General features: G+C 44.5%; 116 protein-coding genes, 1 pseudogene, 2 riboswitches and 1 other annotated feature (1 of these 120 only partly in view). Of the genes and pseudogenes, 110 read left to right on the forward strand and 7 right to left on the reverse strand.

Going from position 1 to position 115,343, the window contains the following annotated elements; genetic code table 11:
• Nucleotides 1-59 precede the first annotated feature (59 nt).
• From NSU16_RS08065 to coaD, 9 genes are all read left to right on the forward strand, one after another.
• On the forward strand, nucleotides 60-506 hold the full coding sequence (locus NSU16_RS08065; RefSeq protein ID WP_268449724.1) for a CBS domain-containing protein: 447 nt from the start codon (nucleotides 60-62) through the stop codon (nucleotides 504-506).
• Nucleotides 507-591: 85 nt separating this feature from the next.
• Nucleotides 592-1,629, forward strand: coding sequence for a CAP domain-containing protein (locus NSU16_RS08070; RefSeq protein WP_010334137.1), 1,038 nt, complete (start codon nucleotides 592-594; stop codon nucleotides 1,627-1,629).
• Nucleotides 1,630-1,700: 71 nt separating this feature from the next.
• Complete coding sequence (locus NSU16_RS08075) at nucleotides 1,701-1,883, forward strand: hypothetical protein (protein WP_339192489.1); 183 nt, start codon at nucleotides 1,701-1,703, stop codon at nucleotides 1,881-1,883.
• A 189-nt stretch (nucleotides 1,884-2,072) separates the two neighbouring features.
• Nucleotides 2,073-2,471 carry a YlbD family protein gene (locus tag NSU16_RS08080; RefSeq protein ID WP_339192490.1) on the forward strand — a complete coding sequence of 133 codons (399 nt, stop codon included), beginning with the start codon at nucleotides 2,073-2,075 and terminating at the stop codon, nucleotides 2,469-2,471.
• Between the two features lie 15 nt (nucleotides 2,472-2,486).
• A complete protein-coding gene (locus NSU16_RS08085; RefSeq protein WP_010334139.1) occupies nucleotides 2,487-2,726 on the forward strand; it encodes a YlbE-like family protein in 240 nt (79 codons plus the stop codon).
• 128 nt (nucleotides 2,727-2,854) lie between these two features.
• On the forward strand, nucleotides 2,855-3,304 hold the full coding sequence (ricF, locus tag NSU16_RS08090) for a regulatory iron-sulfur-containing complex subunit RicF (protein ID WP_010334140.1): 450 nt from the start codon (nucleotides 2,855-2,857) through the stop codon (nucleotides 3,302-3,304).
• A 54-nt stretch (nucleotides 3,305-3,358) separates the two neighbouring features.
• Nucleotides 3,359-3,631 carry a YlbG family protein gene (locus NSU16_RS08095; protein WP_010334141.1) on the forward strand — a complete coding sequence of 91 codons (273 nt, stop codon included), beginning with the start codon at nucleotides 3,359-3,361 and terminating at the stop codon, nucleotides 3,629-3,631.
• A gap of 324 nt (nucleotides 3,632-3,955) precedes the next feature.
• Complete coding sequence (gene rsmD, locus NSU16_RS08100) at nucleotides 3,956-4,513, forward strand: 16S rRNA (guanine(966)-N(2))-methyltransferase RsmD (RefSeq protein WP_029441239.1); 558 nt, start codon at nucleotides 3,956-3,958, stop codon at nucleotides 4,511-4,513.
• Nucleotide 4,514: 1 nt separating this feature from the next.
• Nucleotides 4,515-5,000 (forward strand): pantetheine-phosphate adenylyltransferase, encoded by a 486-nt coding sequence (coaD, locus tag NSU16_RS08105; protein ID WP_024121295.1) that lies wholly within the window; start codon nucleotides 4,515-4,517, stop codon nucleotides 4,998-5,000.
• A gap of 11 nt (nucleotides 5,001-5,011) precedes the next feature.
• On the opposite strand, the gene ylbJ is transcribed toward coaD, so the two are convergent.
• Entirely contained in the window at nucleotides 5,012-6,238 is a 1,227-nt protein-coding gene (ylbJ, locus tag NSU16_RS08110; RefSeq protein WP_044155993.1) for a sporulation integral membrane protein YlbJ, read from the reverse strand.
• A 180-nt stretch (nucleotides 6,239-6,418) separates the two neighbouring features.
• Here ylbJ and NSU16_RS08115 point away from each other — a divergent pair, with 180 nt between their 5' ends.
• A complete protein-coding gene (locus NSU16_RS08115) occupies nucleotides 6,419-7,198 on the forward strand; it encodes a patatin family protein (protein ID WP_339192492.1) in 780 nt (259 codons plus the stop codon).
• Nucleotides 7,199-7,202: 4 nt separating this feature from the next.
• Nucleotides 7,203-8,228 carry a protease DdcP gene (gene ddcP, locus NSU16_RS08120; RefSeq protein ID WP_339192493.1) on the forward strand — a complete coding sequence of 342 codons (1,026 nt, stop codon included), beginning with the start codon at nucleotides 7,203-7,205 and terminating at the stop codon, nucleotides 8,226-8,228.
• 16 nt (nucleotides 8,229-8,244) lie between these two features.
• Here the strand turns inward: ddcP and NSU16_RS08125 are convergent, their stop codons facing one another.
• Entirely contained in the window at nucleotides 8,245-9,492 is a 1,248-nt protein-coding gene (locus NSU16_RS08125; RefSeq protein ID WP_339192494.1) for a nucleotidyltransferase, read from the reverse strand.
• Nucleotides 9,489-9,672 (reverse strand): annotated as a pseudogene (locus NSU16_RS08130) (hypothetical protein). The gene NSU16_RS08125 and the pseudogene NSU16_RS08130 overlap by 4 nt, the downstream one beginning before the upstream one ends.
• Before the next feature lie 27 nt (nucleotides 9,673-9,699).
• Between NSU16_RS08130 and NSU16_RS08135 the strand changes: the two are divergent.
• The 3 genes from NSU16_RS08135 (at nucleotide 9,700) to gerR (ending at nucleotide 11,145) form a co-directional block, all read left to right on the forward strand.
• A complete protein-coding gene (locus NSU16_RS08135; RefSeq protein ID WP_010334147.1) occupies nucleotides 9,700-10,218 on the forward strand; it encodes a DUF177 domain-containing protein in 519 nt (172 codons plus the stop codon).
• Between the two features lie 21 nt (nucleotides 10,219-10,239).
• Entirely contained in the window at nucleotides 10,240-10,419 is a 180-nt protein-coding gene (gene rpmF, locus NSU16_RS08140) for a 50S ribosomal protein L32 (RefSeq protein ID WP_003154457.1), read from the forward strand.
• A 144-nt stretch (nucleotides 10,420-10,563) separates the two neighbouring features.
• The gene (gene gerR, locus NSU16_RS08145) at nucleotides 10,564-11,145 is read left to right on the forward strand and encodes a sporulation-specific transcriptional regulator GerR (RefSeq protein ID WP_268446266.1); all 582 of its coding nucleotides are present in this window, start codon (nucleotides 10,564-10,566) and stop codon (nucleotides 11,143-11,145) included.
• Between the two features lie 54 nt (nucleotides 11,146-11,199).
• Here gerR and NSU16_RS08150 read toward each other — a convergent pair whose 3' ends face one another.
• The gene (locus NSU16_RS08150; protein ID WP_168747733.1) at nucleotides 11,200-11,682 is read right to left on the reverse strand and encodes an N-acetyltransferase; all 483 of its coding nucleotides are present in this window, start codon (nucleotides 11,680-11,682) and stop codon (nucleotides 11,200-11,202) included.
• Between the two features lie 160 nt (nucleotides 11,683-11,842).
• Here NSU16_RS08150 and NSU16_RS08155 point away from each other — a divergent pair, with 160 nt between their 5' ends.
• From NSU16_RS08155 to sirC, 53 genes are all read left to right on the forward strand, one after another.
• The gene (locus NSU16_RS08155; RefSeq protein ID WP_339192495.1) at nucleotides 11,843-12,739 is read left to right on the forward strand and encodes a 2-dehydropantoate 2-reductase; all 897 of its coding nucleotides are present in this window, start codon (nucleotides 11,843-11,845) and stop codon (nucleotides 12,737-12,739) included.
• A gap of 70 nt (nucleotides 12,740-12,809) precedes the next feature.
• Complete coding sequence (gene bshC / locus NSU16_RS08160; protein WP_010334151.1) at nucleotides 12,810-14,429, forward strand: bacillithiol biosynthesis cysteine-adding enzyme BshC; 1,620 nt, start codon at nucleotides 12,810-12,812, stop codon at nucleotides 14,427-14,429.
• Between the two features lie 125 nt (nucleotides 14,430-14,554).
• Entirely contained in the window at nucleotides 14,555-14,986 is a 432-nt protein-coding gene (gene mraZ, locus NSU16_RS08165; RefSeq protein WP_003221402.1) for a division/cell wall cluster transcriptional repressor MraZ, read from the forward strand.
• 69 nt (nucleotides 14,987-15,055) lie between these two features.
• Entirely contained in the window at nucleotides 15,056-15,991 is a 936-nt protein-coding gene (gene rsmH, locus NSU16_RS08170; protein WP_268505629.1) for a 16S rRNA (cytosine(1402)-N(4))-methyltransferase RsmH, read from the forward strand.
• Between the two features lie 39 nt (nucleotides 15,992-16,030).
• On the forward strand, nucleotides 16,031-16,384 hold the full coding sequence (gene ftsL, locus NSU16_RS08175) for a cell division protein FtsL (RefSeq protein WP_010334153.1): 354 nt from the start codon (nucleotides 16,031-16,033) through the stop codon (nucleotides 16,382-16,384).
• On the forward strand, nucleotides 16,381-18,534 hold the full coding sequence (gene pbpB, locus NSU16_RS08180) for a penicillin-binding protein 2B (protein ID WP_326333530.1): 2,154 nt from the start codon (nucleotides 16,381-16,383) through the stop codon (nucleotides 18,532-18,534). The genes ftsL and pbpB overlap by 4 nt, the downstream gene beginning before the upstream one ends.
• Nucleotides 18,535-18,659: 125 nt before the next feature.
• Nucleotides 18,660-20,603 carry a stage V sporulation protein D gene (locus NSU16_RS08185; protein ID WP_229148151.1) on the forward strand — a complete coding sequence of 648 codons (1,944 nt, stop codon included), beginning with the start codon at nucleotides 18,660-18,662 and terminating at the stop codon, nucleotides 20,601-20,603.
• 174 nt (nucleotides 20,604-20,777) lie between these two features.
• The gene (locus NSU16_RS08190; protein ID WP_029441243.1) at nucleotides 20,778-22,262 is read left to right on the forward strand and encodes a UDP-N-acetylmuramoyl-L-alanyl-D-glutamate--2,6-diaminopimelate ligase; all 1,485 of its coding nucleotides are present in this window, start codon (nucleotides 20,778-20,780) and stop codon (nucleotides 22,260-22,262) included.
• A gap of 111 nt (nucleotides 22,263-22,373) precedes the next feature.
• A complete protein-coding gene (gene mraY, locus NSU16_RS08195; protein ID WP_024121314.1) occupies nucleotides 22,374-23,348 on the forward strand; it encodes a phospho-N-acetylmuramoyl-pentapeptide-transferase in 975 nt (324 codons plus the stop codon).
• On the forward strand, nucleotides 23,349-24,704 hold the full coding sequence (murD, locus tag NSU16_RS08200; RefSeq protein ID WP_029441244.1) for a UDP-N-acetylmuramoyl-L-alanine--D-glutamate ligase: 1,356 nt from the start codon (nucleotides 23,349-23,351) through the stop codon (nucleotides 24,702-24,704).
• Nucleotides 24,705-24,760: 56 nt separating this feature from the next.
• Nucleotides 24,761-25,861 (forward strand): stage V sporulation protein E, encoded by a 1,101-nt coding sequence (spoVE, locus tag NSU16_RS08205; protein WP_003221421.1) that lies wholly within the window; start codon nucleotides 24,761-24,763, stop codon nucleotides 25,859-25,861.
• Nucleotides 25,862-25,982: 121 nt separating this feature from the next.
• Nucleotides 25,983-27,074, forward strand: a complete 1,092-nt coding sequence (murG, locus tag NSU16_RS08210; protein ID WP_339192496.1) for an undecaprenyldiphospho-muramoylpentapeptide beta-N-acetylglucosaminyltransferase — start codon at nucleotides 25,983-25,985, stop codon at nucleotides 27,072-27,074.
• A 31-nt stretch (nucleotides 27,075-27,105) separates the two neighbouring features.
• A complete protein-coding gene (gene murB, locus NSU16_RS08215; protein ID WP_168747742.1) occupies nucleotides 27,106-28,017 on the forward strand; it encodes a UDP-N-acetylmuramate dehydrogenase in 912 nt (303 codons plus the stop codon).
• Between the two features lie 129 nt (nucleotides 28,018-28,146).
• The gene (locus NSU16_RS08220) at nucleotides 28,147-28,938 is read left to right on the forward strand and encodes a cell division protein FtsQ/DivIB (protein WP_339192497.1); all 792 of its coding nucleotides are present in this window, start codon (nucleotides 28,147-28,149) and stop codon (nucleotides 28,936-28,938) included.
• A complete protein-coding gene (locus NSU16_RS08225) occupies nucleotides 28,935-29,630 on the forward strand; it encodes a DUF881 domain-containing protein (protein ID WP_010334162.1) in 696 nt (231 codons plus the stop codon). Before NSU16_RS08220 ends, NSU16_RS08225 begins: the two co-directional genes overlap by 4 nt.
• A 21-nt stretch (nucleotides 29,631-29,651) precedes the next feature.
• Entirely contained in the window at nucleotides 29,652-30,359 is a 708-nt protein-coding gene (locus NSU16_RS08230; RefSeq protein ID WP_339192498.1) for a DUF881 domain-containing protein, read from the forward strand.
• A 17-nt stretch (nucleotides 30,360-30,376) separates the two neighbouring features.
• Nucleotides 30,377-30,742, forward strand: a complete 366-nt coding sequence (locus NSU16_RS08235) for a small basic family protein (RefSeq protein WP_010334164.1) — start codon at nucleotides 30,377-30,379, stop codon at nucleotides 30,740-30,742.
• A gap of 173 nt (nucleotides 30,743-30,915) precedes the next feature.
• Nucleotides 30,916-32,235, forward strand: a complete 1,320-nt coding sequence (gene ftsA / locus NSU16_RS08240) for a cell division protein FtsA (RefSeq protein WP_010334165.1) — start codon at nucleotides 30,916-30,918, stop codon at nucleotides 32,233-32,235.
• Nucleotides 32,236-32,270: 35 nt separating this feature from the next.
• Nucleotides 32,271-33,419, forward strand: a complete 1,149-nt coding sequence (gene ftsZ / locus NSU16_RS08245) for a cell division protein FtsZ (RefSeq protein WP_010334166.1) — start codon at nucleotides 32,271-32,273, stop codon at nucleotides 33,417-33,419.
• 307 nt (nucleotides 33,420-33,726) lie between these two features.
• A complete protein-coding gene (locus NSU16_RS08250) occupies nucleotides 33,727-38,034 on the forward strand; it encodes a S8 family serine peptidase (RefSeq protein WP_339192499.1) in 4,308 nt (1,435 codons plus the stop codon).
• A 194-nt stretch (nucleotides 38,035-38,228) separates the two neighbouring features.
• Nucleotides 38,229-39,158 (forward strand): sigma-E processing peptidase SpoIIGA, encoded by a 930-nt coding sequence (gene spoIIGA / locus NSU16_RS08255; protein ID WP_286059938.1) that lies wholly within the window; start codon nucleotides 38,229-38,231, stop codon nucleotides 39,156-39,158.
• Nucleotides 39,159-39,220: 62 nt separating this feature from the next.
• Nucleotides 39,221-39,940, forward strand: a complete 720-nt coding sequence (sigE, locus tag NSU16_RS08260; RefSeq protein WP_024121327.1) for an RNA polymerase sporulation sigma factor SigE — start codon at nucleotides 39,221-39,223, stop codon at nucleotides 39,938-39,940.
• 139 nt (nucleotides 39,941-40,079) lie between these two features.
• Complete coding sequence (gene sigG / locus NSU16_RS08265) at nucleotides 40,080-40,862, forward strand: RNA polymerase sporulation sigma factor SigG (protein WP_010334169.1); 783 nt, start codon at nucleotides 40,080-40,082, stop codon at nucleotides 40,860-40,862.
• A 155-nt stretch (nucleotides 40,863-41,017) separates the two neighbouring features.
• Nucleotides 41,018-41,812, forward strand: a complete 795-nt coding sequence (locus tag NSU16_RS08270; protein WP_010334170.1) for an ABC transporter ATP-binding protein — start codon at nucleotides 41,018-41,020, stop codon at nucleotides 41,810-41,812.
• A gap of 8 nt (nucleotides 41,813-41,820) precedes the next feature.
• Nucleotides 41,821-41,923, forward strand: a riboswitch (TPP riboswitch).
• Nucleotides 41,924-42,013: 90 nt separating this feature from the next.
• Nucleotides 42,014-43,294, forward strand: a complete 1,281-nt coding sequence (locus NSU16_RS08275; protein WP_339192500.1) for an acetylornithine deacetylase — start codon at nucleotides 42,014-42,016, stop codon at nucleotides 43,292-43,294.
• A gap of 83 nt (nucleotides 43,295-43,377) precedes the next feature.
• Nucleotides 43,378-43,623 (forward strand): YlmC/YmxH family sporulation protein, encoded by a 246-nt coding sequence (locus tag NSU16_RS08280; RefSeq protein ID WP_010334173.1) that lies wholly within the window; start codon nucleotides 43,378-43,380, stop codon nucleotides 43,621-43,623.
• 157 nt (nucleotides 43,624-43,780) lie between these two features.
• Nucleotides 43,781-44,617 carry a peptidoglycan editing factor PgeF gene (pgeF, locus tag NSU16_RS08285; RefSeq protein ID WP_268446244.1) on the forward strand — a complete coding sequence of 279 codons (837 nt, stop codon included), beginning with the start codon at nucleotides 43,781-43,783 and terminating at the stop codon, nucleotides 44,615-44,617.
• A gap of 6 nt (nucleotides 44,618-44,623) precedes the next feature.
• Nucleotides 44,624-45,316, forward strand: a complete 693-nt coding sequence (locus NSU16_RS08290; RefSeq protein ID WP_229148158.1) for a YggS family pyridoxal phosphate-dependent enzyme — start codon at nucleotides 44,624-44,626, stop codon at nucleotides 45,314-45,316.
• Nucleotides 45,313-45,765 carry a cell division protein SepF gene (gene sepF, locus NSU16_RS08295; protein WP_010334176.1) on the forward strand — a complete coding sequence of 151 codons (453 nt, stop codon included), beginning with the start codon at nucleotides 45,313-45,315 and terminating at the stop codon, nucleotides 45,763-45,765. The genes NSU16_RS08290 and sepF overlap by 4 nt, the downstream gene beginning before the upstream one ends.
• A gap of 6 nt (nucleotides 45,766-45,771) precedes the next feature.
• On the forward strand, nucleotides 45,772-46,044 hold the full coding sequence (locus NSU16_RS08300) for a YggT family protein (RefSeq protein ID WP_010334177.1): 273 nt from the start codon (nucleotides 45,772-45,774) through the stop codon (nucleotides 46,042-46,044).
• A gap of 60 nt (nucleotides 46,045-46,104) precedes the next feature.
• Nucleotides 46,105-46,878 carry an RNA-binding protein gene (locus tag NSU16_RS08305; RefSeq protein WP_010334178.1) on the forward strand — a complete coding sequence of 258 codons (774 nt, stop codon included), beginning with the start codon at nucleotides 46,105-46,107 and terminating at the stop codon, nucleotides 46,876-46,878.
• Between the two features lie 94 nt (nucleotides 46,879-46,972).
• A complete protein-coding gene (gene divIVA / locus NSU16_RS08310) occupies nucleotides 46,973-47,467 on the forward strand; it encodes a septum site-determining protein DivIVA (RefSeq protein ID WP_010334179.1) in 495 nt (164 codons plus the stop codon).
• A gap of 62 nt (nucleotides 47,468-47,529) precedes the next feature.
• Nucleotides 47,530-47,757, forward strand: a binding site (T-box leader).
• Between the two features lie 51 nt (nucleotides 47,758-47,808).
• Nucleotides 47,809-50,574, forward strand: coding sequence for an isoleucine--tRNA ligase (gene ileS / locus NSU16_RS08315; protein WP_029441246.1), 2,766 nt, complete (start codon nucleotides 47,809-47,811; stop codon nucleotides 50,572-50,574).
• Between the two features lie 141 nt (nucleotides 50,575-50,715).
• Nucleotides 50,716-51,090, forward strand: coding sequence for a sporulation-related RNA polymerase-binding protein YlyA (ylyA, locus tag NSU16_RS08320; protein ID WP_010334180.1), 375 nt, complete (start codon nucleotides 50,716-50,718; stop codon nucleotides 51,088-51,090).
• Between the two features lie 110 nt (nucleotides 51,091-51,200).
• Nucleotides 51,201-51,665, forward strand: coding sequence for a signal peptidase II (gene lspA, locus NSU16_RS08325; RefSeq protein WP_010334181.1), 465 nt, complete (start codon nucleotides 51,201-51,203; stop codon nucleotides 51,663-51,665).
• A gap of 1 nt (nucleotide 51,666) precedes the next feature.
• Nucleotides 51,667-52,578, forward strand: a complete 912-nt coding sequence (locus tag NSU16_RS08330) for an RluA family pseudouridine synthase (RefSeq protein WP_168747755.1) — start codon at nucleotides 51,667-51,669, stop codon at nucleotides 52,576-52,578.
• A 182-nt stretch (nucleotides 52,579-52,760) separates the two neighbouring features.
• Nucleotides 52,761-53,306 (forward strand): bifunctional pyrimidine operon transcriptional regulator/uracil phosphoribosyltransferase, encoded by a 546-nt coding sequence (gene pyrR, locus NSU16_RS08335; protein ID WP_024121338.1) that lies wholly within the window; start codon nucleotides 52,761-52,763, stop codon nucleotides 53,304-53,306.
• A 175-nt stretch (nucleotides 53,307-53,481) separates the two neighbouring features.
• Nucleotides 53,482-54,789 carry a uracil permease PyrP gene (pyrP, locus tag NSU16_RS08340; protein WP_268471198.1) on the forward strand — a complete coding sequence of 436 codons (1,308 nt, stop codon included), beginning with the start codon at nucleotides 53,482-53,484 and terminating at the stop codon, nucleotides 54,787-54,789.
• Between the two features lie 146 nt (nucleotides 54,790-54,935).
• A complete protein-coding gene (locus NSU16_RS08345; protein ID WP_010334184.1) occupies nucleotides 54,936-55,850 on the forward strand; it encodes an aspartate carbamoyltransferase catalytic subunit in 915 nt (304 codons plus the stop codon).
• Nucleotides 55,834-57,120: a dihydroorotase gene (locus NSU16_RS08350; RefSeq protein WP_339192501.1), complete on the forward strand. Its 1,287-nt coding sequence runs from the start codon at nucleotides 55,834-55,836 to the stop codon at nucleotides 57,118-57,120. The genes NSU16_RS08345 and NSU16_RS08350 overlap by 17 nt, the downstream gene beginning before the upstream one ends.
• Nucleotides 57,117-58,211: a carbamoyl phosphate synthase small subunit gene (locus NSU16_RS08355; RefSeq protein WP_339192502.1), complete on the forward strand. Its 1,095-nt coding sequence runs from the start codon at nucleotides 57,117-57,119 to the stop codon at nucleotides 58,209-58,211. The genes NSU16_RS08350 and NSU16_RS08355 overlap by 4 nt, the downstream gene beginning before the upstream one ends.
• Complete coding sequence (carB, locus tag NSU16_RS08360) at nucleotides 58,196-61,411, forward strand: carbamoyl-phosphate synthase (glutamine-hydrolyzing) large subunit (RefSeq protein WP_268505647.1); 3,216 nt, start codon at nucleotides 58,196-58,198, stop codon at nucleotides 61,409-61,411. Before NSU16_RS08355 ends, carB begins: the two co-directional genes overlap by 16 nt.
• The gene (locus NSU16_RS08365; protein ID WP_339192503.1) at nucleotides 61,408-62,178 is read left to right on the forward strand and encodes a dihydroorotate dehydrogenase electron transfer subunit; all 771 of its coding nucleotides are present in this window, start codon (nucleotides 61,408-61,410) and stop codon (nucleotides 62,176-62,178) included. The genes carB and NSU16_RS08365 overlap by 4 nt, the downstream gene beginning before the upstream one ends.
• Complete coding sequence (locus tag NSU16_RS08370; RefSeq protein WP_229150087.1) at nucleotides 62,178-63,113, forward strand: dihydroorotate dehydrogenase; 936 nt, start codon at nucleotides 62,178-62,180, stop codon at nucleotides 63,111-63,113. Before NSU16_RS08365 ends, NSU16_RS08370 begins: the two co-directional genes overlap by 1 nt.
• Nucleotides 63,082-63,801 carry an orotidine-5'-phosphate decarboxylase gene (gene pyrF / locus NSU16_RS08375; protein ID WP_268471205.1) on the forward strand — a complete coding sequence of 240 codons (720 nt, stop codon included), beginning with the start codon at nucleotides 63,082-63,084 and terminating at the stop codon, nucleotides 63,799-63,801. The genes NSU16_RS08370 and pyrF overlap by 32 nt, the downstream gene beginning before the upstream one ends.
• Nucleotides 63,798-64,430: an orotate phosphoribosyltransferase gene (gene pyrE / locus NSU16_RS08380; protein WP_339192504.1), complete on the forward strand. Its 633-nt coding sequence runs from the start codon at nucleotides 63,798-63,800 to the stop codon at nucleotides 64,428-64,430. Before pyrF ends, pyrE begins: the two co-directional genes overlap by 4 nt.
• 134 nt (nucleotides 64,431-64,564) lie before the next feature.
• A riboswitch (SAM riboswitch) is annotated at nucleotides 64,565-64,670 on the forward strand.
• Between the two features lie 158 nt (nucleotides 64,671-64,828).
• Nucleotides 64,829-65,530: a phosphoadenylyl-sulfate reductase gene (locus tag NSU16_RS08385; RefSeq protein ID WP_010334192.1), complete on the forward strand. Its 702-nt coding sequence runs from the start codon at nucleotides 64,829-64,831 to the stop codon at nucleotides 65,528-65,530.
• Between the two features lie 11 nt (nucleotides 65,531-65,541).
• On the forward strand, nucleotides 65,542-66,606 hold the full coding sequence (cysP, locus tag NSU16_RS08390; RefSeq protein ID WP_268471208.1) for a sulfate permease: 1,065 nt from the start codon (nucleotides 65,542-65,544) through the stop codon (nucleotides 66,604-66,606).
• 48 nt (nucleotides 66,607-66,654) lie between these two features.
• The gene (gene sat, locus NSU16_RS08395) at nucleotides 66,655-67,803 is read left to right on the forward strand and encodes a sulfate adenylyltransferase (protein WP_010334194.1); all 1,149 of its coding nucleotides are present in this window, start codon (nucleotides 66,655-66,657) and stop codon (nucleotides 67,801-67,803) included.
• A 12-nt stretch (nucleotides 67,804-67,815) separates the two neighbouring features.
• Entirely contained in the window at nucleotides 67,816-68,409 is a 594-nt protein-coding gene (gene cysC, locus NSU16_RS08400; protein ID WP_326197071.1) for an adenylyl-sulfate kinase, read from the forward strand.
• Nucleotides 68,410-68,509: 100 nt separating this feature from the next.
• A complete protein-coding gene (cobA, locus tag NSU16_RS08405) occupies nucleotides 68,510-69,283 on the forward strand; it encodes a uroporphyrinogen-III C-methyltransferase (RefSeq protein ID WP_168747777.1) in 774 nt (257 codons plus the stop codon).
• Nucleotides 69,284-70,069 carry a sirohydrochlorin chelatase gene (sirB, locus tag NSU16_RS08410; protein WP_339192505.1) on the forward strand — a complete coding sequence of 262 codons (786 nt, stop codon included), beginning with the start codon at nucleotides 69,284-69,286 and terminating at the stop codon, nucleotides 70,067-70,069.
• Nucleotides 70,050-70,538: a precorrin-2 dehydrogenase gene (gene sirC / locus NSU16_RS08415; RefSeq protein ID WP_339192666.1), complete on the forward strand. Its 489-nt coding sequence runs from the start codon at nucleotides 70,050-70,052 to the stop codon at nucleotides 70,536-70,538. Before sirB ends, sirC begins: the two co-directional genes overlap by 20 nt.
• Before the next feature lie 38 nt (nucleotides 70,539-70,576).
• On the opposite strand, the gene rqcH is transcribed toward sirC, so the two are convergent.
• A complete protein-coding gene (rqcH, locus tag NSU16_RS08420) occupies nucleotides 70,577-72,289 on the reverse strand; it encodes a tRNA modification protein RqcH (protein WP_339192506.1) in 1,713 nt (570 codons plus the stop codon).
• Between the two features lie 121 nt (nucleotides 72,290-72,410).
• Between rqcH and NSU16_RS08425 the strand changes: the two genes are divergently transcribed.
• From NSU16_RS08425 to spoVM, 17 genes are all read left to right on the forward strand, one after another.
• Nucleotides 72,411-75,083 (forward strand): calcium-translocating P-type ATPase, SERCA-type, encoded by a 2,673-nt coding sequence (locus NSU16_RS08425; protein ID WP_029441247.1) that lies wholly within the window; start codon nucleotides 72,411-72,413, stop codon nucleotides 75,081-75,083.
• Nucleotides 75,084-75,167: 84 nt separating this feature from the next.
• Complete coding sequence (locus NSU16_RS08430; RefSeq protein ID WP_127695255.1) at nucleotides 75,168-76,043, forward strand: YicC/YloC family endoribonuclease; 876 nt, start codon at nucleotides 75,168-75,170, stop codon at nucleotides 76,041-76,043.
• 76 nt (nucleotides 76,044-76,119) lie between these two features.
• Complete coding sequence (gene remA / locus NSU16_RS08435; RefSeq protein ID WP_003154355.1) at nucleotides 76,120-76,389, forward strand: extracellular matrix/biofilm regulator RemA; 270 nt, start codon at nucleotides 76,120-76,122, stop codon at nucleotides 76,387-76,389.
• 7 nt (nucleotides 76,390-76,396) lie between these two features.
• On the forward strand, nucleotides 76,397-77,011 hold the full coding sequence (gene gmk / locus NSU16_RS08440; RefSeq protein ID WP_168747782.1) for a guanylate kinase: 615 nt from the start codon (nucleotides 76,397-76,399) through the stop codon (nucleotides 77,009-77,011).
• Nucleotides 77,012-77,014: 3 nt separating this feature from the next.
• Nucleotides 77,015-77,218, forward strand: coding sequence for a DNA-directed RNA polymerase subunit omega (gene rpoZ, locus NSU16_RS08445; RefSeq protein WP_003221520.1), 204 nt, complete (start codon nucleotides 77,015-77,017; stop codon nucleotides 77,216-77,218).
• A 79-nt stretch (nucleotides 77,219-77,297) separates the two neighbouring features.
• Nucleotides 77,298-78,518, forward strand: a complete 1,221-nt coding sequence (coaBC, locus tag NSU16_RS08450) for a bifunctional phosphopantothenoylcysteine decarboxylase/phosphopantothenate--cysteine ligase CoaBC (protein WP_326227025.1) — start codon at nucleotides 77,298-77,300, stop codon at nucleotides 78,516-78,518.
• Nucleotides 78,515-80,932 (forward strand): primosomal protein N', encoded by a 2,418-nt coding sequence (gene priA / locus NSU16_RS08455; protein WP_339192507.1) that lies wholly within the window; start codon nucleotides 78,515-78,517, stop codon nucleotides 80,930-80,932. The genes coaBC and priA overlap by 4 nt, the downstream gene beginning before the upstream one ends.
• Nucleotides 80,933-80,958: 26 nt before the next feature.
• Nucleotides 80,959-81,441: a peptide deformylase gene (gene def / locus NSU16_RS08460; protein WP_229150074.1), complete on the forward strand. Its 483-nt coding sequence runs from the start codon at nucleotides 80,959-80,961 to the stop codon at nucleotides 81,439-81,441.
• Between the two features lie 4 nt (nucleotides 81,442-81,445).
• Entirely contained in the window at nucleotides 81,446-82,399 is a 954-nt protein-coding gene (fmt, locus tag NSU16_RS08465) for a methionyl-tRNA formyltransferase (protein ID WP_339192508.1), read from the forward strand.
• On the forward strand, nucleotides 82,386-83,729 hold the full coding sequence (rsmB, locus tag NSU16_RS08470; RefSeq protein ID WP_339192509.1) for a 16S rRNA (cytosine(967)-C(5))-methyltransferase RsmB: 1,344 nt from the start codon (nucleotides 82,386-82,388) through the stop codon (nucleotides 83,727-83,729). Before fmt ends, rsmB begins: the two co-directional genes overlap by 14 nt.
• Before the next feature lie 3 nt (nucleotides 83,730-83,732).
• Nucleotides 83,733-84,824 (forward strand): 23S rRNA (adenine(2503)-C(2))-methyltransferase RlmN, encoded by a 1,092-nt coding sequence (rlmN, locus tag NSU16_RS08475; RefSeq protein ID WP_029441251.1) that lies wholly within the window; start codon nucleotides 83,733-83,735, stop codon nucleotides 84,822-84,824.
• 6 nt (nucleotides 84,825-84,830) lie between these two features.
• Nucleotides 84,831-85,595 carry a protein-serine/threonine phosphatase PrpC gene (prpC, locus tag NSU16_RS08480; protein ID WP_286058551.1) on the forward strand — a complete coding sequence of 255 codons (765 nt, stop codon included), beginning with the start codon at nucleotides 84,831-84,833 and terminating at the stop codon, nucleotides 85,593-85,595.
• A complete protein-coding gene (gene pknB / locus NSU16_RS08485; RefSeq protein WP_339192510.1) occupies nucleotides 85,589-87,535 on the forward strand; it encodes a Stk1 family PASTA domain-containing Ser/Thr kinase in 1,947 nt (648 codons plus the stop codon). The genes prpC and pknB overlap by 7 nt, the downstream gene beginning before the upstream one ends.
• A 14-nt stretch (nucleotides 87,536-87,549) precedes the next feature.
• Nucleotides 87,550-88,452: a ribosome small subunit-dependent GTPase A gene (gene rsgA / locus NSU16_RS08490; RefSeq protein ID WP_339181424.1), complete on the forward strand. Its 903-nt coding sequence runs from the start codon at nucleotides 87,550-87,552 to the stop codon at nucleotides 88,450-88,452.
• A gap of 3 nt (nucleotides 88,453-88,455) precedes the next feature.
• Nucleotides 88,456-89,109, forward strand: a complete 654-nt coding sequence (rpe, locus tag NSU16_RS08495; RefSeq protein ID WP_339181425.1) for a ribulose-phosphate 3-epimerase — start codon at nucleotides 88,456-88,458, stop codon at nucleotides 89,107-89,109.
• 74 nt (nucleotides 89,110-89,183) lie between these two features.
• On the forward strand, nucleotides 89,184-89,828 hold the full coding sequence (locus NSU16_RS08500) for a thiamine diphosphokinase (RefSeq protein WP_268450174.1): 645 nt from the start codon (nucleotides 89,184-89,186) through the stop codon (nucleotides 89,826-89,828).
• 83 nt (nucleotides 89,829-89,911) lie between these two features.
• The gene (gene spoVM, locus NSU16_RS08505; protein WP_003221545.1) at nucleotides 89,912-89,992 is read left to right on the forward strand and encodes a stage V sporulation protein SpoVM; all 81 of its coding nucleotides are present in this window, start codon (nucleotides 89,912-89,914) and stop codon (nucleotides 89,990-89,992) included.
• 72 nt (nucleotides 89,993-90,064) lie between these two features.
• Here the strand turns inward: spoVM and rpmB are convergent, their stop codons facing one another.
• Nucleotides 90,065-90,253 (reverse strand): 50S ribosomal protein L28, encoded by a 189-nt coding sequence (gene rpmB / locus NSU16_RS08510; protein ID WP_003221548.1) that lies wholly within the window; start codon nucleotides 90,251-90,253, stop codon nucleotides 90,065-90,067.
• Nucleotides 90,254-90,531: 278 nt separating this feature from the next.
• On the opposite strand from rpmB, the gene NSU16_RS08515 reads away from it, so the two are divergent.
• From NSU16_RS08515 to ftsY, 13 genes are all read left to right on the forward strand, one after another.
• On the forward strand, nucleotides 90,532-90,894 hold the full coding sequence (locus tag NSU16_RS08515) for an Asp23/Gls24 family envelope stress response protein (RefSeq protein WP_010334211.1): 363 nt from the start codon (nucleotides 90,532-90,534) through the stop codon (nucleotides 90,892-90,894).
• A gap of 15 nt (nucleotides 90,895-90,909) precedes the next feature.
• On the forward strand, nucleotides 90,910-92,568 hold the full coding sequence (locus tag NSU16_RS08520) for a DAK2 domain-containing protein (protein WP_339192511.1): 1,659 nt from the start codon (nucleotides 90,910-90,912) through the stop codon (nucleotides 92,566-92,568).
• Between the two features lie 139 nt (nucleotides 92,569-92,707).
• Entirely contained in the window at nucleotides 92,708-93,370 is a 663-nt protein-coding gene (gene sdaAB / locus NSU16_RS08525; RefSeq protein WP_010334213.1) for an L-serine ammonia-lyase, iron-sulfur-dependent subunit beta, read from the forward strand.
• A gap of 23 nt (nucleotides 93,371-93,393) precedes the next feature.
• Nucleotides 93,394-94,296 carry an L-serine ammonia-lyase, iron-sulfur-dependent, subunit alpha gene (sdaAA, locus tag NSU16_RS08530; RefSeq protein WP_029441254.1) on the forward strand — a complete coding sequence of 301 codons (903 nt, stop codon included), beginning with the start codon at nucleotides 93,394-93,396 and terminating at the stop codon, nucleotides 94,294-94,296.
• Nucleotides 94,274-96,322 carry an ATP-dependent DNA helicase RecG gene (gene recG, locus NSU16_RS08535; protein ID WP_326197058.1) on the forward strand — a complete coding sequence of 683 codons (2,049 nt, stop codon included), beginning with the start codon at nucleotides 94,274-94,276 and terminating at the stop codon, nucleotides 96,320-96,322. The genes sdaAA and recG overlap by 23 nt, the downstream gene beginning before the upstream one ends.
• A 107-nt stretch (nucleotides 96,323-96,429) precedes the next feature.
• Entirely contained in the window at nucleotides 96,430-96,996 is a 567-nt protein-coding gene (gene fapR, locus NSU16_RS08540; RefSeq protein WP_339192512.1) for a transcription factor FapR, read from the forward strand.
• Between the two features lie 13 nt (nucleotides 96,997-97,009).
• Complete coding sequence (plsX, locus tag NSU16_RS08545; RefSeq protein WP_168747801.1) at nucleotides 97,010-98,011, forward strand: phosphate acyltransferase PlsX; 1,002 nt, start codon at nucleotides 97,010-97,012, stop codon at nucleotides 98,009-98,011.
• Nucleotides 98,012-98,029: 18 nt separating this feature from the next.
• Nucleotides 98,030-98,983 (forward strand): ACP S-malonyltransferase, encoded by a 954-nt coding sequence (gene fabD, locus NSU16_RS08550; protein ID WP_339192513.1) that lies wholly within the window; start codon nucleotides 98,030-98,032, stop codon nucleotides 98,981-98,983.
• Complete coding sequence (gene fabG, locus NSU16_RS08555; protein ID WP_268450187.1) at nucleotides 98,976-99,716, forward strand: 3-oxoacyl-[acyl-carrier-protein] reductase; 741 nt, start codon at nucleotides 98,976-98,978, stop codon at nucleotides 99,714-99,716. The genes fabD and fabG overlap by 8 nt, the downstream gene beginning before the upstream one ends.
• Before the next feature lie 84 nt (nucleotides 99,717-99,800).
• The gene (gene acpP / locus NSU16_RS08560) at nucleotides 99,801-100,034 is read left to right on the forward strand and encodes an acyl carrier protein (RefSeq protein ID WP_003154310.1); all 234 of its coding nucleotides are present in this window, start codon (nucleotides 99,801-99,803) and stop codon (nucleotides 100,032-100,034) included.
• A 139-nt stretch (nucleotides 100,035-100,173) separates the two neighbouring features.
• Nucleotides 100,174-100,923 carry a ribonuclease III gene (rncS, locus tag NSU16_RS08565; RefSeq protein ID WP_010334220.1) on the forward strand — a complete coding sequence of 250 codons (750 nt, stop codon included), beginning with the start codon at nucleotides 100,174-100,176 and terminating at the stop codon, nucleotides 100,921-100,923.
• A 100-nt stretch (nucleotides 100,924-101,023) separates the two neighbouring features.
• Nucleotides 101,024-104,584 carry a chromosome segregation protein SMC gene (gene smc, locus NSU16_RS08570; protein WP_339192514.1) on the forward strand — a complete coding sequence of 1,187 codons (3,561 nt, stop codon included), beginning with the start codon at nucleotides 101,024-101,026 and terminating at the stop codon, nucleotides 104,582-104,584.
• 19 nt (nucleotides 104,585-104,603) lie between these two features.
• On the forward strand, nucleotides 104,604-105,593 hold the full coding sequence (gene ftsY, locus NSU16_RS08575; protein ID WP_044155917.1) for a signal recognition particle-docking protein FtsY: 990 nt from the start codon (nucleotides 104,604-104,606) through the stop codon (nucleotides 105,591-105,593).
• Between the two features lie 60 nt (nucleotides 105,594-105,653).
• Here the strand turns inward: ftsY and NSU16_RS08580 are convergent, their stop codons facing one another.
• A complete protein-coding gene (locus tag NSU16_RS08580; RefSeq protein WP_339192515.1) occupies nucleotides 105,654-106,139 on the reverse strand; it encodes an Ig-like domain-containing protein in 486 nt (161 codons plus the stop codon).
• Between the two features lie 178 nt (nucleotides 106,140-106,317).
• On the opposite strand from NSU16_RS08580, the gene NSU16_RS08585 reads away from it, so the two are divergent.
• From NSU16_RS08585 to sucC, 13 genes are all read left to right on the forward strand, one after another.
• Nucleotides 106,318-106,650, forward strand: coding sequence for a putative DNA-binding protein (locus NSU16_RS08585; RefSeq protein ID WP_339192516.1), 333 nt, complete (start codon nucleotides 106,318-106,320; stop codon nucleotides 106,648-106,650).
• A 13-nt stretch (nucleotides 106,651-106,663) separates the two neighbouring features.
• Nucleotides 106,664-108,004, forward strand: coding sequence for a signal recognition particle protein (gene ffh, locus NSU16_RS08590; protein WP_024121380.1), 1,341 nt, complete (start codon nucleotides 106,664-106,666; stop codon nucleotides 108,002-108,004).
• A 105-nt stretch (nucleotides 108,005-108,109) separates the two neighbouring features.
• Entirely contained in the window at nucleotides 108,110-108,382 is a 273-nt protein-coding gene (gene rpsP / locus NSU16_RS08595) for a 30S ribosomal protein S16 (RefSeq protein WP_003220815.1), read from the forward strand.
• Nucleotides 108,382-108,627: a KH domain-containing protein gene (locus NSU16_RS08600; RefSeq protein WP_024121381.1), complete on the forward strand. Its 246-nt coding sequence runs from the start codon at nucleotides 108,382-108,384 to the stop codon at nucleotides 108,625-108,627. The genes rpsP and NSU16_RS08600 overlap by 1 nt, the downstream gene beginning before the upstream one ends.
• A 121-nt stretch (nucleotides 108,628-108,748) precedes the next feature.
• The gene (locus NSU16_RS08605) at nucleotides 108,749-109,135 is read left to right on the forward strand and encodes a YlqD family protein (RefSeq protein ID WP_339192517.1); all 387 of its coding nucleotides are present in this window, start codon (nucleotides 108,749-108,751) and stop codon (nucleotides 109,133-109,135) included.
• Nucleotides 109,136-109,139: 4 nt separating this feature from the next.
• On the forward strand, nucleotides 109,140-109,664 hold the full coding sequence (gene rimM, locus NSU16_RS08610) for a ribosome maturation factor RimM (RefSeq protein WP_010334227.1): 525 nt from the start codon (nucleotides 109,140-109,142) through the stop codon (nucleotides 109,662-109,664).
• Nucleotides 109,661-110,392, forward strand: a complete 732-nt coding sequence (trmD, locus tag NSU16_RS08615) for a tRNA (guanosine(37)-N1)-methyltransferase TrmD (RefSeq protein ID WP_010334228.1) — start codon at nucleotides 109,661-109,663, stop codon at nucleotides 110,390-110,392. The genes rimM and trmD overlap by 4 nt, the downstream gene beginning before the upstream one ends.
• A gap of 139 nt (nucleotides 110,393-110,531) precedes the next feature.
• Complete coding sequence (gene rplS, locus NSU16_RS08620; RefSeq protein ID WP_010334229.1) at nucleotides 110,532-110,879, forward strand: 50S ribosomal protein L19; 348 nt, start codon at nucleotides 110,532-110,534, stop codon at nucleotides 110,877-110,879.
• A gap of 144 nt (nucleotides 110,880-111,023) precedes the next feature.
• Nucleotides 111,024-111,872 carry a ribosome biogenesis GTPase YlqF gene (gene ylqF / locus NSU16_RS08625; RefSeq protein WP_010334231.1) on the forward strand — a complete coding sequence of 283 codons (849 nt, stop codon included), beginning with the start codon at nucleotides 111,024-111,026 and terminating at the stop codon, nucleotides 111,870-111,872.
• 70 nt (nucleotides 111,873-111,942) lie between these two features.
• The gene (locus NSU16_RS08630) at nucleotides 111,943-112,710 is read left to right on the forward strand and encodes a ribonuclease HII (protein ID WP_326332903.1); all 768 of its coding nucleotides are present in this window, start codon (nucleotides 111,943-111,945) and stop codon (nucleotides 112,708-112,710) included.
• A 29-nt stretch (nucleotides 112,711-112,739) separates the two neighbouring features.
• The gene (locus tag NSU16_RS08635; RefSeq protein WP_339192518.1) at nucleotides 112,740-114,470 is read left to right on the forward strand and encodes a hypothetical protein; all 1,731 of its coding nucleotides are present in this window, start codon (nucleotides 112,740-112,742) and stop codon (nucleotides 114,468-114,470) included.
• Entirely contained in the window at nucleotides 114,467-114,748 is a 282-nt protein-coding gene (locus tag NSU16_RS08640; protein WP_010334234.1) for a FlhB-like flagellar biosynthesis protein, read from the forward strand. Before NSU16_RS08635 ends, NSU16_RS08640 begins: the two co-directional genes overlap by 4 nt.
• Before the next feature lie 173 nt (nucleotides 114,749-114,921).
• Nucleotides 114,922-115,343, forward strand: partial view of an ADP-forming succinate--CoA ligase subunit beta gene (gene sucC, locus NSU16_RS08645; RefSeq protein ID WP_010334235.1) — the 5' end (the start) only. Its footprint extends 736 nt past the window's final position; 422 of the gene's 1,158 nt are visible here — the first part of the coding sequence; it begins with the start codon at nucleotides 114,922-114,924; the stop codon falls past the right edge of the window.

A 115,343-nucleotide genomic window follows, 5' to 3' on the forward strand; every position in this document is an offset into this window, starting at 1 on the left:
AAAGTATGCAAAAATGAAAATTTGACGAAAATATCACTAGATAAAAGGAGGTTTTACGGATGACAAAAATAAAAGATCTGATGACAGCTGACTTGCAATATTGCACGGTATTAGATAATGTATATGAAGCTGCGGTAAAGATGAAAGACGCGGATGTAGGTGCCATTCCGGTAGTTGATGAGGATGGAGAAACACTGGTCGGCATCGTAACTGATCGTGATCTAGTGTTAAGAGGCATCGCCTCAAAAAGGCCCAACTCCCAAAAAATCACTGACGCTATGACCGAAAAACCTGTCAGTGTCGAAGAGGACGCGCCAGTTGATGAGGTACTTCATTTAATGGCATCCCATCAGCTCAGACGGATACCTGTAACCAAAAACAACAAGCTGACTGGTATGGTCACGCTTGGCGATCTTTCCTTATCTGAACAAACTAATGAACGTGCCGGCAGTGCTTTATCAGATATTTCAGAGGACGAAAACAGAGAGCAAGGCTTTTTGCATTAACACATAAATCTTTGACATGTTAAATAGGCTGTATTGTAATGAGAAATAAGGCAAGACATGCAATTCACATCACGGGGGTGATAGATTGAAAAATATATTAAGAGCCATGGTTATCCTCTTGATCATTTGCGGAACTTATGTTCTGTTTATTCAATATGGGGCTGTTCCTGAAAAAAAATCAAATGACAGCGAGCCTCAAGTCTCTAACGAGGAAGCGGCAAGCGGCAAACGAATACATATGCCGACTTCAGGATTATTGTCCTTTATGGGCAAATCCGACGACGATGTAAAGAAAAAACTTGGGGAACCGGAACGTATTGACCCCTCGGCTTATGATTACGAATGGTGGGTTTACAATCAGGGAAAAGACCAATATGTGCAAATCGGGATGCTGAACAATAAAGTGGTCACATTATTTGCGGCGGGAAATGATATTAACGCAAAGCCCTTCAAAATCGGTGAGTCAACGGGAGAAGTATTTAAGACAACCCAGGTGGCTCCGTTTGTAAATGTAGAATATAAAGGAAATTCCTATCGGTTTGAGTTTTCTGAAGAGGACATTAACACCAGACCGACTGTAAAAGTAGGGAAGATGTACGTCCAGCTGTATATGGACAAATTTGAAGGGAAGCTATCCAGCATTAGGGCGTTTGATGCGCAAACCTTTGTTAAGCAAAGACCTTATGAGGTAGTGTACCGCGGTGAGTTAGTAGAACCGAAAACCGTTACGGAAGATAAGTGGAATGAGATCCAATCAACGAGTGAAAAGCAAATACTCGATTTGACCAATGTCATTCGTGTCAAACATGGGTTAGCTAAGCTTGAGTGGGATCAGCCAACGGCCGAAGTGGCTTTTGGCCACAGTGAGGATATGAAAGAAAACAACTATTTCTCCCATGTATCGAAGAAATACGGCACGCTGAAGGACCGCTTGGAAAAAGGGGATGTCGATTTTGAGCAAGCGGGAGAAAATATCGCGTACAATTATGTGGACGGTCCGGCTGCTGTAGAAGGCTGGCTGAATAGTGAAGGCCATCGAAAAGCGCTTCTAAATTCAGATTACACGCATCTTGGCGTCGGTGTAGACCGGAAGTATTACACTCAAAACTTTATTAAACGCTGATAGATCAGCCGCGGGCCACAGGTACCGCGGCTGTTTATTGTTTCTGCAAAGACTCAGATGAACCTTTCTCGATGGATACTGTGAGTGACGTCGGGACCAAAAAAGAGCTGCAACGAGTTGCTGTCCAGCTCTTTTTTGATGAGGAGACTGACAGACGGCCGGAGCCAATTAGGGATCTTGTTCTGAAGGGTTTCGGAACATGCCGCATCCAAACATTTACACAAGGCTGGAATCTTGGTTTCAGAAACGATTAAGGTCTCGGCTAGGGATAAAGCTTCTGTTGTTCGACCTGAAAGCGCATTGAGAAATTACGCAGAGTCTGTTCTGCGCTTCTTGTTTTAAGGGGAAATGCTTAAAAAATTTTTCTGTAAATATTAGGCGAACACTATGGCTCATAAACCGATACATTGTAGTAGGTACATTTTTCGGAGGGGGTGAGGATTGTGGCGAATCAACATGCCAATCATTCAATTAATGACTTTAAACAATTCGTTAAAAAACATCCCAAGCTAATCAAAGAAGTGCGCAATGAACAAAGAAGCTGGCAGGACGTATACGAAAATTGGGTTCTCTTCGGAGAAAAAGACCCGATTTGGGATCCGTACAGAGAACCGGGGGCAGCCGCAGAAGCGGTAACCGACACATCAGAAAGAAATGATTTTGTTTCTAAAATGGTGACAGCTGTGAAAAAGATGGATGTCAATCAAATGAATGAACAGATCAATAAAATGAGCCAGTCGATCTCATCGTTGCAAAGCCTTCTCAACACATTTTCCGGAAGCGGACATAAGCAATCTCAGCCAGGACCCGGACAGCATCCTTTTTCTTTTCGGAAGGATTAATAAAGGAGAGCTTATATGCGCAAAGACGTTCAGGAATTTATTTTAGCAGATGAAGAACGAAAACGATTCTTAAGAGAACAGCCGATTTGGTACCGGAGGCTGGCGAGAAAGCCGGATGACCTGGCTTCATTTCAGCTTGAGATGATGAATTTTTATGAAAAAACCATTCCGCATCGGGTGAATCAGTTTACGAACGGGATTCAAATGGCACAAATGATGATGCAAATGTTCCAAGCGATGCGGACAAAAGATTAAAAGACCCGAAAATGGGTCTTTTTCATTGTGTAAACCAGTGTGGGCTTTTACAACTCCATTTTTAAGGGCGGTTAAGCATTTTCCAATTGGCAGGTTTCATGGTAAACTAACAACTGGAGGTGCGTGCTATGTATGCGACGATGGAATCCGTGCGGCTTCAAAGTGAAGCTCAGCAGCTTGCCGAGATGATTCTGCAGTCGGAGACGGCTGAGAACTACCGCAATTGTTACAAGCGTCTCCAGGAAGATGAAGAGGCAGGGCGGATTATTCGTTCTTTTATCAAAATAAAAGAGCAATATGAGGATGTGCAGCGTTTTGGCAAATATCATCCTGACTATAGAGAAATATCCCGGAAAATGAGGGAGATCAAGCGGGAGCTCGACCTGAACGATAAGGTGGCCGACTTCAAAAAAGCAGAGACCGAACTGCAGTCTATTCTTGATGAAATCAGCGTTGAAATTGGGACAGCTGTATCAGAGCATATAAAAGTTCCGACTGGGAATCCTTATTTTGACGGTTTGTCTTCATGCGGAGGCGGCTGCGGATCAGGCGGCGGCTGCGGATGCAAAGTGTCATGACGAGACTGGCCGTCTCGTCTTTTACATATAAGAGAAATCAGGCAGGTGAACGTATTGGAGAATAGACGCCAGGGCATGATTGTGTATCTTCATTCTTTAAAGCAAAGCAAAATGCTGAGAAAGTTTGGAAATGTGCATTATGTGTCAAAACGCTTAAAATATGTCGTGCTGTATTGTGATATGGATCAAATTGAAAAAACAATGGACAAGATCTCGTCATATTCTTTTGTTAAGAAAGTTGTGCCTTCTTATAAACCGTTTTTAAAATTGGAATTTGAGTCAAAGCTCGATAAAGCGAAAGAATATGATTATAAAATCGGAATATAGCTGTATAAAAAAAATCCCCGCAGGTTTCTGCGGGGTCCTTCTATTCCTTAACTTGTTAAGGAGAAGGCAAAGGGAGAGGAGAAACCGGAGGAAGAACTTATGGGGAAACGTAAGTCTTCTCCGCGGTTGGCAACAACATCCTCTGGATGCTGTTGCTTATAGTATGGACAATGATCCTTCCGCTTATACACTTGTAAATGAAGTTTAGCGCTCATTGTTTGAAAGAATGCTTTATGATAAGATAGGATTGGTTTTTTTCTTATACATAACGGCGTCCGGCCGAACAAGGTAACAAAATAGCTTTTAGAAAAAGTGGTGTGGAACATGAGAGTAATTTCTGGATCAAAAAAAGGCCGTTCACTAAAGGCAGTGCCGGGAACATCAACGAGACCGACAACCGATAAAGTGAAGGAATCTATTTTCAATATGATTGGCCCTTATTTTGACGGGGGCAGGGGACTTGATTTATTCGCTGGAAGCGGAGGTCTTGGTATTGAAGCGCTTTCGCGAGGGTTTGACCATTGTATATTCGTTGACCGTGATTATAAAGCGATTCAAACGGTAAAATCGAACTTAAAAACATTAGAGCTTACAGCGTATGCAGATGTGTACCGAAATGATGCGGAACGTGCTTTGCATGCAGCTGCGAAAAGAGAAACGGGTTTTCACGGGATTTTTCTTGATCCTCCGTATAAGGAACAAAAACTAAAAGCGCTCTTAAGTGTGATAGACGAACAACAAATGCTGGAAGATGACGGTTTTATCGTCGCAGAGCATGACAAAGACGTCGAGCTTCCCGAAGCAGTAGGTGATTTAGTGATAACAAGAAAAGAAACCTACGGATTGACAGGGGTGGCGATCTATAAAAAGAGGGGGTTGTGATGTGACGAGTATAGCTGTCTGTCCCGGCAGTTTTGATCCGGTGACCTACGGGCATCTGGATATCATTAAACGGGGGGCTAATATATTTGATCAAGTGTATGTGTGTGTGCTGAACAATTCTTCAAAAAAGCCGTTATTCAGTGTAGAAGAACGCTGTGAGCTTTTGAGAGAAGTGACAAAAGACATTCCGAACATAACAGTTGAGACGTCACAAGGGCTGTTAATTGATTATGCCAAAAGAAAAAATGCAAAAGCCATTTTAAGAGGCTTGAGAGCGGTGTCTGATTTTGAGTACGAGATGCAGGGAACATCCGTAAACCGTGTGCTTGATGAATCAATTGAAACCTTTTTTATGATGACAAATAACCAATATTCTTTCTTAAGTTCAAGCATAGTAAAAGAAGTGGCTAAGTATAAAGGCGCGGTATCAGAATTTGTACCGCCTGAAGTCGAGAAGGCGCTTCAGGAAAAATTCAGACAAGGATGAGTGTTTTGAGCTCATCCTTTTTTTGTACCGTTTGTCAGTCTGTATGAAAAAATGAAAATGTACGTAAACAGTGCACATAACGTGACAGCAGGGCCAATCTCCACAAGCAGATTCCATCCGCTGATAAGAGCTGTCGGCAGCTCACCTGTATCAAGAGATTTAAAAACGTACTGATCATGGTCATTCCACGCGGTGTAAAGAGGTTTCCATAACAGAATGACAAAAACGGCGGCATAAATGCCTTGCAGCACACGCGCGATAAAGAATGGTTTAAATCTGATGTCCGTCTCTGATAAAATGCCTGCCACCTGAGCCTGAACGGAAAAGCCGCTGAATCCGAGGATAAAGCTGACAACAACAGCTTTTTGCAAAAGGGAGACATCTGTCTCGCTGACAAGCTTGCTTCCTAATGTGATTTCAAACATTCCTGATAATAGAGGAATGTCCAATTGAGCGGGAAGCTGAAACAAGGTCAGTGCGCCTTTTGTAACAATAGAGAGAATATCGGTCAGCTGTACGACAGATAACAAACGATTAAAGACAGAAAACAAAATAATAAAGCCGCCCACCATTAGAAGGGTTTGCACAGATGACGTTACAGCGTCGCCTAAAATTTTTCCCAAAGGTCTTTTTTCCGCAAGTCTTGCAGTGTGAAGAGCATGTAAAGCATCTTTGATTGAAGGCAAAGAGATGGTTTTGTTTCTCATGAGCTGCCGCTCTTCTTTACGCCCGTAGGAGCGCATCGTTAAACCGACAGCCAAATTTCCTAAATAGTGTGCAGATGCTAATAAAATACCTAATGACGCATTCTGAAAAAAGCCGACGGCGACAGCTCCAAAAATAAAGAGCGGGTTGGATGAATTGGTGAAGGAAGCAAGCCGTTCTGCTTCTACTCTTGAAATCTGTTTTTCCTGCCGCAGCCTTGCCGTCAGTTTTGCGCCGGCGGGGTTCCCTGATGCCATACCCATGGCCAGAACGAAGCCGCCGACACCCGGCACGCGGAAAATAGGGCGCATAAAAGGCTCGAGCAGAACACCGACAAACCTTACAATACCAAAGCCAATTAATAGCTCAGACAGTATGAAAAACGGCAGCAAAGACGGAAATACGACCTCCCACCACATGGACAGCCCGGTTTTAGAGGCTTCGAATGAGGCCTGCGGATGTGAGATGACAGTCGCTGTTAAAAAAATAAAAAACGCAGCAATCAAAAGTGTATGAATCTTCGACAAGTTCATTCTTACCTCCCCGACGCTAAAAATGCACAATGACATGTATATCATGATAAAATATGGTATGACTCGAAACGGCCAAGCAGTACCTGTCCTCTTGACCCTTTGTACTAATATACGAGCATAGGGGTTCAGTTTAGACCATAGAATTCGGTATACAGGGAATTCAGGCAGGAGGTTAACACGTTGGCCAAACCTAAAATCGGGTTAGCGTTAGGATCGGGAGGCGCCAGAGGACTTGCTCATCTTGGCGTGCTTTCCAGTTTACATAAGCACCAAATTGAAGTGGATATGATTGCGGGGAGCAGTATGGGCGCTTTGGTCGGCAGTTTCTACGCCGCGGGGCATGACGTGGAAACGATGAAAAAAGTCGCCAAGGCTTTCAAACGGCGGCTCTATGCTGATTATACGGTACCGAAACTCGGTTTTTTGAGAGGTGACCGTGTCAGGCAGCTCGTGCATGCTTATACATTCGGCAAACCGATTGAGGAACTCAAAATCCCTCTTGGAATTGTCGCGTGTGATCTGCAGACAGGAGAAAAGATTGTTTTCCGCAAAGGGTCAGTGTCAGATGCGGTTCGGGCAAGCATCAGCATACCAGGCATTTTTATTCCGCAGAAGCTGGACGGACGGCTTCTTGTAGACGGCGCGGTCGTCGACCGTATCCCAGTGTCTGTTCTAAAAGACATGGGGGCTGACATTATCATCGCCTCAGATGTCTCCAGGGTTCGAAAAACCGAAAAGGCGGCGCATATTTTTGATGTAATCATGCAAAGTATGGATATACTCCAAAATGAATTGGTGCGACATCAGACGATCGCCGCTGATATCATGATTCGCCCTTCTCTTGAAACATACAGCTCCAGCTCGTTTGCCAATATAGAAGAGATGATAACAGCAGGCGAGCAGGCAACAAACCGAATGATCAGCCAGATAAAAAAAGAAATAGAGAATTGGGAGGGCTAATAACTTGCTACGCAAAAAACATTTTAGCTGGATGCTTGTCATCCTCATTCTGATTGCCGTTTTATCATTTATAAAACTGCCATACTATATTACAAAACCGGGAGAAGCGACAGAGCTTGGTTCACTAATAAAAGTGGAGGGAGGCTACTCGGAAACAGGGAGTCTCTCCTTAATGACTGTCAAAGTGGGACCGGCTAATCCATTTACATATGCATGGGCTAAGATGCATCCCTATTATGAAATCGTTCCTGATGAAAGCATCAAGGAAGAAGGCGAATCAGATAAGGAATATATGAAACGGCAGCTTCAAATGATGAAAAGCTCACAGGAAAATGCCGTCATCGCCGCATATCAAAAGGCAGGAAAAAAAGTAAGCTCTTCCTTTAACGGCATCTACGCAAGCTCAGTGGTAGAAAACATGCCGGCGAAAGGCAAAATAGAAGTCGGCGATAAAATCATCAGTGCAGACGGAAAAACCTATCAGTCTGCTGAAAAGCTGATCGACTATATCAGCAGCAAAACAGCCGGGGATAAAGTAACGTTAAAAATTGAAAGAGAAGGAAAAGAAAAGACCGCCACCCTTACTTTAAAACAATTTCCTGATGACCCTGGCCGTGCTGGAATAGGAGTTTCGCTGTATACGGACAGAAACGTCAAGGTGAAGCCTGATATTGATTTCGAAATCGAAAATATCGGCGGCCCATCAGCGGGATTAATGATGTCGCTTGAAATTTATAATCAGCTGACAAAAACAGATGAAACCAAAGGCTATGACATTGCAGGCACCGGTACGATTGATGTCGACGGAAAAGTAGGACCGATCGGCGGCATTGATCAAAAAGTCGTCGCCGCAGACAAAGCCGGTAAAGACATCTTCTTCGCTCCGAATCAAAACGGCGCCAGCAATTCTGATTATCAAAACGCAGTAAAAACAGCGAAAGACATTGATTCAGACATGAAGATTGTGCCTGTTGATACGATGCAGGATGCGATTGATTATTTGAATAAGCTGAAAGCGAAGAGCACCTGAAATCCAGGTGCTCTTTTTATATGCTCAAAAAACGGTGTTCATCCTCGTCATATCGTATCGGGGCATGTCCGTATTCTTGTATATCAAATTCGGTTCTAAGGGGCTCTTCTATCGCAAGGCTGTAGATTCTGCTTGCTTTAATGTCCAGATCGAGAGCAGGGTGGGAAAAGGAAGACAGCTTACTGACAAGCGGAACGGACAGCGTCTTTTTCTTTTCTGATAAAAAGGCCTGTCCTTTTTTCGTCATCCCGAGAAGTCTGATATAAGGAACCTCCTCGTCATTGATCAGCCGGTGAATCTCCTGTTTTTTCGTTCTCGTTAAAATGTGTGTGTTCATCCGCTGAAGCCTCGTCCACGTATATCGCTTTGTTTTGAGAAACTCCATAAATTCTTGATAGGAGCTGGCTTTTCTGATCGAACGGAGGATTCTGTTCTCCAGTCCTTCCTCAACTTCGTATATTTGCTGTAATTCTAAGGCTGTAAGAGTCGAAAGACTGTATTTCAAATAAGAAAAATAGTTTTCTGGTGTATGCCAGAGTCCGAAAGTCTTGCGGTAATCAGCTAATTCTCGTGCAGCTGCTTTGGGAAGAAACGGAACGCAGTCATCAAAAGGCTTTTCAATCAGGGCTTTTCTGATGCTGGTCGCGCTGGCAATATGACTATCTTCATCAGGAAGGTCAGCATCATGATAATCCGAGGAGATTCTCGCTGTCGTATAGGGCTTCATTTCATATCCGCCGGAAAGAATCGATTTTACATAATGGTACCCCAGAATGTTGTTCGGCTTCGACATATCAAGTCCGTTTTCTGTATGTAAAATGGATTTGAAGGCGATAGCAGCTGCTGATGGATAACTGGCACCCTTTTTAAGCTCTTCTTTTATACATTGGTCAAACGAATCTTTATGCTCATCCATTACCTTTGCGGATTCTAAAAACGGCTCAATCTGTCCGTTCTCACTTCCGAAAAACAGTGCCTCGCATCCCAGTTTATTCAAAGTGGAGACGCTGCCGCGTGCGAAAATCTCCGCTTTTTGCACCGCGTAAAGATAAGGCAGTTCGACTACGAGGTCGACTCCGCTCTGAAGCGCCATTTTTGTGCGGGCCCATTTGGATACAACAGCAGGCTCCCCGCGCTGCAGAAAATGTCCGCTCATCACCGCAACAGCCGTGTCGCATCCGGTTTGCCGTTTGGCTGTTTGGGCATGATAAAGATGTCCGTTATGAAAGGGATTATACTCAACCACCAATCCGACAGCTTTCATATTTTTTCCGCCTTTCTTGCTATGTTTAAAAACGTATGGTACATTTGCAATTGAAAACTCTTACGTCTTTTTTGATTTAAGTGTATGCATAGGATATTCAGCTGTCAACGATGCTTGGCTGGCAGCATTATGCTGTAAAGAAAAAATATTGACAAAAACATTCTTAAAAGCTATAATCATGTTTGTTGCTTTCCTGAGGTGATACAAATGAAATGGACGATTTATCAGTTGCATCAAATGAAAAACCCGAGTTTTGAGTTTGATGAGACAGTTGAGTTACATGAGCTGACAAAGCTGAATTCTGACATTCGCCGCATTTCTCCTGTAAGGGTGAAAGGCAGAGCGGATATCAAATCTAAGCAGGTTTCGTTTGATTTTACGATCTCAGGCGAAATGATTTTGCCATGCTCAAGAACACTCGTTGATGTTCCGTATCCATTTACAATTTCAACAAAAGAACTGTTTATATTTCATCAGACGGATGATATAGAAGATGATGACGTTCACATTGTTGAGGACGATACTATCGACTTAACTCCGATCGTGAAAGAAGAAATTCTTTTAGAAATCCCTATGCAAATCTTTTGTGAATCTGAACAAGAAAAAGGAGCTGCTCCTCAAGAAGGAAAGGACTGGCAAGTCATTTCAGAGGAAGACAAGAAGAATCAAGTCGATCCGAGACTTGCTGCCCTTGAAAAGCTCTTAAAACAAGATGATGAATCTTAACTCTTTAAGGAGGTGGGAATAATGGCTGTACCTTTTAGAAGAACTTCTAAAATGAAAAAAAGATTGCGCCGTACACATTTCAAACTTAATGTACCTGGTATGACAGAATGTCCGTCATGCGGAGAGATGAAATTGTCTCACCGTGTATGCAAAGCATGCGGATCATACAACGGCAAAGACATAAATGTAAAAAGTAACTAATTAGAAAAGCGCAGGGTGAAAACCCTGCGCTTTTTCTTTTTTTCTTCCTGTCAGCTTGTAGAAAATTTGTGAGTGCAAATAGTCTATCTAATCTATTACCGGCATATGTATGAGATAAATAAGCTGACATGGAGGGAGATTGATTTGACCATTACAAGACAAGATGCTTGGACACAGGATGAGGATTTGCTGCTGGCAGAAGTAGTGCTTCGTCATATTCGCGAGGGCGGAACACAGCTTTCTGCCTTTGAGGAGGTCGGAAGGGCGCTGACCAGAACAGCCGCTGCCTGCGGATTCAGGTGGAACTCTTATGTGAGAAAGCAATACCAATCAGGCATAGAACTGGCAAAAAAACAGCGGAAAGAACTAAGAAAACAAATTGGGGTTCATTCCGTCAATATGCCGAATTCCGTCAGGCAGACTGCCCCGGCAGCTTCAGAGGGAAAAAGAGATTTGTCCATTCAGGATGTGATTGAGTTTCTCGAACAGTTTAAAGAGGCACCGTCCGCGCAAGAATTCCACGTTGAAAAGGAAAAAATGAAGGAGCAAATTCAGTCGCTGCAAAAAGAACTCGAGGATTTGCGGAGTGAAAACCAAACATTGAGAAACCAGCTGGAGATGACAGAAGAGGACTACAAGGCACTTATCGATATTATGGACCGAGCCAGAAAAATGGTTGTTTCAAAGGAAGACGGGAGACTGAAAAAAACAGCTCAAGAAACGTAACGAACCCTCAAAATGAACCGGCCCTAGAGTCATCAAAGGCCGGTTGTTTCATTTTTATGCTGATTCACCCGGTGTCATTTCGCCAGCTATATCCGGATGCCAGATGAGCGGGTTTTCCCCTTTGTCCCGCGCCATGTCATATTTGACTGGTTCAAAGTTCATTTTACTAAAAAACTCTGCTGATTTGATCCGAGGGTTTGTTCGGATCGGCATTCTGAATGATTTGGCGAATTCAACTAAGGCTGTACCGTAGCCTCTGTTTTGATAACCTGGAAGGACTTCAAGCTTCCAAAGCTCTAAGTAATCCTGGTGTTGGTCGAAGTAAGGATTTGATTTGCCATTGACTTGATACAGACTCATACGCGCTACCAGTTTATCCCCAAAATAAATCCCATAAAAAGGCGAAGTGCTGTCATTTTCAATGATATTAGCTTGAAGATCTTCAAGCATCGAGAGCTCTTGTATACCATATTCTTTGAATTTCTTGAATTCTTCAAGCGTTTTATAGTTGACAAGCAGACGTTCTACCTTAATCAAACCAATCTCCCCCTTTGTTGTTCTCTACATATATTGTAATCGCTTTATTTAAAAAATCCAAATATTTAAACTTTAATTTAAGTGTTTTGAAATCTCTGCGAAGTATTTTTTTCATACTTCTGCTATGATAATACGTAAATGTTAAATTGGGTGTGACATCATGAAAATTGGAATTATCGGCGGGGGCTCCGTCGGTCTTTTATGTGCCTATTATTTATCTTTGGATCATGAGGTGACTGTTTTGACGAGGCGGGATGAACAGGCCGCAGCGATTCAATCTGAAGGTGTTCGGCTTTATAAAGCCGGGAAAGCGTTCAATGCTCATTGCAGTGCGGGTACAGCTATTGATTCAGGTTTTGACCTTCTTGTCGTGACAGTGAAACAGCATCAGCTTCGAACTGTTTTTTCAATGCTTGAACGAATCAAAAAAACAAATATTTTATTCTTGCAAAACGGTATGGGTCATATACACGACCTTAAAGACTGGGGGGCTGACCATTCCGTTTATGTTGGGGTTGTTGAGCACGGAGCTGTAAGGAAATCGGATACAGCCGTTGAACATACAGGCATTGGTGCGATAAAATGGAGCACATTCAAGCATGCTGAAGCAGATCGGCTGAACGTGATGTTCCAGCATAACCATTCCGAATTTCCAATTCGCTATGAGATGGATTGGTATCGCCTGCTGACGGGCAAGCTGATCGTAAACGCCTGTATCAATCCTTTAACCGCGATGCTGCGTGTGAAAAATGGAGAGCTGTTGACAGTGCCTGCTTATTTTTCTTATATGAAGCTCGTTTTTCAAGAGGCATGCAGCATTTTGCGGCTGGAAGATGAAGAGGCAGCCTGGGAGCGTGTACGTGCAGTTTGTGAGCAAACGAAAGACAATCGCTCTTCCATGCTGGTCGATGTGACCGCCGGACGGCAGACGGAGGCTGACGCCATCCTCGGATATTTGCTGAAAGAAGCACAGCTTCAAGGTCGTGACGCTGTTCACCTTGCGTTTTTACATGGCAGCATCAAAGCTTTGGAGCGAAACCGAAACAAAGTCTTTTGAGCTTTTCTGGTAACATGCTATACTCATTTCGGATAACTAACTATTTATTGGAGAAAGGAAGTTCTAGAAGATGCAGCTAACTGAACTTTCCATCAAAAATCAGAATGTGTTTGTACAGCACTATATAGATGGTAAAGAAGAAATGTCTTCTTTTTTTGATTACAGCATTCATCATAAGGATATGTGGCAAGAAAGACTGAAAGATTTATCCTCGCGGGTTTTCGCAAGAGAGGAATTGACAGCCTATTTATCCTCTTATCACAACAAGTTCGGCTCAAGCGCTATGCAGCATTCTATTGAGAAGCTGAAGGATCCTTCGAGTGTTGCTGTTGTCGGCGGACAGCAGGCAGGGCTTTTAACAGGACCGCTCTACACCATACATAAAATCATCTCAATTATTGTTTTAGCAAAGGAAAAGGAAGAACAGCTAAAGGTGCCTGTTGTACCGATTTTTTGGGTTGCCGGAGAAGACCATGATTTGGATGAAATTAATTTTGTCCATACGTCAGAAGAAAGCGGTCCGGTGAAAAAAAAGCTTCCACAGTCTTACTGGAAAAAGTCATCTGCCGCCAATACACCGCTTGACCAAGAAAAATGCGCCGCATGGATAGACGATGTGTTTGCGGCTTTTGAAGAAACAGACCATACGAACACACTTCTGGAACATGTAAAACGATGTTTAAGAGAATCTGTTACGTTTACCGATTTCTTTGAACAGCTGATTGCGGATCTGTTTCAAGAGGAGGGCTTAGTATTGTTGAATTCCGGAGACCCGGGAATTAAAAAGCTGGAAACCGCCATGTTCCAAAAGATCCTCCATGACAATGATGATCTTGCACAAGCTGTTTCTAAACAGCAGGACTTCATGCGTGAAGCGGGTTACAAGCCGATTATCGAGTCTGGAAAAGAGCAGGCAAATCTGTTTTATGAATATGAAGAGGAACGCTTTTTAATTGAGAAAGACAACGGCCGTTTTGTGATTAAGGAACTTGATCTGGCATGGTCGATGGATGAACTTTATACACATATGGAAGAACATCCTGAGCGCTTCAGCAATAATGTCGTAACGAGACCGTTAATGCAGGAATTTTTGATTCCTACCTTGGCATTTATCGCGGGACCTGGTGAAATCAATTATTGGGGTGAGCTCAAACAGGCTTTTGCAGTGATGGGCTTTAAAATGCCTCCTGTTATGCCGAGGCTGAACATCACGATAGTTGAACGCCATATTGAGAAAAAACTGATTGAACGAAAGATATCATTACAAGAGGCAATAGAAGGCGGAACGGAAAACCAAAAAGAGAAATACTTTGAACACCAGATTCCGGAAGAGTTTACCGCGGTAATTGAGCAAGCGAAAAACCAGATTGATGCCATTCATAAAACCGTCCGGCAGGAGGCGCTTAAGGTTGATCAGAGCATGGAGCCTTTGCTCCTGAAGAACGCGGCGTTTATTCAGGATCAGCTTCAGTTTTTAGAGCGTACAGTGACAAAACGAATTGAGGAAAAAGAAGGCTATGTCTTAAGGGATTATGAGAGAATTCAAAATAGCATTAAGCCGCTGCTCGCACCGCAAGAGCGAATTTGGAATATCATGTATTATCTAAACAGGTACGGCCCAAAATTCTTCATATCATTCAAGAATCTGCCATTTTCTTTTCAAAATCAACATCAAGTTGTCAAACTTTGAAATAAAGTTTTAAAGAACCCTGAATAGTTCAGGGTTTTTTTTTATGTGTAAACAGTGTAAAATGAAGTTGTGGAGAGAAGTGGTGGATAGTGGTGAGTTAAGGAGAGAAAGTGGGGCAAAAGATCATGTTTATGGGTGAATACCAGCATACAATTGATGCGAAAGGCCGCATGATCGTACCCGCTAAATTCAGAGAAGGCCTCGGTGAGCAGTTTGTGCTGACAAGAGGACTTGATCAGTGTCTCTTCGGCTACCCTATGCACGAGTGGAAACAGATTGAAGAAAAACTAAAAGCTCTTCCTCTCACAAAAAAAGATGCCCGCGCATTTACACGTTTCTTCTTTTCGGGTGCGACAGAGTGCGAACTGGACAAGCAGGGCAGGGTAAATATCGCATCATCTCTATTGAATTACGCTAAACTGGAAAAAGAATGTGTTGTTATCGGGGTTTCGAATCGAATTGAATTGTGGAGTAAGGTAATTTGGGAACAATACACAGAAGAGCAAGAAGATTCATTCGCTGAAATTGCTGAAAACATGATTGGATTTGATATATAATGAATCTTCGTGTATAACACTCTAAAAACAATTTCAATTCATCCTGATAAAAGGTGGGACCAACACAAAATGTTTCAACACAAGACAGTACTTCTTCGTGAAACCGTTGACGGCCTAAATATTAAACCGGACGGTACATATGTAGACTGCACACTCGGTGGAGCTGGGCACAGTACATATTTATTACAGCAGTTATCCGAGAAAGGGCGTTTAATCGCTTTTGACCAAGATGACACGGCATTACAGCATGCAGAAGAAGCGTTGTCCGATTATCAAGGACAGCTTATTCTGATTAAAAGCAACTTTAGGTACTTAAAAGAATGTTTACAAGAACACGGCATTACTGAAGTAGACGGTATTTTATTTGATCTAGGGGTGTCTTCCCCGCAGCTGGATACACCGGAAAGAGGATTCAGTTACCATCATGACGCACCTTTGGACATGAGGATGGACCAGTCGGCCACGCTTACGGCGAAAGAGGTCGTAAATGAGTGGCGCTATGAGGATCTTGTCCGTATTTTCTTTAAATACGGTGAAGAGAAGTTCAGCAAACAGATCGCCAGAAAAATTGAGGAGGCCAGAAGCAAATCTCCTATTCAAACTACGGGCCAACTGGTCGATCTAATAAAAGACGCGATTCCCGCTCCGGCCAGAAGGAGCGGAGGACATCCCGCAAAACGCGTGTTTCAGGCAATCAGAATTGCTGTGAACGATGAACTGAAGGTTTTTGAAGAGGCTTTGGAGCAAGCAATTGATGTGTTAAAGCCGGGGGGCAGGGTATCAGTGATTACCTTCCACTCACTTGAGGACAGAATTTGCAAATCAACGTTTAAAGAGAAGTCGTCACTTCCGGATCTTCCTCCGGGTCTTCCTGTTATACCGGAAGAGTTTGAACCAGAGCTCAAGCTTATCACAAGAAAACCGATCACGGCATCTGAAGAAGAATTGGCAGAAAACAATCGTGCCCGTTCTGCGAAGCTTCGAATTGCTGAAAAAAGAAAATAACAAACGCGAACGCAAACCTAAAAAGGAGGTCATCAGCCTATGAACAATTTAGCTTATCAACCAGAGAAACAGCAACGGCATGCGATCAGTCCTGAGAAAAAAGTGATTGTCAAGAAAAGGGCTTCCATTACTCTCGGAGAAAAGGTGCTTCTCGTCCTCTTCGCCGCTGCAGTGCTGAGCGTATCGCTTTTGATCGTGTCGAAGGCTTATGCGGCTTACCAAACAAATATAGAGGTGCAAAAGCTTGAGGAGCAAATTTCTTCCGAAAACAAGCAGATTGGTGACCTCGAAAAAAGCGTTGCTGATTTAAGCAAGCCGCAGCGCATTATGGATATTGCGAAAAAGAACGGCTTGAATTTAAAAGATAAAAAAGTGAAAAACATACAGGAATGATTCAAATGCCAAAAAAGAATAAATTTATGAACAGAGGAGCAGCGATTCTAAGTATTTGTTTCGCTCTCTTTTTCTTTGTCATCCTCGGGAGAATGGCATATATTCAAATAACCGGAAAAGCCAACGGTGAAGTTCTTGCGACAAAAGCGACAGAGCAGCATGAAAAGAAACGGTCAATCGAAGCGAGCAGGGGCTCCATCTTAGACCGAAATGGAAAAGTAATTGCTGAGGATACAGCTACGTATAAGCTGATCGCTGTTCTCGATGAAAAAATGACTACTGACAAAAAGCATCCGCAGCATGTCCAGAACAAGGAAAAAACAGCTGAAGAATTGTCTAAAATGATAAACATGGACAAGGCTGATATCCTTGATATCTTAAATAAGAAGAAGGCAAAACAAGTCGAGTTCGGTTCAGCGGGACGGGATATTACTTATTCACAAAAGCAAAAAATCGAAAAGCTGAATCTCCCGGGAATTTCATTTTTGCGTGATACAAAACGCTACTACCCGAACGGCATATTTGCGTCCAACTTGATTGGCTATGCCGAGGTTGACCAAAAAACAAATGAAATCACCGGCGCGATGGGATTAGAAAAAGTGCTGGATAAGTATTTGAGGGAGCGCGACGGATACGTAACATATGAAAGTGACAAATCCGGCTGGGAACTCCCGAACAGCAAAAATAAAATTACAGCTCCAAAAAATGGTGACAATGTATATTTAACCATTGATCAGAAAATTCAAACCTTTTTGGAAGACAGCATGACAAAAGTGGCGAAAAAGTATAATCCGAAAAAAATCATGGCAGCAGTCGTCGATCCGAAAACAGGCAAAGTGCTAGCAATGGGTCAGCGTCCAAGCTTTGACCCGAATATGCGCGATGTGACGAACTACTATAATGATTTAATTTCATATGCGTATGAGCCTGGATCAACGATGAAAATTTTTACACTTGCTGCTGCCATACAGGAGAATGTGTATAACGGCAATGAAAAGTACAAGTCCGGAACATATAAAGTAGGCGGAGAACCTGTAAAGGACCATAATGATGGTGTAGGCTGGGGGCCAACAACATACCATGACGGTGTAGTGAGATCTTCTAATGTGGCTTTTGCCAAACTGGCTAATGAAAAATTAGGCTATTCCCGGTTTAATGAGTATCTTCATAAGTTCAATTTCTATCAAAAAACAGGTATTGACTTGCCGGGTGAAGTATCAAGTAAGATGAACTTTAAATATGAATTTGACAAAGCATCAACTGCATATGGCCAAGCCTCTGCCGTAACACCAATTCAACAGCTGCAGGCTGCAACTGCAATAGCAAATGACGGTAAAATGATGAAACCCTATGTCATAGACCATATTGTTGATCCTGACAAGAAAAAAACCATTTATCAAAATAAACCTCAGTCCGCCGGTACCCCAATTTCTGCGGATACCGCTAAAAAGGTTCGTAATATTTTAGGTGATGTCGTTACATCTGATATCGGTACTGGACAGCCATATAAAATTGAAGGTTTTGATGTGGCTGTTAAAACCGGAACAGCGCAAATTGCCGGACAAAACGGTTATCTATCTGGACGCGATAATTACGTATTTTCCGTAATGGGAATGGCGCCTAAAGATGATCCTGAGCTGCTGATCTATGTTGCAGTGCAGCAGCCGCAATTAGAAAATGATGAAACAGGCTCTAATCCAGTATCTGAAATTTTCAATCCGACAATGAAAAACAGTTTGCATTATCTGAACATTGAACCGACTGAAACGTCAGATTCAGATGAGGAAGAAACGAAAGCGCAGGCGATGCCTGATTTAACAGATCAAACTGTAACAGGTGCTCAAAAGAAAGCGAAAGACGAAAACCTCACACCGATTGTGATCGGCAGTGATATTGCAGTAAAACATCAATATCCAAAAGCGGGTGAGGAGGTTTTGACCAATCAGAAGGTCTTCCTGAAAACGGGGGGCAAAATCAAGATGCCTGATATGACAGGCTGGTCGAGAAGAGAGGTTCTTCAATACGGCGATTTGGCAGGAATTCATATAGAAGTGAGCGGACAAGGTTACGCTGTGAGCCAAAGCGTTAAGAAGGACAAAGAAATAAAAGACGGAACCGTGATCAAGGTGAAGTTTAAGAATCCTGATTAAATAGAAAGAAAGCTTACCCTGTTGGGTGAGCTTTCTTTTTTTCTATCTCCAAAGAGGAGCGCCGTTCTACCTGTCCACACGCAGGCATAAAATGAAACAAGCCTAAATAAGGAGTGAACGGTGCCTTGCGCGTCTCGAATGTAACGGTTAGAAAACGTTTATTATTTGTTTTGCTTTTTGGAGTGATCGTATTTCTGATCATTGATACAAGGCTGGGGTATGTTCAGTTTGTCATGGGGGAGAAACTGACTTCTCTGGCGAAGGATTCCTGGAGCCGGAACCTGCCGTTTGAGCCGGAACGGGGAGAGATCCTTGATCGGAACGGCGTTAAGCTTGCTACAAATAAGAGTGCTCCGACCGTATTTGTCGTGCCGCGCCAAGTCCAGGATCCACTGAAAACGAGCAAACAGCTGGCTGCGGTGTTAAATATGTCTGAAGAAAAAGTATATAAGCACGTCACAAAAAAAGCGTCGATAGAAAAGATTACGCCGGAAGGGAGAAAAATTTCAAATGAGAAGGCAAAAGAAATCAAAGCGCTCGATTTAAAAGGGGTGTATGTAGCGGAGGATAGTATCCGCCATTATCCGTTCGGCAGCTTTTTATCTCATGTTCTTGGGTTTGCCGGGATTGATAACCAAGGACTCCTCGGGCTTGAAGCCTATTATGATGATGATTTAAAAGGAGAAAAAGGCTCTGTTAAGTTTTATACAGATGCCAAAGGGAAGAAAATGCCCGATGAAGCCGATGACTACACGCCTCCTAAGGATGGACTCGATATGAAGCTAACTGTAGATTCGAAGGTGCAAACCATAATGGAACGAGAGCTTGATAACGCTGAAGCTAAATATCATCCAGACGGTATGATTGCAGTTGCAATGAACCCGAAAAACGGAGAAATACTTGGGATGGCAAGCAGACCTGACTTTGATCCGGCTGATTATCAATCTGTTGACCCGTCCGTTTACAATCGGAATCTCCCTGTGTGGAGCACGTACGAGCCGGGTTCGACCTTTAAGATTATTACACTTGCGGCGGCTCTGGAGGAGCAAAAAGTCAACTTAAAACGCGACCAATTTTATGATAAAGGACATGCAGAAGTAGACGGAGCAAGACTGCGCTGCTGGAAAAGGGGCGGCCACGGACTGCAAACGTATCTTGAAGTTGTACAAAACTCCTGTAACCCCGGCTTTGTTGAATTGGGAGAGAGATTGGGCAAAGAAAAGCTATTCAAATATATAAAAGGCTTTGGATTTGGCCAAAAAACCGGGATTGACTTGCAAGGTGAAGGAACAGGGATTTTATTTCCGCTTGACAGAGTAGGCCCGGTTGAGCAAGCGACAACCGCCTTTGGACAGGGGGTATCCGTCACGCCGATTCAGCAGGTTGCAGCCGTTTCTGCCGCTGTTAACGGCGGCACGCTCTACACACCTTATATAGCAAAAGAGTGGATTGATCCGGTAACCAAAAAAACAGTCAAAAAACAATCGCCAATCGCCAAGAAACAAGTCATTTCTAAGGGAACATCAAAACAAATCCGCTATGCTTTAGAAAGCGTCGTTGCAGAAGGCACCGGACGCAATGCGTTTGTCGAAGGCTATCGTGTCGGCGGCAAAACAGGTACAGCGCAAAAGGTGAAAGATGGAAAATACCTCGAAAACAACCATATTGTATCATTTATCGGTTTCGCGCCGGCTGACGACCCGAGTCTTGTCGTCTATGTCGCGGTCGATAACCCGAAAGGCACGATTCAGTTTGGCGGAACCGTTGCAGCGCCTATTGTGGGAAGTATTATGAGAGACAGCCTGCCGGAGCTTGGTGTGAAGCCTAGGAAAAATCAAATCGAAAAAAAATATCAATGGAACGACACAAAAACAATAGAAGTTCCGAATGTTGTAGGGATGTCTGTCTCAGATCTTGAGTCACTTTTGGTGAATCTGAATATAGATGCTTCCGGAAAAGGAAGCAAAATCGTCAAACAATCACCAGCTGCAGGAACAAAAGTAAAAGAGGGCTCTAAGATACGTGTTTATTTGACTGAAGAAGATGAAAAAAAGGAGGCAGCCGATTAATTCGGGCTGCCTATTATTTTATTGCAGAAAAATGCTGATATCTTTCAAGATTAGCTGGATGTATCCTTTTTTTTACGCTAAAATATGAACTGTATGCTTAAAAGTCATTATCACATCATTTGATGTGACTTCAATGATAAAAAGAACGAATAGAATGTTGAGAGGTTTGATACGATGAAACTTACAAAGCTGCTTACATACTTAACAACCGAACCTTCTGTAAATGATTCACAAGACCCTGAAATAACTTCAATTGAGATGGACTCCAGGGAAGTAAAGAAAGGGAGTCTTTTTGTATGTGTAAAAGGGTATACGGTAGATGGCCATGATTTTGCGCAAAAAGCAGTTGAAAACGGCGCAGCGGCTATTGTGGCTGAAAAGGAGCTCGATGTGGATGTGCCTGTCATCATTGTCCGGCAATCACTGCGGGCGCTCAGCGTTTTGTCTGATGCGTTTTACGGACAGCCGACAAAGAAACTGCAGCTGATCGGAATAACGGGCACAAACGGAAAAACATCAACGACCCATATGGTTGATGAGATTCTCAAAAAAGCGGGGAAGCGAACAGGCTTAATCGGCACGATGTACATTAAAATCGATGACGAAACACTTCCCGTTAAAAACACGACACCGGAAAGCGTCACGTTACAGCAAACATTTAAAAAAATGAATGACAAGCATGTCGACACGGCCATCATGGAGGTTTCTTCTCACGCTTTATCACTGGGACGGGTTCACGGCTGTGATTATGACATCGCCGTGTTTACGAACTTAACACAGGATCATCTTGACTATCACAAAACGATGGATGAATACCGACAGGCAAAAAGCCTGCTGTTTTCTCAGCTTGGCGGGGCATTCAACCATGAAAATCCAAAACGGGCTGTTTTAAACGCGGATGATGAGGCAAGCGCTTATTTTGAAAAGGTCACTGCGGCACATATTTCTACATATGGAATTAAAAACAATGCTGATGTAATGGCGAAAGATATCAAAACTACTGCACAGGGCACAAGTTTTGAACTGGTGACGAACAAAGGCACGAAGCACATCACGATGTCGCTCGTCGGACAGTTTAACGTGTATAACGTGCTCGCTGCTGTTGCGACTTGTATTGCGGCAGGCATTCCGTTTGAAACCATTACAGAAGCCGTGGAAGAATTGCATGGCGTAAGAGGCCGTTTTGAACTGGTTAATCAGCAGCAGGAGTTTCCGGTTATTGTTGATTACGCGCATACGCCGGACAGCCTTGAAAACGTACTGAAGACATGCAGAGACATGGCGGAAGGAAAGCTTTTTGTTGTTGTCGGCTGCGGCGGAGACAGAGATAAGACAAAGCGCCCGAAAATGGCGAAAATCGCTGTTGAGCTGGCTGACGAACCAATTTTCACTTCAGATAATCCGAGAAGCGAAGATCCGCGTGCCATTTTAAGAGATATGGAAGCAGGGGTAGAGAACGAATACTACCACAGCATTGCCAACCGCGAGCAGGCGATCTTCTTTGCCATTGCCAACGCCAAAAAAGGCGATGTTGTCCTCATTGCTGGGAAAGGACATGAAACCTATCAGCAGATTGGAAACGAAACCTTTGACTTTGACGATGCCGAAGTGGCGGCAAGAGCCATTGTCGAACTGAATAAAAATAAGACGAATTCATAGGAAAGAGATGTTATTGCATGATGGAGCTTGAAAAGATTTTTCATATGGAAAAAAAACATGAATATGATAACTACGTATGTCGTTTGAAAGAAACAGGAGGAGAAAAGGACAATGCTTGAGCAAGTCATTCTGTTTACAATTTTAATGGGTTTTTTAATCAGTGTTCTGCTCTCTCCGATTCTTATTCCGTTTTTAAGAAGATTAAAATTCGGCCAGAGTATTAGAGAAGAAGGACCGAAATCACACCAGAAAAAATCAGGGACACCGACAATGGGCGGGGTCATGATCATACTGTCTATCATTGTGACAACAATAGTGATGACGCAGAAGTTTTCAGAAATAAGTCCGGAAATGTTCCTGCTGCTGTTTGTCACGATCGGTTACGGTTTACTCGGCTTTTTGGATGATTACATCAAAGTCGTAATGAAACGAAATCTCGGTCTGACGTCAAAGCAAAAACTGATCGGACAAATTATCATTGCAATTGTGTTTTATGCGGTGTATCATTACTACAATTTTGCGACGGATATCCGCATTCCTGGGACTGATCTGTCATTTGATCTTGGCTGGGCTTACTTTATCCTTGTGCTATTTATGCTTGTCGGCGGATCAAACGCCGTCAACCTGACTGATGGTCTTGACGGTCTATTATCAGGTACGGCAGCCATTGCTTTTGGCGCCTTTGCCATTCTGGCATGGAATCAATCCCAATATGATGTTGCTATTTTCTCAGTTGCGGTTGTCGGAGCGGTACTGGGCTTCCTAGTCTTCAATGCGCATCCAGCCAAAGTGTTTATGGGAGATACAGGATCACTTGCATTGGGAGGAGCAATCGTCACCATTGCCATTTTAACGAAATTAGAAATCCTGCTGGTTATTATCGGCGGTGTATTCGTCATTGAGACATTATCCGTTATTCTGCAGGTCATCAGCTTTAAAACGACAGGTAAACGAATCTTTAAAATGAGTCCGCTTCACCACCATTATGAGCTTGTCGGGTGGTCTGAATGGAGAGTTGTTGTAACATTTTGGGCTGCGGGACTTTTGCTTGCCGTATTAGGAATTTACATCGAGGTGTGGTTATAAGTGGAAAACGATCTATTTTTGCAAAATCAGCATTTTTTAGTCCTTGGACTCGCCAAAAGCGGGTTTGCGGCGGCTTCTATTCTTCATGAAAAAGGTGTCTATGTTACAGTCAACGACCAAAAGCCTTTTGATGAGAACGAACCAGCCCAGAAACTTTCTGAAAAAGGGGTCGAAGTTGTCTGCGGAGAGCACCCTGTTTCTCTGTTCGATCAGCACCAGATTACTGTACTGATCAAAAACCCGGGTATTCCATATGAAAATATTATGGTTCAGGAAGCAGAAAAAAGAGGCATCCCGATATGGACGGAAATTGAGCTTGCCTACCATCTGACGAATGCCAAATTTATTGGGATCACTGGTTCGAATGGAAAAACGACAACAACAACGCTGATTTATGAAATGCTGAAGGCAGACTCTCAAAAGGCGCTGATCGCCGGAAACATCGGTACAGTCGCAAGTGAGGTTGCCTATCACGCTGATGGAGATGAATGGATCGTAACGGAACTTTCGTCATTTCAGCTGATGGGAACGCACGACTTCAGGCCTGAAATCAGCCTGATTTTAAACGTGTTTGATGCCCATCTGGATTATCATCATACGAGAGAAAACTATGAAAAAGCGAAACAAAAAGTGTATCTGCATCAGAAAGCTTCAGATAAAGCAATTGTCAACCAGGATGATGAAACAGTCGTGCGCCTGGCTGAGGCCGGAGAAGCCGGAATTGTTCCTTTTTCAGTAAGCAAACAGCTTGAACACGGCGCTTATGTAAAAGAGGGCATGATTATGTACAACGGCGAAGCTATTCTTCCTCTGGAAGAGGTTGTGCTGCCAGGTGCGCATAATCTGGAGAACATTTTAGCCGCGATTGCGGCAGTGAAAACGGCTGGAGCGTCCAACGAGGCCATCAAAACAGTGCTGACAAGCTTTACCGGCGTAAAGCACCGTCTCCAGTATGTCACAACAGTGAAGAACCGTAAGTTTTATAATGACAGCAAAGCAACAAACGTTTTGGCGACAAGCAAAGCGCTTTCGGCTTTTGAAAAACCTGTCATCCTGCTTGCAGGCGGACTGGATCGCGGAAATGGCTTTGACGACTTAAAACCTTACATGAAGCATGTCAAAGCGGTGCTTACATTCGGACAGACAGCGCCGAAACTCGAAAAGCTCGGAAATGATCTGGGAATACAACATGTCAAACGTGTCGATAATGTTGAACAAGCAGTATCTGCGGCGTTTGCGCTCTCAAATGAAGGAGATGTCATTCTGCTTTCACCTGCGTGTGCGAGCTGGGATCAATTCAAAACATTTGAAGAACGCGGTGACATGTTTATAGACGCCGTGCATATGCTTAAGTAAGGGCTTGTCTTGAAATCGGCAGCCCTAATGACTTTAAGCTTGGGGTGTCGATTGCTTTGACTACTAAAAAAACATCGCCTGATTTGTTATTGGTCATCATTACGTTATTATTATTAACAATTGGATTAATTATGGTGTACAGTGCGAGTGCGGTATGGGCGGATTATAAATTTGACGACTCATTCTTTTTCGCGAAACGGCAGCTACTGTTTGCGGGCATCGGCGTTATTGCCATGTTCTTTATTATGAATGTTGATTATTGGACATGGCGGACATGGTCCAAGTTGCTGATGGTTATCTGTTTTTTCTTGCTGGTGCTTGTTTTAATACCAGGCGTAGGCATGGTGCGGAACGGCTCTAGAAGCTGGATCGGTGTCGGCGCATTCAGCATACAGCCTTCAGAGTTTATGAAGCTTGCGATGATAGCATTCCTTGCTAAATTTCTCTCTGAAAAGCAAAAAAACATTACATCGTTCAGACGTGGATTTGTCCCGGCGCTCGGCATCGTGTTTTCCGCATTTTTGATTATTATGTGCCAGCCTGACCTCGGTACGGGAACTGTAATGGTCGGTACTTGTATTGTCATGATTTTTGTAGCCGGTGCGCGAATTGCCCATTTCGTCTTTCTCGGGCTGATCGGCCTGAGCGGATTTGTTGGGCTCGTACTGTCGGCTCCATATCGGATTAAACGGATTACCTCTTACTTGAATCCGTGGGAAGATCCGCTCGGCAGCGGCTTTCAAATTATTCAATCGCTTTATGCGGTAGGGCCTGGCGGATTGTTCGGAATGGGGCTCGGCCAAAGCAGACAGAAATTCTTCTATCTGCCTGAGCCGCAAACGGACTTTATTTTCGCCATCTTGTCAGAGGAGCTTGGGTTTATCGGCGGGTCTCTTATTTTGCTTCTGTTCAGCGTTCTGCTGTGGAGAGGAATCAGGATCGCGCTCGGTGCACCAGATCTATATGGCAGTTTTGTCGCTGTAGGGATTATTTCAATGATCGCGATCCAAGTCATGATCAATATCGGTGTTGTGACGGGCCTTATTCCGGTAACTGGCATCACGCTGCCGTTTTTAAGCTACGGAGGTTCATCATTGACTCTGATGCTGATGGCTGTCGGTGTGCTGCTGAACGTGAGCCGGTACTCGAGGTATTAATGAATTTTATTTGTGAAGCGATCCTATGAAACAGGAAGCTGGGAAACAATTGATGCGATAACCCTGTCCATAAAAACAGGGTTATCGTTATGTTATAGAGACTGAGACTGGGGGAAGAGATATGCGAATTGCAATAAGCGGAGGCGGCACAGGGGGACACATCTATCCAGCACTTGCCTTTATCAAAGAGGTGCAGCGCCGCCATCCTGATGTAGAATTTTTATATATCGGAACAGAAAACGGATTAGAGAAAAAAATTGTAGAACGGGAAAATATACCGTTTCGTTCCATTGAAATTACAGGTTTTAAAAGAAAGCTTTCATTTGAAAACGTAAAAACGGTCATGCGTTTCCTAAAAGGCGTTAAAAAAAGCAAATCGTATTTAGCGGAATTTAAGCCGGATGCCGTGATTGGAACGGGCGGTTATGTGTGCGGGCCGGTTGTATACGCGGCTGCAAAAATGGGGATTCCGACTATCGTTCATGAACAAAACAGCCTGCCGGGCATCACCAATAAGTTTCTTTCAAAATATGTTGATAAAGTAGCAATATGTTTTGAGGAAGCAAAATCACATTTTCCAAGTGAGAAAGTTGTATTTACGGGAAACCCGAGAGCCTCTGAGGTCGTCTCAATAAAGACGGGCCGCTCGATGGCAGAATTCAGGCTCTCTGAAGAGAAAAAAACCGTATTAATCTTCGGCGGAAGCAGAGGCGCCGCTCCAATTAACCGTGCGGTCATTGATATGCAGGATGCGCTGAAATCAAGAGCGTATCAAGTACTGTATATTACGGGCGAGGTTCACTATGAGAAAGTAATGACTGAGCTGAAAAACAAGGGTGCAGCTGACAATATGGTCACAAAACCGTTTCTTCATCAGATGCCAGAGTATTTAAAGGCGATTGATGTGATTGTAGCAAGAGCGGGTGCGACGACCATTGCGGAAATTACGGCACTCGGAATCCCAAGTGTGCTGATTCCAAGTCCTTACGTAACGGCGAATCACCAGGAGGTCAATGCGAGATCTCTCGGTCAGCATGATGCGGCGATTGTTTTGAAAGAAACAGAACTCAGCGGGGAAAAGCTGATTGAAGCGCTTGACCGGATTGTGCTCGATGAACAAACATTAAAGGATATGAGCGTACGGACAAAGTCACTAGGTGTTCCTGATGCGGCTGCCCGTTTATACAGCGTACTCGAAGATTTGAAAAAATAATAGAAAAGCAAATGGAATGCGGAGGTTTACGATGGAGAAAGTGATACAAGAATTAAAAGAACGCGAAGTCGGCAAGGTGCTTGCAAATGAACCGCTCGCAAATCATACAACAATGAAAATCGGCGGTCCTGCGGATGTATTGGTCATTCCAAGCAGTGTAGATGCTGTCAAGGACATCATGGATGTTGTGAAAAAATATGAAGTAAAGTGGACAGTCATCGGCCGCGGATCAAACCTTCTTGTATTAGATGAAGGGATCAGAGGTGTGGTGATCAAGCTGGGCGCGGGTCTTGACCACCTGGAGCTTGACGGGGAACAAGTCACTGTCGGTGGCGGTTATTCAGTTGTGCGTCTTGCTACATCGATGAGCAAAAAAGGCTTGTCGGGATTAGAATTCGCTGCCGGAATTCCGGGATCCGTCGGAGGGGCTGTCTATATGAATGCAGGCGCTCACGGGTCTGATATGAGTAAGATCCTTGTCAAAGCGCATATTTTATTTGAAGACGGCACAATCGAGTGGCTGACAAATGAGGAGATGGAATTCACCTACAGAACGTCCGTATTGCAAAAGAAACGCCCTGGTGTTTGTCTTGAAGCCGTTCTCCAGCTTGAACAGAAGGATAAAGAATCAATCGTTCAGCAAATGCAAAGCAATAAAGACTACAGAAAGAATACTCAGCCGTATTCAAGCCCTTGTGCAGGAAGTATATTCAGAAACCCGCTTCCGAACCATGCCGGCAATCTAGTGGAAAAAGCGGGCTTAAAAGGATATCAAATCGGCGGTGCAAAGATATCGGAGATGCACGGAAACTTCATCGTCAATGCGGGCGGAGCATCCGCAAAAGATGTGCTTGATCTCATTGATCATGTGAAAAAGACAATCCGTGAAAAATACGAGATTGATATGCACACAGAGGTTGAAATCATCGGTGAAAATCGCTGATTCAAGTTCTGAACTGAAGCTGTTCATATGATATACTGTAAGCAAACGACAAACGGCATCATAGTATGCCGTTTGTTTTGGAATAGGCAGACTTTTAAGGCTGTTTCAGTTGAATGAGGTGAACAGGCAATGAATCCGGGTCATGACCGAGAAAAAATCGTAAATATTGAAGAGCGGATCCCTAAAATTAAAGAGCAGAGAAAACAGAAGGCAAACCGCAGGCTTATTTCATTTATTATGCTCTTTTTTATGATGGTGCTGATCATCGTGTATCTGCAGACACCGATTAGTAAAATTTCATCAATCTCTGTTACCGGTAATGAGAATGTTTCGAAAAAGGAGATTATTGATCTTTCCGATATCAAAAGCGGAGATACTGAATTTTGGAGTCTGGATAAGAAAAAAACAGCAAAAAAGATTCAGGAAAATAAATTAGTGAAAAAAGCAGAAATCAGAAAATCCCTTCCTAATAAAATCAACATTGCGATCGAAGAATATAAAGCGATTGCCTATTTAGAAAAAGACAGTGTGTATTACGAAATCCTTGAAAACGGTTCAGTTTTGCCAAACGAAGTAACGCCGGATGATGCGGGACCCATTTTGGTGAATTGGACAGACGCTAAAAAACGTGTTCAAATGGCCAAGCAGCTCGATGCTTTGTCAAATTCTTTAAAACAGTCGATTTCAGAAGTGTATTATACTCCTGTCAAAATGGATCAAAACCGTATTAAATTATATATGAACGACGGGTATGTCGTTACTGCTTCCATCAAAACCTTTGCAGACCGAATGAAAACGTATCCTTCTATTATCTCACAGCTCAACGGCAGTAAAAAAGGGATTATTCATTTAGAAGTTGCTACCTATTTTGAAGAGTTTGGAAAAAGCGATTCGTCTGCCAAAAAGGAAGATGAAAATTGAGGGGCAAATCAGCCGTCCTTCTTTCTTTGATTATGCTAATCGCAGGTTTTTTAATTTCTTTTTCCTTTCAGACGACAAGAGAAAACCACAAAAGCATGACAGAGACGGAAGATTGGAAAAAAGAATATGCCCTGCGGGATGAACTGCTGAAGCAAGAGAAAGAAAACAAGGACCTTGAAAAAGAACTGTATCAAAAGCAGAACAAAGTCCGTCAGACTGAAAATAAGCTGAAAAACGAAAAAACAGAATACTATAACGTTCTGGAAGATGTAGAAAAGTACAGAATGTATATTGGGGAAGTCGGTGTACAAGGAGAGGGCGTTCAAGTGACTTTGGAAGATGCTTCTTACATACCGGAAGGAGAGAACGTGAACAGCTACATCGTTCACGAAAGCCATCTCTTTCAAGTCATAAATGAACTGTATATATCTGGTGCGGCAGCCGTCTCCATCAACGGCCAGCGGCTGACCCATAATTCCTACATCAAGTGCAACGGGCCGGTCGTAACGGTTGACGGGGTGCAGCACCCCGCCCCATTTGTCGTTTCTGCCATTGGAGATCCCGATGTTCTGCTTCCTTCGTTAAATATAGCAGGAGGCCTGATCGATCAGCTTTCTATGGATCATATTTCTGTTACCGCAGAAAAAAAGAAAAATGTACAAATGGAGCCCATTCTGAAAACGAAGGAATGACTGGAAAAGCGGGTGAAGTGATTGAAAATAAAGCGTTCCTTCATTAGCATCAGCGTGCTTATGGTCATATTCGGCCTTATGATATCTGTTCAATTTAATTCTTTAAAGCATCCTCAAGTCCGAGATACAAGAGATATGTGGGATATTAGAGAAGAGCTTACATCAGAGCAGAAGAAGCAGGAAGAGCTGCTGGCTGAAATTAATAAGTATGATAAATTGCTGAATACCTATAAGCAAAACAAAGAATTGACAAAAGAAACAGCACTCAATAATACATTACAAACCTTAAAAAAAACAGCCGGCATGACCGATATTACAGGTAGCGGAATTGTCATCACCCTTTCTCCGCTTTTTTCTGAAAGCGTAACTGGAGAGGCGATCAAAAATCCACCGCCGGATTTACTAAAGAAGCTGATTAATGAACTCAACTCTTATGGTGCTGAGCATATCTCAATAAATGAGCGAAGAGTTGTGAATTCTTCAGTGATACGGGACTTAAACGGCACAACAAAAATAGACGGATACAGCCTAGATGATTATCCTTTAACAGTAAAAGTGCTTGCTGAAGATCCGGACAAGCTGTACAGCAGGGTAAAGGGGTCCGATCTAGAGGATATCTTTGCTTCTGAAAATGTAGCGTTAAAAGCAGGTAAATCTGACAGCAGCCTCACATTAAAAGCTTATGACAGAGCAGTGGACGTACAACAGCTAAAACCGCTTAAAGACTAAAAGGGAGGAGAATTGTCATGTGGCTGCCCGTGCTTGGACTCGTGCTCGGAATAACGATCGGACTGATGACAAACTTAACAATACCGAGTGAATACTCAAATTATTTATCACTTGCTGTGCTTGCTGCACTTGATACTCTAATCGGCGGAATCAGGGCGCATTTACAAGGTACATATGATGAAATGGTATTTGTTTCCGGTTTCTTTTTTAATATTATATTGGCAATAAGTTTAGCTTTTCTGGGAGTTCATCTTGGTGTAGACTTGTATTTAGCAGGTATATTCGCATTTGGAGTCAGATTATTTCAGAATATAGCCGTTATAAGAAGAAATCTACTAACAAAGTGGACTCTTTCTAAAAAAAATAAAAAAAATGTGATATAAAAGAGGATATACATAGGATATAACGAATATTTTCAATAAACATAAAATGTGAAAAGCACATAAGAATATTCCGTTGTTATTTTTTGTTACACACTTGTAAAGCCACATTCATTGTATTGTTGTTCCGCAAATAATAGAATAGAAATGATCGAAATGTGAGGAGGTGCCATAGAATGAACAACAATGAACTTTACGTCAGTCTTGACATCGGTACGTCCAATACAAAAGTGATCGTCGGAGAAATGACAGATGATTCCCTTAATATTATCGGTGTGGGAAATGTACCGTCTGAAGGGTTGAAAAAAGGCTCAATCGTTGACATAGATGAGACCGTTCATTCTATAAGAAAAGCGTTTGACCAAGCTGAAAGAATGGTAGGTTTTCCGCTTAGAAAAGCTATTGTCGGCGTTAATGGAAATTATATCAATATTCAAGATACAAACGGTGTTGTAGCAGTTTCTAGTGAAAATAAAGAAATTCAAGTAGAAGATGTCCGCCGCGTCATGGAAGCGGCCCAAGTTGTTTCAATACCGCATGAACAGCTGATAGTTGACGTCATTCCTAAACAATTTATCGTTGATGGAAGAGATGAAATTACCGACCCGAAAAAAATGCTTGGTGTGCGTTTAGAAGTAGAGGGCACACTGATCACCGGTTCAAAAACAATATTACATAACTTGCTTCGCTGCGTTGAAAGAGCCGGTGTTGAAATAACTGATATTTGTCTACAGCCGCTGGCAGCCGGTTCTGCTGCTTTGTCAAAGGATGAGAAAAATCTCGGTGTGGCTCTCATTGATATAGGCGGAGGGTCAACCACCATTGCCGTATTCCAGAACGGACACCTGACTTCTACCCGTGTCATTCCTCTCGGAGGCGAAAATATCACCAAAGATATCTCCATCGGATTGAGAACGTCCACAGAAGAAGCGGAACGTGTGAAAAAACAATTTGGACATGCCTACTATAACGAGGCTTCAGAAGATGAAGTATTTGAGGTAACCGTTATAGGCACCAATCAAAAACAAACATTTACACAGCAGGAAGCAGCGAATATCATTGAAGCAAGAGTCGAAGAAATCCTTGAGATTGCTTCAGAAGAACTTCGCAATATGGGAATTAGCGATCTGCCGGGAGGCTTCGTGCTGACAGGGGGACAAGCAGCGATGCCTGGTGTCATGTCACTGGCGCAGGATGTGCTGCAAAACAATGTCAGAGTGGCGAGCCCGAATTATATCGGTGTAAGAGATCCTCAGTATATGACGGGAGTTGGCATGATTCAATTCGCCTGCCGGAATGCTAGAATTCAAGGCAGAAAAATTGGCTTCAAGATGCCTGAAGAAGCGATACAGGAAATCGCAGTCTCATCAGCAGAGGAAGAAGAGCATCATCACCAAAATGAGATGCAGCAACGGCCAAAAGGAAAACAAAAAACACAAGCCGAACATAACAAACAGAGCAAAATGAAAAAACTATTAAGCATGTTTTGGGAATAGATAGATAGTCATTCGGCAGATTAGGAGGATTTAGCATGTTGGAGTTCGAAACAAACATAGACGGCTTAGCATCAATTAAAGTAATCGGAGTAGGAGGCGGCGGTAACAACGCGGTCAACCGAATGATTGAGAATGAAGTGCAAGGAGTAGAGTACATCGCGGTAAATACGGACGCTCAAGCTCTTAACCTGTCAAAAGCGGAAGTGAAAATGCAAATCGGCGCAAAGCTGACTAGAGGATTGGGAGCAGGTGCGAATCCGGAAGTCGGAAAAAAAGCCGCAGAGGAAAGCAAGGAGCAGATTGAAGAAGCGCTAAAAGGCGCTGACATGGTATTCGTAACAGCTGGTATGGGAGGCGGAACAGGAACAGGTGCCGCACCGGTTATTGCGCAAATCGCAAAAGATTTAGGAGCATTAACAGTCGGAGTCGTTACAAGACCGTTTACGTTCGAAGGCCGTAAGAGACAGCTGCAGGCGGCGGGCGGAATTTCTGCAATGAAAGAAGCGGTGGACACACTGATTGTGATTCCGAACGACCGTATTTTGGAAATTGTTGATAAAAACACGCCGATGCTTGAAGCATTCCGTGAAGCTGATAACGTACTCCGTCAAGGGGTTCAAGGTATTTCTGACCTGATCGCTACTCCTGGTCTCATTAACTTAGACTTTGCTGATGTGAAAACGATCATGTCAAACAAAGGATCTGCTTTGATGGGTATTGGTATTGCGACTGGAGAAAACCGTGCTGCAGAAGCTGCGAAAAAAGCCATTTCCAGTCCGCTTCTTGAAGCAGCAATTGACGGCGCGCAAGGCGTCTTAATGAACATTACTGGCGGAACAAATCTGAGCCTATATGAAGTTCAGGAAGCAGCAGATATTGTCGCTTCTGCATCTGATCAGGATGTAAACATGATTTTCGGTTCTGTTATTAACGAAAATCTTAAAGACGAGATTGTGGTTACTGTGATTGCCACTGGTTTTATCGAACAGGAGAAAGATGTTACGAAACCCCAGCGTCCATCATTAAACCAGAATATCAAATCACATAATCAGAGTGTTCCAAAACGTGAGCCGAAACGAGAGGAACCGCAGCATCAAAACACAGTCAGCCGCCAAACCTCACAGCCGGCTGACGATACGCTTGATATCCCGACATTTTTAAGAAATCGCAATAAACGCGGCTAATTGAAAGGACAAAATCGTTTTCGATTTTGTCCTTTTTTTATTTTTTCCTCAATCATTTCCATCCATCTATCATGTCTTTTGAACTATGTCTTCCTACACAGATCAACAAATCAACCTATTATACCTACCGATATTTCATGACCATCTAATCATTTTCATTTATATGGAAAAGAAATGACAGGAAACGACAATATCTGTAATTGAGATTGTCTACAGTTAACATACAGCGAAGTTTTGACAAACAAATTGAACTTTAAAGGAGGGACGACATTTTTTTACAAAGTGGTTTAAAAAAGGGGGATAAAAAATGAGGAAAAAGACGAAAAACAGACTGATCAGTTCTGTTTTGAGTACAGTTGTCGTCAGTTCACTGCTGTTTCCGGGTGCAGCCGTGGCAAGCAGCAAAGGAGCCGCTTCTTCTGTAAAACAGGAGCTTCAATCTTCAGAGACGATTCAAAATAAGATATCCAGCTCATTAAAGAAAAGCTTTAAAAAAGAAGGAAAAACTACCTTTCTGATCAAATTTAAAGATCAAGCTGACACTCAAAAAGCGGCAAAATCAGCTGTCAAAAGAGCGAAATCTAAAAAGATGACCGCTGCTAAAACGGAATATCAAAAGCGTTCCGCCGTTGTGTCTTCGTTAAAAGTGACAGCTGATGAAGCTCAGAAGGACGTCTTGAAATATTTAAACAGCCAGAAAAATAAAGGGAATGCCGATGATATTCATTCCTATTATGTGGTAAATGGAATTGCAGTACATGCTTCAAAAGAGGTCATGGAGAAAGTGGCCCAGTTTCCTGAAGTAGAAAAGGTGCTTCCAAATGAAAAACGGCAGCTTTTTAAGTCATCCGCCTCCCCATTCAATATGAAAAAAGCGCAAAAAGCGATAAAAGCGACTGACGGCGTAGAATGGAATATAAACCAAATAGATGCACCGAAGGCTTGGGAGCTTGGATATGACGGAACGGGTACGGTTGTCGCCTCCATTGATACAGGGGTTGAATGGGAACACCCTGCATTAAAAGAAAAATATCGCGGGTTTAATCCGGAAAGCCCGAATGAGCCTGATAATAACATGAACTGGTTTGATGCTGTAGCGGGCGAGTCAAGTCCTTATGATGATCTTGCCCATGGCACTCACGTAACAGGTACAATGGTTGGTTCTGAGCCTGATGGCACGAATCAAATTGGTGTCGCACCTGGCGCAAAATGGATTGCCGTTAAGGCGTTTTCAGAAGATGGCGGGACAGATGCTGACATTTTGGAGGCCGGTGAATGGATTTTAGCTCCAAAGGACGCAGAGGGCAATCCTCACCCGGAAATGGCTCCGGATGTCGTCAATAATTCTTGGGGCGGGGGCTCCGGCCTTGATGAATGGTACAGGGATATGGTCAATGCCTGGCGGGCGGCCGACATTTTCCCGGAATTCTCTGCGGGAAATGCTGATCTCTTTAACCCGGGAGGACCTGGTTCTATCGCTAATCCTGCCAATTATCCGGAAGCATTTGCGACCGGAGCGACTGATATTAACAAAAAGCTTGGCGATTTTTCACTCCAGGGACCGTCGCCATACGATGAAACAAAGCCGGAAATTTCTGCTCCAGGCGTAAACATCCGGTCTTCAGTTCCTGGCCAGACATATGAAGACGGATGGGATGGCACTTCGATGGCAGGACCGCATGTTTCTGCTGTTGCCGCGTTGTTGAAGCAGGCAGACGCCTCACTTTCTGTCGATGAGATGGAGGATATATTGACAAGCACGGCTGAGCCATTAACAGACTCTACATTCCCTGACTCTCCGAATAACGGATACGGTCATGGTTTGGTTAATGCTTTAGACGCTGTATCAGCCGTTACAGACGGTTTGGGAAAAGCAGAAGGGCAAGTTTCTGTCGATGGGGAAGATGAAGAGATGCCTGTCTATCAACATGAGAAAGTAAATGAAGCTTATGAAGGTGCCAGCCTTCCGCTTACCTTGACAGCTGAAGACAATGTGAGTGTGACTGCCGTTAAATTGGCCTATAAGCTGGATCAAGGCGAATGGAACGAGGTCAATGCGAAACGAATCAGCGGAGATCATTTGAAGGGGACGTACCAGGCGGAAATCCCAAGTATAAAGGGGACCGCATTAAGCTATAAGTGGATCATTCAGGATTTTGGCGGCCATGTTGCTGAGTCTGACATATATGATGTATCCGTAAAACCTAGCATCACTACTGGATACAAGCAGGATTTTGAAACAGAACCAGGCGGCTGGCTTATGAGCGGAACAAACAATAACTGGGAATGGGGAGTTCCGGAATCAGGCCCTCATGCAGCTGCATCAGGAGAAAAAGTATTTGGGACAAACCTGACTGGAAATTATGCCAATGGAGCGAATATGAATCTCACTATGCCTCCAATTGATGTGCCGGATTCAGGGAACCTGTTTCTTCAATTCAAGAGCTGGCACAACCTGGAAAGTGATTTTGATTACGGCTACGTTTTTGTTTTACCGGAAGGCGAAACGAATTGGGAGCAGGCTGGGGTCTATAATGGAAAGACTTCAAACTGGATCAACGAAGAAATTAATTTATCCGCATATAAAGGCCAAAACATTCGAGTGATGTTCAACCTTCAGTCTGATGAAAGCATTGCGAAAGAGGGCTGGTACATTGATGATGTTCAGCTTTCAGACAAATCTGCCGGAAAAACAGCTAAAAAGAATAAGCTGGGCGTACAAAAAACGGCAGAAAAGCAAAAGAAAAAAGCGGTTAATCCAAAAAAGGCTAAGCCTTCAACACATACAGCTGTCAAAACAGAACATAGCGCTGATATGCAGCCGCAAGCATTGCCGCTAAGAGCACAGGTCAGTGTGGTTGAAACAGGAAAATCAACCTATTCAGATCAATCAACCGGACAGTACAAGCTGACGCATAAAGCAGGAGACTATACGCTTATGGCAGAAGCTTACGGCTATCAATCGAAAACGCAAAAAGTGTCTTTGCAGACAGATCAGACAACCCGAGCTAATTTTACGTTAGAAGAACTAAAGAAAGGCACATTAAAAGGCACTGTCATCAATAAAACAACAGGAAAGCCTGTAAAAGGGGCTTCCGTCTATGTTATCGAGGATGCCGCGGTTGAACCGGCAACTACAAACGACAAAGGAGAATATACACTTGAGGCCTATGAGGGCTCTTACTCCATTAAAGTAGCTGCGCCGGGCTATTACAGCGATGAATTTTCCGTTGAGTTAAAAGGTGATATCACAAAAGAAACTGTGCTAAAGCCTTTCGTCGGTTATCCAGGCGAGATCGGATACGATGACGGAACAGCGGAGAATGCAAATTCCTATTTTGCGGCCGGAAACGGATGGGCGGTGAAAATGTCACTGGCTGACGGCAAGGAAAAAGGCATGCTGACAGGAGGGCTATTCAGATTCTGGGATACGGAGTTCCCTGATCCTGGCGGCACAGAGTTTAAGGTCGAGGTTTACGATGCGACAGGGAAAGATGGAGCACCCGGCAAAAAAATTGCGGGACCATATCAAGCTGAAGCTCTTCGTAATGGCGAATGGACGAAAGTAGATCTCAGCTCGAAGGGGATTATGGTCGATAAAGACTTTTATCTTGTCTATATCCAGTCAAAACCTGATCCATATTCACCAGGCTTGGCAATGGATGAAACCGGGCAGTACTCAGATCGCAACTGGCAGTATGTTGACGGAACATGGCAAAAAGGGGATAAAGAAGACGGCAACTATATGATTCGTGCATTAGTCGATTATGAAGCTGCCGTACCTGACATTACTTCTCCTGCAGACCAATCATACACCAATAAGGAGAGCGTCACTGTAAAAGGAAAGGCATCTCCCGGGACGACTATAACCCTTTATAATGGTGATAAAGAAGCAGGAGAAACGAAAACTGCCGCAGATGGCACGTTCGAAGCAGGGGTTTCACTCAGCAAAGGGGAAAACAAGCTGACAGCGGCTGCATCAACAGACTCCGGAACGACAGATGCTTCAAGTCCTGTTACGGTCACACTTGATCAAGACAAGCCTGAACTGACGCTCGACAATCCAAAGGATGGCGAGAAAATCAATAAAGAAGCGCTGACTGTTAAAGGCACTGTTTCAGATGACAACTTGAAAGAAGTAAAGGTTAATGGCAAAAAAGCAACAGTCACAGACGGTTCCTACTCCGCCCGTATCCTATTGGAAAACGGAAGCAACGAAGTAAAGGTGACAGCCTCTGACTTAGCAGGCAACAAGACGACGAAAAAAGCTGTCGTCGATGTGAATTTTGACAAGCCAGTTATTAACGGACTAATTCCTGGTGAGGACAAAATCTTAAAAGCTGGTGAATCGGTCAAAATCGCTTTTTCAAGCACGAAAGGGGCAGATGCAACGTTTGTCATTCGTCTTCCGCTCACAAATGCAAGAGCGAATGTACAAAACGCTACCGAGCTGCCGTTAAGGGAAATATCTCCGGGACGATATGAAGGCTATTGGACAGCAACATCTTCTATTAAAGCAAATGGAGCGAAAGTAGAGGTTATCGTTCGAGACAATTACGGCAATGAAACTAGAAAAACAGCGAATGGAAAACTATATATCAATACTGAAAAGTAAGTGTAAAAAAGCTGCCGCCCTTGGCAGCTTTTTTTCTATATACTCGCATTCATTCCCTCGACAAATTAAGCAGTTATCCCTGAAAAATTGTATGGGCCTCTCAACATTAATTGACAGACTTTCCCACAGAGCTTGCTTTATACTTATGAAACAAGAAGGGGAACAGCGTGATGCAAGAAAGAAAGGGGTCAGGTGTGAAAATCTATTTAGATGTCATTTGGCTGTTAAACTTTTGTTTTGACGCACTGTTGCTTTTACTGACGGCATTTATTTTAAAACGCCATGTGAAAAAAAGAAGATTGATAGGCGGCGCGTTTATCGGTTCAAGTATTGTCCTTTTGATGTTTACTCCTTTCTCACCGATCGTTGAGAACCCGGCCGGAAAGCTCGCTTTTTCGGTTGTCATTGTACTCGTAACATTCGGTTTTAAGAGGTTTCGTTATTTCTTTCAAAATTTGTTTTCCTTTTATTTTGCTACTTTTCTAATGGGAGGAGGAATAATCGGAGCACACTCATTGCTGCAGTCAAACTCTATTGTCAGAAACGGTGTCATGATTACCAATCAAACCGGATTTGGGGACCCGATCAGCTGGATGTTTATCGTGGCTGGCTTTCCCGCATTATGGTTTTTTTCCAAGAGAAGAATCGAAGATATTGAAACAAAAAACATTCAATATGAGGAACGAGTCAGGGTACAGGCGGACCTGGGCGGCCAAACACTGCACGCAAGAGGCCTGGTGGATTCAGGCAACCAGCTGTACGACCCGCTCACAAAAACGCCGGTCATGATTATTCACATTGATAAGCTTGAACCGATTTTCGGAGAGGCTGATACGATGATTATTCGAAATGCAGACCCGATGGAAGCGATTGAACAGCTTGATGATTCGTTTCGTTTTTTAGATAAAATGAGGCTGATCCCATACCGGGGAGTAGGCCAGCAGCATCAATTCTTATTATGTATCAAACCGGATCATGTAACGATTATGACAAAAGATGAAATGATTTCCGCGGATAAATGCTTAATTGGCATCAGTACGTCAAAGCTGTCGGCAGATGGAGATTTTGACGCGATTATTCATCCGAAAATGCTGTCAGGAAAAGCCATTAAACACGTGTCCTAATGTTCGCAAATGTCCGTTATTTATCATACTCATAAGACGTGACATTTAGAAGGGAGAGGAAGATGAAAAAACTTAAATTGCGGTTGACGCACCTCTGGTATAAGCTGCTGATGAAACTGGGCTTGAAAAGCGATGAAGTGTATTACATAGGCGGAAGTGAAGCTTTGCCGCCGCCATTATCAAAAGACGAGGAGCAGGTTCTATTAATGAAGCTCCCAAGCGGTGACCAAGCGGCCCGCGCTATTTTGATCGAACGCAACCTGCGGCTGGTCGTCTATATCGCCCGGAAATTTGAAAACACGGGAATTAATATTGAAGATTTAATCAGCATCGGCACCATTGGATTAATCAAGGCTGTGAATACCTTCAATCCGGAAAAGAAAATCAAGCTGGCTACATATGCCTCTCGCTGTATCGAGAATGAAATCCTGATGTATTTAAGGAGAAACAACAAAATCCGTTCAGAAGTATCTTTCGATGAACCGCTTAATATTGATTGGGACGGCAATGAGCTTCTGCTTTCTGATGTGCTGGGCACGGATGATGATATCATCACAAAGGACATTGAAGCAAACGTGGATAAAAAGCTTCTAAAAAAAGCGCTCGAACAGTTAAATGAGAGGGAGAAACAAATCATGGAACTTCGTTTCGGGCTTGTCGGCGAAGAGGAAAAAACCCAAAAGGATGTTGCGGATATGATGGGGATTTCTCAATCCTATATTTCCCGTCTGGAAAAACGAATCATTAAAAGATTGCGAAAAGAATTCAACAAAATGGTGTAAAAAATTTTTGCGGGTTAATCCCTTGATTCTACAAGGATTTCCCAATTATGACTATTTTTCGGTCTGAGTACAGTGCATATTTTTCCCACCCGAGGAGATACTTAACGTTGTACAGCAGCTCCTGTAGGGAGGGAAAAAAGTGTCGAGAAATAAAGTCGAAATCTGCGGGGTGGATACGTCCAAATTACCCGTACTCAAGAATGAAGAGATGAGAAAGCTGTTTAGGCAATTGCAGGACGAAGGTGATGATTCAGCCAGAGAAAAGCTTGTAAACGGGAACTTGCGTCTTGTCTTAAGTGTCATTCAAAGATTTAATAACAGAGGGGAGTATGTTGATGACTTATTTCAAGTCGGCTGCATCGGACTAATGAAATCCATTGATAATTTTGATCTAAGCCACAATGTTAAGTTTTCAACATACGCTGTACCTATGATTATCGGAGAGATCCGCAGGTATTTGCGCGATAATAACCCGATACGAGTCTCGAGATCACTCAGGGATATCGCATATAAGGCACTCCAGGTAAGAGAACGGTTAATCAGTGAGACAAGCAAGGAGCCGACGGCAGAGGATATCGCCAAAGTTCTTGAAGTACCGCACGAAGAAATCGTGTTTGCACTCGACGCCATTCAAGATCCGGTATCTCTTTTTGAACCGATCTACAATGACGGCGGAGATCCGATTTATGTCATGGATCAAATCAGTGATGAACGCAACAAAGATACACAATGGATTGAAGAGCTGGCTTTGAAAGAGGGCATGAGAAGGCTGAACGAGAGGGAAAAAATGATTTTAAGAAAACGGTTCTTCCAAGGAAAAACGCAAATGGAAGTAGCCGAAGAAATCGGGATTTCTCAAGCACAGGTGTCCAGACTGGAAAAGGCAGCAATCAAACAAATGAATAAGAATATTCATCAATAGCATGGACGCGGAAAGCCTTTAAAACAGAAATTGTTTTAAAGGCTTTTCTATTTAGAACGAGCGGTTTACGTTTTCGAAAAAGTAAGGTATCCTAGTCCGTACACAGTTTTGTGAAAATTAAAACAATTCTTTGCTTTGGAAAGAGGAGGACCACAATGATTTTGCAGCTTGACAATGTCTCACTAAAACGGAATGGAAAATGGATACTAAAGGATATTCATTGGAAAGTAGAAGAAAAGGAGAACTGGGTGCTTTACGGATTAAATGGAGCAGGGAAGACTGCGCTGTTAAATATGCTATGCTCTTACTATTTTCCGACAACAGGCGAGATGCAGGTGCTTGGTCATGTATTCGGAAAAACGGAACTGGGAGATAAACTCAGACGAAAAATCGGCCTTGTCTCAGCGGGTCTTCAGCAAAAATTGTATCCGGCAGATTCAGCTTTTGAAATTGCTCTGAGCGGGGCATATGCTTCGATTGGCTTGTATGAAACTCCAAGTGCGGATATCAGAGAAAAAGCGATTGCCCTGCTCGAGGACTTAGGAGCCATCGATTATGCTGACCGCCGCTATGAAACTCTTTCTCAAGGAGAGAAACAAAGAGCTTTAATCGCAAGAGCGCTAATGGCTGATCCGGAGCTGCTTATACTGGACGAACCAGTTACAGGACTTGATTTTATTGCCCGGGAAAAACTGTTAGATACGATTACACATATTGCAAGCAGGGAAAATGCGCCGTCTATTCTTTATGTTACCCATCATGCGGAAGAAATTTTGCCGATTTTTGATAAAGCCCTCTTGTTAAAAAAGGGAGAAGTCTTTAGATCAGGACAAATGAAAGACATGCTGACAGATGAATCACTTTCTTCTTTTTTTGATACGCCGATCCGTGTATTATGGAATCAGGATCGTCCGTTTTTAACAAGAGCTGAGACGGTAACAAATGCATAACGACATACGATTCATCCTAGGGGTGCTTTAGAAGCTGAGAGAGACGCTTGTCTCAACCCTTATTGACCTGATCTGGATCATACCAGCGGAGGGAAGCGGTGAAAAAAGCGGAGAATGCAGCAGCTTGCACTCTGCTTTCTTTATTAAGCCGTTTCATGAATATGAAACGGCTTTTTTCTATTAAAAATAGGAGCGGATAACATGATTGATCAAGTAGAATCTTTACTAAAAAAAGCGGAAGAACAAAAGGACGAGCTCATTGGGCTTGCGAAAACGCTGATTTCTTTTAAAACACCGGCGCCGCCTGCGAGAAATACAGACAGCATCCAAACATGGATTACGCAGTTTTTGCGTGAACAGGGATTTTTCATCGACAAATGGGACGTTTATCCAGGAGATCCCAATGTTGTGGGTGTTTTAAAGGGAACAAATTCAGCAGCCTATCAAAGTTTAATCATCAATGGGCATGTCGATGTGGCAGAGGTAAGAGAGGACGAGGAATGGGTGCATGAGCCGTTTTGTCCTATTGAGAAAAACGGTTTCTTAATCGGCCGGGGCGCCTCAGATATGAAAGGCGGAATGGCCTGTGTGCTGTTTGCTGTAAAGCTGATTCGTGAAGCAGGCATTGAGCTCCCGGGCGATTTGATTCTGCAATCGGTCATCGGGGAGGAGGTCGGAGAGGCCGGCACGCTTGAATGCTGCAAAAAGGGCTATCACGCAGACTTTGCAGTTGTGGCGGATACGAGCGATATGCATATTCAAGGTCAAGGCGGAGTGATTACAGGCTGGATCGAAATCAAAAGCAGTCAAACGTTTCACGATGGAACAAGACGCAATATGATCCACGCTGGCGGAGGAACATTCGGGGCGAGCGCGATCGAAAAAATGGCAAAAATCATTTCTGGACTCGGTGAGCTTGAGCGCCATTGGGCCATCATGAAACGTTATCCCGGCTTTGCACCCGGTACAAACACAATTAATCCCGCTGTTATAGAAGGAGGCAGACATGCGGCCTTTATAGCGGATGAGTGCCGGCTGTGGATCACAGTCCATTTTTACCCGAATGAAACGCATGAACAAGTGGCAGCGGAAATAGAAGATTACATCAACCGGCTGAGTGATAGTGATATTTGGCTGAGGGAAAACCGTCCTGTCTTTAAATGGGGAGGCTCTTCAATGATTGAGGATAGAGGAGAAATTTTTCCGGCCTTGGAAGTTGATCCGGCTCATCCTGGCGTTTTAGCCCTTACAGCGTCACACGAGGAAATCAAACGGGAACGCCCGGTCGTTGACGTCTCTCAGACCGTAACCGATGGCGGATGGCTTTATAATGCCGGTATCCCAAGCGTGATCTACGGACCTGGCAATTTATATAATGCTCATTCCGTTAATGAGGAGGTATCGATTGAGCAGCTCGTAGATTATACGAAAATCATGCTCACATTCATCCTTAGATGGTGCAGCCGTAAAAAAGAACAATGATCATGAAAATTTCTCCTTGCTGACAAGGTTCAGCCCGCCCGTTCATATACTAGAAAAAAGGACCGAAAAAGGACGTGATGGGAATGATCAGCATTTCAGAATTTCAGGTGAAAGATGTCGTCAATGTCTCTAACGGAAAAAAATTGGGGAGCATCGGCGATATTGATATCAATGTCACTACAGGAAAAATTCAGGCGATTATACTAGGGGGAAATGGAAAAGTTCTCGGTTTTTTTGGAAAGGAAGAGGAAATGGTCATTCCTTGGCGAAATATAGTTAAAATCGGTGAAGATGTCATTTTAGTCCGATTAAGTGAATCCCATGCTTAGCTTTTTTGCCGCTGATTGTCAAATGCCGGAAGTCTGAACTCTTCCGGCACATTTCATTTATGAAATATGCAAATCGGCGCTAAACGAATGCAGAAAGATGTGGTAAAATAAGTGGGAAATTACGCCTTATAAATGTTTGTCGAAAGGTTGGATCATCATGAATACATATCACCCATTCAGTCTCACCACCCCCTCGACACTCATGATACAAGACTGGAAACAAACGAATCAAAATCATGCAGAAATCATTGCCGGATTTACTACGAAAAACGGCGGTGTCAGTCAAAAACCTTTTGAGTCGTTAAATACAGGATTGCACGTTCATGACAAAGATGCAGATGTGGTTAAAAATCGTGAATATATAGCCGATATGTTTAATATTGATTTGCAGTCTTGGGTATTTGCTGACCAGACACACGACAATCGCGTTCAAAAAGTGACGCAGAGGGACAGGGGCAAAGGCGCCCGTGAGTATCAATCAGCTTTTAAAGCAACAGACGGGCTCTATACAAATGATAAAAATGTATTCCTGGCATTATGCTTTGCTGATTGTGTGCCTCTTTTCTTTTTCGATCCGGTGAGATCGCTTGTCGGGGTCGCTCATGCCGGATGGAAAGGCACGGTCAAACAGATTGGCAGAGAAATGGTGAAACAATGGACCGAACAGGAGGGCTCGAAGCTTTCTGATATATACGCTGTTGTCGGACCGTCTATCTGCGGTGCGTGCTATACCGTGGATGATCGTGTGATGAATGCTGTCCGCGCATTGCCGTTTTCAGCAGAGCGTGCCGTAAATCAGACGGGGCAGGGGCAGTATCAGCTTGATCTGAAAGAGCTGAATCGACTCATACTGATCGACAGCGGTTTGGCAAATGAGCAGATTTCTGTCAGCGGTTTATGTACGGAAAGTGAGCCGTCACTTTTCTTTTCCCACCGGCGCGATCAGGGGAATACAGGACGGATGATGTCCTTTATCGGAATGAAGGAGGCATAAAAGATCTTGCGTGTTGTTGATCATTTACGACATATAAACGAACGAATAAACGAAGCATGTAACAGATCGGGCCGCAGCTCCGATGAAGTTACGGTTATTGCAGTCACAAAATATGTCTCGCCAGAAAGAGCACAGGAGGCGGTCGATGCGGGCATCACGTGCCTCGGAGAGAACCGGGACGCCGAGCTGCTTCGCAAACAGGAAATCATAAAAGGAAATGTGGAATGGCATTTTATCGGCAGCCTTCAATCAAGAAAAGTAAAAGCTGTCGTCAATTCTGTTTCCTATATTCACTCTCTGGACCGGCTTTCATTAGCGAAAGAAATTGAAAAACGGGCTGAAGGTGCTGTACAATGCTTTGTGCAGGTCAATACCTCGCTTGAGCCCTCTAAACACGGCATGAAAAAAGAAGAAGTGATACCCTTCATACAGGAGCTTTCCGGCTTTGAACACATCGTTGTGGCCGGACTGATGACTATGGCTCCTCTGACTGATGACCAAGATCAGATCAGAAGCTGTTTCCGAGCGCTGAGAGAACTTCGTGATCAGGTTCAAGAGCTGAAACAGCCGAACGCTCCATGTACAGAACTGTCGATGGGCATGTCAAATGATTTTGAAATCGCGATTGAAGAAGGGGCTACTTATATTAGAATCGGCTCATCGTTAGTCGGAAATGAAACAGGGGGTGTACAGCAATGAGTATGAAAAATAAACTGAAAAACTTTTTCTCGATGGATGAAGAAGAATACGAATACGAATATATTGAAACTGAGCGGGATTCTCATGAGGAACAGGAACAAAAAGATAAACCTGCTTATAATGCCGGTAAACCAGCAGCCAAACAGAACGTGGTAAGCTTGCAAAGTGTTCAGAAATCCTCTAAAGTGGTGTTGAGTGAGCCGCGCGTTTATGCGGAGGCGCAGGAAATAGCCGATCATCTGAAGAACAGGCGGGCAGTTGTCGTCAATCTTCAGCGGATACAGCATGACCAGGCGAAACGGATTGTTGACTTCTTAAGCGGAACCGTTTACGCCATTGGCGGCGATATCCAAAGAATCGGTTCAGATATTTTCCTATGCACGCCTGATAACGTAGATGTATCAGGCACAATTTCTGAGCTCATATCTGAAGACGATCAGAGGTGGTAAAGCGAGATGATCCTTTATCAAGTTTTTTCGGTTTTAAGCTTATTAATTACAATATACTCATTTGCCCTGATCATATATATTTTTATGTCATGGGTGCCGAGTACGAGGGAAACAGGAGTCGGACGTTTTTTAGCTTCGATCTGTGAACCATATCTCGAGCCATTCAGAAAAATTATCCCCCCAATTGCAATGCTGGATATTTCACCAATCGTAGCCATTCTCGTGCTGCGGTTTGCGACAACCGGCTTGTGGGGGCTTTATCGCATGATTGCCTTTTAAGGTGACAGTTTGATAGGGGCTTGGCTGCTGCCAAGCCTCTTTACATAGAAGGGAAAGACGATGAGCGATATTTATCAGCACTTCAGAAAAGACGAGCGTGCCTTTATCGATCAGGCGCTCGAATGGAAAAGAATTGTCCAGGAGCAGTACCGGATGAAGCTGACCGACTTTTTAGATCCCCGGGAACAGGTCATTCTCGCTGCTGTCACGGGACAGGCAGATGTAGGACTGGCTTTTTGCGGCGGCTATGGCAGAGCGGAGCGAAAACGGGCAATTTTATATCCTGAGTATATCACGCCGGAAGAATCGGATTTTGAGCTTCAGGCGTTTGACGTCCGCTATGCTGAAAAATTTGTGACGGTCGATCACCGGTCTCTTCTTGGTTCATTAATGGGAATCGGCCTGAAGCGGCAAAAGTTTGGAGATTTAGTGTTTTCAGAGACGGCAGTGCAAATCATTGTCTCAGCTGAAACAGCCGATTTTGTTGCAGCTCAGCTTACCCAAGCCGGAAAAGCCGCGGTCAAGCTTGAGAAAATTGACTTGTCAGACCTTAAAATTCCCGCATTAGATGTCGAAATAAGAGATGATACCGTTTCTTCTTTAAGGCTTGACGCAGTCTGCGCCTCTATGAGCAGGCAATCACGCCAGAAATCACAAACGCTCGTGAAAAACGGTCTTGTAAAAGTGAACTGGAAGGTTGTTGAAGATCCTTCTTACCAGGTTGCTGAAGGGGACATGCTCTCTATCAGGGGCTTTGGCCGCTGCAGTCTGACAAAAATCGAAGGGAAAACCAAAAAAGACAAGTGGAGAGTCACGTTTGAACGACAAAAATAGTCGGTTTTTCAGTTTTTTTCTCCATCTGTGTGGAATTTGCTTTATAATGTGAACTAGATAACCGTACTGAAATGTAAAAAATGGAGGTGGCATCATGCCATTAACGCCGAATGATATTCACAATAAGACGTTTACAAAAAGTTTTCGCGGATATGATGAAGACGAGGTAAATGAATTTCTGAGCCAAGTCAGAAAAGATTACGAAATTGTTCTCCGTAAAAAAACAGAGCTTGAAGCGAAAGTGAATGAGCTAGATGAAAGAATCGGGCACTTTGCCAACATTGAAGAAACGCTGAATAAATCGATTCTGGTTGCCCAAGAAGCAGCTGAGGACGTAAAGCGCAATTCTCAAAAGGAAGCAAAGCTGATTGTTCGGGAAGCGGAGAAAAACGCTGACCGCATCATCAATGAGTCTTTATCGAAATCAAGAAAAATCGCAATGGAAATCGAAGAACTGAAAAAACAGTCTAAAGTGTTCAGAACACGTTTCCAAATGCTAATCGAAGCGCAGCTTGATCTTCTGAAAAATGATGATTGGGATCATCTGCTCGAATATGAAGTCGACGCTGTGTTTGAGGAAAAGGAATAAATTCTCTGATTACCTTGACATTTTCTTAGCTTGTCGAATATAATACGTTCATAAATTCAGATGAAAAGACGGTTGAAAGGGACAGTCATGTTTCCATCATGCCTTTATAGCGACCCGGAGATGGTGAAAGTCCGGGATGGCCGGAATCATGTAGATCAGCCCTTAAGTTTCCTTTCTGAACTCACAGTAGGTTAGGACGTTCATCACGTTACGATGCTCGAGAGGAAAAAGCGTAAGCCTGGCTTTTTCTAAAAGGGTGGTACCGCGAGATAAGCTTTCTCGTCCCTTATGGGATGAGAGGGCTTTTTTTATTTTCTGAAAAAATTGGTGGAGGAATGAAAATGGATTACAAAGACACGCTCTTAATGCCGAAAACAGATTTTCCGATGCGAGGCAATTTGCCAAACCGTGAGCCTGACATGCAAAAGAAATGGGAGGAGCAGGATATCTACAGTCTAGTACAGGAACGGACGAAGGACCGCCCGAAATTTGTTTTACATGACGGACCTCCGTACGCAAACGGCGATATCCACATGGGCCACGCGCTTAACAAAATTTTAAAGGACTTCATCGTCCGCTACAAATCAATGAGCGGTTACAACGCACCATATGTACCGGGCTGGGATACACATGGATTGCCGATTGAAACAGCTCTTACAAAAAACAAAAAAGTGAACCGCAAAGAAATGTCAGTAGCTGAATTCCGCAAGCTATGCGAAGAATATGCATGGAAGCAAATAGAGGGTCAGCGTGAGCAGTTTAAGCGTCTCGGAGTCCGCGGTGACTGGGAAAATCCATATGTGACACTGAAACCGGAATATGAAGCACAGCAAATCCGCGTTTTCGGTGAGATGGCAAAACGAGGCTACATTTATAAAGGCCTTAAACCGGTTAACTGGTCACCTTCAAGTGAGTCTGCTTTAGCTGAAGCGGAAATCGAATATCAAGACAAACGCTCAGCATCTATTTACGTCGCTTTTGGCGTGAAAGACGGAAAAGGAGTGCTTGAAAACGGTGAGCGCATCATCATTTGGACAACAACGCCTTGGACGATCCCTGCAAACCTCGGCATTTCGGTGCATCCTGATCTAGAGTACAGCGTGATTGCAGTCGGTGATGATCGCTTTGTTGTAGCAAGTGCACTGGTTGAAGCTGTAGCTTCTGCATGCGGCTTTGAGCAGTATGAAGTGACAAGAACGATCAAAGGGAAAGATCTCGAAAATATTATCGCTGAACATCCGCTATACGGCAGAGATTCACTCGTTATGCTTGGCGATCACGTGACAACTGACGCCGGAACAGGCTGTGTTCATACAGCACCGGGACATGGGGAAGATGACTTTATCATCGGCCAAAAATACGGCTTAGACGTACTTTGTCCGGTTGATGAAAAAGGTGTGATGACAAGCGAAGCTCCTGGCTTTGAAGGTATGTTCTATGATGATGCAAACAAAGCGATCACTCAGCAGCTCGAAGAAAAGGGCGCGCTCGTAAAGCTTGAATTCATTACACACTCCTATCCGCACGACTGGAGAACAAAGAAACCAACCATTTTCAGAGCAACTGCGCAATGGTTTGCGTCTATTAAAGATTTCAGATCAGACCTGCTGGATGCCATTAAAGAAACTAAATGGGTTCCTGAATGGGGCGAGCAGCGCTTGCACAATATGGTGCGCGACCGCGGCGACTGGTGTATTTCCAGACAGCGTGCATGGGGTGTGCCGATTCCGGTATTTTATGCTGAAAACGGTGAGCCAATCATCACAGATGAAACGATTGAGCACGTTTCAGAATTGTTTAGAAAACATGGCTCTAACATTTGGTTTGAAAAAGAAGCGAAGGATCTTCTTCCGGAAGGCTTTACGCATCCTGGTAGCCCGAACGGCACATTTACAAAAGAACAGGACATCATGGATGTTTGGTTTGATTCTGGTTCTTCCCACCAAGCGGTGCTTGAAGAGCGCGAGGATCTCGTTCGGCCGGCTGATTTATACCTTGAAGGCTCTGACCAATACCGGGGCTGGTTTAACTCATCTCTATCAACAGCAGTAGCCGTAACAGGAAAAGCGCCATATAAAGGTGTGCTCAGCCATGGATTTGCACTGGATGGAGAAGGACGCAAAATGAGTAAATCCATCGGTAACGTTGTGGTTCCAGCAAAAGTTATGAAACAGCTTGGCGCCGACATTTTAAGATTATGGGTGTCTTCTGTTGACTACCAGGCGGATGTTCGCGTGTCTGATGCGATTCTGAAGCAGGTTGCTGAAGTATACCGTAAAATCCGCAACACGTTCCGTTTCCTTCACGGCAACCTATTCGATTTTGATCCAAAAACAAATGCGGTGGCTGTGGAAGATCTTCGTGAAGTCGATCAGTACATGCTGATTAAGCTAAACAAACTGATTGATAAAGTGAAAAAAGCGTATGACGAGTACGAATTTGCGGTTGTGTATCACAGCATCCACAATTTCTGTACAATTGAATTAAGCTCATTCTATCTGGATTTCGCTAAGGATATTGTATACATTGAGCATGCGGATCATCCGGATAGACGCAGCATGCAGACTGTATTCTATGAAACGCTGCTTGCGTTAGTGAAGCTTACAGCGCCGATTCTGCCTCATACTGCTGACGAATTGTGGTCTCACTTAACATTTGTTGACGAGCAAAGCGTTCAGCTGACAGATATGCCGGAAACGATTGCGGTTCCAAACAGCGAAGCCACAGAAGATAAGTTTGACCGTTTTATGTCTCTTCGTGATGATGTGCTAAAAGCGTTAGAAACAGCGCGAAATGAAAAAATCATCGGTAAATCATTGGAAGCAAGCCTGAAGTTGTATCCGAATAAAGAGAACAAAGAGCTATTAGCTTCTATTAAAGAAAATCTTTCTCAGCTGTTTATTGTTTCTGAATTAACCATCAGTGAAGAAAATGAAGCGCCAAACGATGCGCAAAGCTTTGAGACAGGGAAAATCACTGTCGAGAAAGCTGAAGGCGAAATGTGTGAGAGATCCCGTGTGATTTCTAAAGATGTAGGTGCAAACCCGAAATATCCTACACTGTCACTGCGCAACGCTGAAATTGTTGAAAAGTATTATCAGAATTAATGAAAGAGCCCGGCGCACAAGCCGGGCTTTTTTGTGCCAAGAGTGACATCGTTTAGAATGGCAGGAAAAATCTTATGGGCTTTAGATCATCATTCACAGGTAACAATATAGGTATTACGTTAAGAGCAGGAGTTGTGATGAATGAATGATCAACTGACCGCAATTTATACGGAACTTCTTCTGATGAAAGAAGAATTACAGTCGAGATTATTTGAGTATTCTTGCTTTCAGGTTTCAACAAGCCCGCAGGCAGCAATCAATCATAAACAAAAAGCAACTCTGATCTATCATATTAAAGAAGAGCTTCAGGACGTTCTTCTCGCATTGTCAAAAATTGAGGACGGCACATTCGGATACTGTGAAGAAACTGGGTCTCCCATTCCTCTTTCAAAGCTGGCGGTGCTGCCGACAGCGCGAACAGCAAACGATTTTCTGTATTCAGTCCAATTTGAAAAAAAAACGCTTCCTCTGTGGAAATCAACTGATATTGAGTATGATCAGGCGCTGTATGAATAACAGCGCCTTCCCAATTAAGTCTGTACAGAGGCTGATATTTCTTTACTCCTGTGCTTTTTATTGATAAAATGCATAATGGATTAAAGTAACCGTACAATGGAGGAACGTTTGTGCTGTATTACGTTATCGCACTACTTATTATCGCAGCTGATCAACTGACAAAATGGCTTGTCGTCAAGAACATGGAACTTGGACAAAGCATACCGATCATTGATCAGGTATTCTATATCACCTCCCATCGCAATACGGGTGCGGCGTGGGGGATATTAGCCGGTCAGATGTGGTTTTTTTACCTCATCACAACTGCAGTCATTATTGGTATTGTTTATTACATACAGCGATATACGAAAGGGCAAAAGCTTCTTGGTGTTTCCCTTGGACTCATGCTTGGCGGCGCCATCGGCAATTTTATCGACCGGGCTGTCAGACAGGAAGTGGTGGATTTTATCCATGTCATTATCGTCAATTACAATTACCCGATCTTTAATATCGCGGACTCTTCATTATGTGTCGGCGTAATGCTTTTATTTATACAAATGCTGTTGGACAGCGGGAAAAAGAAGAAGGAGCAATAGAATGAATCAATTTGACATAACCGCTTCAGAAGAACAAAAAAGTGAGCGGATTGATAAATTTCTGGCATCGACTGAAAATGGTTGGTCGAGAACCCAGGTTCAGCAATGGGTGAAGGACGGACAAGTTGTCGTAAACGGAAGCCCGGTGAAAGCGAATTATAAAATTCAGCCGGGTGATCAGGTGACCGTCACTGTACCTGAGCCGGAAGCACTCGACGTGCTGGCAGAACCGATGGATCTGGATATATACTATGAAGATCAAGATGTGCTGGTTGTCAATAAACCTCGCGGAATGGTTGTGCACCCAGCACCCGGGCATCTTACGGGCACACTTGTAAACGGCCTTATGGCTCATTGCACGGATCTTTCCGGAATAAATGGCGTGATGCGTCCGGGGATCGTTCACAGGATCGATAAGGATACGTCCGGATTATTAATGGTGGCGAAAAATGATATGGCACATGAGTCTCTCGTGAACCAATTGGTCAACAAAACGGTCACGCGGAAATATACGGCGGTTGTCCACGGAATTATTTCTCATGATGACGGTACAATTGATGCGCCGATCGGGCGGGATAAGAAAGACCGGCAAAGCATGACCGTAACACGTGATGGCAAAAACGCCGTCACTCATTTTCATGTTCTTGACCGCTTCCAGGAGTTTACGCTTGTAGAATGCCAGCTTGAAACAGGAAGAACGCATCAAATCCGTGTTCATATGAAGTATATCGGCTTCCCGTTAGCGGGAGATCCGAAATACGGGCCGAGAAAAACGATCGATTTTAACGGACAGGCGCTTCATGCCGGAATTTTAGGTTTTCAGCATCCTCGCACTGACGAATATATCGAATTTGAGGCACCGCTTCCTGAGGATATGTCTGCTTTAATCGAAAATCTGAGAAAAACCCGTTGACAGGACGTCTCTTTTCTGAAATAATAAACGAAGCTGAATAGATTCTTTAAAACAGTCCAGAGAGGCTGAGAAGGATAACGGATTGACGGGATACGTGTATATGCACGCACCTTGTCCTAAACCCCTCTCTGCCAATGGCAAGAGGGGTTTTTTCTTCTAAATGAACTGTGAGGTGTCACATAATGAATCAAAAAGCTGTCATTCTCGACGAACAGGCAATCAGACGTGCGCTGACCAGAATTGCTCACGAAATGATAGAACGCAATAAAGGGATGAACAACTGCATCCTTGTCGGCATCAAGACAAGAGGCATTTATTTAGCAAAACGCCTCGCCGAACGGATAGAACAGATTGAAGGAAATCCTGTAACGGTTGGAGAAATTGATATTACCCTTTACAGAGATGATCTATCCAAAAAAACGAGCAATGAAGAACCGCTTGTGAAAGGTGCAGATATACCGGTAGACATCACAGATCAAAAAGTAATTGTCGTAGATGATGTTCTTTACACAGGGAGAACGGTCAGAGCCGCTATGGACGCCCTTGTCGATGTAGGCAGGCCTTCCTCAATTCAACTGGCTGTGCTTGTTGACAGAGGACACAGAGAACTGCCGATCCGAGCAGATTACATCGGGAAAAACATTCCGACTTCAAAAGCTGAAAAGGTTATGGTGCAGCTTGATGAGGTTGACAAAAACGATCTCGTCGCCATTTATGAAAATGAATAATGTATCACCTTTTTAAACGCAATCCAGAGAGGTTGCAAAGAGGTGCACAGCGAAGCCCCGAAAGTATGCGGCCGGTCTTTGTATGCCTCTTTGCGTAAAAATAGCAAAGAGGTTTTTTTATACAGTTATGAAGTCATCCTAATATGAAAAGTCATCAATCAGGGGGAAAATCATCATGAGTAAGAAAAAAGTTAATTTAGGAGTCAGGGAAATCCCGAAACCTTTCTCTTGGGTTTCGTTCAGCCTGCAGCATTTATTCGCGATGTTTGGCTCAACGATTTTGGTTCCGAAGCTGGTCGGAATGAGTCCTGCTGTTGCATTGGTGACGAGCGGTATCGGAACACTTGCTTACCTTCTGATCACGAAAGGACAAATACCAGCGTACCTCGGTTCATCCTTTGCCTTTATTTCTCCGATCATCTTGGTAAAAGCGACCGGCGGACCGGGAGCAGCAATGGTTGGTGCGTTTCTGGCAGGGCTTGTGTACGGGCTAATTGCCTTGCTGATCAGACAGCTCGGAACAGGCTGGCTGATGAAGCTTCTCCCGCCTGTCGTCGTAGGTCCGGTTATTATCGTCATTGGACTGGGTCTGGCCGGTACAGCGGTAAATATGGCCATGTATGCTGATCCGAATGCAAGTGAGCTGGTTTACAGCTTAAAACATTTCAGTGTTGCAGGTGTCACTTTAGCGATCACGATCATTTGCGCGATTTTCTTGCGAGGATTCTTAAGCTTAATCCCGGTCTTGATCGGGATTATCGGCGGATACTTGTTTGCCCTGATTCAAGGAATTGTCAACTTCCAGCCGGTGCTTGACGCGAAATGGTTTGCAATCCCTGAATTCATCATCCCGTTCAAAGATTATACGCCGTCAGTGACACTTGGCATTGCCGCAGCAATGGTCCCTGTCGCATTTGTTACCATGTCAGAGCATATTGGCCACCAGATGGTGCTGAGCAAAGTTGTGGGACAAGACTTCATTAAAAAACCGGGTCTCCATCGCTCAATAATGGGCGACAGCGCGGCCACAATCCTTGCTTCCTTGATTGGCGGCCCGCCTACAACCACTTATGGAGAAAACATTGGCGTACTGGCCATTACGAGAGTGTTCAGCGTCTTTGTTATCGGAGGCGCGGCAGTGATTGCCCTTTGTTTCGGCTTCATCGGCAAAATATCTGCGCTTATCAGTTCAGTCCCGTCAGCGGTTATGGGAGGCGTTTCCTTCCTGCTGTTCGGCATCATCGCTTCCAGCGGTTTGAGAATGCTGATTGACAACAAAATTGATTATGAAAATAACAGAAACCTCATCATCACATCAGTCATCCTTGTGATCGGCGTAGGCGGCGCATTTATCCAGGTGTCTGAAGGAGGATTCCAAGTGTCTGGCATGGCGCTTGCGGCAATTGTAGGTGTCATCTTAAACCTGATTCTTCCGCAAGCGAAGGAAGAGCAGGCAGATACATCCGAACAACATCATATCTAAACCTTTTAATGAAAGTCCAGAGAGGCTTGGAAGGGTTATAAAGAGAAGAAAGCTTCACGCTGCTCCTCTATTTAACCGTACCCCGAGTCTATCCAAGACCGGGGTTTTTTTCAGCCTTAAAAAGTTGAAATGAGAGGGGAAAGAAAATGAAGCATTTAACGACGATGAGTGAACTCAGCACTGGGGAAATCAAAGATTTGCTTCAAACTGCGCAAGACCTCAAAAACGGAAAAACAGACCATCAGCTGACAGGGAAATTTGCAGCGAATCTGTTTTTTGAACCAAGCACCAGAACACGATTCAGCTTTGAGGTAGCTGAAAAGAAACTGGGCATGAATGTCCTGAATCTCGACGGAACAAGCACAAGTGTACAAAAAGGTGAGACCTTATATGACACAATCCGAACGCTCGAATCAATCGGTGTTGACGCGTGTGTTATCAGGCACAGTGAGGATGAGTACTACAAAGAACTTGTCGGACATGTAAATATCCCGATTCTGAATGCAGGAGACGGGTGCGGCCAGCATCCGACACAATCATTGCTTGATTTAATGACAATCAATGAAGAATTCAACACGTTCAAAGGCCTTACCGTCTCCATTCACGGCGACATTAAGCACAGCAGGGTCGCAAGATCTAATGCTGAAGTGTTGACAAGACTCGGTGCCCGCGTTCTGTTTTCCGGTCCGCCGGAATGGCAGGATGAAGAAAATACGTTTGGCGCGTATGTCTCAATGGAAGAAGCAGTAGAGACTTCGGATGTTGTCATGCTGCTCCGTATTCAAAATGAAAGACATCAGTCAGCTGTCAGCCAGGAAGGCTATTTAAACGAATTCGGCTTGACTGTAGAACGGGCTGAACGTATGAAGCAGGATGCGATTATTATGCACCCCGCGCCTGTGAATAGAGGAGTGGAGATTGATCACAGCTTAGTAGAAAGTGAAAAATCAAGAATCTTCAAACAAATGCAAAATGGCGTATTTATCAGAATGGCAGTGTTACAGCGAGCCTTACAAACCAATGCGAAAAGAGGAGAAGCAGCGTATGTCATATCTCATTAAAAACGGCTGGATACTTAACGAAAATGGTGAAAAAACAGAACAGGATATTCGAGTGACAGGAGAGGTCATCTCCGAAATCGGCAAGCTTGATGCAGCAGATGGAGAAACGGTTATTGACGCGAAAGGATTGCTCGTTTCACCGGGGTTTGTTGACCTCCATGTACACTTTAGAGAGCCTGGCGGAGAGAAGAAAGAAACCATTGAAACTGGTGCAAAAGCAGCGGCGCGCGGCGGTTATACAACCGTAGCGGCCATGCCGAATACACGGCCGGTTCCTGATACGAAGGAGCAGATGGAATGGGTGCAAAAGCGCATTAAAGACACATCATGTGTCAGAGTCCTTCCTTATGCATCTATTACGATCAGACAAATTGGTGATGAGATGACAAACTTTGAAGCATTAAAGGAAGCTGGGGCATTTGCATTTACAGATGACGGCGTCGGTATACAGACAGCAGGAATGATGTATGAAGCAATGAAACGCGCAGCCGCGATAGACAAAGCGATTGTTGCACATTGCGAGGACAACTCCTTAATTTATGGAGGAAGCGTACATGAGGGGACATTCTCCAAAGCAAACGGGCTCAACGGCATTCCTTCTGTGTGTGAATCGGTTCATATTGCACGCGACGTGCTGCTGGCTGAGGCGGCAAACTGCCATTATCATGTATGCCATATCAGCACGAAAGAGTCTGTCAGGGTCGTACGCGATGCGAAAAAAGCGGGAATCAGAGTGACAGCAGAAGTATCACCGCATCATTTGCTGCTTTGTGATGAGGACATTCCGGGGCTGGACACAAACTATAAAATGAACCCGCCGCTGCGCGGTGCGGAAGATAGAGAAGCACTGATTGAAGGGCTTTTGGACGGAACGATCGATTTTATAGCAACCGACCATGCGCCGCATACAGAAGAAGAGAAAAACACAGAAATGAAGCTGGCGCCGTTCGGTATTGTCGGTTTGGAAACAGCGTTCCCGCTTCTTTACACACATTTTGTCAAAAACGGCAGCTGGACGCTGAAACAGCTGATTGATTATATGACAATCAAGCCGTGCCAAGCGTTTGGTCTCCCATATGGAACACTGAAACCGGGACAAGCAGCTGACATCACATTAATCGATTTGGAAAGAGAAGCAGTGATAGACAAAGAAACATTCTTATCTAAAGGTAAAAACACACCATTTAACGGCCTCAGCTGCAGCGGCTGGCCAGTCGCTACAATTGCAGCAGGAACGCTTGCTTATGAAGAAGGGAGACTTGTGAAATGAAAAGACGATTAGTACTGGAAAACGGAGCGGTATTTGAGGGCAAAGCCTTCGGGAGCTTGGAGCACAGCATGGGGGAAGTCGTTTTCAATACCGGTATGACTGGTTATCAGGAAATTTTGTCAGACCCTTCTTATTGCGGGCAGATTGTTACGTTAACATATCCGCTTATCGGAAATTACGGCATTAACCGTGATGACTTTGAATCCATTACGCCTTTTGTTAAAGGATTGATTGTAAAAGAATTATGTGAACTGCCTTCCAACTGGCGTTCAGCGTACACATTGGATGAGTATTTAAAAATGAAAAACATTCCGGGACTGCAAGGAATTGATACAAGAAAGCTGACGAGAATGATCCGTACGGCCGGCGCGCTAAAAGGAACGTTTGCCTCACCTGATGAAGATATCAAATGGGTACTGAAAAGACTGAACGAAACTGAACTGCCGAGAAATCAAGTATCCCAAGTGTCAGCTAAAACAGCATACCCTAGTCCGGGAAGAGGTAAACGCATTGTCCTGGTGGACTTTGGCATGAAGCACGGCATTTTAAGAGAGCTGAACAAACGGAAATGCGATGTCATCGTTGTGCCTTACAACGTAACAGCAGAAGAAGTCCTTCAGCTGAAGCCAGACGGCATCATGCTTTCTAACGGACCTGGAGACCCGAAAGATGTGCCTGAAGCAATTGAAATGATAAAAGGTGTTCTTGGAAAAGTGCCATTATTCGGAATTTGTCTCGGCCACCAGTTATTTGCGCTAGCGTGCGGAGCCAATACTGAGAAAATGAAATTCGGTCACAGGGGCTCCAACCATCCGGTAAAAGAGCTTGCAACCGGAAAAGTTGCCTTAACATCACAAAACCATGGCTATACAGTTTCATCTATCAATGAAACAGAGCTTGAAGTCACACACATCGCGATAAACGACGATACGATTGAAGGGCTGCAACACAAAACACTGCCGGCATTTACGGTTCAATATCATCCAGAAGCATCACCTGGTCCTGAGGACGCTAATCATCTGTTTGACAGATTTATCGAAATGATTGAAACAACGGAGAAAGAAGGGGAAGCGGTATGCCAAAACGCGTAGACATTAACAAAATTTTAGTAATCGGGTCAGGACCAATCATCATCGGCCAAGCAGCTGAATTTGATTATGCTGGAACGCAAGCCTGCCTTGCATTAAAAGAAGAAGGCTATGAGGTCATTCTTGTCAACTCAAACCCTGCAACGATCATGACTGATACAGAAATGGCTGACCGGGTTTACATTGAACCGCTGACACCTGAATTTCTGACGCGGATTATCAGAAAAGAGCGTCCTGACGCCATTCTTCCTACACTCGGCGGTCAAACCGGCTTGAATCTTGCGGTTGAGCTTTCTGAGCGAGGTGTGCTGGAGGAGTGCGGCGTTGAGGTGCTCGGCACAAAGCTGTCTGCAATCCAGCAGGCTGAAGACCGCGACTTGTTCAGAACATTAATGAATGAACTAAATGAACCGGTGCCTGAAAGTGAGATCATCCACTCCCTGGAAGAAGCAGAAAACTTCGTCAGCCAAATTGGATTCCCTGTCATTGTCCGCCCGGCATATACATTAGGCGGAACAGGCGGCGGCATCTGCTCGAATGAAACCGAACTGAAAGAAATTGTTGAGAACGGATTAAAATTAAGCCCGGTGCACCAATGTTTGCTTGAAAAAAGCATTGCCGGCTATAAAGAAATCGAATACGAAGTTATGAGGGACAGCCGAGATCATGCGATTGTCGTTTGTAACATGGAGAACATTGATCCGGTAGGAATCCATACAGGAGACAGTATTGTCGTCGCACCGAGCCAAACGCTCAGCGACCGTGAATATCAGCTCCTCCGGAATGTATCTTTAAAACTGATCCGTGCGCTTGGAATTGAAGGGGGATGTAACGTACAGCTCGCTTTAGATCCAGACAGCTTCCAATACTACATCATTGAAGTGAACCCGCGTGTCAGCCGTTCATCTGCCCTTGCATCAAAAGCGACAGGCTATCCGATTGCAAAGCTCGCAGCTAAAATCGCCGTCGGCCTTTCACTAGACGAAATGATGAATCCGGTCACAGGGAAGACATACGCTGCATTTGAACCAGCGCTGGACTATGTTGTATCTAAAATACCTCGCTGGCCGTTTGATAAGTTTGAATCAGCAAACAGAAGGCTCGGCACCCAGATGAAAGCGACGGGAGAGGTGATGGCGATTGGCCGCACGCTTGAAGAATCGCTGCTGAAAGCTGTGCGTTCACTGGAAGCTGATGTGTATCATCTTGAATTAAAAGATGCCGCCGATATACCCGATGAGCTTCTCGAGAAGCGGATTAAAAAAGCCGGAGACGAGCGTTTATTCTACCTGGCTGAAGCGTACAGAAGGGGCTACACAGTTGAGCAGCTTCATGAATTCTCTGCCATCGACCTCTTTTTCCTGCATAAGCTGTTCGGAATCGTTCAGTTTGAAAAAGAGCTGAAAGCAAATGCGGGCGATACGGATGTGCTGAGACAGGCAAAAGAACTCGGATTTTCTGATAAGTACATCAGCCGCGAGTGGAAAATGAAAGAATCTGAGCTTTACAGCTTGAGAAAACAAGCGGGAATTGCACCGGTATTTAAAATGGTAGATACGTGCGCGGCGGAATTCGAATCAGAAACACCATACTTCTACAGCACATATGAAGAAGAAAACGAATCTGTTGTTACAGATAAGAAAAGCGTGATCGTACTTGGCTCCGGCCCGATTCGAATCGGACAGGGGGTTGAATTTGACTACGCCACAGTTCACTCCGTGTGGGCAATTAAACAAGCAGGCTATGAGGCAATTATCGTCAATAATAACCCTGAAACCGTGTCAACTGATTTTAGTATCTCAGACAAGCTGTACTTTGAACCGCTTACGATCGAAGATGTCATGCATATCATTGATCTCGAACAGCCGATGGGCGTTGTCGTGCAATTTGGCGGACAAACTGCAATCAACCTTGCTGACGAACTTTCTGCACGCGGAGTCAAAATCCTTGGAACGTCATTAGAAGATTTAGACCGTGCGGAAGACCGGGATAAGTTTGAACAGGCGCTGGTAGAACTTCAAGTGCCGCAGCCGCTTGGCAAAACTGCGACATCAGTTGATCAGGCTGTAAACATCGCGAGCAACATCGGCTATCCGGTACTGGTGCGCCCTTCATATGTGCTTGGCGGCCGGGCGATGGAGATTGTGTATCATGAAGAAGAACTGCTTCATTACATGAAAAACGCAGTCAAAATCAATCCGCAGCATCCAGTATTAATTGACAGATATCTGACTGGAAAAGAAATCGAAGTGGATGCGGTGTCTGACGGCCAAACCGTTGTCATTCCGGGAATCATGGAGCACATTGAGCGTGCGGGCGTGCACTCTGGAGACTCTATCGCGGTCTATCCGCCGCAGTCCCTGACGGAGGACATTAAAGAAAAAATTGAACAATATACGATCGCACTTGCGAAAGGGCTGAATATTGTCGGCTTGCTCAACATCCAATTCGTCCTGTCACAAGGTGAAGTATACGTGCTTGAAGTCAATCCGAGATCAAGCAGAACGGTGCCGTTCTTAAGCAAGATCACGGGTATACCGATGGCGAACCTCGCGACAAAAGTCATTCTCGGGCAAAAGCTGGCTGAGTTTGGCTACAATGAAGGCCTGCAGCCTGAACAGCAGGGTGTATTTGTAAAAGCACCGGTCTTCTCCTTCGCGAAGCTGAGAAGAGTGGACATTACGTTAGGGCCTGAAATGAAATCAACAGGTGAGGTCATGGGCAAAGATTCCACCCTTGAAAAGGCGCTCTATAAAGCCCTGATAGCTTCAGGCATTCAAATCCCTAACTACGGTTCCGTGCTTTTAACAGTGGCGGATAAGGACAAAGAAGAAGGGCTTGCCATCGCTAAACGATTCCATGCGATCGGGTATAACATTTTAGCGACCGAAGGAACGGCGGGGTATCTCAAGGAAGCATCAATTCCAGCGAAGGTCGTCGGAAAAATCGGCCAGGACGGCCCGAACTTGCTTGATGTGATCAGAAACGGAGAAGCCCAGTTTGTCATCAATACGCTGACAAAAGGAAAGCAGCCGGCAAGAGACGGATTTAGAATCAGACGTGAATCAGTAGAAAACGGTGTTGCCTGCTTAACATCTTTAGATACGGCAGAAGCGATTTTGCGGGTGCTGGAAAGCATGACGTTCCGTGCCGATCAAATGCCGGCAGTCAACTCAAATCAGGAGGCGGCAATCACTATATGAAAAAAGCGTATTTGACGGTGTGTGCTAACCAGCAAATTGCAGACCGGGTGTATCAAATGGTCCTAAAAGGGGAGCTTGTCCAAGGGTTTACTGTCCCAGGACAGTTCCTTCACCTGAAAGTGAGCGAAGCGGTTACGCCTCTTTTGCGAAGACCAATCAGCATTGCTGATGTTAACCTTGAAAAAAATGAAGTCACCATTATTTATCGAGTAGATGGGGAAGGAACAAGACTCTTGTCGCTGAAGCAAAAAGGAGATCTGGTGGATGTCCTCGGGCCTTTGGGCAATGGCTTTCCAGTAGATGAAGTCCAACCCGGAAAGACGGCTTTGCTGGTAGGGGGCGGTGTAGGAGTGCCGCCTCTCCAAGAACTGTCGAAACGTTTAAAGGAAAAAGGCGTAAAGGTCATACACGTTTTAGGATTCCAATCGGCAAAGGATGTTTTTTACGAAAAAAAATGCCGACAGTATGGCGATACGTATGTGGCAACAGCTGACGGAAGCTACGGGGAAACCGGGTTTGTCACAGATGTCATCAAACAAAAAAGTCTTGAATTTGACATTCTCCTCAGCTGCGGGCCGACACCGATGCTAAAGGCGCTCAAACAAGAATACCCCCACAAAGAGGTTTACATTTCCATGGAAGAACGAATGGGCTGCGGTATCGGTGCATGCTTCGCTTGCGTGTGCCATACAAACGAAAGTGAGACAGCTTACGTAAAGGTATGTCTTGACGGGCCTGTATTTAAAGTTCAGGAGGTGGCGCTGTAATGTTAGAGGTGAAATTGCCGGGGCTGAATTTAAAAAATCCGATCATTCCCGCATCAGGCTGCTTCGGTTTTGGAAAAGAGTTTGCGCGTTTTTATGATTTGTCTTGTCTCGGAGCAATCATGATCAAAGCTACGACAAAGGAGCCCCGCTTCGGGAATCCGACGCCTAGGGTAGCTGAGACTGGCGCTGGAATGCTCAATGCGATCGGTTTGCAAAATCCAGGGCTGGAAAGCGTCTTAGAAAATGAGCTGCCATGGCTTGAACAATTTGATACGCCTATTATTGCCAACGTCGCCGGCTCGCAGGTCGAGGATTATGTTGAAGTGGCAGAGCATATCAGTAAAGCGCCTAATGTACACGCACTTGAACTGAATATTTCCTGTCCGAACGTCAAAACAGGCGGAATTGCTTTTGGCACAAATCCTGCCATGGCTGCTGATTTAACGAAAGCGGTTAAAGAAGTGTCAGATGTGCCTGTATATGTAAAGCTATCTCCGAATGTGGCAAACATCACAGAAATTGCAGTAGCGATCGAAGAGGCTGGTGCGGATGGTCTAACGATGATCAACACATTAATCGGCATGAGGCTCGATTTAAAATCAGGTAAGCCGATATTAGCCAATAAAACAGGAGGGCTGTCGGGTCCTGCTGTAAAGCCTGTTGCCATCCGCATGGTGTATGAGGTCAGCCAGGCTGTCAGCATTCCGATTATTGGGATGGGAGGCGTTCAGACAGCCGAAGACGCACTGGAATTTCTTCTGGCTGGAGCAAGTGCGGTCGCTGTCGGAACAGCAAATTTCGTGAATCCTTTCGCATGCCCTGACATCATTGAACAGCTCCCTGCTGTTTTACGCCAATACGGCTATGAATCTGTTGAAGAATGCATCGGAAGGAGCTGGAATCATGAAAAACAACCTGCCCATCATCGCGCTTGATTTTGCATCAGCTGAAGAAACATTGTCGTTTTTAGCGCCTTTTCACAAAGAACCATTATTTGTGAAGGTCGGGATGGAGCTTTTTTATCAAGAAGGCCCGGCCATCATTGCACAATTAAAAGAAAGAAACTGTGAGATCTTTTTAGATTTGAAGCTCCATGACATCCCGACCACAGTAAATAAAGCAATGAAGCGTCTTGCCTGCCTCGGAGTCGATCTTGTCAATGTTCACGCAGCCGGAGGCAAAAAAATGATGGAAGCAGCCCTGGAAGGCTTAGAGGAAGGCACGCCGGCAGGAAAAAAACGTCCGTCACTTATTGCAGTAACCCAGCTGACAAGCACTTCTGAACAAATGGTGAAGGAGGAGCTGCTCATCAGAAAGCCTCTCATTGACACGGTAGTGCACTACAGCAAACTGGCGGAGAATAGCGGACTTGATGGAGTGGTGTGCTCCGTCCATGAAGCAAAAGCCATTTACGAAGCAGTGTCGCCGTCGTTTCTGACGGTGACCCCGGGTATCCGTATGTCAGCAGACACTGCGAATGATCAAGTGCGTGTTGCAACACCTTCTATAGCAAGAGAAAAAGGGTCATCAGCCATTGTTGTAGGACGCTCTATTACAAAAGCTGCAAATCCGCTGAAAGCCTATGAAGCTGTCAAACTCGAATGGGAGGGAGTCAAACAATGAAACAAATCATCGCAAAACATCTATTAGACATTCAAGCTGTATTTTTACGCCCAAATGATCCGTTTACATATGCGAGCGGCATTTTATCACCAATTTACTGTGACAATCGCCTTACCCTTTCTTTCCCAGAGGTAAGAAATGATGTTGCTGCAGGCATCAGCAAGCTTATCCAGGAGCATTTCCCGGAAGCTGAGATGATCGCAGGAACAGCGACAGCAGGTATCCCTCATGCGGCATTGGCGGCTGACCGTTTGAACCTGCCGATGTGTTATGTGAGAAGCAAACCAAAAGCACACGGAAAAGGCAATCAAATTGAGGGTGCTTTTCAAAAAGGCCAAAAAACAGTTGTCATTGAAGATTTAATTTCCACAGGGGGCAGCGTACTCGAAGCTGCAGCAGCTCTAAAAGCCGCTGGCTGTGAAGTGCTTGGTGTAGTATCAATCTTTACGTACGGACTTCCTAAAGCGCAGGAAGCGTTTGCTGAGGCTGATCTTCCATACTACTCGTTAACTGATTATGACACACTGACAGAGGTTGCACTTGAAAATGGAAATATTCATACAGACGACCTGAAGAAGCTGCAAACATGGAAAATGAATCCCGAGTCAAAAGATTGGTTTAAAAATTAAAAAATAAATTGAAGAGCTTTAATGCCTTGCCACGATTGAAAACAGGCCTTTGGGTCTGTTTTTTTATTAATCCTATAAAAAAACTCGGGTTGACTTATGTTAGAATTGTGCTAAAATTTACTACAAATCTGAAAAACTTATCAAGAGCGGCTGAGGGACTGGTCCTATGAAGCCCGGCAACCTGCACAATGTGTAAGGTGCTACTTCCAGCAAAATGTATTCCATTTTGAAAGATAAGGGCTACATGCAGTTCCTGTCTTTCTTTCCGCCGGATTGAAAGTTTTTTATTTTAAGAGGGGCTGTTTACGGAGAAAACAGCAGCCGCATCACATTACAATGGGAAAAGACAACCGGCAGAAAGCTACTGTTTGTTTGTCTCCGAAAGGAGGAAAGAAGAAATGTTAACGTACGATAATTGGGAAGAACCAACGATTACATTTCCAGAGGACGATCCTTATAAAGGGGCGCTGTCAGTTTTAAAATGGGCTTACGGCCATTACGGCAATCAGCTTGTTTATGCCTGCAGTTTCGGAATTGAAGGAATCGTTCTGATTGACTTAATCTATAAAGTGAAAAAAGACGCAGAGATTGTATTTCTCGATACAGGGCTTCATTTTAAAGAAACCTATGAAACGATAGAACGCGTCAAGGAGCGCTACCCCGGCCTTCATATCATCCTGAAGAAACCGAACCTTACTCTTGAGGAACAGGCGGAAGAACACGGTGATAAACTGTGGGAAAGAGAGCCGAATCAATGCTGCTATCTCAGAAAGATCGTTCCTTTAAGAGAGGCGCTTTCCGGCCACCCGGCATGGCTCTCCGGCCTGCGCCGCGATCAAGGGCCAAGCCGTGCCAATACGAATTTCTTAAACAAAGATGAGAAATTCAAATCAGTAAAAGTTTGCCCGCTTATCCATTGGACTTGGAAAGACATCTGGAGATACACTTCTCGAAATGAGCTGGACTACAATCCGCTCCACGACCAAGGGTATCCAAGTATTGGCTGCGCGCCTTGTACGTCACCTGCATTTACTGCAGAGGACTTGCGCTCAGGAAGATGGAACGGTATGGCGAAAACAGAATGCGGACTGCATGAATAAGGAGCTGCAAAATGGAATTAGCCGCTATTTTATTTAGCTTGTTTTTTGCAGTGAATATTGGCGCAAGCGGCGCTGCAGCTTCAATGGGAGTTGCTTACGGATCTGGGGCCATCAAAAAGAAAACCTACGCTTTGATCATATGCGCCGTTGGTGTGCTGGCCGGGGCTGTCATTGGCGGGGGCGAAGTTGTGAAAACCATCAGTTCTGGTATTATCCCCGAACAGACGATCACGCTGACGATTGTTTGCATCATTATCGGGGCTGCTGCGCTGTCGCTATTTACAGCTAATCTGCTCGGCATTCCTTTATCGACAAGTGAAGTGACGGTCGGGGCAGTTGTCGGCGTGGGCGTGGCGTACAAAGTGTTGTTTGTAAACAATCTTCTGATTATTGTTTCATTTTGGATTTTCGTTCCACTGTTCGCTTTCGGTTTCACATTTTTTGTAGCAAAGCTGTTTCGTTATTTTAAGATTGAAATTACGTCTTCCCGAAAACAAAACGTCCTTGGCATCACTTTGCTATGCGCTGGTTTTTTTGAAGCGTTCTCTGCGGGCATGAATAATGTGGCGAATGCCGTTGGCCCGTTAGTGGCTGCCGGCGTACTGGATGTAGAGAAAGGAACCCTGTATGGGGGAGCTTTTGTAGCTCTGGGCGCACTGATATTAGGCCGCAGGGTATTAGAAACAAACGGGAAGAAAATTACAAGGTTTTCAAAAGGAGAAGGCATTCTCCTATCCGGAACAGGAGCAGGACTGGTGATCATCAGCTCTATATTTGGAATGCCAGTACCCTTGGCGCAAGTAACGTCATCGTCTATTATCGGAATAGGCATGGCGAAAAACGGCCCAAACGTATTTCATAAACAGGTCGTTCAAACGATGCTGAAAGTATGGATCGTGTCGCCGTTTTTATCTTTATCCATCTCTTATTTGCTTGTCTCTATGTTTTTAAAGGCGGATTATTATTCAATCTTTATCATGGTAAGTGTGCTTTTAGCTGCAGGCGGTGCCGTCAGCCTGACAAAAGCCATTCGTAAAGAGAGACGCTCTGTCCACGATCAAGGCGGGGGAATTTAACTATTAATCTGAGTTATTTTATCTGTTAACTAGGAGGAAATGAATATTATGAGTTTAGCACCACATGGAGGAAAACTGGTAAACCGAGTAAATGAGTCATATGATATAAGCGGCATTCAGAAAGAAATTGAACTGGATTTGATTTCTTTTGCTGACCTGGAATTGATCGGAATCGGCGGATACAGCCCGATCGAAGGCTTCTTTAATGAGAAGGATTACGTATCTGTTGTTGAAAACATGCGTCTTGCTTCCGGTGTTGTATGGTCTCTTCCGATCACGCTGCCGGTAGATGCACAAAAAGCAGCCGAACTGTCAGTCGGGGAAACAGTAAAATTAACGTATGACGGAGAAACATACGGCGTTATCCAAATCGAAGACTTATACGTGCCTGACAAACAAAAAGAAGCTGTTAACGTGTATAAAACAGATGATCAGGCTCATCCGGGTGTGAAAAAACTGTTCAGCCGCGGCGATACATATATCGGCGGTCCAATCACATTGATTAAAAAAGCTTCTAAACAATTCCCTGAGTTTACATTTGAACCGGCGGAAACAAGACGCCAGTTTGCAGAAAAAGGCTGGGAAACAATTGTCGGTTTCCAAACAAGAAATCCTGTTCACAGAGCGCATGAATATATTCAAAAAACAGCTCTTGAGACAGTGGACGGTTTGTTTTTAAATCCGCTTGTCGGCGAAACAAAATCTGATGACATACCGGCTGATGTCCGGATGGAAAGCTATCAAGTGCTTCTTGACAACTATTACCCGAAAGACCGTGTCTTCCTTGGTGTTTTCTTGGCTGCAATGCGTTATGCCGGTCCGAGAGAAGCGATTTTCCATGCGCTTGTCAGAAAAAACTACGGCTGCACACATTTCATTGTCGGCCGCGATCACGCCGGTGTCGGTGACTATTACGGCACGTACGAAGCCCAGGAGCTGTTTGACACATTTAAACCAGAAGAACTCGGCATTACACCGCTGAAATTCGAGCACAGCTTCTTCTGCGAAAAATGCGGAAATATGGGAACGGCAAAAACGTGCCCGCATGGCAGAGAGCATCACGTGATTTTATCAGGCACCAAGGTGAGAGGGATGCTGAGAGACGGTGTGCTGCCGCCTGCAGAATTCAGCCGCGCAGAAGTTGTTGAAGTGTTAATTAAAGGCATGAAGAAAAAAGAAGAAGCAGGCGTTTCTTAAGGAGGACTGGCAGTGACAAATCGCGATATTGTATGGCATGAAGCCTCTATTACAAAAGAAGAGTATCAGCAAAAAAACAAACATAAAAGCTCCATTCTCTGGCTGACGGGTTTAAGCGGTTCAGGCAAATCAACCATTGCCAATGCTGCTGCGAGAGAACTTTTTGAACAAGGCTATCAAGTCATTGTGCTGGATGGTGACAACATTCGCCACGGTTTAAATAAAGATCTCGGTTTTTCTGACGAAGACCGAAAGGAAAACATCCGCCGAATCGGAGAGGTGGCAAAACTTTTTGTGCAGCAGGGCACCATTGTCATTACCGCTTTTATCTCTCCTTTCCGTGAGGACAGAGACCAGGTTCGCCAGCTTGTGCAAGCAGGCGAATTTAACGAAGTTTACATTAAATGCGACCTCGATATTTGTGAACAAAGAGATCCAAAAGGGCTCTACAAAAAAGCAAGAAATGGGGAAATTCCGTTCTTCACAGGCATTGATTCTCCTTATGAAGAGCCGGAAGCTCCTGAGCTTGTCCTTGACTCAGGACAATATAATCGTGAAGAGTGCAAAAATCAGCTGATCGAGTTTGTAAAGCAGCAATTGAGCTAAACGCCGCTCAGCTGTGTTCTTCTCAGATGCCGAAAATGCAAACTAGAACAACATCGCAGCGAACGTTCTGGAAGAACTCGAATAGATCGGGGGAAAGACGATGGGGAAAGTATATATTGTAGGAGCAGGTCCCGGAGATCCTGATTTGCTGACAATTAAAGCGCTGAAAGCCATTGAAAAAGCTGACGTAATCCTATATGACAGATTAGTAAATAAAGAGATTTTGCAATATGCCAAGGAGCAGGCGGACCTGATCTACTGCGGGAAGCTTCCAGATTTTCATACAATGAAGCAGGAAACCATCAATCGGTTTCTTGTGAAGTATGCGCAAAAAGGGAAAACCGTTGTCAGATTGAAAGGCGGAGACCCATTTGTGTTCGGCAGAGGGGGAGAAGAAGCGGAATGCCTTTCTGAAAATGGCATTCCGTTTGAAATTGTCCCCGGTATTACATCGGGAATCGCGGCAGCTGCTTATGCCGGGATTCCTGTCACTCATCGGGACGCGGGCTCTAACGTGGCTTTTGTAACGGGGCATTATAAAAAAGAAGAGGATTTTGAGGAAAAGTGGAAAGCGCTGGCCACAGGGATTGATACACTTGTCATCTATATGGGCATTAAAAATGTGCAGCAGATCGAAAAAAAACTCCTGGAAAACGGCCGGGACGGTGCTACTCCGGCAGCGTTTATTCATTGGGGAACAACGGACAAGCAAAAATCTGTTTTTTGTACAGTTGACACCCTTTCAGAAACGGTGAAAAAAGAAGACATTAAAAATCCTAGTTTAATTGTCGTAGGAAATGTTGTAAATTATCACTATAAGCTGGAATGGTTTGAATCTGAGCTGAAAAAACAAGATTTAAGCGAGGCGTTGTAAATGAAACAAGCGATTTTATATGTCGGCCACGGCAGCCGGGTAAAAAAGGCGCAGCAAGAGGCCGCTGCATTTTTGGAAGGATGCAAAGCGCACATCTCTGCGCCTGTTCAGGAAATCAGTTTTTTGGAGCTGCAGGAGCCGGCAATTGAGACAGGGTTTGAAGCATGTGTGAAGCAAGGCGCCACTCATGTCGCAGTGGTGCCTCTGCTTCTTTTAACGGCTGCGCATGCCAAACATGATATTCCGGAAGAAATTGCGCGTGCCGCGTCCCGGTATCCTTCAGTCCGTATTTCATACGGCAGTCCGATCGGGATTGACGAAGAAGTGGTCAAAGCGGTCTATCATCGTGTTAAAGACATAGGTGTTCCGTACGAAAACGCCAGGGTTGTGCTCATCGGCAGGGGAAGCTCAGACCCAGATGTAAAAAGAGACGTAACCGGAATTGCCAGATTGCTTCAAAATATCATGCCCGTCAGCGAAGTGATTCCATGTTTTATGACAGCATGCGGTCCCAATTACAAAGAGATTTTTTCTGAACTGAAAAAAGATGACAGCGTGACGACCTTTATTGTTCCGTATTTGCTGTTTACCGGGATGCTGATGAATGAGATTGAACGTGAGGTCCAGAAATTGAAGGCAGAAAATCCAAATGTCTACCTCTCTTCCTATATCGGTTTCCATCCGCATGTGAAAAAGGCGTTTTTACATCGTGTGAAAGAAACGGCCGACAACCATGAGGGGCAATTTGATTTTGACGGAGGTTTATATGCTCCCGCTTCACATTAGTTTGCAGAAGAAAAAGGTTGTGATTGCAGGGGGCGGCAACATTGCGCTCAGAAGGCTGAAATCGGTGCTATCAGAGGGAGCGGATATTACGATTGTCAGTCCGGATGTTGAACCGGAAATCAAACAGATGGCAGAAAATCGCCGTATCAGATGGGTCTGCCGTACGATTGAAAAAGAGGATTATCTCGATGCTTTTTTGATTATTGCCGCAACGGATGATGCCGCTGTGAATAAAGAGATTGCTCAAAGCGCATCGTCTTCCCAGCTTGTCAACTGTGCCAGTAATGCTGAGCTGGGTAATGTGTATATGCCGAAAATCGTAAAAAGAGGGCATGTAACGGTGTCTGTCTCTACAAGCGGAGCCAGTCCAAAGCACACAAAAGAGCTTGCTGAAAGAGTGGATAAACTGATTGAAGGCGATTTTGTCGCTGAAGTTGACAGGCTTTATCAGGTAAGAAGAAAGAAATAAGCCAGAGCATACAATGCTCTGGCTTTTCTTTGTGCTGCTCAGCTTTTTTTCAGCTTGATGACAATATCCGCATCAGGTGTGACAAAGACGGTATGCTGGCTGTCATAAGTCACGAAGCCTGGCTTTGCGCCGTTCGGCTTTTTGACATGCCTGATTTTTGTATAATCAACAGGCACAGAACTTGAATCTTTTGCTTTTGAAAAATAAGCTGCGATTGTGGCGGCTTCAATAATTGTTTGTTCATCAGGCTCGCTGCTTCTGATGACGACATGGGAGCCCGGAATATCCTTCGTGTGAAGCCATATGTCGTCTCTGGCTGCTGCTTTGGTCGTTAAATACTCGTTTTGGCGGTTGTTTTTGCCGACTAAAATAGTGATACCGGAAGAAGATTCGTATGTTTCTAAAACAGGGTTGTTCTGTTTTTGTTTTTTCTGTCCTTTTTGCTGCTTAGGTCGTAAATATTTCCCCTCCACAAGCTCTTCTCTGATTTCACTGATATCACGCGGAGAAGCGGACGACAGCTGCTGAATCAGCTGGTCGAAGTATTCAATTTCTTGCTGTGCCAGCCTGATCTGTTCTTCGACAACGGCAACTGAGTTTTTCGCCTTCTGATACTTAGTGAAATAGGCCTGCGCATTCTCTGAAGGCGTTTTGTTCGGATTCAGCGGGATGGTAATTGTCGGATTTTCCTCATCATAGTAGTTGATGACTTCAGCCTGTTTGTCGCCTTTTTTCATCATATATAAATTTGCAGTCAGCAGCTCCCCGTAAAGCTGAAATTCCTTAGCGTTTTCCGAATACTCCAGTGTTTTTTCCAGTTTTTTGATTTTGTTAGCGTTCTTTTTCCGTTCATTCACAACAAAACGCTCAAGATCCTGGGCCTGCTGTTTAACCCGGTCCCGCTCAGCTTTTCCGAAATAAAAACGGTCCAGCAGCTCACTTAATGAATCGAAGCGGCGTGCTTCTCCTTTAAGGTGAGTCAGCTCCAGCAGATAAAAATAATCCTTCCCGTTAACAGTCGTAATGTTAGGGGTAAAGCGGTGCTCCCTTACCTCTCTAAAGAGCTCCAGCAGCGCTGTTGGAAGTGTTACTTTGTTGGCAAGGCCCGCTCTTTGGACAGCTTCTTTTGCGAACAGCGGAGAAACACCGGAAAAATGGTCAACAATTTGTTTATCTAGCCGCCCTTCTTGAAAACTGAGATGACGCAAAATGTCGTCTTCAGTTGCTTCAAGCGGCGGGATCTTATCCTGGGCCGGCGGAAGCTTATAATCGTAGCCCGGCAGTACGGTACGGTAGCTGTTCATTGACGGAGATAAATGTTTCAGCCCGTCGATGATCGCATTTTCCTCTCCGTCCGTCAGAATGATATTGCTGTGGCGGCCCATAATTTCGACATAAAGCTTTCGATGCGTTTCATCACCGATTTCATTGCGGCTTTTAATATGAAAAATCATAATGCGGTCAAGCCCCGCCTGTTCAATTTTTTCAATAAATCCGCCTTCAATATGCTTTCTCAGCAGCATGCAAAACATCGGTGGTTCACTCGGGTTTTCATACGTTTGGGCCGTGATATGCACCCGTGAATAGCTTGGGTGTGCCGATAATAAAAGTTTTTGGTTCTTTCCATTGGCACGGATGTGAAAAATCACATCGTGCTTATAAGGCTGATGGACTTTCGTGATCCGTCCGCCCGTTATTCGCTCGTTCAGTTCGTGTGTCATTCCGTATGTAAACATGCCATCAAACGACATATATAATACACCCTCTCATTCTTCCTGCATTCGATAATTATAGCATGAAATGGGACGAGTCAGAATAAGCATGCTTATAGAGTGATATCTCTATAAGAGAGCAGGGGAGTGGACGAGCGGAATGAAGTTTCATGAAATGGGACAAACAGATTTATTAGAGGCAACAAATACGTCCATGAAACAAGGATTAACTGAAAAAGAGGTGAAAAAACGCCTCGACAAGCATGGGCCAAACGAGCTTCAAGAAGGGAAAAAAACATCAGCGCTTATTTTGTTTTTAGCCCAGTTTAAAGATTTTATGGTGCTTGTGCTGCTTGCGGCAACACTCATTTCAGGGTTTCTTGGTGAATATGTGGATGCGGTTGCGATTATTGCGATTGTGTTTGTGAATGGCATACTTGGGTTTTTTCAAGAACGGCGTGCAGAGCAATCTCTTCAGGCATTAAAAGAGCTGTCAACTCCTCATGTGATGGCGCTCAGGGAAGGAAGCTGGACAAAGATTCCTTCTAAAGAACTGGTGCCGGGCGACATTGTGAAGTTTACAAGCGGCGACCGGATTGGAGCAGATGTCCGGATTGTCGAAGCGAAAAGCCTGGAAATTGAAGAATCAGCGTTAACCGGAGAGTCAATCCCGGTTGTGAAACATGCGGATAAATTGAAAAAACCCGATGTGTCGCTGGGGGATATTACGAATATGGCCTTTATGGGAACCATCGTCACCCGCGGCAGCGGTGTGGGTGTTGTCGTCGGTACAGGAATGAACACGGCTATGGGGAAAATCGCTGACATGCTTGAATCGGCGGGAACTCTGTCGACCCCGCTGCAAAGAAGGCTCGAGCAGCTCGGAAAAATTTTAATTGTTGTCGCTTTGCTGCTCACCGTACTCGTTGTCGCTGTCGGCGTGATCCAGGGACACGATCTGTACAGTATGTTTTTAGCCGGTGTCTCACTAGCGGTAGCCGCCATTCCAGAAGGGCTTCCAGCCATTGTGACAGTAGCGCTGTCATTGGGTGTACAGCGTATGATCAAGCAAAAATCAATCGTGAGAAAGCTTCCAGCGGTTGAGACGCTTGGGTGTGCCTCTATTATTTGTTCAGATAAAACAGGAACGATGACGCAAAACAAAATGACGGTCACACATGTATGGTCCGGAGGAAAAACATGGAGAGTGTCGGGCACGGGTTACGATCCGAAAGGAGGCTTCACACTGAACGATAAAGAGGTCAGTGTGAATAAGCATAAGCCGCTTGAGCAAATGCTGTTATTCGGCGCGCTTTGTAACAACTCGAATATTGAGAAAAGAAACGGTGACTATGTGCTTGACGGAGATCCGACAGAGGGGGCGCTGCTCACTGCGGCAAGAAAAGGCGGCTTTTCAAAGGAGTTTGTGGAATCTCATTACCGGGTGGTTGAGGAGTTTCCGTTTGATTCAGCACGAAAAATGATGACCGTCATTGTAGAGGATCAGGACAAAAAGCGCTATATCATTACGAAAGGCGCGCCGGATGTCCTGATGCAGCGGTCCAACCGTATTTATTATGACGGCTCTGCCGCCCCCTTCTCAAATGAGAGAAAAGCAGAAACAGAGGCAGTATTACGGCAGCTGGCTTCCCAGGCGCTCCGTACGATTGCTGTTGCCTATAGACCGGTAAAAGCGGGGGAAACACCGTCAATGGAGCAGGCGGAAAAAGATCTGACAATGCTTGGCCTTTCAGGCATCATTGATCCGCCGCGGCCTGAAGTCAGACAGGCGATTAAAGAATGCCGTGAAGCGGGAATTAAGACCGTCATGATTACAGGGGATCATGTTGAGACAGCAAAAGCTATAGCGAAAGATTTGCGTCTCCTCCCGAAAAACGGAAAAATCATGGACGGCCAGATGCTGAATGAGCTTTCACAAGAAGAGCTTTCTGACGTAGTGGAGGATGTGTATGTGTTTGCCCGCGTTTCTCCTGAGCATAAATTGAAAATTGTTAAAGCGTATCAGGAAAACGGACATATCGTTGCGATGACAGGAGACGGCGTCAATGACGCTCCCGCTATCAAGCAGGCTGACATTGGCGTTGCCATGGGGATTACAGGAACGGATGTGGCGAAGGAAGCATCATCCCTCATTCTCGTAGATGATAATTTTGCAACCATCAAATCGGCGATTAAAGAAGGCAGAAATATTTATGAAAATATTAGAAAATTTATCCGATACCTGCTGGCTTCTAACGTAGGAGAAATTCTGGTCATGCTTTTCGCCATGCTGCTTGCCCTTCCGTTGCCGCTCGTGCCGATTCAGATTTTGTGGGTCAACTTGGTGACAGATGGATTGCCGGCGATGGCGCTCGGCATGGATCAGCCGGAAGGTGACGTTATGAAGCGGAAGCCGCGTCACCCGAAAGAAGGGGTGTTTGCCCGCAAGCTTGGATGGAAGGTGGTCTCCAGAGGATTTTTAATTGGTGCTGCCACGATTTTGGCTTTTATCATCGTGTATCACCGCAATCCTGAGAATTTGTCTTATGCTCAGACAATTGCGTTTGCAACGTTGGTGCTGGCTCAGCTTATTCACGTATTTGACTGCCGGAGCGAAACATCTGTTTTTTCCAGAAATCCGTTTGAAAACTTGTATCTGATCGGCGCTGTATTGTCATCAATTTTACTGATGCTGGTGGTTATTTACTATCCGCCGCTCCAGCCAATTTTCCACACGGTTGCCATCACGCCGGGAGACTGGATGCTTGTCATCGGCATGTCGGCCATCCCTACTTTTTTGCTGGCGGGGTCACTTTTGACAAGAAAAAAATAAATTCATATGATATAATCTTAGGGGTAATAGCATGTCTATTGCCCTTTTATTTTGAGAACAGGGAAGAAATTAGGTGTTTTATTTATGATACGGAGTATGACAGGCTTCGGCAGTGCAAGCAAAACACAAGATGATCTCTCTGTAAGCGTTGAACTTAAATCTGTGAATTACAGGTTTAAAGAAGTGAACGCTCGTTTGCCAAGGCCTTTGCTATATTTAGAAGATAAGCTGAAACAGACGATTCTGCAGTACATACAGCGCGGAAGAATTGAGCTTTTCGTCTCCGTTGACAGTGATATGCTCGTAGAGAGAAGGCTTGACATTGATTGGCCGCTGCTCGATGAGTTTGTCGCAGCTGCAGAGGATATGAAAAAGCGATATCAATTGTCCGCAGAGCCTGATGTCATGGACTTCTTCAAGCTTGAACATGTCGTCCAGATTCATGAGGAGCAGACACAAAGCGAAAAGCTTGAGGAGTTAATAACAGCTGCTGCAGAGGAAGCTGTAAAAGGACTCTGTGAGATGCGCGAAAAAGAGGGGCTGCTTCTAGCCAAAGACTGTCTGATGCATATTGACCAGCTTGAAGAGCTGGCCGAAAAGACCGAATCTTTGGCAGCCGATGCGGTATCTCGTTACAGGGAACGGCTTTACGCCAGAATAAAGGAATGGACCGAAGACGTGTTGGATGAGAGCCGGCTTGTTACAGAATGCGCTATTTTTGCAGATCGCTCTGATATTACAGAAGAGATTACAAGGCTGAAGAGCCACTTCGCTCAGTTTCGTGATATATTAGCTGAAGGCGGAGCTGTCGGGCGCAAACTCGACTTTCTTGTCCAAGAGCTGAATCGGGAAGCAAATACAATCGGCTCAAAAGCAAATGATCACCAGATCACAAAGCTTGTCGTCGAAATGAAAAGTTCTATTGAAAAAATAAAAGAACAAGTGCAAAATATAGAATAGTAACTGTGCGTATTGTTTACAGACGGACTTGCTAGGCTAAACTAGAGACGTCTATTTTACAGGGGGAACGTAGAAGATGACGATTAAACTGATTAATATCGGATTTGGCAATATTATCTCCGCCAATCGGATGATTTCGATTGTCAGCCCGGAGTCTGCGCCAATCAAACGGATGATCCAGGATGCAAGAGACCGCGGAATGCTAATTGACGCTACATACGGACGAAGAACCCGTGCAGTTGTCGTCATGGATAGTGATCACATTATCTTATCTGCCGTCCAGCCTGAGACAGTTGCACACAGACTTTCTGTTAAAGAAGAAATTATGGATGAAGGGCAGGGGTAATTGCCGCATGAAAGAAAGAGGGTTATTAATCGTTCTCTCAGGTCCCTCAGGAGTTGGTAAAGGAACGGTTCGGCAAGCGATTTTTTCGCAGGAAGACACAAAATTCGAGTATTCGATTTCAGTAACAACGAGAAACCCGCGAGAGGGCGAAGTGAACGGAGTCGATTATTTTTTCAAAACGAGAGAAGAATTCGAGCAAATGATTGCAGACAATAAGCTGCTTGAATGGGCAGAATATGTAGGCAATTATTACGGCACTCCGGTCGATTATGTTGAACAGACGCTCCAAGAAGGAAAAGACGTCTTTTTAGAAATCGAAGTTCAAGGCGCTCTTCAAGTGAGAAATGCTTTCCCGGAAGGCTTGTTTATTTTCCTTGCGCCTCCAAGTCTTTCTGAACTGAAGAACAGAATTGTGACAAGAGGAACGGAAACAGATGCTCTGATTGAAAATCGCATGAAAGCCGCAAAAGCTGAGATCGAAATGATGGACGCATATGATTACGTTGTGGAAAATGATAATATCGAAACGGCTTGCGACAAAATTAAAGCAATCGTTCTCGCGGAACATTTGAAGCGTGAGCGCGTTGCACCAAGATATAAGAAAATGCTGGAGGTTGAATAACTGATGTTAGATCCGTCAATTGACTCATTAATGAATAAATTGGATTCAAAATACACGCTCGTAACCGTTTCTGCTAGACGCGCGCGTGAAATGCAAATCAAAAAAGACCAGATGATTGAACATACGATTTCACACAAATATGTAGGCAAAGCTTTAGAAGAAATTGATGCAGGCCTGCTTTCGTTTGAAAAGGAAGACCGCGAATAGTAGCACAAGTAGCAACCTATATCATGTAGGTTGTTATTTTTTTCCGTGCTGTTTTTATATTGCAGAGGGGGAGAAGTCATTGCTGAACAATCGAAATGTGTTACTTTGCGTGAGCGGAGGCATCGCTGTTTATAAAGCCTGTGCGCTGACAAGCAAACTGGTGCAGGCGGGGGCAAATGTTAAAGTCATTATGACTGAATCTGCGTGCCAGTTCGTATCACCGCTGACATTTCAGGCATTGAGCCGCCATGAGGTATATACAGATACATTTAAAGAACAAAATCCAAGCGTCATCTCTCATATAGACGCAGCTGACTGGGCCGACCTGATTATCGTAGCGCCGGCTACGGCCAATGTGATTGGTAAATTGGCCAACGGCATTGCAGATGATATGCTGACAACAACCTTGTTAGCGGCAACAGCTCCGGTATGGATTGCGCCCGCCATGAATGTGCATATGTATGATCATCCGGCAGTCAAACGCAATATTTCTGTCCTATATCAGGATGGTTTTCGTTTTATTGAGCCGAGCGAGGGCTATTTAGCATGCGGTTACGTCGGAAAAGGAAGATTGGAAGAACCCGAAAACATCGTGAAGCTTGCGGAAAAGCATTTTGCAGAGGAAAAAAACGCGCCTTTAGAAGGGAAACATGTTGTGATCACAGCAGGCCCGACACGGGAGGCAGTTGATCCTGTACGTTTTTTCACGAATAAATCGACGGGTAAAATGGGATACGCATTAGCTGAGGCTGCGGTGCGACTCGGTGCAAACGTGACCTTGATCTCAGGGCCGGTTTCGCTTGATGTCCCTAAAGGGCTTTCACAGTTTATCCCGGTCCAATCGGCTGCGGACATGCGCGATGCAGTGCTCTCTGTGTATGAAGGAAGCGACGTCGTCATTAAAACAGCTGCTGTTGCCGATTTTACGCCAAAAACAGTATTTGACCAAAAAATGAAAAAGCAAGACGGCGGAATGACCCTTGAATTAAAAAGAACAGTCGATATCTTAAAAGAATTGGGCGAGAAAAAACAGCATCAGCTGTTAGTCGGTTTTGCTGCTGAGACACAAGATGTGGAACATTACGCCCGCCAAAAGCTTTCTGCCAAAAATCTTGACATGATTGTGGCGAATGATGTGAAAGCGGCAGGGGCCGGTTTTGGTGCTGATACGAATATTGTGACGCTCTTTTTCAAAGACGGGCGCAAACGCGAGCTTCCGAAAATGTCTAAGCTCGATGTTTCTTTTGACATTTTTGAAGAAATCGCAGCGCTCTTAAAACAAACCGGAGAGCCCTCATGAATTTTGCCGAAGTCATCGTAGATGTCAGCACCAAAAATATAGACAGGCCGTTTGATTACAAAATCCCAGACCATCTTAAAGGTATGATCAAAACGGGAATGAGGGTCATTGTTCCGTTTGGCCCCCGTAAAATTCAAGGGTTTGTGACAGCTGTCAAAGAAACGTCTGATCTTTCAGGTAGATCTGTCAAAGAAGTGGAGGATTTATTAGATCTTACGCCTGTTTTGACAGAAGAACTGATGAATTTGTCGTCATGGCTGTCAGACAAAACGCTGTCTTTTAAAATAACGGCGCTTCAAGCGATGCTGCCTGCCGCACTTAAAGCGAAATACGAAAAAGAGCTGAAAATTGCGGAGGGTGCGGATATCCCGCCGCAGGTAGAACGGCTGTTTTCTGAAACAAAGAGCTTGCTGTATTCCGATATACCTGATCACGATACGCTGAAAATCATCCAGAAGCAGATTCAAAAAGGCCATATCGATGTAACTTATAAAGTGGCGCAAAAAGCGAACAAAAAAATGGTTAGGTATATTCAGGCCAATGCCGGTAAAGAAGAGCTCTCCAAGCAGGCAGAGGGTTTATCCCGACAAGCGGCCAAACAGCAGGCGATCCTGCACTTTTTCATGACGGAACCGGAAGGCACGAAAATACCTGCTGCGGACCTGTGCAAAAAAACAGACGCAAGCTCGGCCACCATCAAGACCCTGATTCAAAAGGGGCTTCTGAAAGAAACCTATGAAGAGGTTTACAGAGACCCCTATCAGGACAAAATGTTCAAAAAAACAGAACCGCTGCCGCTGACAGACGAGCAGAGCGCGGCCTTTCAGCAGATACGCCGGACGTTAGACAACAATGAACATCAAGTGTTTCTCCTGCACGGAGTGACGGGAAGCGGCAAAACGGAAATTTATCTCCAATCGATTGAAAAAGTGCTTGCGAAAGGAAAAGAAGCCATCGTACTTGTACCGGAAATATCGTTAACGCCGCAAATGGTTCATCGCTTTAAAGGGCGTTTTGGCTCTCAGGTAGCCGTGATGCACAGCGGGTTATCCACTGGTGAAAAGTATGACGAGTGGCGCAAAATCCACCGCAAGGAAGTGCGGCTTGTCGTGGGCGCGAGGTCCGCTATTTTTACCCCGTTTGAAAATCTCGGGATGATTATCATCGATGAGGAGCATGAATCGTCCTATAAACAAGAGGAAATGCCGCGATACCATGCAAAAGAAGTAGCGATCAAGCGGGCGGAGCACCACCGCTGTCCGGTTGTGTTAGGTAGTGCTACACCGACGCTAGAGTCATATGCACGGGCGCAAAAAGGAGTGTACGAGCTGCTTTCGCTGAAACACCGCGTCAATCACCAAGTGATGCCTGAGGTTTCGCTTGTGGATATGAGAGAGGAGCTCAGAAACGGCAATCGCTCTATGTTTTCAATAGAATTGATGGAAAAGCTTGAAGAAACGATTGCCAAGGGTGAACAGGCTGTGCTGTTTTTAAATAAAAGGGGCTATTCCTCCTTTGTGATGTGCAGGGACTGCGGTTATGTTCCGCAATGCCCTCACTGCGACATTTCCATGACGTATCACCGTTCCGGCCAGAGGATGAAATGCCATTATTGTGGACATGAAGAACTTGTTCCGCATACTTGTCCCGAATGCGGAAGCGAGCATATCCGTTTTTTTGGAACGGGAACACAAAGAGTGGAAGAAGAATTAACAAAGGTGCTGCCACATGCAAGAGTCATACGGATGGATGTTGATACGACCTCTCGGAAAGGTGCCCATGAAAAATTATTGTCTGCTTTCGGAGAAGGCAAAGCAGATATACTTCTTGGAACGCAAATGATTGCGAAAGGGCTTGATTTTCCGAATGTGACACTTGTCGGAGTCTTAAGCGCTGACACAACACTGCACATTCCTGATTTCAGATCTGCCGAAAAAACGTTTCAGCTGCTAACGCAAGTCAGCGGCCGCGCGGGAAGACATGAAAAACCCGGCAATGTCATTATTCAAACGTACACGCCGTCCCATTACAGCATCCAGCTGACGAAGACGCATGATTATGAAACGTTTTATCAGCAAGAAATGGCACACAGGAGGGAGCAATCCTACCCGCCGTATTACTATTTGGCTCTTGTGACGGTTTCTCACGAGGAAGTGGCGAAAGCGGCTGTAACGGCTGAGAAAATCGCACACTTTCTGAAAGCAAACTGCGGGGCAGATACGAAAATACTCGGTCCAAGCGCATCGCCGATCGCCAGGATCAAAGATAGATATCGCTATCAATGCGTGATAAAATACAAACAGGAAACCCAGATATCAGCTTTATTGAAGAAGATACTGGAACATTATAAACGCGAAATTGAACAAAAGCATGTAATGATATCAATTGATATGAATCCTTATATGATGATGTAAGATCTCACGTCTTGGAGGGTAATGAATTGGCAGTGAAAAAGGTCGTCACACATCCCGCGGAGGTTTTGGAAACGCCTGCGGAAACCGTGACTGTTTTTGATAAAAAGCTAAAAAAACTGCTTGATGATATGTACGATACCATGCTTGAAATGGATGGAGTCGGACTGGCAGCGCCGCAGATCGGTATTTTAAAAAGAGCGGCTGTTGTTGATATCGGAGAGGAAAGCGGCAGAATTGATCTTGTGAATCCGGAAATCCTTGAACAAAGCGGCGAGCAAACCGGAGTTGAAGGATGCTTGAGTTTTCCCGGCGTCTATGGAGAGGTCACGCGTGCCGATTATGTGAAAGTGCGGGCGTATAACCGTCAAGGAAAACCGTTCATTCTTGAAGCGAGAGGCTTTTTCGCGAGAGCCGTGCAGCATGAAATGGACCACTTGGACGGCGTGCTGTTCACATCAAAAATAAGCAAATATTATACAGAAGATGAACTAGCGGATATGGAAGGATGATTTGATGACGAGAATCGTGTTTATGGGAACACCCGATTTTTCAGTTCCTGTTTTAAGAACCCTGATAGATGACGGATATGAAGTAGTGGGGGTCGTCACGCAGCCTGACCGTCCGAAGGGCAGAAAAAAAGTGCTCACGCCTCCGCCTGTAAAGGAAGAAGCTTTACGTCACGGCATCCCGGTTCTTCAGCCTGAAAAAGTCAGACTGACAGAAGAAATAGAAAAGGTGCTGGCGTTACAGCCGGATCTTATTGTGACGGCAGCGTTTGGGCAAATTCTGCCTAAAGAGCTACTCGACAGCCCTAAGTACGGATGCATTAATGTTCATGCGTCTCTTTTGCCTGAACTGAGAGGCGGGGCCCCTATCCATTATTCCATTCTCCAAGGTAAGAAAAAAACCGGAGTTACCATTATGTACATGGTGGAAAAATTAGATGCAGGCGATATGATTTCAAAAGTGGAAGTAGACATTGAAGAAACCGATAATGTCGGAACCCTGCACGATAAATTAAGCGTTGCTGGCGCGAAGCTTTTGTCTGAAATAGTTCCTCAAGTCATAGCCGGCGACATATCACCTGAAAAGCAGGATGACGAGAAAGCGACGTATGCGCCAAACATTAAAAGAGAACAAGAGCTGATTGACTGGTCCAGAGCGGGAGAAGAGCTCTATAACCAAGTTCGAGGTTTAAACCCATGGCCTGTTGCCTATACGACTTTAAATGGTCAAAATCTGAAAGTGTGGGCAGCGAAGAAAACAGCTGCGCCGGCAAAAGCTGAACCCGGCACAGTCATTGCTATTGAAAAAGAAGGAATCATCGTCGCCACAGGAAACGATACGGCACTGTTATTAACGGAGCTGCAGCCTGCCGGCAAAAAACGCATGCGAGGCGAAGACTTTGTCCGTGGCGCTCATGTTGAGACAGGTGATATGTTAGGAGTGCACAATGAAAACAAATAGCGTTCGCGATATTGCGCTGGAGGCGCTGGTCAAATTAGAACAAAATCAGTCATACAGTAACCTGCTCCTGAAATCGGTTATTAAATCTAATAAACTGAGCGATCAAGACCGCGGGCTTTTGACTGAACTGGTGTACGGTACATTGCAAAACAAAATCGCGCTGGATTATATGCTCAAGCCGTTTATCAACAAGCCGCAAAAGGTGAAGCCGTGGGTTATCCAGCTTCTCCGCCTGTCCTTATATCAAATGGAATATTTAGAGAAAATTCCCGACCGGGCAGTCATCCATGAAGCGGTAGAGATTGCTAAAAACCGCGGACATAAAGGCATTGCCTCATTTGTCAACGGCGTGCTTCGCTCTATTCAGCGCGAAGGAGTCCCTTCCTTTGACGCCATCGAAGATCCTGTTCTCAGGCTTGCGACAGAAACAAGCCATCCCGAATGGCTCGTGAAAGAGTGGGTAGCCGCATACGGATTTGATGCGGCTGAAAAGATTTGCCGCATCCATCTCATTCCGCCTAAGCAAACGTTGCGTGTCAATCAAATGAAAACGGACAGCGCGGAGATACTTGATCAAATGGCAGCTGAAGGAATCGAAGCGGAAAAAGGTGATCTCGCCGAGGACGCTGTGAAGCTTGTAAAGGGAACTATTGCCGGAACTCATTTCTTCCAGACAGGCGAAGTGTCCATCCAGGATGAAAGCTCCATGCTGGTTGCCCGGGCCCTTGACCCTAAGCCAGGTGAAACGGTGCTTGATGCGTGCGCAGCGCCGGGCGGAAAGTCAGCCCATATCGCTGAATTAATGGAGAACAAGGGAAGTGTGACATCGCTTGATCTTCACAAACACAAGGTGAAGCTGATCAAAGAAGCGTCAGAACGGCTTGGCCTTTCCATTATTGATGCGAAAACAATGGACGCGAGAAAAGCCGGAGAAACATTTGAAAGTGAACAGTTTGACCGTATTTTGGTAGACGCTCCTTGCTCAGGCTTTGGCGTGATCAGAAGAAAGCCGGATATGAAATACACCAAAACCCCGAATGACAGCTCCCGGCTTGCTGAAATCCAGCTGTCTATCTTAAGGGAAATTGCGCCATTAGTAAAAAAAGGTGGCACTCTTGTCTACAGTACGTGTACAATGGATCGGACAGAAAATGAAGAAGTTATCCATGCGTTTATACAAGAACATCCTGATTTTGAACCCGATTTGTCTCTTGATAAGCGGCTGCCCGAAAAGGCGAGACCCTTTGTTCGGGATGGAAGGCTTCAAATCCTTCCGCATTATTTCGGAACAGATGGTTTCTTTATTTGCAGCATGAGAAAGAAGGGATAAGCAATGACAGAACTAAAAAAAACAAAGATCAGAAAAGAATTGCGGACAGAACGTCCTTCGATTTATTCTTTTGAATTAGACGAAATCAAACAATGGCTGACAGACAACGGGGAGAAACCGTTCCGCGCGGCACAGATTTTTGAATGGCTATACGAAAAACGAGTAACTTCTTTTGATGAAATGACAAACCTATCAAAGGAACTGCGTGAGAAATTAAACACTCATTTTGTATTAACGACGCTGAAAACGGCTGTTAAACAAACTTCTCAAGACGGTACGATGAAGTTTTTATTCGAGCTTCACGATGGTTATACAATCGAAACTGTTTTAATGAGACACGAGTATGGTAATTCTGTATGTGTAACGACACAAGTCGGCTGCCGCATTGGATGCACATTCTGTGCGTCAACGCTCGGCGGTTTAAAACGAAATCTTGAAGCAGGTGAAATTGTCGCTCAAGTGGTGAAAGTTCAAAAAGCGCTAGATGAAACGGATGAACGCGTCAGCTCTGTCGTTATCATGGGAATCGGCGAACCATTTGATAACTTTAACGAAATGCTTGCCTTTTTAAAAATCATTAACCATGATAAGGGACTGAATATTGGCGCTCGCCATATTACTGTTTCTACCAGCGGAATCATCCCGAAAATTTACGAATTCGCTGATCAGCAAATGCAGATTAACTTTGCGATTTCTCTGCACGCGCCAAATACAGAAATCAGAAGCCGTTTGATGCCGATTAACAGAGCGTACAAGCTCCCTGATTTAATGGAAGCCGTTAAATATTACATTAATAAAACGGGACGCCGGATCAGCTTTGAATACGGTCTGTTCGGTGGCGTAAATGACCAGGTTGAGCACGCTGAAGAGCTTGCAGACTTACTGGAAGGTGTAAAATGCCACGTGAACTTGATTCCGGTAAACTATGTGCCTGAACGGGATTATGTCCGCACACCGCGTGAGCAGATTTTTGCTTTTGAGAAAACGCTGAAATCCCGCGGAGTAAATGTCACGATTCGAAGAGAGCAAGGCCATGACATTGACGCAGCCTGCGGTCAGCTTCGCGCGAAGGAGCGTCAAGACGAGACGAGGTGATGAGGGTTGTTAACAGCCTTAAAAACAGATACAGGGAAAATCCGCCAGCATAATGAAGATGATGCGGGTATTTTTAAGGGGAAAGACGATTTTATATTAGCGGTTGTCGCTGATGGCATGGGCGGCCATCTTGCTGGAGATGTTGCAAGCAAGATGGCTGTGAAAGCCATGGGAGAGAAATGGAATGAGTCAGATACGATTCCTGCGGCGCCGTCAGAATGTGAAAAGTGGCTCATTGAACAGATTCTCGCGGTAAACAGCAAGATTTACGATCATGCCCAAGCGCACGAAGAATGCCAAGGCATGGGAACAACCATTGTATGCGCTCTTTTTACAGGTAAAACGGTTTCCGTTGCCCATATAGGCGACAGCAGATGCTATTTGCTCCAGGACGATCTCTTCGTTCAGGTGACAGAGGATCATTCTCTGGTGAATGAACTGGTTCGCACCGGCGAAATCTCAAGAGAAGATGCTGAGCATCATCCGCGCAAAAATGTGCTGACGAAGGCGCTCGGAACAGATCAATCCGTCAGTATTGACGCACGTTCTTTCGAAATTGAACCCGGAGACAAACTCCTTTTATGTTCTGATGGACTGACGAATAAAGTGGAAGTCACTGAATTAAAAGACATCCTGCAAAGCGATTCAGCTCCTCAGGAAAAAGTAAACCTGCTTGTGGACAAAGCCAATGAGAATGGCGGGGAAGACAATATTACAGCAGTGTTGCTTGAGCTTGCTTTACATGTTGAAGAGGGTGAAGATCAGTGCTAATCGGCAAGCGAATCAGCGGGCGTTACCAGATTCTCCGTGTCATAGGCGGCGGGGGAATGGCCAACGTTTATTTAGCTGAGGACATTATTCTTGATCGTGAAGTCGCAATCAAAATCCTGCGGTTTGACTATGTGAATGACAATGAGTTTATTAGGCGTTTTCGTAGAGAAGCCCATTCGGCCTCAAGCCTTGATCACCCGAATATTGTCAGCATTTATGATTTGGGCGAGGAAGATGATATTTACTATATTGTCATGGAATACGTAGAGGGCATGACGCTAAAAGAATACATAACAGCAAACGGGCCGCTTCACCCCAAAGAAGCGCTCAGCATCATGGAGCAAATTGTTTCAGCCATTGCCCATGCCCACCAAAATCATATTGTCCACAGGGATATTAAACCGCATAACATTTTGATCGACCATATGGGCAATATCAAAGTAACGGATTTTGGAATTGCGACTGCACTGACTTCGACAACAATCACCCACACCAATTCTGTGCTGGGCTCAGTCCATTATTTATCCCCCGAACAGGCGCGGGGCGGCCTGGCCACAAAAAAATCAGATATTTATGCGCTTGGAATTGTCTTATTTGAGCTGTTAACCGGCCGAATCCCATTTGATGGAGAATCGGCTGTCAGCATCGCCTTAAAGCATCTTCAGGCTGAAACCCCTTCAGCGAAAAGGTGGAATCCCTCAGTACCCCAAAGCGTTGAAAACATCATATTAAAGGCAACCGCCAAAGATCCTTTTCACCGCTATGAAACTGCTGAAGATATGGAAGAAGATATTCGAACAGCTTTTGACGCTGACAGGCTCAACGAGAAGAAATTTACGATTCAAGATGATGAAGAAATGACGAAAGCGATTCCGATTATTAAGGATGAAGAGCTTGCAAAAGCTTCTCATGATAAAGAAGCTGACATGACATTTCCTCAAGAAACCCAAACAAAGAAAAAAGCAAAGAGAAAAAAATGGCCGTGGATACTGCTCACCATATGCCTGGTTTTTATCACGGCAGGAGTTCTAGCCGTCACTGTTTTTCCTTCTCTTTTTATGCCTAAGGATGTCAAAATACCTGATGTAGCAGGGATGGAATATGAAAAAGCGGCAGATCTTCTAGAAAAAGAAGGTTTGCAGGTAGATTCAGACGTATTGGAAATCTCAGATGAGAAGATCGAAGAAGGCCTGATGGTCAAAACCGATCCTAAAGCCGAGTCTACTGTTAAAGAAGGAGCAACGGTTACGCTTTATAAGAGCTCAGGTAAAGCAAAAAAGCAGATCGGTGATGTGACGGGCCAATCAGTCGACAAGGCAAAAAAAGTGTTAAAGGAACAGGGCTTTAAAAATGTAACGGTGGATGAAGTAAATGATGAGAAAGACGCCGGCACTGTCATAGATCAGAATCCATCAGCAGGGACCGAGCTTGTGCCGGACGAAGATCAAATTAAGCTCACAGTCAGCATCGGGCCGGAAGATATTACGCTCAGAGACTTAAAAACATACAGTAAAGAAGCGGCCTCAGGATATCTGGAAGATAACGGGCTCAAACTGGTGGAAAAAGAAGCGTACTCAGATGACGTTCCGGAAGGACAGGTTGTCAAACAAAAACCGGCAGCGGGAACGGCGCTAAAGCCGGGAAATGAGGTCGAAGTGACATTCTCTCTCGGACCTGAGAAGAAACCGGCGAAAACAGTGAAAGAAAAAGTCAAGATTCCATATGAGCCGGAAAACGAAGGGGACGAGCTTGAGGTGCAAATCGCGATTGACGACGCGGATCACAGCATTTCTGACACTTACGAACATTTTAAGATCAAAGAGCCCGTAGAACGGACGATCGAATTGAAGATTGAACCTGGCCAAAAAGGGTACTATCAAGTGATGGTAAATAATAAAGTCGTCAGCTACAAAACAATTGAGTATCCGAAAGATGAATAATAAGGAGGGAAAATATGCCTGAGGGCAAAATTATTAAAGCGCTAAGCGGCTTTTATTACGTACTGGATGAATCAGAGGGTTCAAATAATGAAAAAGTTATACAATGCAGAGGAAGAGGTATTTTCAGAAAAAATAAAATCACCCCTTTGGTCGGTGATTATGTTGTTTATCAAGCTGAAAATAATAAAGAAGGATATCTATTAGAGATTAAAGAAAGAACCAATGAACTTATCAGGCCGCCGATCTGCAACGTTGATCAAGCGGTGCTTGTTTTCTCGGCGGTGCAGCCATCTTTCAGCACAGCATTGCTCGACCGTTTCTTGGTTCTCGTAGAAGCGAATGACATCCAGCCGATTATTTGTATTACAAAAATGGATTTAATTGAAGATCAACATACACAAAAACGCATTCAAGCGTATGCTGAAGACTACCGGAACATTGGCTATGACGTATATCTTACCTCTTCTATGGACCAAGGCAGCTTAACGGAGATCATCCCGCATTTCCGCGACAAAACAACAGTCTTTGCCGGCCAGTCGGGGGTTGGGAAATCCTCGCTTCTCAACGCGATCAGCCCGGAGCTGGGGTTGAGAACAAACGAAATTTCCGAGCATTTAGGCCGTGGGAAGCACACAACCCGCCACGTGGAGCTTATACACACGTCCGGAGGTCTGGTTGCGGATACGCCGGGTTTCAGCTCTCTTGAGTTTACAGACATTGAAGAAGGAGAGCTGGGCTTCACTTTCCCTGACATCAGAGAAAAAAGCGCATCATGCAAATTCAGAGGATGTCTGCATTTGAAAGAGCCGAAATGTGCAGTCAAACAAGCCGTTGAAGAAGGGGAATTAAAGCAGTACCGCTACGACCATTATGTTGAATTTATCACAGAGATCAAAGACAGAAAGCCGAGGTATTAGATCATGGTAAAGATTGCACCTTCTATTCTTTCCGCTGATTTTGCCGCTTTAGGCAAAGAAATTCAAGATGTAGAAAAAGGCGGAGCCGATTACATTCATGTTGATGTCATGGACGGCCATTTTGTCCCGAATATCACGATTGGACCGCTGATTGTAGAAGCCATTCGTCCGGTGACGAAACTGCCGCTGGATGTACATTTAATGATTGAAGAGCCGGATCGTTATATCCCGGCTTTCGCAAAAGCTGGTGCTGATATCCTGTCTGTACATGCTGAAGCCTGTCCGCACCTTCACGGGACAATCCAGCTTATAAAAGAGCAGGGTGTAAAAGCCGGAGTTGTCCTGAATCCGCATACACCTGTTCAGATAATTGAGCATATTTTTGAAGAACTTGATCTTGTTCTCTTAATGACGGTGAACCCTGGTTTCGGCGGACAGAAATTTATACATTCTGTTCTTCCGAAAATAAAAGAAGTGAAACGTATGGCAGAGGAAAAAGGGAAACATGATCTGCTGATTGAAGTGGACGGCGGCGTCAACAAAGAAACAGCCCCGCTAGTCATCGAAGCGGGCGCAAACTTACTTGTTGCCGGTTCTGCTGTTTATGGCCAAACTGACCGCGAAAAAGCTATTTCTGAGATAAGGGGAAGCAAATGAGCAGCACGAAAAAGAGCCGGGCGCATCTAGCCTGAGCTCTTTTTCCTGTATCCAGAAGCAGAAAGGAAAAAGAGATGAGAAAAATCAATATCGTTGCAGGAGGCCCAAAAGATTTAATCCCTGACCTGACTGATTATATGGCTGATGACACGATCTGGGTCGGGGTTGACAAAGGAACGGTCACGCTTTTAAATGCCGGTATCATTCCTGATGAAGCCTTCGGAGATTTTGACAGCATTACAGAGCATGAACGCCGGCAAATCGAAAAAGCCGCGCCCGCTCTCCATGTGTATCAGGCAGAAAAAGATCAAACTGACTTAGACCTTGCTCTTGATTGGGCCCTGGACAAGCAGCCGGATATGATTCAGATCTTCGGTATTACAGGCGGCAGAGCAGATCACTTTTTAGGAAATATTCAGCTGCTGTACAGAGGAGTAAAAACAACTTCGAAAATGAAGCTTATAGACAAACAGAATGATATTCAGATGTTCTCTCCAGGCGAATATTCTCTTCTTATCGATCAAAACAAACGATATATCTCCTTCATTCCATTTACAGAAGAAGTGGATGAGCTGACTCTCATCGGTTTTAAATATCCGCTAAATAAGTGTCATATTACGCTTGGTTCAACACTATGTATTAGTAACGAACTCATTCATTCACGAGGTACTTTTTCGTTTGCGAAAGGCATATTAATAATGGTAAGAAGCACGGATTAGCTTGTGCTTTCACTCATTTGTTGAAATTAATGAACCTTAAAGTGATGAACAGGCGGTTACGGGACTTATAGGAGGGGACAAAAATGAAATTTTACACCATTAAATTGCCGAAGTTTTTAGGAGGAATTGTCCGGGCGATGCTGGGCTCATTTAGAAAAGATTAAAGCCCAGGGGTTCACAGCCCTCTTTCACCACATAAAAACGCCTGCCACATATCAGGGCAGGCGTTCATTTTGTTATACACGCTCAACTTTACCGGATTTCAAAGCTCGAGCAGATACATATACTTTTTTAGGTTTTCCGTTCACAAGGATACGAACCTTTTGAAGATTCGCGCCCCAAGTGCGCTTAGAAGCGTTCATTGCGTGAGAACGGTTATTCCCAGCTGTTGTTTTTTTACCTGTGATAACGCATTTACGTGCCATTTGTTTCCCTCCTCACTTGCACAAAACATCTACTTTTTCACTTTCATATGTTCTTAGATGCTTTCGATATGGATACTTTAAATAATTTACCACAGCTAAAAAACGTTTGCAACTATTGTTTCATCATCTTTCAAGAAAATTCACTTGACATCTTGCACAAACAGCGGCGCTATAGTATATGTAAAGAGACGTGCAGCGATTGCCGCGTCTTTTCTTTTCATAATGGAGTTCATATAGTAGAATAGCTGTAACTCTATGCATTCGAAGGAGGAACTAGTGTGTCCATTGAATTAAGAACGAAATACGGGCAGATTGATATATCGAATGATGTCATTGCAATGGTTGCCGGAGGAGCTGCGATTGACTGTTACGGCATTGTTGGAATGGCCTCTAAAAACCAAATTAAAGACGGACTGACTGAAATCCTTCGGAAAGAGAATTTCAGCAGAGGTGTTCAAGTTCGCCAAGAAGCAGAACAGATACATATTGACATGTATATCATTGTCAGCTACGGCACAAAAATTTCTGAAGTGGCACATAACGTCCAAACAAAAGTAAAGTACACAGTAAATCAAACAGTCGGACTTGCAGTGGATTCTGTCAATATTTATGTCCAAGGGGTACGAGTGACGAACCCGTAGTTAGGAGGAGTAGGATTGTCTATCAGAACATTAGACGGCAAAACCTTTGCCGAGATGATTCTTGCAGGAGCACAGAATCTGTCTCAAAACGCGAGTGCGGTTGACGCGCTCAACGTGTTTCCGGTGCCGGACGGTGATACGGGAACAAACATGAACCTGTCGATGACTTCCGGGGCAAGAGAAGTGGAGCATTTGGAGACAAGAGATATCGGTAAAGTGGGCTCCGCGTTATCTAAAGGATTGCTCATGGGGGCAAGAGGGAATTCAGGAGTCATCCTGTCCCAATTGTTCCGAGGATTCAGTAAAAGCATCGAAACAAAAAAAGAAATTAATGCAAAAGAGTTTGCCGCCGCGCTGCAAGCCGGTGTCGATATGGCTTACAAAGCTGTCATGAAACCTGTGGAGGGCACCATTTTAACTGTTGCAAAAGATGCTGCGAAACAAGCGGTGGCCTTGGCGGAAAAAGAAACCGATATCATTGCGCTGATGACTTCTGTGACAAAGGAAGCCGAGGCATCCTTAAACCGGACACCAGAATTGCTGCCTGTCTTGAAGGAAGTTGGTGTCGTTGACAGCGGGGGCAAAGGCCTGCTTTGTGTGTATGAAGGTTTCCTCGCTTCATTAAAAGGAGAGACCGTTTCTGAGAAAACCGTTCTCCCGTCACTTGATGACATGGTTAGCGCGGAGCATCATAAGAGCGCGCAGAGTATGATGAATACGGAAGATATTGAATTCGGTTTCTGTACAGAAGTGATGGTAAGGCTCGATCAGAATAAAAGAGAATTTGATGAAGGCACATTCAGAAATGACCTCAGCCAATTTGGGGATTCTCTTTTGGTTATTGCAGACGAGTCTCTGGCGAAGGTTCATATTCATGCGGAAGAGCCGGGAAACGTGTTAAACTATGCCCAAAACTACGGTGAATTAATTAAAATCAAAATTGAAAACATGAGAGAGCAGCACACTTCCATCATCAGCCAGGACAGCGAGCCTGCTCACAGTGAGAAAGCGGCAAAGCAGCCGTACGGCATTGTGACTGTTGCAATGGGAGAAGGCATTTCTGATCTATTCAAAAGCATTGGCGCTTCCGTAGTGATTGAAGGCGGCCAGACGATGAATCCGAGCACTGAGGATATTGTCGAAGCTGTAAGGTCTGTAAATGCTGAAGCTGTGTTTATCTTACCGAATAACTCCAACATTATCATGGCTGCCAATCAAGCTGCAAGTGTGATGGGTGATAGGGTTTTTGTCATTCCTGCCAAAACGGTTCCGCAAGGGATGTCAGCACTGCTGGCATTTAATCCGGATCAAGAACCTGAAGCAAATGAAGCCAATATGATAAGTGCGATTCAGCAAGTAAAAAGCGGACAGGTGACATACTCAGTCAGAGATACTCATATTGACGGCAAAGACATTAAAAAAGGCGACTTTATGGGAATTCTGAATGGAACAATTATCGGCACTGCTGAAGATCAGCTGTCAGCCGCGAAAATGCTGCTGTCAGAAATGATCGGAGAAGAGGACGAAATCGTTACTATCCTATATGGTGAGGATGCATCCCAGGAAGAAGCTGAGGAGCTTGAAGCATATCTCAGTGAAAAGTACGAGGAGATTGAGGTTGAAATCCACAACGGAAAACAGCCGCTGTATTCGTATATCGTTTCTGCAGAATAGAAGGGCAAATTGCCCTTCTATTCTTATGTCTGCTTTTAAGTGCGGCAGCGCTGTAACGCGCCCGCTTGCCATTTTATATCCGATCAATTAGTCTAGAAGCAAAGCCGCTTATAAGCTCTGTTTCATAAGGAGGAGTAGCATGAAATACAGAAGCGTTTTTGATATTATCGGCCCGGTTATGATCGGTCCGTCCAGTTCGCATACAGCAGGAGCGGCGAGAATCGGGAGAGTGGCCAGAAGTTTATTTGGCAGAGAGCCTGAGCGCATCGTTGTGTCCTTTTACGGCTCTTTTGCTGAAACATATAAGGGTCACGGCACAGATGTGGCGATCATCGGCGGTCTGCTTGATTTTGATACATTTGACGAACGGATTAAAACCGCTATACAAATTGCAGAAGATAAAGGAATTGATATAGAGTTTCGAGTCGAAGACGCTGTTCCGGTTCATCCGAACACAGCTCGAATCAGTATTTCTGATGGTAAGGGAGAACTTGAACTGACAGGAATTTCAATAGGCGGAGGAAAAATTGAAATCACAGAATTAAACGGCTTTGAGCTCCGTCTGTCTGGAAACCACCCTGCCATTCTAGTTGTTCATAATGACAAGTTTGGCACCATTGCAGGTGTTGCCAATGTCCTTGCGAAATTCTCAATCAACGTTGGCCATATGGAAGTTGCCCGCAAGGATATTGGGCAGCTTGCGCTGATGACAATAGAGGTCGATCAGAATATTGACGACCACGTTCTCGACGAGCTGTCGAAGCTGCCGAACATTATTCAAGTGACAAAGATTGCTGACTAGCGAAGGGTCAGGAGGAGCCAGTTATGTTTCGTAATGTAAAGGAATTAATTGAAATTACCAAAGAAAAGCAGATATTGATCTCTGATGTAATGATCGCTCAAGAGATGGAAGTAACAGAAAAAACAAAAGAAGAGATTTTTCAGCAAATGGATCACAATCTGACTGTTATGGAAGCGGCGGTTCAAAAAGGGCTTGAAGGGGTTACGAGTCAAACAGGCCTGACCGGCGGCGATGCAGTTAAAATGCAAGCCTATATTCGATCTGGAAAAAGCTTATCGGGACCGCTGATTTTAGATGCAGTATCGAAAGCTGTCGCAACAAATGAAGTAAATGCAGCCATGGGAACAATCTGTGCGACACCGACTGCCGGATCTGCGGGTGTAGTGCCGGGTACGTTATTTGCCGTGAAAGAGAAGCTGAACCCGACAAGAGAACAAATGATCCGCTTTTTATTTACGGCCGGAGCTTTCGGATTTGTCGTAGCAAATAATGCAAGTATTTCCGGTGCTGCCGGCGGGTGTCAGGCAGAGGTAGGATCTGCCTCGGGCATGGCAGCTGCGGCAATTGTTGAAATGGCAGGCGGAACACCTGAGCAAAGTGCGGAGGCCATGGCTATTACATTAAAAAATATGCTCGGCCTTGTGTGCGATCCTGTTGCGGGTCTTGTTGAAGTGCCTTGTGTGAAGCGGAATGCAATGGGCGCTTCCAACGCGATGATTGCTGCTGATATGGCATTGGCAGGCATTACAAGCCGGATTCCATGTGATGAGGTCATCGATGCAATGTATAAAATCGGCCAAACGATGCCCACTGCACTTAGAGAAACAGGCCAGGGCGGTTTAGCGGCAACCCCGACGGGAAGAGAATTAGAGAAAAAAATATTCGGAGGAGCGCTGGGTTCAAGTGAAACAACATCAGCAAACTAGTATAGCCAACATTAAGGGCATTGGGCCGGAAACAGAAAAAACATTAAATGAACTCGGTATTTATGACATTTCTGATCTTCTGAATTATTTCCCTTATCGCTATGATGACTACGAGCTGAGGGATTTAGAAGAAGTAAAGCATGATGAAAGAGTCACAGTTGAAGGGAAGGTTCATTCAGAGCCTTCTCTTACCTATTACGGAAAAAAACGAAACAGGCTGACATTTCGCCTTCTTGTCGGCCATTATTTAATCACCGCCGTTTGTTTTAATCGCCCTTATTTAAAGAAAAAGATTTCGCTGGGATCTGTCGTGACGATTTCCGGTAAATGGGACAAGCACCGTCAGACCATTTCTGTTCAGGAATTGAAAAATGGGCCGCATCAAGAGGATAAGAGCATTGAACCAGTCTATTCCGTGAAAGAAAATGTCACCGTCAAAATGATGAGACGTTTTATTCAGCACGGGCTGACCCAATATGCGGACTCAATACCTGATCCTCTTCCAGAAAATCTTAAAATCCGCTATAAGCTACCGGACTATCATCAGGCGTTAAAAGCGATGCACCAGCCAGAAACAAGAGAGGCATTAAAGCTGGCCAGACGGCGGTTCGTTTACGAAGAATTTTTATTATTTCAGTTGAAAATGCAAGCGTTCCGAAAGGCGGAAAGAGAGCAGTCACAAGGGATACGGCAGCGTTTTTCAAACGAAGAACTCATGAAATTTGTCAAAAGCCTCCCGTTTCCCCTCACCAACGCCCAGTCCCGCGTGCTTCGCGAAATAACAGCAGACATGTCTTCTCCATACAGAATGAACCGCCTTCTTCAAGGGGACGTCGGATCAGGAAAAACGGCAATCGCTGCCATCGCGCTTTATGCCGCAATCTTATCCGGCTATCAGGGAGCGCTTATGGTTCCGACAGAAATTCTGGCTGAACAGCATGCTGATTCGCTTGTTTCACTGTTTGAAAAGTGGGATATCAATGTCGCCCTTCTGACAAGCTCTGTAAAAGGAAAGCGCCGAAGAGAATTGCTTGAGCGGCTTGCTGCGGGAGAGATTGATATCCTTGTAGGAACCCACGCTTTAATTCAGGATGAGGTCGAGTTTAAAGCGCTAAGTCTTGTCATCACGGATGAGCAGCATCGATTTGGAGTTGAACAGCGGAAGAAGCTTCGGAACAAAGGGCAGGATCCCGATGTGCTCTTTATGACAGCCACTCCGATTCCGAGAACCCTAGCAATCACTGTTTTTGGTGAAATGGATGTCTCCGTCATTGATGAAATGCCGGCGGGGCGCAAAAAAATCGAAACCTATTGGGTGAAGCATGACATGCTGGACCGCATTCTGGCATTCGTCGAAAAAGAATTAAAGCAGGGCAGACAGGCGTATATTATCTGTCCGCTGATCGAAGAATCAGACAAGCTTGATGTGCAAAACGCCATAGACGTATACAATATGCTTTCTGAGGTGTTTCGAGGAACATGGAACGTCGGCCTTATGCACGGAAAACTGCATCCCGATGAAAAAGATCAGGTGATGAGGGAATTCAGCGCGAATACGTGTCAAATTCTCGTATCAACCACTGTTGTTGAAGTCGGGGTGAATGTCCCGAATGCAACGATTATGGTCATTTACGACGCCGATCGCTTTGGCTTATCCCAGCTTCACCAGCTGCGCGGCCGTGTCGGCCGCGGCGAGCATCAATCCTACTGCATTCTTATGGCTGATCCGAAATCAGAAACAGGAAAAGAACGTATGAGAATCATGTCGGAAACCAATGACGGCTTTGAACTGTCTGAAAAGGATTTGGAACTGAGAGGCCCAGGGGATTTCTTTGGAAAAAAACAAAGCGGAATGCCTGAGTTTAAGGTGGCGGACATGGTTCATGATTACAGAGCGCTTGAAACGGCAAGGCAGGACGCTGCAAATCTTGTGGCTTCGGAAGTGTTCTGGAAGGACCCTGAATATGGGGCGCTAAGAGAGCATTTGCTGAAAAGCGGAGTCATGGATGGGGAAAAATTGAGCTGAGGTAAGAAGTTTTTGGTGTTCAGCCAGAAACAATCATTGCATTCCAATCTATGAAATTATATACTACTATTAGTACCTAGTCTTAATTGTCCGGACGGTGTTTAGATATGAGAAGAAATAAGAAAGAACGCCAGGAATTACTTCAGCAGACGATCAAAGCAACCCCATTTATTACAGATGAAGAATTAGCGGGTAAATTCGGAGTAAGCATTCAGACGATTCGTTTGGACCGCTTGGAGCTTTCCATACCGGAGCTGAGAGAAAGAATTAAGAACGTGGCAGAGAAAACGCTTGAAGATGAAGTGAAGTCCCTGTCATTAGACGAAGTCATCGGAGAAATTATTGACCTCGAGCTGGATGATCAGGCGATTTCTATTTTAGAGATAAAACAGGAGCATGTATTCAGCCGGAATCAAATAGCGAGAGGACACCATTTATTTGCTCAAGCGAATTCCTTGGCCGTTGCCATTATAGATGACGAATTGGCGCTTACTGCAAGTGCAGACATCCGCTTTACCAGGCAGGTAAAGCAGGGTGAACGCGTCGTTGCGAAAGCGAAAGTAACGGCGGTTGATAAAGAAAAAGGAAGAACGGTTGTCGAAGTGAACAGCTATGTTGCAGAGGAAATTGTTTTTTCTGGACATTTTGACATGTACCGTTCAAAACATTTATAAAGGTGGAGCATGCATGAGAATAGCTGTAGATGCAATGGGAGGAGACCACGCTCCCAAAGCTGTTATTGACGGAGTTATGAAGGGGATAGAGTCATTTGATGATCTTCATATTACACTTGTCGGTGACAAAACTACAATAGAATCATATTTAACAACATCATCTGATCGCATCACGGTGCTGCACGCAGATGAAGTGATTGAGCCTACGGACGAACCGGTCCGCGCCGTGCGGAGAAAAAAGAACTCTTCTATGGTCCTGATGGCGCAGGAAGTTGCGGAAGGCAGAGCTGACGCCTGCATTTCAGCAGGAAATACCGGCGCGCTAATGACAGCCGGCCTGTTTATTGTGGGAAGAATTAAAGGAATTGACCGCCCTGCGCTTGCACCGACACTGCCGACTGTTTCAGGCGGCGGATTTCTGCTCCTTGATGTCGGCGCCAATGTAGATGCCAAACCTGAGCATCTCGTTCAATATGCCATTATGGGTTCTGTTTATTCCCAGCAAGTCCGGGGTGTGACTTCACCGAGAGTCGGGCTTTTGAATGTCGGAACAGAAGATAAAAAAGGAAACGAACTGACGAAGCAGGCGTTCCAATTATTAAAAAAGGCAAACATCAACTTTATCGGAAACGTGGAAGCGCGTGACCTTTTAGACGATGTAGCAGATGTCGTAGTAACGGACGGATTTACCGGGAATGTTACACTCAAAACGCTTGAAGGCTCTGCGATGTCCATTTTTAAAATGATGAGAGAAGCGCTCACGTCAAACTTTACATCTAAGCTTGCGGCAGCTGTGCTGAAGCCGAAGATGAAAGAAATGAAAATGAAAATGGATTATTCCGAATACGGTGGAGCAAGCCTTTTCGGTTTGAAAGCGCCGGTAATCAAGGCACACGGCTCGTCTGATGCCCGTGCGGTTTACCATGCGATCCGCCAAGCCAGAGAGATGGTCAGCCAAAATGTGGCTGCGCTCATCCAAGAAGAAGTAAAAGAAGAAGAAAAAACAGATGAATAGTCTGGAGGTTTTAACATCATGAGTAAGATTGCATTTTTATTCCCTGGACAGGGATCACAATTTATCGGCATGGGAAAAGAGCTTTATGAGCAGGTTCCTGCTGCAAAACGTCTGTTTGATGAAGCGGACGAAACATTGGAAACAAAGCTCAGCTCATTGATTTTTGAAGGTGATGCCAAAGAATTAACGCTTACATACAATGCGCAGCCTGCTTTGCTGACGACTAGCATCGCTGTGCTTGAGAAATTTAAGGAATCAGGCATTACACCTGATTTCACAGCCGGACACAGCCTTGGAGAATATTCTGCACTGGTGGCGGCTGGCGCAATGACCTTTAAAGACGCTGTTTATACTGTCAGAAAACGCGGTGAGTTCATGAACGAAGCGGTGCCTGCCGGAGAAGGAGCGATGGCTGCTATTCTCGGCATGGATGCCGACGCGTTGAAACAAGTAACCGATAAAGTCACTGAGGACGGCCACCTTGTGCAGCTTGCCAACCTCAACTGTCCCGGACAGATTGTTATTTCGGGAACGGCAAAAGGAGTAGAGCTTGCATCTGAACAGGCTAAAGAGAACGGCGCTAAACGAGCGATTCCGCTTGACGTAAGCGGTCCGTTCCATTCTGAACTGATGAAGCCTGCCGCTGAAAAGCTGAAAGAAGTTTTGGACTCCTGTGAACTGAAAAACGCAGATGTGCCGGTGATCTCAAATGTTTCTGCAGATGTGATGACAGATAAGGAAGAGATTAAAGAAAAACTCATTGAGCAGCTGTACTCCCCGGTTCGTTTTGAGGAAACTGTTAACAAGCTGATTGCAGAGGATGTTACGACGTTTATTGAAATCGGTCCCGGCAAAGTGCTTTCAGGCCTTGTGAAAAAAGTAAACAGACGCTTAAAAACCATTGCCGTATCAGACCCGGAAACGATTGAACTGGCAATTCAAACGCTTAAGGAGGAGAATGAGAATGCTTAATGAAAAAACAGCTGTTGTCACTGGCGCATCCCGCGGAATCGGCCGTTCAATCGCCCTTGACCTGGCCAAAAACGGTGCAAATGTTGTCGTTAACTACTCAGGCAGCGAAGCGAAAGCAAATGAAGTTGTAGATGAAATCAAATCAATGGGCAGAAAAGCGATTGCTGTCAAAGCCGATGTATCAAATCCTGAAGATGTACAAAACATGATAAAAGAAGCGATTTCTGTTTTCTCTACAGTCGACATTCTAGTGAACAACGCCGGAATCACAAAAGACAATCTCATCATGAGAATGAAAGAAGATGAGTGGGATGATGTCATTAACATTAACCTGAAGGGTGTTTTCAACTGTACGAAAGCTGTCACAAGACAAATGATGAAGCAGCGTTCAGGCCGAATTATTAACGTATCATCTATTGTCGGCGTCAGCGGAAATCCTGGACAAGCCAACTACGTGGCTGCAAAAGCAGGTGTGATCGGCTTAACGAAATCTTCAGCTAAAGAGCTTGCAAGCCGAAATATCACCGTTAATGCGATTGCACCTGGATTTATCTCAACTGATATGACAGATAAGCTTGCAAAAGATGTTCAAGATGAAATGCTGAAACAAATTCCGCTCGCTCGCTTTGGCGATCCCGGCGATGTCAGCAGCGTCGTGACGTTTCTAGCTTCAGAGGGAGCGCGTTATATGACAGGCCAGACCCTTCATATTGACGGCGGAATGGTCATGTAAGTTTTTTTCTTGAAAATTTCATCATAGTTACTCTAGTTTTTTAAAAACGAATCCACTATAATACTTGAGGGGAGGTGAATTGCTATGGCAGATACATTAGAGCGTGTAACGAAAATCATCGTAGATCGCCTTGGCGTTGATGAAGCAGACGTCAAACTTGAAGCTTCTTTCAAGGAAGACTTAGGTGCTGATTCCCTAGATGTAGTTGAGCTTGTTATGGAACTTGAAGACGAGTTTGATATGGAAATTTCTGACGAAGATGCTGAAAAGATTGCAACAGTCGGCGACGCTGTGAACTACATACAAAACCAGCAATAAGCTGATGCTAAAAGTCCCGCCGAAACGCGGGGCTTTAGCCCTTTATTCGTGCAGTTATTACAGCATGCCGCTTTTACGCGCGCTGTATCCGGTTTAGTCAGAGAAGCGCGGTGAACCTGATGTGCCTATGGAGGTTACTATGTCAAAACACTCACATTACAAAGATAAGAAAAAGTTCTATAAAAAAATAGAACAATTTAAAGAGTTTCAAGAACGGATCTCGGTTCACTTTCAAAATGAAAAGCTTTTGTATCAAGCATTTACACATTCATCTTATGTGAATGAGCATCGGAAAAAGCCGTATGAAGATAATGAAAGGCTTGAATTTTTAGGTGACGCTGTTTTGGAACTGACGATCTCCAGATTCTTATTTGCCAAGTATCCGGCTATGAGTGAAGGAGATTTGACGAAATTGAGAGCCGCGATTGTATGCGAACCGTCTCTCGTTTCATTGGCTCACGAACTGTCATTCGGCGATCTTGTCCTATTGGGGAAAGGCGAGGAAATGACAGGCGGCAGAAAACGTCCTGCGCTTTTGGCGGATGTCTTCGAAGCATTTATCGGAGCCTTGTATCTTGACCAGGGATTAGAGCCGGTCGAAAGTTTCTTAAAAGTCTATGTGTTCCCTAAAATAAACGATGGTGCTTTTTCTCATGTGATGGATTTTAAAAGCCAGCTGCAAGAATACGTGCAGCGGGACGGCAAAGGCTCGCTGGAGTATAAAATATCCAACGAAAAAGGACCTGCCCATAACCGTGAATTCGAAGCCATCGTATCTCTAAAAGGTGAACCACTCGGAGTCGGAAACGGCCGTTCAAAGAAAGAAGCCGAACAGCACGCTGCTCAGGAAGCTCTAGCTAAATTGCAAAAACACCATACGAAACAATAAAATCCCCCTAAGCTATAAGGGGGATTTCAGTATGTTTGCCGTCTTATTTCATCCATGTTTATGATAAAATTGAAATACTTATTACATAAGGAGGATCGCTATGTTCCTCAAACGTTTAGACGTTATAGGATTTAAATCATTTGCAGAACGGATTTCCGTTGATTTTGTAAAAGGCGTCACTGCGGTTGTCGGCCCGAACGGAAGCGGAAAAAGCAATATCACAGACGCTATTCGCTGGGTTCTTGGAGAACAATCAGCTCGTTCCCTTCGCGGCGGAAAAATGGAAGATATTATTTTTGCCGGCAGTGATTCGAGAAAACGGTTAAATCTTGCCGAAGTTACGCTTACGCTTGATAATGACGATCATTTTTTGCCGATTGACTTCCACGAGGTCAGTGTCACAAGGCGTGTGTACAGATCTGGCGAGAGTGAATTCTTAATTAACAATCAGCCGTGCCGCTTAAAAGATATTATTGATTTATTTATGGACTCAGGACTTGGAAAAGAAGCATTTTCGATTATCAGCCAAGGGAAAGTGGAAGAAATCCTGAGCAGCAAAGCGGAGGACCGCCGCAGTATCTTTGAAGAAGCAGCCGGGGTGCTCAAATACAAAACGAGAAAGAAAAAAGCAGAAAACAAGCTGTTTGAAACCCAGGATAATTTAAATCGGGTAGAAGATATTTTACATGAGCTGGAAGGTCAGGTTGAACCTCTTAAAATACAGGCCTCAATCGCGAAAGACTACCTGGAGAAAAAGAAAGAGCTTGAGCACGTTGAAATTGCGCTGACCGCTTATGATATTGAAGAACTGCACGCCAAATGGTCAAGCCTTCAGGAGAAAGTGCAAGCCGCAAAGGAAGAAGAGCTTGCTGAATCGTCTGCTATTTCAGCAAAAGAAGCGAAAATCGAAGATGCGCGCGACAAAATTCAAGCGCTCGATGAATCAGTGAACGAGCTCCAGCAAGTCTTGCTTGTGACAAGTGAGGAGCTTGAAAAGCTGGAGGGGCGCAAAGAAGTACTGAAAGAACGCAAAAAAAACGCTGTGCAAAACCGCGAACAGCTTGAAGAAGCCATCGTACAGTTTCAGCAAAAAGAAGCTGTGCTGAAAGAAGATCTTGCGAAGCAGGAAGCTGTCTTTGAAGCGCTTCAGACAGAAGTCAAAAATTTAAAAGCACAGGTGAAGGAAAAGCAGCAGGCTCTCAGTCTTCACAATGAAAATGTCGAAGAGAAAATTGAGCAGCTGAAAAGCGATTACTTTGAGCTGTTAAACAGCCAGGCATCGATTCGCAATGAGCTCCAGCTGCTCGATGACCAGATGTCCCAATCAGCAGTTATCCAACAGAGGCTGGCTGATAATAATGAAAAGCATCTGCAGGAACGGCGCGATATTACCGCCCAAAAAGCTGCATGTGAAACCGAGTTTGCCCGCATAGAGCAGGAGATTCACAGCCAAGTCGGCGCGTATCGAGAAATGCAGGTTAAATACGAACAGAAAAAGCGTCAGTATGAGAAAAATGAATCTGCTCTTTACCAAGCATACCAATACGTCCAGCAGGCGAGGTCGAAAAAAGACATGCTTGAGACAATGCAGGGAGATTTCTCCGGCTTTTATCAGGGTGTTAAAGAGGTGCTGAAAGCGAAAGAGCGGCTTGGCGGAATTCGCGGGGCTGTCCTTGAGCTGATGTCAACAGAACAAAAGTATGAAACGGCTATTGAAATAGCACTCGGAGCTTCAGCACAGCATGTTGTGACCGATGATGAACAGTCCGCCCGTAAAGCAATTCAATATTTGAAACAGAATTCGTTCGGCCGGGCGACATTTCTGCCGCTTTCTGTCATCAAAGACCGTCAGCTTCAAAGCAGGGACGTGGCAACTGCGAAGCAGCATCCGTCATTTCTCGGGGTTGCCAGTGATCTTGTCACATTTGATCCCGCGTATCGCCGTATCATTCAAAACCTGCTCGGCACCGTTTTGATTACAGAGCATTTAAAAGGCGCAAACGAGCTTGCGAAGCTGCTTGGGCACCGGTACCGAATCGTAACTCTCGAGGGCGATGTCGTAAATCCTGGAGGTTCAATGACGGGGGGCGCCGTTAAAAAGAAAAACAACTCCCTGTTAGGAAGAAGCCGGGAACTTGAGGATGTCACCCAGCGGCTGGCTGAGATGGAAGAAAAAACAGCGCAGCTTGAACAAGAGGTCAAAACCCTTAAGCAATCCATTCAGGAGATGGAGAAAAAACTGGCTGATTTAAGAGAGGCTGGGGAAGGCTTAAGAGTGAAGCAGCAGGATGTGAAAGGCCAGCTGTATGAGCTTCAAGTTGCTGAGAAGAATATCAATACTCACTTAGAGCTCTATGATCAAGAAAAATCAGCTCTGTCAGATAGCGATCGAGAGAAGAAAGCGCGCAAACGCGAGCTGGAAGAAAAGCTTTCTTCCGTATCTGAAAGAATGAAACAGCTTGAAGAGGATATTGAAAGACTGACAAAACAAAAACAGACACAGTCCTCTACAAAAGAGTCTCTCTCCAATGAGCTGACTGAGCTGAAGATCGCAGCAGCGAAAAAAGAGCAAGCATGTCAGAGCGAAGAGGACAACCTCGCTAGATTAAAGAAAGAGCTCCAAGAAACAGGGCTTGCTTTAAAAGAGGCGAAAGAGGACCTAAGCTTCTTAACGTCAGAAATGTCATCAAGCACAAGCGGCGAAGAAAAACTGGAAGAGTCCGCAAAACATAAATTAAATGACAAAACAAAAACAATTGAATTGATTGCGTTAAGGCGCGACCAGAGGATCAAACTTCAGCAGGGGCTTGATACGTATGAGCGCGAGCTGAAAGAAATGAAGCGCCTGTATAAACAAAAAACAACGCTCTTAAAAGACGAAGAAGTAAAACTAGGCCGAATGGAAGTCGAGCTTGATAATTTGCTGCAATACTTGCGGGAAGAATACAGCTTGTCCTTTGAGGGAGCCAAAGAGAAATACCAGCTTGAAACAGATCCTGAGGAAGCACGAAAGCGCGTGAAGCTGATTAAACTCGCAATAGAAGAGCTTGGAACGGTAAACCTCGGAAGCATAGATGAGTTTGAGAGGGTTAACGAACGCTATCAATTCTTGTCAGAGCAAAAAGAAGATTTAACAGAAGCAAAAAATACCCTGTTTCAAGTGATTGAGGAAATGGACGAAGAGATGACGAAACGCTTTAACGACACATTCGTCCAAATCCGCTCACACTTTGATCAAGTCTTCCGCTCCTTATTCGGAGGAGGGCGAGCGGAATTAAGGCTTACCGATCCGAATGATCTGCTGCATTCCGGAGTAGAAATTATCGCGCAGCCGCCGGGAAAAAAACTGCAAAACTTAAACCTTTTGTCTGGCGGAGAGCGTGCGCTTACTGCTATTGCGCTCTTATTCTCAATTTTAAAGGTGCGCCCTGTGCCTTTTTGTGTTCTTGACGAGGTAGAAGCAGCACTTGACGAAGCAAATGTGTTCCGGTTTGCGCAGTATTTGAAAAAATACAGCGCCGATACCCAGTTTATTGTGATTACCCACAGAAAAGGCACTATGGAGGAAGCCGATGTGCTTTACGGCGTGACAATGCCGGAGTCAGGTGTTTCTAAGGTCATCTCAGTGAAGCTGGAAGAGACAAAAGAATTCGTTCAGTAACGAGGAAAGAGGTTATAAGATGAGTTTTTTTAAAAAATTAAAAGAGAAAATCACAAAGCAGACAGATTCCGTATCTGAAAAATTTAAGGACGGCCTTGAAAAAACGAGAAACTCCTTTCAAAATAAAGTGAATGATCTCGTGTCCCGTTACCGTAAAATTGATGAGGACTTCTTCGAAGAGCTTGAAGAGGTTCTGATCAGTGCTGATGTCGGTTTTACAACGGTTATGGAGCTGATAGACGAGCTCAAAAAAGAAGTGAAGCGCAGAAATATTCAAGATCCGCAGGAAGTGCAGTCTGTTATTTCTGAAAAGCTGGTGGAGATTTATAACAGCGGAGACGAACAAATATCTGAGCTGAACATTCAGGAAGGGCGTTTAAATGTCATTCTCCTAGTCGGCGTAAATGGAGTCGGCAAAACGACAACGATCGGAAAGCTTGCTCATAAACTAAAGCAAGAAGGAAAGTCTGTTGTACTTGCTGCCGGAGACACTTTCAGAGCAGGAGCGATTGAACAGCTTGAAGTATGGGGAGAACGTACTGGTGTGCCTGTCATTAAACAGGCGGCCGGCAGCGATCCTGCGGCTGTCATCTATGATGCTGTTCACGCTGCCAAAGCGAGAGAAGCTGATGTGTTAATTTGTGATACGGCAGGGCGTCTTCAAAACAAGGTAAACCTGATGAAGGAGCTCGAAAAGGTGAAGCGTGTTATCGAAAGAGAAGTGCCGGAAGCGCCTCATGAGGTGCTGCTCGCCCTTGATGCCACGACTGGCCAAAACGCAATGGCGCAGGCGAAGGAGTTCTCGAAAGCAACAAACGTAACAGGAATTGCTTTAACAAAACTTGACGGCACTGCAAAAGGCGGTATTGTCCTTGCGATTCGCAACGAGCTTCATATCCCGGTTAAATTAGTCGGATTAGGAGAAAAAGTTGATGATCTTCAGGAGTTTGACGCTGAATCTTACGTATACGGCCTCTTTTCAGATTTAGTGGAAAAAGCGGAGGATTAATATTTTTGGGTTCACCGATTATAGACAGACAGCCCCCAAAACCCTAGGGGGCTGTTTTTGTTATCGTCTCACTTGATAGGCGAAATGATAAAGGCTGTTATCAGTGGATAGCAATCTCGCATCACCGGAATAAACCCTGAATGGGATGATGTCGTAGTAATGAACGGAAACGGATGTGTAATACGTGTAGTAGCCAGCGGCAGGTCCTAAATACATTGGAACGTCAAACTTTCCGTTTTCATCGGTTGTTCCTGCAGCTGTCTTTGTTGTATTCCCGACTTTCGTATCTGCTTCGAAGCTGACTGGTGTGTTTGGCACTGGCACTCCATTTTCGTCGAGCAATGTACCGCTTATCGTAATATTGTACTTAACTCGCCAAAATTGGCCCTGTCCGTAATTGATTTTGCCGTACACGCCTCCGTCCGTGCTAATATTTGAGATGGAGGCCTTATAAGGGACTCCGGCCGCAGCTGCTTGCTGGACGGGAAAAATAAATGGTAACACGGCAGCCAAGCATAACATAAACAATAAACCGATTTTTTTCATGTGAAATCCTCCTTTTAAATATGGTTCATATAAAATATCGGAATAATTTGGATGTTGTTTAGTTAATATTGGAAAAAGTTATCGTTCCTTTGACAAGATAAAAACTTGACACTCACATTAAAACCATGTAAACTAAGTTATCGTAAAGGGATTTGACTTAACAAAGGGGAGAGCTCATATGTCGCTCGAAAAGACAACGAGAATGAATTATCTGTTTGATTTTTATCAGTCGTTGTTGACGTCTAAACAGAAGAGCTATATGTCTCTTTATTATTTGGACGATTTCTCCCTTGGCGAAATAGCCGAAGAATATGAGGTTTCAAGACAAGCTGTTTATGATAACATCAAACGAACAGAAGCGATGCTTGAACAATATGAAGAAAAGCTGCTCCTTTTGAAAAAGTTTCAGGAGCGTAAAGAGATGTTTAATAAGCTGAAGGAGCTTGCTTCCGCTTCTAAAGAAGAGGAAGAAATTACAGCTCTGATTGAAGCGCTTGAGAAATTAGATTAGGAGGCGGCAAACTATGGCATTTGAAGGATTAGCCGACCGACTGCAGCAGACGATTTCTAAAATCCGCGGAAAAGGGAAAGTCAGCGAACAAGATGTAAAAGAAATGATGCGTGAGGTTCGTCTTGCGCTGCTTGAGGCTGACGTTAACTTTAAAGTAGTAAAGGATTTTGTGAAAAAAGTAAGTGAACGGGCTGTAGGCCAAGACGTCATGAAAAGCCTGACGCCCGGCCAGCAGGTCATTAAAGTTGTTAAAGAGGAACTGACAGAGCTGATGGGCGGCGAAGAAAGCAAAATTGCCGTCGCGAAGCGGCCGCCAACTGTTATTATGATGGTTGGTCTCCAGGGTGCCGGTAAAACGACAACGAGCGGTAAACTTGCAAATCTGTTGCGCAAAAAGCACAATCGCAAACCGATGCTGGTTGCTGCCGATATTTACCGTCCTGCTGCAATCAAGCAGCTGGAAACGCTCGGCAAACAGCTCGACATGCCTGTTTTTTCCCTTGGTGATCAGGTCAGCCCTGTAGAAATAGCCAAGCAGGCTATTGAAAAAGCCAAGGAAGAACACTATGATTATGTCATTTTGGACACAGCAGGCCGTTTGCATATCGACCATGAGCTTATGGATGAACTGACCCAAGTGAAAGAAATCGCGAATCCGGAAGAAATCTTTCTGGTTGTCGATTCAATGACCGGGCAGGATGCCGTGAATGTAGCCAAAAGCTTTAACGAACAGCTCGGTTTAACCGGTGTTGTGTTAACAAAGCTTGATGGAGACACGCGCGGGGGTGCTGCACTTTCCATTCGTGCGGTGACAAACACGCCGATTAAATTCGCCGGTTTAGGCGAAAAGCTTGATGCATTAGAGGCTTTCCATCCTGAACGCATGGCATCAAGGATTCTCGGCATGGGTGACGTGTTAACATTGATTGAAAAAGCTCAGGCAACCGTCGATGAAGACAAGGCCAAAGAGCTGGAACAAAAAATGAGAACAATGAGCTTCACATTGGACGATTTTCTCGAGCAGCTCGGGCAGGTCAGAAACATGGGGCCTCTGGATGAGCTTCTGCAAATGATGCCGGGTGCAGGTAAGATGAAAGGCTTGAAAAATATTCAAGTTGATGAAAAGCAGCTGAATCATGTGGAAGCGATCATTAAATCGATGACTGTTCTTGAAAAAGAACAGCCGGATATCATTAATGCCAGCCGGCGCAAGCGGATTGCAAAAGGAAGCGGGACGTCCGTACAGGAAGTCAACCGTCTGCTTAAGCAGTTTGACGAAATGAAAAAAATGATGAAGCAAATGACAAACATGTCAAAAGGAAAGAAAAAAGGATTTAAGTTACCTTTTATGTAATCGGTTATACATGATAAAACCGTTGTTAAGAAAAAACACTTTACAAACACTTTTATCATTGTTAATATACTATCTTGTTGAAATATTTTCGGAGGTGCTAGTAAAATGGCAGTAAAAATTCGTTTAAAACGTATGGGAGCAAAAAAATCTCCTTTCTATCGTATTGTTGTAGCAGATTCTCGTTCACCGCGTGACGGCCGTTTCATCGAAACAGTCGGCACTTACAACCCGGTTGCAAAACCAGCGGAAGTAAAAATCGATGAAGAGCTTGCTCTTAAATGGCTTCAAACTGGAGCGAAACCATCTGATACAGTTCGCAACTTGTTCTCTAGCCAAGGAATCATGGAAAAATTCCACAACGCTAAACAAGGCAAGTAATGACTGATCAACACTTGGAAGATTTGATTGTCACGATTGTGACACCGCTTGTTGATCATCCAGATGACATTCGGGTCATAAGAGAAGAAACCGATCAAAAGATTGCGCTGCGCTTATCTGTTCACAAGTCAGATACCGGTAAAGTTATCGGGAAGCAAGGCCGGACTGCAAAAGCGATTCGAACAGCTGTATTTGCAGCTGGCGCACAGTCTTCTAAGAAAGTTCAATTTGAAATATTTGACTAAAAGGGAGAGGGCCGGCACCTCCCCTTTTTTTACACGCAAAAAACGGGTAAACTGATAGAAGATAAGACAAGATAGAAACGTCTGGTCTTGAAAAAGTTTTAAAAGCAGGGAGCTTGGTGCGATGCAAATTATTCACCGTGTAGCCGTTATGCAAGTCTTAACCGAGCACAGCAAAGAAAAGCTGTTATCTACTTTCACAGAAAAGAAGCAAATGCTTGAACGAGAATGCAGCCAGCTCTATTTTCAGCTTAGAAAACATGAAAAAGAACAGCAGAACCCAGATGTAATTGAGCAATTTAAAAAGGCAATAGAAAAACGAAAAGATAATATGAAAATGATCGATTTTCAAATTACCCAAGTACATACATTACCGCTTGGCAGTGAAATGAAAGAAAAGGAAATCGATGCGCTGCTGACCATTAAAGTCGGGGATGACTGGCATGAGAAAACAGCAGCAAACACCATCGTCATAAAAGACGGAATAGTAATTGAAATTCGCCAGAGGTGATCATATGACAAAGCGATGGTTTAATGTCGGTAAAATTGTAAATACCCACGGAATTAAAGGCGAGGTGCGGGTCATTTCAAAAACGGATTTTGCCGAAGAACGGTACAAGCCGGGCAACACGCTGTATTTGTTTATGGACGGACGCCAAGAACCGATAGAGGTAACGGTAAACACGTACAGGCTGCATAAGCAATTTCATCTGCTGCAGTTTAAAGAAAGACAAAGCCTGAATGAAGTAGAGGAACTGAAAAACGCCATCATCAAAGTTCCGGAAGAGGATTTGGGTGAGTTGAATGAGGGAGAATTTTATTTCCACGAAATTATCGGCTGTGAAGTTTTTACTGAAGAAGGCGAACTGATCGGAAAGGTGAAAGAAATTTTAACACCGGGAGCCAATGATGTATGGGTAATCGAGCGTAAAGGAAAAAAAGACGCGCTGATTCCTTACATTGAATCAGTCGTCAAACAGATTGATGTCAGCGAAAAGAAAATTGAGATTCAACTCATGGAAGGATTAATAGACGAATGAAAATCGATTTTTTGACGCTGTTTCCTGACATGTTTGAAGGGGTGCTCGGTTCATCCATTCTTCAAAAAGCCCAAGAAAAAGAAGCAGTGCAGTTCCAGATCGTCAATTTCCGGGAGTATTCTGATAACAAGCATAATACAGTGGATGATTATCCTTACGGAGGCGGAGCAGGTATGGTGCTGAAGCCTCAGCCTGTTTTTGACGCGGTTGAGGACCTGACCTCAAAAGCAGACAGTCCGCCGCGCGTTATCCTCGTCTGCCCGCAAGGTGAGCGTTTCACTCAAAAAAAAGCCGAGGAATTGGCAAAGGAAGAGCATTTGCTGTTTATCTGCGGCCATTATGAAGGCTATGATGAGCGAATCCGTGAGCATTTGGTGACCGATGAAATATCAATTGGCGACTTCGTTCTGACAGGCGGTGAGCTGCCTGCGATGATGATTGCTGACAGTGTTGTCAGGCTGCTTCCGGGAGTGCTTGGCAAAGAGGCTTCCCACATAGAGGATTCGTTTAGTACGGGGCTCTTGGAGCATCCGCATTATACAAGACCGGCAGATTATAAAGGTTTAAAAGTGCCTGAAACACTTCTATCAGGAAACCATGCTAAAATCAAAGAATGGCGGAATAAAGAATCGATCAGAAGAACCTATTTAAGACGCCCGGATCTCCTGAAAGACTATCCGCTTACAGAGCAAGAAAGAAAATGGATTTCTGAATGGGAAAAAGAATAGATTTTATTGCATAGGCTATGAAATTGTGATAAGATACTACTTGTGGCTTGAGCGGGCTTATCCGTTGAAAGCTTGAAAACGATGTTCCGCTGTGCCGGGTTTTGTGGCCAAGAGCATCTGTTGGAAGGAGTTGAAAACGATGCAAAAACTAATTGAAGATATCACAAAAGAACAGCTTCGTACTGATCTTCCTACGTTCCGTCCTGGTGACACTTTACGTGTACACGTAAAAGTTGTTGAGGGTAACCGTGAGCGTATCCAGATTTTTGAAGGTGTTGTGATTAAGCGTCGTGGTGGTGGAATCAGCGAAACGTTCACAGTTCGTAAGATTTCTTACGGTGTTGGCGTTGAACGTACTTTCCCTGTACACACACCAAAAATCGCGAAAATCGAAGTTGTACGTTACGGTAAAGTACGCCGTGCTAAGCTTTACTACCTACGTGAACTTCGCGGAAAAGCGGCTCGTATTAAAGAAATCAGACGATAATGATAACGAACGAAAAGAGCTTGTTACCAGTAACAAGCTCTTTTTTTATATAGAATTTGAAAATGCCGGTCAGGCATCGTAAAATACATAAAGAACAACTAAGAATCTTGCACACTCAGAAGATAAAGGCGGTGTTCGTGTCACATGACAATCCAGTGGTTCCCTGGCCATATGGCAAAGGCAAGACGGGAAGTAACCGAAAAATTAAAATTAATCGATATCGTATATGAATTGGTAGATGCCAGAATTCCGATGTCCTCAAGAAACCCAATGATTGAAGACATCTTAAAAAATAAGCCAAGGATTATGCTGTTAAATAAAGCTGACAAAGCAGATGCGGCAGTTACACAGCAGTGGAAAGAGCACTTTGAGAACCAAGGAATCCGCTCTCTGTCCATTAATTCTGTAAACGGCCAAGGATTAAATCAAATCGTTCCGGCTTCAAAAGATATCCTGCAGGAGAAATTTGACCGGATGAGGGCAAAAGGTGTGAAGCCAAGGGCGATCCGGGCGCTGATCATCGGCATTCCGAACGTCGGAAAATCAACGCTTATCAACCGGCTGGCAAAGAAAAATATTGCGAAAACCGGAGACAGACCGGGTATCACAACATCTCAGCAATGGGTCAAAGTCGGAAAAGAATTAGAGCTTTTAGACACTCCGGGGATTCTATGGCCTAAATTTGAGGACGAGCTTGTCGGGTTGAGGCTGGCAGTCACGGGGGCTATTAAAGACTCGATTATCAATCTACAGGATGTAGCCGTGTTTGGCCTCCGTTTTCTCGAAGAACATTATCCTGAACGGCTTAAAGAGCGCTACGGGCTCGATGAGATACCCGAAGACATCGCGGAGCTGTTTGATGCGATAGGTGAAAAACGCGGCTGCCTCATGAGCGGGGGGCTTATTAACTACGATAAAACGACTGAAGTGATTATTCGTGATATCCGCACAGAAAAGTTCGGGAGGCTGTCATTCGAACAGCCGACGATGTAAAGACCCGCAGAAATGCGGGTCTTTATTTTTTCCTGACCCGACCGATACATACAGTAAGGGAGAAGAGAAAGTGAATACATTAACCGTAAAAGACATTAGAGACCGTCTGCAAGGGGTAAGAGATGACCAGGACCCATTTCTTGTCCAGTGTGAAAATGATCCGAGAAAAAGCGTACAAGCGCTTGTAGAGCAATGGCTGAAAAAGCATGCGAAGGAAAAAGCGCTAAAAGAACAGTGGATGAATATGACCTCCTATGAACGGCTTGCGAGAAACAAGGGGTTTCGTTTTATTGCAGGAGTAGACGAAGTAGGCCGGGGCCCATTGGCAGGACCGGTTGTCGCCAGCGCAGTCATCCTTCCTGAGGAATGCGAAATACTTGGACTCACAGACTCAAAAAAGCTTACAGAAAAGAAGCGTGAGGAATATTACGATCTCATTATGAAAGAAGCTGTGGCAGTCGGTATAGGAATTGTAGAAGCAGCTGTTATTGATGAGATCAATATTTATGAAGCCTCAAAATTGGCAATGGTCGAAGCAATCCGCGATTTGTCCGATACACCCGATTATTTGCTCGTTGACGCGATGACACTGCCGCTCGATACGTCTCAGTCTTCAATTATAAAAGGCGATGCCAAAAGCGTATCTATCGCTGCAGGTGCGTGTATTGCGAAAGTGACGAGGGACCGGATGATGAGCGCATATGCAGAAAAGTATCCGCAGTACGGCTTTGAAAAAAATAAAGGCTATGGAACAAAAGAGCATCTTGAAGCGCTCGCAGCCTACGGACCGACCGATTTGCACCGGAAAACTTTCGCTCCTGTTCAATCTTACAGATAATCTAATGAACAAGGAGGCACCTTTTTGAAATGAACATACGAAATGATGTACAGCAGGCGCTCAAAAACCTTTTTGGTAACACTGCAGCTCCGCAGGAAACATCACATACAACCGACGAATCAAATGCCGTAAAGCGTCTCCTTTTAGGAAAAGTACTTCGTTTATTAGGGGACCAGCATGTACTGATCCAAGTAGGGAATCAAACGATTCAAGGCAAACTTGAAACCCAGCTTCGTCCTCAGGCGTATTACTGGTTTTCCTACGAAAAAAAACCAGCGGAACAGACAGGCCGTCTCCAGGTCGTTCAAAGCTTTGACCAAAATCCCAAAACAATTCAGGATGCAGCGGGCAAGCTTCTGAACGCTATTTCAGTGAAGCCGTCAAACGCCTCCCTTATGATGGCAGGCGCAATGCTGAAAAGCAAAACACCCATCACAGAAAATGATATCAAGACAGCTGTCCGCTGGATGGACACGCTGCCTGAGTCAGACACAAAAAAAGCCATTGAAACAGTTTTATTTGCCTTAAAGCGGGATCTCCCCGTTCATCCCGATGTTTTGAGCGGAGTTCATGCTGTCAAATCGCCTGTACCGCTCCATCAGCGCTTATCTCAGCTGATTCAGGCTATTCATGAAAATCCTCAGCCGAGCCAGGCGCTGACAAAGCTAAGAGAAGCCCTTACAGCACTATTTAATAGCGAAACAGATGTCCATGCAGAACGTCTTATCGAGAAGCTTTTCTCGTTAACAGATAATACCAGATCTGCCTCTTCAGTCAGTACTGCCGGAAACCGGGAGCTTAGTGCAGCAGACGGCTCCGCAGGAAAGGCAAACCGGGCACCTGTAAACCCGCAGGAGCAGCAGCGAAACATACGAGACGGTGCTGCTAAAACTGTCTCAGACATTCCAATGAAAGAAGCAGGAAGGCTGCTGGCCAAACTGACGGAAGCTGCGGATAAAAACGGCAATTCAATCGTAAAAGAAGCAGCGAATTGGATAAAGGCTGTTGTTTCCTCTAATCAAAATAAGCCCGAGGCAGCAGCATCTGTTTTGCAGGCCGCACGAGTCACGGATCAAGAAGCCGATGTATTTTTAAAGGCTGTTCAGCAGACAGCTCCTAATTTAACGGATAAGGTAGATGTTCTTTCCTTTTTATCCAAAGTAAAAATGGCAATAGGCGCGCGAGATGAGCTTGCATTTATTAAAGCGTTTGAACAAGGCACCGCAGTGCTGCCTGATGATATTCAATCAGTCAAGATGGCTCTGCATGCCGCCAGAGCGTCACATGAGTTAGCGGAACCTGTCAAACAGGAAGCGGATCAGCTCTTTCATAAATTGAACGGTCAGCTTCTCATGCAGCAGGATCATCCTTCATACAGCCAAATTGTGATGTCATTTCCGATGTTTTCAAAATCGGGGGTTCAGGACATGACTGTTCTTTTTAAAGGAAAAAAAGAAGCGGATGGAAAGCTCGATCCTTCCCATTGCCGGCTCCTGTTTTTACTGCAATTGGATACGTTAAAAGAAACGGTTGTTGACTGCCTGATACAGCAGCAAGTCATGACGATTACAATTGAGACGGATTTTGAGCTTCAGCCTGCCATCGATCCAATGGTGCCCACCCTCAAGCAATCGCTCAAAGAAATGGGCTACAGTCTTTCAGGAGTTAACGCTAAAAAGCGCCTTCGATCTGATGAAATGGCTACAATTGATCAATACATAACAAGCATCAGTGATCAGGAAGTGGATGTGAAAATATGAACGAGCAAACGCCTTTAAGGAAAGCCGTAGCTCTCCATTATGATGAAAAAAAAGATAAGGCGCCAAGAGTAATTGCAACCGGAAAGGGCTATGTTGCTGACAACATTATCAAAGAAGCTAAAAAGGCGGGGGTCCCGATCCAAGAAGATCGGACCCTTGTCGAATTAATGCGCCATTTGACTGTGGATGACCAGATCCCGGAAGCTCTTTATGAAACGGTAGCCGAGATTTTTTCTTTCATTTACAGATTGGACGAAAGTGTAAAAAATAAAAAATAGCCGAAATATTCCCCATTCTCCGCTTGAAATTTATGTTTTTAATAAAATAAAAGTTTGAATGTTTAGAAGGATTTTAAGATTTTGCATCGAACTCTAGACAATTCTTCCAGTATTATATAGAATGAAAGCGCAGTCTATTTTTAGTTTTGTTACATAAGTTAGGAGGATGGGAAATGAATATCCATGAGTACCAGGGAAAAGAAGTCCTCAGAAAATATGGGGTATCTGTTCCTGAAGGTAAAGTGGCTTTTACAGCAGAAGAAGCAGTTGAAAAAGCAAAGAGCTTATCCAGCTCGGTTTATGTCGTAAAGGCTCAAATTCATGCTGGCGGTCGAGGCAAAGCTGGTGGGGTAAAAATAGCAAAATCATTAGAAGAAGTAAGAGCGTATGCTGAAGAACTTTTAGGTAAGACCCTTGTTACGCATCAGACGGGTCCGGACGGACAAGTAATAAAACGCTTACTTATTGAAGAAGGCTGCGATATTAAAAAGGAATACTATGTGGGATTAGTGCTTGACCGTGCCACTTCAAGAATTGTTCTGATGGCCTCTGAAGAAGGCGGAACAGAAATTGAAGAAGTAGCAGAGAAAACACC

This window comes from Bacillus sp. FSL K6-1003, from assembly GCF_037964945.1.
Lineage (GTDB): Bacteria > Bacillota > Bacilli > Bacillales > Bacillaceae > Bacillus > Bacillus mojavensis.

What these genes read in the sequence shown, in the direction of transcription:
- rimM (WP_010334227.1), top strand. Translation starts at nt 109,140, where the DNA reads ATGACAAAGCGATGGTTTAATGTCGGTAAAATTGTAAATACCCACGGA.
- rpoZ (WP_003221520.1), top strand. Translation starts at nt 77,015, where the DNA reads ATGTTAGATCCGTCAATTGACTCATTAATGAATAAATTGGATTCAAAA.
- ylyA (WP_010334180.1), top strand. Translation starts at nt 50,716, where the DNA reads ATGAATGATCAACTGACCGCAATTTATACGGAACTTCTTCTGATGAAA.
- sigE (WP_024121327.1), top strand. Translation starts at nt 39,221, where the DNA reads ATGAAAAAACTTAAATTGCGGTTGACGCACCTCTGGTATAAGCTGCTG.
- NSU16_RS08600 (WP_024121381.1), top strand. Translation starts at nt 108,382, where the DNA reads ATGACTGATCAACACTTGGAAGATTTGATTGTCACGATTGTGACACCG.
- spoVM (WP_003221545.1), top strand. Translation starts at nt 89,912, where the DNA reads ATGAAATTTTACACCATTAAATTGCCGAAGTTTTTAGGAGGAATTGTC.
- ileS (WP_029441246.1), top strand. Translation starts at nt 47,809, where the DNA reads ATGGATTACAAAGACACGCTCTTAATGCCGAAAACAGATTTTCCGATG.
- remA (WP_003154355.1), top strand. Translation starts at nt 76,120, where the DNA reads ATGACGATTAAACTGATTAATATCGGATTTGGCAATATTATCTCCGCC.
- NSU16_RS08635 (WP_339192518.1), top strand. Translation starts at nt 112,740, where the DNA reads ATGAACATACGAAATGATGTACAGCAGGCGCTCAAAAACCTTTTTGGT.
- NSU16_RS08385 (WP_010334192.1), top strand. Translation starts at nt 64,829, where the DNA reads ATGTTAACGTACGATAATTGGGAAGAACCAACGATTACATTTCCAGAG.
- rlmN (WP_029441251.1), top strand. Translation starts at nt 83,733, where the DNA reads ATGACAGAACTAAAAAAAACAAAGATCAGAAAAGAATTGCGGACAGAA.
- smc (WP_339192514.1), top strand. Translation starts at nt 101,024, where the DNA reads ATGTTCCTCAAACGTTTAGACGTTATAGGATTTAAATCATTTGCAGAA.
- acpP (WP_003154310.1), top strand. Translation starts at nt 99,801, where the DNA reads ATGGCAGATACATTAGAGCGTGTAACGAAAATCATCGTAGATCGCCTT.
- ftsY (WP_044155917.1), top strand. Translation starts at nt 104,604, where the DNA reads ATGAGTTTTTTTAAAAAATTAAAAGAGAAAATCACAAAGCAGACAGAT.
- sepF (WP_010334176.1), top strand. Translation starts at nt 45,313, where the DNA reads ATGAGTATGAAAAATAAACTGAAAAACTTTTTCTCGATGGATGAAGAA.
- ftsA (WP_010334165.1), top strand. Translation starts at nt 30,916, where the DNA reads ATGAACAACAATGAACTTTACGTCAGTCTTGACATCGGTACGTCCAAT.
- pgeF (WP_268446244.1), top strand. Translation starts at nt 43,781, where the DNA reads ATGAATACATATCACCCATTCAGTCTCACCACCCCCTCGACACTCATG.
- NSU16_RS08345 (WP_010334184.1), top strand. Translation starts at nt 54,936, where the DNA reads ATGAAGCATTTAACGACGATGAGTGAACTCAGCACTGGGGAAATCAAA.
- sat (WP_010334194.1), top strand. Translation starts at nt 66,655, where the DNA reads ATGAGTTTAGCACCACATGGAGGAAAACTGGTAAACCGAGTAAATGAG.
- cysP (WP_268471208.1), top strand. Translation starts at nt 65,542, where the DNA reads ATGGAATTAGCCGCTATTTTATTTAGCTTGTTTTTTGCAGTGAATATT.
- NSU16_RS08580 (WP_339192515.1), bottom strand. Translation starts at nt 106,139, where the DNA reads ATGAAAAAAATCGGTTTATTGTTTATGTTATGCTTGGCTGCCGTGTTA.
- NSU16_RS08425 (WP_029441247.1), top strand. Translation starts at nt 72,411, where the DNA reads ATGAAGTTTCATGAAATGGGACAAACAGATTTATTAGAGGCAACAAAT.
- divIVA (WP_010334179.1), top strand. Translation starts at nt 46,973, where the DNA reads ATGCCATTAACGCCGAATGATATTCACAATAAGACGTTTACAAAAAGT.
- mraZ (WP_003221402.1), top strand. Translation starts at nt 14,555, where the DNA reads ATGTTTATGGGTGAATACCAGCATACAATTGATGCGAAAGGCCGCATG.
- rsmB (WP_339192509.1), top strand. Translation starts at nt 82,386, where the DNA reads ATGAAAACAAATAGCGTTCGCGATATTGCGCTGGAGGCGCTGGTCAAA.
- gmk (WP_168747782.1), top strand. Translation starts at nt 76,397, where the DNA reads ATGAAAGAAAGAGGGTTATTAATCGTTCTCTCAGGTCCCTCAGGAGTT.
- bshC (WP_010334151.1), top strand. Translation starts at nt 12,810, where the DNA reads ATGCAGCTAACTGAACTTTCCATCAAAAATCAGAATGTGTTTGTACAG.
- NSU16_RS08125 (WP_339192494.1), bottom strand. Translation starts at nt 9,492, where the DNA reads ATGAAAGCTGTCGGATTGGTGGTTGAGTATAATCCCTTTCATAACGGA.
- NSU16_RS08275 (WP_339192500.1), top strand. Translation starts at nt 42,014, where the DNA reads ATGATTGATCAAGTAGAATCTTTACTAAAAAAAGCGGAAGAACAAAAG.
- plsX (WP_168747801.1), top strand. Translation starts at nt 97,010, where the DNA reads ATGAGAATAGCTGTAGATGCAATGGGAGGAGACCACGCTCCCAAAGCT.
- priA (WP_339192507.1), top strand. Translation starts at nt 78,515, where the DNA reads ATGAATTTTGCCGAAGTCATCGTAGATGTCAGCACCAAAAATATAGAC.
- NSU16_RS08355 (WP_339192502.1), top strand. Translation starts at nt 57,117, where the DNA reads ATGAAAAGACGATTAGTACTGGAAAACGGAGCGGTATTTGAGGGCAAA.
- fabG (WP_268450187.1), top strand. Translation starts at nt 98,976, where the DNA reads ATGCTTAATGAAAAAACAGCTGTTGTCACTGGCGCATCCCGCGGAATC.
- ftsZ (WP_010334166.1), top strand. Translation starts at nt 32,271, where the DNA reads ATGTTGGAGTTCGAAACAAACATAGACGGCTTAGCATCAATTAAAGTA.
- NSU16_RS08190 (WP_029441243.1), top strand. Translation starts at nt 20,778, where the DNA reads ATGAAACTTACAAAGCTGCTTACATACTTAACAACCGAACCTTCTGTA.
- NSU16_RS08155 (WP_339192495.1), top strand. Translation starts at nt 11,843, where the DNA reads ATGAAAATTGGAATTATCGGCGGGGGCTCCGTCGGTCTTTTATGTGCC.
- ylqF (WP_010334231.1), top strand. Translation starts at nt 111,024, where the DNA reads ATGACAATCCAGTGGTTCCCTGGCCATATGGCAAAGGCAAGACGGGAA.
- NSU16_RS08370 (WP_229150087.1), top strand. Translation starts at nt 62,178, where the DNA reads ATGTTAGAGGTGAAATTGCCGGGGCTGAATTTAAAAAATCCGATCATT.
- pyrR (WP_024121338.1), top strand. Translation starts at nt 52,761, where the DNA reads ATGAATCAAAAAGCTGTCATTCTCGACGAACAGGCAATCAGACGTGCG.
- pyrE (WP_339192504.1), top strand. Translation starts at nt 63,798, where the DNA reads ATGAAACAAATCATCGCAAAACATCTATTAGACATTCAAGCTGTATTT.
- NSU16_RS08305 (WP_010334178.1), top strand. Translation starts at nt 46,105, where the DNA reads ATGAGCGATATTTATCAGCACTTCAGAAAAGACGAGCGTGCCTTTATC.
- NSU16_RS08220 (WP_339192497.1), top strand. Translation starts at nt 28,147, where the DNA reads ATGAATCCGGGTCATGACCGAGAAAAAATCGTAAATATTGAAGAGCGG.
- trmD (WP_010334228.1), top strand. Translation starts at nt 109,661, where the DNA reads ATGAAAATCGATTTTTTGACGCTGTTTCCTGACATGTTTGAAGGGGTG.
- carB (WP_268505647.1), top strand. Translation starts at nt 58,196, where the DNA reads ATGCCAAAACGCGTAGACATTAACAAAATTTTAGTAATCGGGTCAGGA.
- NSU16_RS08585 (WP_339192516.1), top strand. Translation starts at nt 106,318, where the DNA reads ATGTCGCTCGAAAAGACAACGAGAATGAATTATCTGTTTGATTTTTAT.
- NSU16_RS08605 (WP_339192517.1), top strand. Translation starts at nt 108,749, where the DNA reads ATGCAAATTATTCACCGTGTAGCCGTTATGCAAGTCTTAACCGAGCAC.
- NSU16_RS08085 (WP_010334139.1), top strand. Translation starts at nt 2,487, where the DNA reads ATGCGCAAAGACGTTCAGGAATTTATTTTAGCAGATGAAGAACGAAAA.
- sdaAA (WP_029441254.1), top strand. Translation starts at nt 93,394, where the DNA reads ATGTTTCGTAATGTAAAGGAATTAATTGAAATTACCAAAGAAAAGCAG.
- sirC (WP_339192666.1), top strand. Translation starts at nt 70,050, where the DNA reads ATGCTCCCGCTTCACATTAGTTTGCAGAAGAAAAAGGTTGTGATTGCA.
- rpe (WP_339181425.1), top strand. Translation starts at nt 88,456, where the DNA reads ATGGTAAAGATTGCACCTTCTATTCTTTCCGCTGATTTTGCCGCTTTA.
- NSU16_RS08500 (WP_268450174.1), top strand. Translation starts at nt 89,184, where the DNA reads ATGAGAAAAATCAATATCGTTGCAGGAGGCCCAAAAGATTTAATCCCT.
- NSU16_RS08235 (WP_010334164.1), top strand. Translation starts at nt 30,377, where the DNA reads ATGTGGCTGCCCGTGCTTGGACTCGTGCTCGGAATAACGATCGGACTG.
- rsmH (WP_268505629.1), top strand. Translation starts at nt 15,056, where the DNA reads ATGTTTCAACACAAGACAGTACTTCTTCGTGAAACCGTTGACGGCCTA.
- fmt (WP_339192508.1), top strand. Translation starts at nt 81,446, where the DNA reads ATGACGAGAATCGTGTTTATGGGAACACCCGATTTTTCAGTTCCTGTT.
- NSU16_RS08135 (WP_010334147.1), top strand. Translation starts at nt 9,700, where the DNA reads ATGAAATGGACGATTTATCAGTTGCATCAAATGAAAAACCCGAGTTTT.
- rplS (WP_010334229.1), top strand. Translation starts at nt 110,532, where the DNA reads ATGCAAAAACTAATTGAAGATATCACAAAAGAACAGCTTCGTACTGAT.
- NSU16_RS08270 (WP_010334170.1), top strand. Translation starts at nt 41,018, where the DNA reads ATGATTTTGCAGCTTGACAATGTCTCACTAAAACGGAATGGAAAATGG.
- cobA (WP_168747777.1), top strand. Translation starts at nt 68,510, where the DNA reads ATGGGGAAAGTATATATTGTAGGAGCAGGTCCCGGAGATCCTGATTTG.
- NSU16_RS08280 (WP_010334173.1), top strand. Translation starts at nt 43,378, where the DNA reads ATGATCAGCATTTCAGAATTTCAGGTGAAAGATGTCGTCAATGTCTCT.
- ftsL (WP_010334153.1), top strand. Translation starts at nt 16,031, where the DNA reads ATGAACAATTTAGCTTATCAACCAGAGAAACAGCAACGGCATGCGATC.
- NSU16_RS08300 (WP_010334177.1), top strand. Translation starts at nt 45,772, where the DNA reads ATGATCCTTTATCAAGTTTTTTCGGTTTTAAGCTTATTAATTACAATA.
- NSU16_RS08075 (WP_339192489.1), top strand. Translation starts at nt 1,701, where the DNA reads ATGGATACTGTGAGTGACGTCGGGACCAAAAAAGAGCTGCAACGAGTT.
- mraY (WP_024121314.1), top strand. Translation starts at nt 22,374, where the DNA reads ATGCTTGAGCAAGTCATTCTGTTTACAATTTTAATGGGTTTTTTAATC.
- ffh (WP_024121380.1), top strand. Translation starts at nt 106,664, where the DNA reads ATGGCATTTGAAGGATTAGCCGACCGACTGCAGCAGACGATTTCTAAA.
- rpmB (WP_003221548.1), bottom strand. Translation starts at nt 90,253, where the DNA reads ATGGCACGTAAATGCGTTATCACAGGTAAAAAAACAACAGCTGGGAAT.
- ylbJ (WP_044155993.1), bottom strand. Translation starts at nt 6,238, where the DNA reads ATGAACTTGTCGAAGATTCATACACTTTTGATTGCTGCGTTTTTTATT.
- murB (WP_168747742.1), top strand. Translation starts at nt 27,106, where the DNA reads ATGGAGAAAGTGATACAAGAATTAAAAGAACGCGAAGTCGGCAAGGTG.
- NSU16_RS08365 (WP_339192503.1), top strand. Translation starts at nt 61,408, where the DNA reads ATGAAAAAAGCGTATTTGACGGTGTGTGCTAACCAGCAAATTGCAGAC.
- fapR (WP_339192512.1), top strand. Translation starts at nt 96,430, where the DNA reads ATGAGAAGAAATAAGAAAGAACGCCAGGAATTACTTCAGCAGACGATC.
- pbpB (WP_326333530.1), top strand. Translation starts at nt 16,381, where the DNA reads ATGATTCAAATGCCAAAAAAGAATAAATTTATGAACAGAGGAGCAGCG.
- fabD (WP_339192513.1), top strand. Translation starts at nt 98,030, where the DNA reads ATGAGTAAGATTGCATTTTTATTCCCTGGACAGGGATCACAATTTATC.
- rpmF (WP_003154457.1), top strand. Translation starts at nt 10,240, where the DNA reads ATGGCTGTACCTTTTAGAAGAACTTCTAAAATGAAAAAAAGATTGCGC.
- NSU16_RS08350 (WP_339192501.1), top strand. Translation starts at nt 55,834, where the DNA reads ATGTCATATCTCATTAAAAACGGCTGGATACTTAACGAAAATGGTGAA.
- pyrP (WP_268471198.1), top strand. Translation starts at nt 53,482, where the DNA reads ATGAGTAAGAAAAAAGTTAATTTAGGAGTCAGGGAAATCCCGAAACCT.
- ricF (WP_010334140.1), top strand. Translation starts at nt 2,855, where the DNA reads ATGTATGCGACGATGGAATCCGTGCGGCTTCAAAGTGAAGCTCAGCAG.
- NSU16_RS08430 (WP_127695255.1), top strand. Translation starts at nt 75,168, where the DNA reads ATGATACGGAGTATGACAGGCTTCGGCAGTGCAAGCAAAACACAAGAT.
- rsmD (WP_029441239.1), top strand. Translation starts at nt 3,956, where the DNA reads ATGAGAGTAATTTCTGGATCAAAAAAAGGCCGTTCACTAAAGGCAGTG.
- rsgA (WP_339181424.1), top strand. Translation starts at nt 87,550, where the DNA reads ATGCCTGAGGGCAAAATTATTAAAGCGCTAAGCGGCTTTTATTACGTA.
- NSU16_RS08065 (WP_268449724.1), top strand. Translation starts at nt 60, where the DNA reads ATGACAAAAATAAAAGATCTGATGACAGCTGACTTGCAATATTGCACG.
- sirB (WP_339192505.1), top strand. Translation starts at nt 69,284, where the DNA reads ATGAAACAAGCGATTTTATATGTCGGCCACGGCAGCCGGGTAAAAAAG.
- murG (WP_339192496.1), top strand. Translation starts at nt 25,983, where the DNA reads ATGCGAATTGCAATAAGCGGAGGCGGCACAGGGGGACACATCTATCCA.
- NSU16_RS08250 (WP_339192499.1), top strand. Translation starts at nt 33,727, where the DNA reads ATGAGGAAAAAGACGAAAAACAGACTGATCAGTTCTGTTTTGAGTACA.
- rpsP (WP_003220815.1), top strand. Translation starts at nt 108,110, where the DNA reads ATGGCAGTAAAAATTCGTTTAAAACGTATGGGAGCAAAAAAATCTCCT.
- NSU16_RS08330 (WP_168747755.1), top strand. Translation starts at nt 51,667, where the DNA reads ATGAATCAATTTGACATAACCGCTTCAGAAGAACAAAAAAGTGAGCGG.
- NSU16_RS08640 (WP_010334234.1), top strand. Translation starts at nt 114,467, where the DNA reads ATGAACGAGCAAACGCCTTTAAGGAAAGCCGTAGCTCTCCATTATGAT.
- sdaAB (WP_010334213.1), top strand. Translation starts at nt 92,708, where the DNA reads ATGAAATACAGAAGCGTTTTTGATATTATCGGCCCGGTTATGATCGGT.
- rncS (WP_010334220.1), top strand. Translation starts at nt 100,174, where the DNA reads ATGTCAAAACACTCACATTACAAAGATAAGAAAAAGTTCTATAAAAAA.
- pyrF (WP_268471205.1), top strand. Translation starts at nt 63,082, where the DNA reads ATGAAAAACAACCTGCCCATCATCGCGCTTGATTTTGCATCAGCTGAA.
- rqcH (WP_339192506.1), bottom strand. Translation starts at nt 72,289, where the DNA reads ATGTCGTTTGATGGCATGTTTACATACGGAATGACACACGAACTGAAC.